Annotated in this window: 93 protein-coding genes (1 of these 93 running past the window's edge); 41 read left to right on the top strand and 52 right to left on the bottom strand. The window is 43.3% G+C overall.

The genetic code is table 11. From position 1 onward, the window contains the following. The 7 genes from ACXIUD_RS10035 to ACXIUD_RS10005 form a co-directional block, all read left to right on the top strand. Positions 1-4,017, top strand: the 3' portion of a protein-coding gene (locus tag ACXIUD_RS10035; protein WP_458052500.1) for a T9SS type B sorting domain-containing protein. The gene continues 1,587 nt to the left of window position 1, outside the view; only the last 4,017 of its 5,604 coding nucleotides appear in the window; its start codon lies beyond the left edge, outside the window; its stop codon occupies positions 4,015-4,017. An 11-nt stretch (positions 4,018-4,028) separates the two neighbouring features. Further along, complete coding sequence (gene yaaA / locus ACXIUD_RS10030; protein WP_458052499.1) at positions 4,029-4,772, top strand: peroxide stress protein YaaA; 744 nt, start codon at positions 4,029-4,031, stop codon at positions 4,770-4,772. 65 nt (positions 4,773-4,837) lie between these two features. Then, positions 4,838-5,149 carry a 50S ribosomal protein L21 gene (rplU, locus tag ACXIUD_RS10025; RefSeq protein ID WP_458052498.1) on the top strand — a complete coding sequence of 104 codons (312 nt, stop codon included), beginning with the start codon at positions 4,838-4,840 and terminating at the stop codon, positions 5,147-5,149. Positions 5,150-5,181: 32 nt separating this feature from the next. Next, positions 5,182-5,442: a 50S ribosomal protein L27 gene (gene rpmA, locus ACXIUD_RS10020; protein WP_458052497.1), complete on the top strand. Its 261-nt coding sequence runs from the start codon at positions 5,182-5,184 to the stop codon at positions 5,440-5,442. A gap of 122 nt (positions 5,443-5,564) precedes the next feature. Beyond that, positions 5,565-8,291 (top strand): prolyl oligopeptidase family serine peptidase, encoded by a 2,727-nt coding sequence (locus tag ACXIUD_RS10015; RefSeq protein WP_458052496.1) that lies wholly within the window; start codon positions 5,565-5,567, stop codon positions 8,289-8,291. A 138-nt stretch (positions 8,292-8,429) separates the two neighbouring features. Continuing rightward, the gene (locus ACXIUD_RS10010; RefSeq protein WP_458052495.1) at positions 8,430-11,507 is read left to right on the top strand and encodes a WD40/YVTN/BNR-like repeat-containing protein; all 3,078 of its coding nucleotides are present in this window, start codon (positions 8,430-8,432) and stop codon (positions 11,505-11,507) included. Positions 11,508-11,676: 169 nt separating this feature from the next. Next, positions 11,677-14,262, top strand: a complete 2,586-nt coding sequence (locus ACXIUD_RS10005) for a zinc-dependent metalloprotease (protein ID WP_458052494.1) — start codon at positions 11,677-11,679, stop codon at positions 14,260-14,262. 115 nt (positions 14,263-14,377) lie between these two features. Here ACXIUD_RS10005 and ACXIUD_RS10000 read toward each other — a convergent pair whose 3' ends face one another. From ACXIUD_RS10000 to pdhA, 4 genes are all read right to left on the bottom strand, one after another. Further along, positions 14,378-15,700, bottom strand: coding sequence for an aspartate kinase (locus tag ACXIUD_RS10000; RefSeq protein ID WP_458052493.1), 1,323 nt, complete (start codon positions 15,698-15,700; stop codon positions 14,378-14,380). Positions 15,701-15,805: 105 nt separating this feature from the next. After that, a complete protein-coding gene (gene ribH, locus ACXIUD_RS09995) occupies positions 15,806-16,282 on the bottom strand; it encodes a 6,7-dimethyl-8-ribityllumazine synthase (RefSeq protein ID WP_458052492.1) in 477 nt (158 codons plus the stop codon). An 86-nt stretch (positions 16,283-16,368) separates the two neighbouring features. Next, a complete protein-coding gene (locus tag ACXIUD_RS09990) occupies positions 16,369-17,076 on the bottom strand; it encodes a tetratricopeptide repeat protein (protein ID WP_458052491.1) in 708 nt (235 codons plus the stop codon). Positions 17,077-17,193: 117 nt separating this feature from the next. Then, positions 17,194-18,213 carry a pyruvate dehydrogenase (acetyl-transferring) E1 component subunit alpha gene (pdhA, locus tag ACXIUD_RS09985; protein ID WP_458052490.1) on the bottom strand — a complete coding sequence of 340 codons (1,020 nt, stop codon included), beginning with the start codon at positions 18,211-18,213 and terminating at the stop codon, positions 17,194-17,196. Between the two features lie 105 nt (positions 18,214-18,318). On the opposite strand from pdhA, the gene recF reads away from it, so the two are divergent. The 3 genes from recF (at position 18,319) to ACXIUD_RS09970 (ending at position 22,273) form a co-directional block, all read left to right on the top strand. Beyond that, positions 18,319-19,419 (top strand): DNA replication/repair protein RecF, encoded by a 1,101-nt coding sequence (gene recF / locus ACXIUD_RS09980; RefSeq protein WP_458052489.1) that lies wholly within the window; start codon positions 18,319-18,321, stop codon positions 19,417-19,419. Positions 19,420-19,578: 159 nt separating this feature from the next. Next, the gene (locus ACXIUD_RS09975) at positions 19,579-20,700 is read left to right on the top strand and encodes an alpha/beta fold hydrolase (RefSeq protein ID WP_458052488.1); all 1,122 of its coding nucleotides are present in this window, start codon (positions 19,579-19,581) and stop codon (positions 20,698-20,700) included. A gap of 397 nt (positions 20,701-21,097) precedes the next feature. Continuing rightward, complete coding sequence (locus tag ACXIUD_RS09970; RefSeq protein WP_458052487.1) at positions 21,098-22,273, top strand: 6-bladed beta-propeller; 1,176 nt, start codon at positions 21,098-21,100, stop codon at positions 22,271-22,273. On the opposite strand, the gene ACXIUD_RS09965 is transcribed toward ACXIUD_RS09970, so the two are convergent. Beyond that, a complete protein-coding gene (locus ACXIUD_RS09965; RefSeq protein WP_458052486.1) occupies positions 22,270-22,683 on the bottom strand; it encodes a DoxX family protein in 414 nt (137 codons plus the stop codon). The genes ACXIUD_RS09970 and ACXIUD_RS09965 overlap by 4 nt on opposite strands. 110 nt (positions 22,684-22,793) lie before the next feature. Between ACXIUD_RS09965 and ACXIUD_RS09960 the strand changes: the two genes are divergently transcribed. Together ACXIUD_RS09960 and ACXIUD_RS09955 are read left to right on the top strand one after the other, a co-directional pair. Beyond that, a complete protein-coding gene (locus tag ACXIUD_RS09960) occupies positions 22,794-23,918 on the top strand; it encodes a TlpA family protein disulfide reductase (RefSeq protein WP_458052485.1) in 1,125 nt (374 codons plus the stop codon). Between the two features lie 342 nt (positions 23,919-24,260). Next, entirely contained in the window at positions 24,261-25,442 is a 1,182-nt protein-coding gene (locus ACXIUD_RS09955; RefSeq protein WP_458052484.1) for an ATP-binding protein, read from the top strand. Between the two features lie 269 nt (positions 25,443-25,711). Here ACXIUD_RS09955 and ACXIUD_RS09950 read toward each other — a convergent pair whose 3' ends face one another. Then, entirely contained in the window at positions 25,712-26,614 is a 903-nt protein-coding gene (locus tag ACXIUD_RS09950) for a nucleotidyltransferase family protein (RefSeq protein ID WP_458052483.1), read from the bottom strand. Between the two features lie 544 nt (positions 26,615-27,158). Here ACXIUD_RS09950 and ACXIUD_RS09945 point away from each other — a divergent pair. Both ACXIUD_RS09945 and ACXIUD_RS09940 read left to right on the top strand, forming a co-directional pair. Then, positions 27,159-27,497, top strand: a complete 339-nt coding sequence (locus tag ACXIUD_RS09945; protein WP_458052482.1) for a P-II family nitrogen regulator — start codon at positions 27,159-27,161, stop codon at positions 27,495-27,497. Between the two features lie 44 nt (positions 27,498-27,541). Beyond that, positions 27,542-28,774, top strand: coding sequence for an ammonium transporter (locus tag ACXIUD_RS09940; RefSeq protein ID WP_458052481.1), 1,233 nt, complete (start codon positions 27,542-27,544; stop codon positions 28,772-28,774). Between the two features lie 114 nt (positions 28,775-28,888). Here the strand turns inward: ACXIUD_RS09940 and nadC are convergent, their stop codons facing one another. Then, the gene (gene nadC, locus ACXIUD_RS09935) at positions 28,889-29,749 is read right to left on the bottom strand and encodes a carboxylating nicotinate-nucleotide diphosphorylase (protein ID WP_458052480.1); all 861 of its coding nucleotides are present in this window, start codon (positions 29,747-29,749) and stop codon (positions 28,889-28,891) included. Between the two features lie 24 nt (positions 29,750-29,773). Continuing rightward, positions 29,774-30,181, bottom strand: a complete 408-nt coding sequence (locus ACXIUD_RS09930) for a DUF4783 domain-containing protein (RefSeq protein ID WP_458052479.1) — start codon at positions 30,179-30,181, stop codon at positions 29,774-29,776. Positions 30,182-30,312: 131 nt separating this feature from the next. Between ACXIUD_RS09930 and gpmI the strand changes: the two genes are divergently transcribed. The 6 genes from gpmI to ftsY all read left to right on the top strand — a co-directional run bounded on the left by gpmI (position 30,313) and on the right by ftsY (position 34,282). Next, a complete protein-coding gene (gene gpmI / locus ACXIUD_RS09925; RefSeq protein ID WP_458052478.1) occupies positions 30,313-31,848 on the top strand; it encodes a 2,3-bisphosphoglycerate-independent phosphoglycerate mutase in 1,536 nt (511 codons plus the stop codon). Between the two features lie 3 nt (positions 31,849-31,851). Then, positions 31,852-32,427, top strand: coding sequence for a hypothetical protein (locus ACXIUD_RS09920; protein ID WP_458052477.1), 576 nt, complete (start codon positions 31,852-31,854; stop codon positions 32,425-32,427). A gap of 149 nt (positions 32,428-32,576) precedes the next feature. Continuing rightward, entirely contained in the window at positions 32,577-32,819 is a 243-nt protein-coding gene (gene rpmB, locus ACXIUD_RS09915) for a 50S ribosomal protein L28 (RefSeq protein WP_189584627.1), read from the top strand. Between the two features lie 35 nt (positions 32,820-32,854). After that, entirely contained in the window at positions 32,855-33,037 is a 183-nt protein-coding gene (gene rpmG / locus ACXIUD_RS09910; RefSeq protein WP_189584630.1) for a 50S ribosomal protein L33, read from the top strand. Positions 33,038-33,082: 45 nt separating this feature from the next. Continuing rightward, complete coding sequence (locus tag ACXIUD_RS09905; RefSeq protein WP_458052476.1) at positions 33,083-33,235, top strand: DUF4295 domain-containing protein; 153 nt, start codon at positions 33,083-33,085, stop codon at positions 33,233-33,235. 90 nt (positions 33,236-33,325) lie between these two features. After that, entirely contained in the window at positions 33,326-34,282 is a 957-nt protein-coding gene (ftsY, locus tag ACXIUD_RS09900; RefSeq protein ID WP_458052475.1) for a signal recognition particle-docking protein FtsY, read from the top strand. 153 nt (positions 34,283-34,435) lie between these two features. Here the strand turns inward: ftsY and ACXIUD_RS09895 are convergent, their stop codons facing one another. After that, positions 34,436-35,566: a DUF4221 family protein gene (locus ACXIUD_RS09895; protein ID WP_458052474.1), complete on the bottom strand. Its 1,131-nt coding sequence runs from the start codon at positions 35,564-35,566 to the stop codon at positions 34,436-34,438. 591 nt (positions 35,567-36,157) lie between these two features. Then, positions 36,158-37,732: a calcineurin-like phosphoesterase C-terminal domain-containing protein gene (locus tag ACXIUD_RS09890; protein WP_458052473.1), complete on the bottom strand. Its 1,575-nt coding sequence runs from the start codon at positions 37,730-37,732 to the stop codon at positions 36,158-36,160. Between the two features lie 323 nt (positions 37,733-38,055). Between ACXIUD_RS09890 and ACXIUD_RS09885 the strand changes: the two genes are divergently transcribed. Further along, the gene (locus tag ACXIUD_RS09885; RefSeq protein ID WP_458052472.1) at positions 38,056-38,805 is read left to right on the top strand and encodes an energy transducer TonB; all 750 of its coding nucleotides are present in this window, start codon (positions 38,056-38,058) and stop codon (positions 38,803-38,805) included. A 222-nt stretch (positions 38,806-39,027) separates the two neighbouring features. Here ACXIUD_RS09885 and ACXIUD_RS09880 read toward each other — a convergent pair whose 3' ends face one another. After that, on the bottom strand, positions 39,028-42,057 hold the full coding sequence (locus ACXIUD_RS09880; RefSeq protein ID WP_458052471.1) for an SbcC/MukB-like Walker B domain-containing protein: 3,030 nt from the start codon (positions 42,055-42,057) through the stop codon (positions 39,028-39,030). A 120-nt stretch (positions 42,058-42,177) separates the two neighbouring features. Continuing rightward, entirely contained in the window at positions 42,178-43,404 is a 1,227-nt protein-coding gene (locus ACXIUD_RS09875) for a metallophosphoesterase family protein (RefSeq protein ID WP_458052470.1), read from the bottom strand. A gap of 541 nt (positions 43,405-43,945) precedes the next feature. On the opposite strand from ACXIUD_RS09875, the gene ACXIUD_RS09870 reads away from it, so the two are divergent. Then, positions 43,946-44,599 (top strand): MCP four helix bundle domain-containing protein, encoded by a 654-nt coding sequence (locus ACXIUD_RS09870; protein ID WP_458052469.1) that lies wholly within the window; start codon positions 43,946-43,948, stop codon positions 44,597-44,599. A gap of 79 nt (positions 44,600-44,678) precedes the next feature. On the opposite strand, the gene ACXIUD_RS09865 is transcribed toward ACXIUD_RS09870, so the two are convergent. The 21 genes from ACXIUD_RS09865 to ACXIUD_RS09765 all read right to left on the bottom strand — a co-directional run bounded on the left by ACXIUD_RS09865 (position 44,679) and on the right by ACXIUD_RS09765 (position 67,411). Beyond that, positions 44,679-45,248, bottom strand: a complete 570-nt coding sequence (locus ACXIUD_RS09865; RefSeq protein ID WP_458052468.1) for a gluconate 2-dehydrogenase subunit 3 family protein — start codon at positions 45,246-45,248, stop codon at positions 44,679-44,681. A gap of 18 nt (positions 45,249-45,266) precedes the next feature. After that, positions 45,267-46,946, bottom strand: a complete 1,680-nt coding sequence (locus tag ACXIUD_RS09860) for a GMC oxidoreductase (RefSeq protein ID WP_458052467.1) — start codon at positions 46,944-46,946, stop codon at positions 45,267-45,269. Between the two features lie 28 nt (positions 46,947-46,974). Continuing rightward, positions 46,975-47,850, bottom strand: coding sequence for a hydroxypyruvate isomerase family protein (locus ACXIUD_RS09855; protein ID WP_458052466.1), 876 nt, complete (start codon positions 47,848-47,850; stop codon positions 46,975-46,977). A gap of 6 nt (positions 47,851-47,856) precedes the next feature. Then, on the bottom strand, positions 47,857-49,089 hold the full coding sequence (locus ACXIUD_RS09850) for a nucleoside permease (RefSeq protein ID WP_458052465.1): 1,233 nt from the start codon (positions 49,087-49,089) through the stop codon (positions 47,857-47,859). 212 nt (positions 49,090-49,301) lie between these two features. Next, a complete protein-coding gene (locus ACXIUD_RS09845) occupies positions 49,302-52,100 on the bottom strand; it encodes a hypothetical protein (RefSeq protein ID WP_458052464.1) in 2,799 nt (932 codons plus the stop codon). Continuing rightward, positions 52,101-52,301, bottom strand: a complete 201-nt coding sequence (locus ACXIUD_RS09840; RefSeq protein WP_458052463.1) for a hypothetical protein — start codon at positions 52,299-52,301, stop codon at positions 52,101-52,103. A 17-nt stretch (positions 52,302-52,318) separates the two neighbouring features. Beyond that, positions 52,319-52,597, bottom strand: coding sequence for a hypothetical protein (locus tag ACXIUD_RS09835; RefSeq protein WP_458052462.1), 279 nt, complete (start codon positions 52,595-52,597; stop codon positions 52,319-52,321). Positions 52,598-52,653: 56 nt separating this feature from the next. Then, complete coding sequence (locus ACXIUD_RS09830; protein WP_458052461.1) at positions 52,654-55,005, bottom strand: hypothetical protein; 2,352 nt, start codon at positions 55,003-55,005, stop codon at positions 52,654-52,656. 1 nt (position 55,006) lies between these two features. Next, positions 55,007-56,161 carry a hypothetical protein gene (locus ACXIUD_RS09825; protein WP_458052460.1) on the bottom strand — a complete coding sequence of 385 codons (1,155 nt, stop codon included), beginning with the start codon at positions 56,159-56,161 and terminating at the stop codon, positions 55,007-55,009. 5 nt (positions 56,162-56,166) lie between these two features. After that, a complete protein-coding gene (locus ACXIUD_RS09820) occupies positions 56,167-57,285 on the bottom strand; it encodes a hypothetical protein (RefSeq protein WP_458052459.1) in 1,119 nt (372 codons plus the stop codon). Further along, positions 57,282-58,229, bottom strand: coding sequence for a hypothetical protein (locus ACXIUD_RS09815; RefSeq protein ID WP_458052458.1), 948 nt, complete (start codon positions 58,227-58,229; stop codon positions 57,282-57,284). Before ACXIUD_RS09815 ends, ACXIUD_RS09820 begins: the two co-directional genes overlap by 4 nt. A 2-nt stretch (positions 58,230-58,231) precedes the next feature. Then, positions 58,232-61,936: a hypothetical protein gene (locus ACXIUD_RS09810; RefSeq protein WP_458052457.1), complete on the bottom strand. Its 3,705-nt coding sequence runs from the start codon at positions 61,934-61,936 to the stop codon at positions 58,232-58,234. A gap of 6 nt (positions 61,937-61,942) precedes the next feature. Beyond that, positions 61,943-62,065, bottom strand: coding sequence for a hypothetical protein (locus tag ACXIUD_RS09805; RefSeq protein ID WP_458052456.1), 123 nt, complete (start codon positions 62,063-62,065; stop codon positions 61,943-61,945). Positions 62,066-62,130: 65 nt separating this feature from the next. Then, positions 62,131-62,535 (bottom strand): hypothetical protein, encoded by a 405-nt coding sequence (locus ACXIUD_RS09800; protein ID WP_458052455.1) that lies wholly within the window; start codon positions 62,533-62,535, stop codon positions 62,131-62,133. Positions 62,536-62,618: 83 nt separating this feature from the next. Continuing rightward, the gene (locus ACXIUD_RS09795; protein ID WP_458052454.1) at positions 62,619-63,125 is read right to left on the bottom strand and encodes a hypothetical protein; all 507 of its coding nucleotides are present in this window, start codon (positions 63,123-63,125) and stop codon (positions 62,619-62,621) included. Between the two features lie 11 nt (positions 63,126-63,136). After that, a complete protein-coding gene (locus tag ACXIUD_RS09790; RefSeq protein WP_458052453.1) occupies positions 63,137-63,655 on the bottom strand; it encodes a hypothetical protein in 519 nt (172 codons plus the stop codon). A gap of 1 nt (position 63,656) precedes the next feature. Beyond that, the gene (locus ACXIUD_RS09785) at positions 63,657-64,142 is read right to left on the bottom strand and encodes a hypothetical protein (RefSeq protein WP_458052452.1); all 486 of its coding nucleotides are present in this window, start codon (positions 64,140-64,142) and stop codon (positions 63,657-63,659) included. Beyond that, on the bottom strand, positions 64,143-64,619 hold the full coding sequence (locus ACXIUD_RS09780; protein WP_458052451.1) for an N-acetylmuramoyl-L-alanine amidase: 477 nt from the start codon (positions 64,617-64,619) through the stop codon (positions 64,143-64,145). It lies immediately after the preceding gene. Next, a complete protein-coding gene (locus ACXIUD_RS09775; RefSeq protein ID WP_458052450.1) occupies positions 64,616-65,086 on the bottom strand; it encodes a phage holin family protein in 471 nt (156 codons plus the stop codon). Before ACXIUD_RS09775 ends, ACXIUD_RS09780 begins: the two co-directional genes overlap by 4 nt. 91 nt (positions 65,087-65,177) lie before the next feature. Then, a complete protein-coding gene (locus ACXIUD_RS09770; protein WP_458052449.1) occupies positions 65,178-66,296 on the bottom strand; it encodes a hypothetical protein in 1,119 nt (372 codons plus the stop codon). A 77-nt stretch (positions 66,297-66,373) separates the two neighbouring features. Next, complete coding sequence (locus ACXIUD_RS09765) at positions 66,374-67,411, bottom strand: phage protease (RefSeq protein ID WP_458052448.1); 1,038 nt, start codon at positions 67,409-67,411, stop codon at positions 66,374-66,376. Between the two features lie 170 nt (positions 67,412-67,581). Between ACXIUD_RS09765 and ACXIUD_RS09760 the strand changes: the two genes are divergently transcribed. The 6 genes from ACXIUD_RS09760 (at position 67,582) to ACXIUD_RS09735 (ending at position 73,784) form a co-directional block, all read left to right on the top strand. Then, the gene (locus ACXIUD_RS09760; RefSeq protein ID WP_458052447.1) at positions 67,582-68,031 is read left to right on the top strand and encodes a hypothetical protein; all 450 of its coding nucleotides are present in this window, start codon (positions 67,582-67,584) and stop codon (positions 68,029-68,031) included. Continuing rightward, positions 68,031-69,530 carry a hypothetical protein gene (locus tag ACXIUD_RS09755; RefSeq protein WP_458052446.1) on the top strand — a complete coding sequence of 500 codons (1,500 nt, stop codon included), beginning with the start codon at positions 68,031-68,033 and terminating at the stop codon, positions 69,528-69,530. The genes ACXIUD_RS09760 and ACXIUD_RS09755 overlap by 1 nt, the downstream gene beginning before the upstream one ends. A gap of 1 nt (position 69,531) precedes the next feature. Next, positions 69,532-69,942, top strand: coding sequence for a phage protein Gp36 family protein (locus ACXIUD_RS09750; protein WP_458052445.1), 411 nt, complete (start codon positions 69,532-69,534; stop codon positions 69,940-69,942). A 24-nt stretch (positions 69,943-69,966) separates the two neighbouring features. Further along, on the top strand, positions 69,967-72,678 hold the full coding sequence (locus ACXIUD_RS09745; protein ID WP_458052444.1) for a phage portal protein family protein: 2,712 nt from the start codon (positions 69,967-69,969) through the stop codon (positions 72,676-72,678). Positions 72,679-72,812: 134 nt separating this feature from the next. Continuing rightward, positions 72,813-73,346, top strand: a complete 534-nt coding sequence (locus tag ACXIUD_RS09740) for a phage virion morphogenesis protein (RefSeq protein WP_458052443.1) — start codon at positions 72,813-72,815, stop codon at positions 73,344-73,346. Between the two features lie 6 nt (positions 73,347-73,352). After that, positions 73,353-73,784: a hypothetical protein gene (locus ACXIUD_RS09735; protein WP_458052442.1), complete on the top strand. Its 432-nt coding sequence runs from the start codon at positions 73,353-73,355 to the stop codon at positions 73,782-73,784. A gap of 477 nt (positions 73,785-74,261) precedes the next feature. Here ACXIUD_RS09735 and ACXIUD_RS09730 read toward each other — a convergent pair whose 3' ends face one another. The 17 genes from ACXIUD_RS09730 to ACXIUD_RS09650 form a co-directional block, all read right to left on the bottom strand. Further along, entirely contained in the window at positions 74,262-74,624 is a 363-nt protein-coding gene (locus tag ACXIUD_RS09730) for a hypothetical protein (protein WP_458052441.1), read from the bottom strand. A gap of 23 nt (positions 74,625-74,647) precedes the next feature. Continuing rightward, complete coding sequence (locus tag ACXIUD_RS09725) at positions 74,648-74,854, bottom strand: hypothetical protein (RefSeq protein ID WP_458052440.1); 207 nt, start codon at positions 74,852-74,854, stop codon at positions 74,648-74,650. Between the two features lies 1 nt (position 74,855). Continuing rightward, positions 74,856-75,434, bottom strand: a complete 579-nt coding sequence (locus ACXIUD_RS09720; protein WP_458052439.1) for a Rha family transcriptional regulator — start codon at positions 75,432-75,434, stop codon at positions 74,856-74,858. A 341-nt stretch (positions 75,435-75,775) separates the two neighbouring features. Next, positions 75,776-76,075 (bottom strand): hypothetical protein, encoded by a 300-nt coding sequence (locus ACXIUD_RS09715; protein WP_458052438.1) that lies wholly within the window; start codon positions 76,073-76,075, stop codon positions 75,776-75,778. A 187-nt stretch (positions 76,076-76,262) separates the two neighbouring features. Further along, positions 76,263-76,532 carry a hypothetical protein gene (locus ACXIUD_RS09710; RefSeq protein ID WP_458052437.1) on the bottom strand — a complete coding sequence of 90 codons (270 nt, stop codon included), beginning with the start codon at positions 76,530-76,532 and terminating at the stop codon, positions 76,263-76,265. A gap of 71 nt (positions 76,533-76,603) precedes the next feature. Continuing rightward, on the bottom strand, positions 76,604-76,990 hold the full coding sequence (locus ACXIUD_RS09705) for a hypothetical protein (protein ID WP_458052436.1): 387 nt from the start codon (positions 76,988-76,990) through the stop codon (positions 76,604-76,606). Continuing rightward, the gene (locus ACXIUD_RS09700; protein WP_458052435.1) at positions 76,990-77,412 is read right to left on the bottom strand and encodes a hypothetical protein; all 423 of its coding nucleotides are present in this window, start codon (positions 77,410-77,412) and stop codon (positions 76,990-76,992) included. The genes ACXIUD_RS09705 and ACXIUD_RS09700 overlap by 1 nt, the downstream gene beginning before the upstream one ends. 76 nt (positions 77,413-77,488) lie before the next feature. Next, positions 77,489-77,926, bottom strand: coding sequence for a hypothetical protein (locus ACXIUD_RS09695; protein ID WP_458052434.1), 438 nt, complete (start codon positions 77,924-77,926; stop codon positions 77,489-77,491). After that, positions 77,923-78,783 (bottom strand): hypothetical protein, encoded by an 861-nt coding sequence (locus tag ACXIUD_RS09690; protein WP_458052433.1) that lies wholly within the window; start codon positions 78,781-78,783, stop codon positions 77,923-77,925. Before ACXIUD_RS09690 ends, ACXIUD_RS09695 begins: the two co-directional genes overlap by 4 nt. A gap of 127 nt (positions 78,784-78,910) precedes the next feature. Continuing rightward, a complete protein-coding gene (locus ACXIUD_RS09685; RefSeq protein ID WP_458052432.1) occupies positions 78,911-79,375 on the bottom strand; it encodes a hypothetical protein in 465 nt (154 codons plus the stop codon). Then, positions 79,315-79,938, bottom strand: a complete 624-nt coding sequence (locus tag ACXIUD_RS09680) for a DUF3164 family protein (RefSeq protein WP_458052431.1) — start codon at positions 79,936-79,938, stop codon at positions 79,315-79,317. Before ACXIUD_RS09680 ends, ACXIUD_RS09685 begins: the two co-directional genes overlap by 61 nt. A gap of 225 nt (positions 79,939-80,163) precedes the next feature. After that, entirely contained in the window at positions 80,164-80,487 is a 324-nt protein-coding gene (locus ACXIUD_RS09675) for a hypothetical protein (protein WP_458052430.1), read from the bottom strand. Beyond that, positions 80,468-80,764, bottom strand: coding sequence for a helix-turn-helix domain-containing protein (locus tag ACXIUD_RS09670; protein WP_458052429.1), 297 nt, complete (start codon positions 80,762-80,764; stop codon positions 80,468-80,470). The genes ACXIUD_RS09675 and ACXIUD_RS09670 overlap by 20 nt, the downstream gene beginning before the upstream one ends. After that, a complete protein-coding gene (locus ACXIUD_RS09665; protein ID WP_458052428.1) occupies positions 80,761-81,153 on the bottom strand; it encodes a hypothetical protein in 393 nt (130 codons plus the stop codon). Before ACXIUD_RS09665 ends, ACXIUD_RS09670 begins: the two co-directional genes overlap by 4 nt. Further along, positions 81,146-82,024, bottom strand: a complete 879-nt coding sequence (locus ACXIUD_RS09660) for an AAA family ATPase (RefSeq protein WP_458052427.1) — start codon at positions 82,022-82,024, stop codon at positions 81,146-81,148. The genes ACXIUD_RS09665 and ACXIUD_RS09660 overlap by 8 nt, the downstream gene beginning before the upstream one ends. Before the next feature lie 66 nt (positions 82,025-82,090). Next, complete coding sequence (locus ACXIUD_RS09655; protein WP_458052426.1) at positions 82,091-84,121, bottom strand: hypothetical protein; 2,031 nt, start codon at positions 84,119-84,121, stop codon at positions 82,091-82,093. Positions 84,122-84,150: 29 nt separating this feature from the next. Then, positions 84,151-84,378 (bottom strand): hypothetical protein, encoded by a 228-nt coding sequence (locus ACXIUD_RS09650; protein ID WP_458052425.1) that lies wholly within the window; start codon positions 84,376-84,378, stop codon positions 84,151-84,153. Between the two features lie 90 nt (positions 84,379-84,468). On the opposite strand from ACXIUD_RS09650, the gene ACXIUD_RS09645 reads away from it, so the two are divergent. The 5 genes from ACXIUD_RS09645 (at position 84,469) to ACXIUD_RS09625 (ending at position 89,026) form a co-directional block, all read left to right on the top strand. Continuing rightward, positions 84,469-84,972: a helix-turn-helix domain-containing protein gene (locus tag ACXIUD_RS09645; RefSeq protein ID WP_458052424.1), complete on the top strand. Its 504-nt coding sequence runs from the start codon at positions 84,469-84,471 to the stop codon at positions 84,970-84,972. A gap of 571 nt (positions 84,973-85,543) precedes the next feature. After that, on the top strand, positions 85,544-86,713 hold the full coding sequence (locus tag ACXIUD_RS09640) for a Gfo/Idh/MocA family protein (protein ID WP_458052423.1): 1,170 nt from the start codon (positions 85,544-85,546) through the stop codon (positions 86,711-86,713). 90 nt (positions 86,714-86,803) lie between these two features. Next, positions 86,804-87,856 (top strand): sugar phosphate isomerase/epimerase family protein, encoded by a 1,053-nt coding sequence (locus tag ACXIUD_RS09635; RefSeq protein WP_458052422.1) that lies wholly within the window; start codon positions 86,804-86,806, stop codon positions 87,854-87,856. A gap of 23 nt (positions 87,857-87,879) precedes the next feature. Then, a complete protein-coding gene (locus ACXIUD_RS09630) occupies positions 87,880-88,293 on the top strand; it encodes a c-type cytochrome (RefSeq protein WP_458052421.1) in 414 nt (137 codons plus the stop codon). Between the two features lies 1 nt (position 88,294). Then, entirely contained in the window at positions 88,295-89,026 is a 732-nt protein-coding gene (locus tag ACXIUD_RS09625) for a 3-keto-disaccharide hydrolase (RefSeq protein ID WP_458052420.1), read from the top strand. Between the two features lie 96 nt (positions 89,027-89,122). Here ACXIUD_RS09625 and ACXIUD_RS09620 read toward each other — a convergent pair whose 3' ends face one another. Continuing rightward, positions 89,123-89,545, bottom strand: coding sequence for a rhodanese-like domain-containing protein (locus ACXIUD_RS09620; RefSeq protein ID WP_458052419.1), 423 nt, complete (start codon positions 89,543-89,545; stop codon positions 89,123-89,125). Positions 89,546-89,627: 82 nt separating this feature from the next. Further along, on the bottom strand, positions 89,628-90,356 hold the full coding sequence (locus ACXIUD_RS09615) for a lysophospholipid acyltransferase family protein (protein ID WP_458052418.1): 729 nt from the start codon (positions 90,354-90,356) through the stop codon (positions 89,628-89,630). Between the two features lie 110 nt (positions 90,357-90,466). On the opposite strand from ACXIUD_RS09615, the gene ACXIUD_RS09610 reads away from it, so the two are divergent. From ACXIUD_RS09610 to ACXIUD_RS09575, 8 genes are all read left to right on the top strand, one after another. Next, complete coding sequence (locus tag ACXIUD_RS09610; RefSeq protein ID WP_458052417.1) at positions 90,467-91,189, top strand: acyl-[acyl-carrier-protein] thioesterase; 723 nt, start codon at positions 90,467-90,469, stop codon at positions 91,187-91,189. A 566-nt stretch (positions 91,190-91,755) separates the two neighbouring features. Further along, positions 91,756-92,823: a c-type cytochrome gene (locus tag ACXIUD_RS09605; RefSeq protein WP_458052416.1), complete on the top strand. Its 1,068-nt coding sequence runs from the start codon at positions 91,756-91,758 to the stop codon at positions 92,821-92,823. After that, complete coding sequence (locus ACXIUD_RS09600) at positions 92,820-94,190, top strand: hypothetical protein (protein WP_458052415.1); 1,371 nt, start codon at positions 92,820-92,822, stop codon at positions 94,188-94,190. The genes ACXIUD_RS09605 and ACXIUD_RS09600 overlap by 4 nt, the downstream gene beginning before the upstream one ends. Further along, complete coding sequence (locus ACXIUD_RS09595) at positions 94,181-94,516, top strand: thioredoxin family protein (RefSeq protein ID WP_458052414.1); 336 nt, start codon at positions 94,181-94,183, stop codon at positions 94,514-94,516. Before ACXIUD_RS09600 ends, ACXIUD_RS09595 begins: the two co-directional genes overlap by 10 nt. A 164-nt stretch (positions 94,517-94,680) precedes the next feature. Continuing rightward, on the top strand, positions 94,681-95,907 hold the full coding sequence (locus tag ACXIUD_RS09590) for a helix-turn-helix domain-containing protein (protein WP_458052413.1): 1,227 nt from the start codon (positions 94,681-94,683) through the stop codon (positions 95,905-95,907). Between the two features lie 106 nt (positions 95,908-96,013). Then, complete coding sequence (locus ACXIUD_RS09585; protein ID WP_458052412.1) at positions 96,014-97,234, top strand: helix-turn-helix domain-containing protein; 1,221 nt, start codon at positions 96,014-96,016, stop codon at positions 97,232-97,234. Between the two features lie 130 nt (positions 97,235-97,364). Next, positions 97,365-97,724, top strand: coding sequence for a helix-turn-helix domain-containing protein (locus ACXIUD_RS09580; protein WP_458052411.1), 360 nt, complete (start codon positions 97,365-97,367; stop codon positions 97,722-97,724). 468 nt (positions 97,725-98,192) lie between these two features. Beyond that, a partial coding sequence (locus ACXIUD_RS09575; RefSeq protein WP_458052410.1) for a PKD-like domain-containing protein occupies positions 98,193-115,343 on the top strand: 17,151 nt, incomplete at its 3' end.

Below are 115,343 nucleotides of genomic sequence, written 5' to 3'. Positions count from 1 at the left end.
GGTCCGGGTGGACCCGGAGGCCCAGGTATTGGTGGCCCTGGAGGCCCTGGAGGTAACTTTGAGTACTTCTGGTCCAACAAAAGGGATGAAGGTTGGGGACCTGAAGCTGCCAATGAGGTGTGTTTGCCCGGTTTGTATTGGGTATTGGTTCGTGAACAAGGGTCTAGCTGTTACGCTTATGCTGAGATCCGTGTACAGATTTGGGATTTGGAAGATCAAAGCAATGGTGTCTGGCATTTTGGTGATGGTGCAGGCTTGGACTTTAATCCTGACCCGGATGATCCAGACGGGCCAAACCCAAGGCCAATTTCCCATCCGAATAATATCCCCGCTGGTACAGCCACGATTTCAGACGAAACAGGTCAAATCCTTTTTTATACGGATGGTCAGACTGTATGGGATCTGAATGGAGATGTCATGGAAAATGGAGACAATATCGGGGGGAGCAATCAGACTTCCCAAGGGGTAATTGCTGTCCCTGTTCCACAAAATCCAACGATATACTATGTATTTACAACCCAAGCTACTGCCTCAGGTTCCAATGAAGTACGTTTTTCAGTCGTCGACCTGACAGCTGAAAATCCGACCGGAGCTGGAGCTGTGACCACTAGCAATAATTTCTTGTTCAGTCCAGCTACCGAGCAGGTGGCCGCTTTAGCTACGGGAGCTACTAATTGGGTTCTTTTCCATGAGTTGGGGACCAACACTTTCCGTGCCTATCCATTAACCCAGTTTGGAATTGGGCAACCTGTATTTTCATCCGTGGGTTCTCGCCATGGCTTTGGTGCGGGGGTGGGGACTATGAAGTTTAGCCCTGATGGTTCGCAGGTGGCGGTGACGATCAATGATGGTGCCTGTAGCCGATTGGAGATTTTTGATTTTGATGTGCAGTCAGGCAGGCTTACTGAATATGCTCTATTGGATTTAGGGTGTAACAATGATGATATATATGGTGTGGAGTTTTCCAATGACGGAAGCAGGGTATTTGTGAGTTACCGGTCAGGCTCGGGCAGAATAGAGGAATTTTTAATCCGAAATCCGAGAACAAACAATAATGATGATGACGATGATGACCCATCAACTTGTGGTGAATGCTTTGATAATGCCACTACAAGACAAGCCCGTGAGCAGTGTATCTTAAATTCTGATGTAAGGAATACCATTACTACTGCTGGTCCATTTGGAGCTATCCAAATGGGTCCTAATGGTCAGATTTATGTAGCGAGACCTGGACAATCGGAAATAACATCTATTCTTCCAGGAAGTGGATGTGCCCAATCAGTGTATGATGAGCAGGGAACTCCGCTGATTTCTGGCACAAGTATGAACTTGGGATTGCCCTCATTTGCGAGGCAGTCAGGGAGCAGTATTCCCGAACCTGCCTTGGAAGGCCCGGAGCGTTTGTGTTTGGATCCTGCGGAAGGTGCAGAAGCTGAATTCGGTGGAGGTGGAGAACCAGATATTGATTCCTATTTCTGGACCATTGTGCATGAAGACGGAACAGCAGATATTACACGTTTTGGCGGAGCAGGAGAGGATTTTCAAAATTACATACACAATTTTCAAAGACCAGGCCTGTACACAGTAACCTTGGAAGTAGATCGATGTGGACAGTTTTATGATGATTTTTCTTTGGAAGTGCTTGTAGTGGCGTCTCCAGAAATCACCTTGCCGGATGATGCCGTACTTTGTGTAGGCAGTCCGGTTGAGCTGACAGCAATTGATGGCTATGATCCAGCTGAGGAATTGTATGATTTTGAATGGAGAAATGCGGCAGGTTTTCAAATCGGAGATGTCAATTCTAATACGATTGTGGTGGACTCGGAAGATATCTATACAGTGACCGTTTCTTTCCGTGTTCCAGAAGGTGTTGATCCAGCTACTTTTGACAGATGTCCTGCTTCACGTTCCATTTTTGTGGGGCCTGCGTTTGATTTTGATATCAACTTGTCTCAGGATGAGGTTTGCTATGATGATGTAATCGTGACCTTTGCTCCCAATACACCGATCATTGGGGAGTGGTTTTATGAATTGCAAGGTCAGCCTGGAAGGGTATTTTTGGTGGAAGCATTCGAATTGGAATTGAATCCTTTATTGCAGCTGCCAGGCCCTGGAACATATGATATTATTTTTGTGACTGAGGATCCATTGGTGCCCGGATGTTTGATTGAAAAAGTCACCGAGATTGTTGTTCACCCACTTCCGTTATTGGAATTGGTGATGCTCAATGACTCTGATTGTGTGTTGGAAGATGGTGTTTTGGAGGTTACAGCCTTGACTGATATCCAAACCTTGACTTTGGTAGAGACAGGGAGTGTATCGAATAATATTCCAGCAGGCACAATTTTACCGCTATTTGTGGATTTAGGTCCAGGTGTTTACACTTTTGAAGCCATCAATGAATTTGGTTGTTTGAATGTACAGACCGTTGTGATTCAAAACAGAAATGCTCCTGCTGGTCTGGAGGATTATGTAGTGACAGCGGTAGATGAGTCTTGTAGTACCTCAGGTGTGTTGGATGGGCAGATAATAATTACTTTCCCAACTATTCCAGTATCCTTACTTGGTGTACGATATAGAATTGTCCGATTGGGAGATGGTAGGGTATTTACAAATGATTTGACAACTGCAGCCACAGCAGATCCTTTGGTCTTTACAGTGGATGTTCCTTATGGAGAATATTCAGTTGAGCTACTGGACGAAAATGACTGCCCTGTGCCATCTGAAAATAATGTGGTTGTCGACCGGAAGTTTCAAGTAGATTTCTCAGTTCCGAGCAATCCGGTGGCTTGTGAGCAATTTGTATTTACGCCAACTTCAGCCGTTCCTTTGAATTTTGACCTAAGAGCCGCTAATAATCCCTCTGTTCCGATTACCCAAGAAGCAGATGGTAGTTTTGTATTAACAGAGTCCGGAGAATATATCTTGTTTGGCTTTGATCCTTCGGATGAGGATTGCCCACGCGAGCGTCGTTTCTTTGTTACAATTAACGACCCGATTCCGTTTGATTTAATCGGTCCTACGATCGATGATTGCGTAGAAGGTGTATTTTACGAGGTGAATCTGTTTGGAGGTAACCCTGCCGACGTACTGATATTTTGGAGGGATGATTCAGGAACCATTGTCGGTAGAAATCCGATTTTCTTTCCGAGAGAAGCAGGCGTATTTACCTTGGAGGTACAGCCTCGTCTGGGAACCCAATGTGAATCCAATGAAATTTCTTTCACTGTTACTTCGGTATTAGGGCAGGTGGACTTCTCCGTGGAAGCAGAAGCAATCTGTGATCCTGAGGTTCCTGCGGTGATTCAATTAGTAGGAGATTTTGAGCAAGCTGCGCTCATTCAGTGGTTTAGAGTTACAGGAACTACCCGTACCCTTCTTCCATTTGATAATTTTGATTTGATTGAAGTGGACCAGGAAGGATTCTATGAAGTTGTACTTTCAGATTTGTTGTGTGAGTTGGGTAGGCAACGGGTACAGGTTCGAAGATCGGCAGGAATTGCCCCTGAATTGCGGGAGCGCTATGTCATCTGTGCTATTGAGAATGTGGCAGATATATTAGAACCCGGTGACTATGATAGTTATGCTTGGTTCTTAAATGATGAATTGGTGGCAGATACGCCAACATTTATACCAACTGAGGCAGGATCGTATCGCTTAGAAGTAGTTGACGATGCAGGCTGTGTTTTCGTGACTACATTTGAGGTAGAGGAGGATTGTAGGTTATTGGTCATTGCTCCAGACGCTATGCAGCCAAGCAATCAAAATAGACAGTTCTTGGTGTATGCCAATGCTTTTGTTGACAACTTAGAGGTATTTATCTACAATCGATGGGGAGAGTTGATATTTTTCTGTGAAACCAATAACATACCAGAAGGTCAGGCAGTTTGTAATTGGGATGGGGTATACAGGGGAGAAGTGGTCCCGGTGGGAACCTATGCAGTAGTGATTCGGTTCAGTAGTATACAACAGGGTATTTCCCGCACCCAGCGCTCTGCCTTATTAGTAATTGAGTAAATAGAATAAACATGATTACACTGATTTCACCTGCCAAAACATTAGATTTAAGTACCAGTCAATTGGAGCTTGCTACTCAACCGGACTTTCAAAAGGAAACGTTTGAGTTGGTAGGTATCATGAAAAAGCAAAAGACAGAAGATCTAATGAAGTTAATGGGCATCAGTGAGAAATTGGCTGAACTGAATGCCGCTCGATACAAAGATTTCAAAAAAACCTTTGACACTGATAATTCCAAACAGGCCTTGTTAGCTTTTAAAGGCGATGTGTATACCAAAATTGATGTAGATAATTATTCTCAAGAGGATTTCGATTTTGCGCAGCAGTACCTTCGCATCCTTTCGGGTTTATATGGTCTGCTGAAGCCTATGGACCTAATTCAGCCGTACCGTTTGGAAATGGGTACAAGACTCGAAAACAAAAAGGGGAAGAACTTGTATGAATTTTGGGGTACCCGAATTGCTAAAGTTATCAACGAAGTTGCCCAAGGTACACCAATTGTCAACTTGGCTTCACAAGAGTATTTCAAAGCGGTGGATACCGCTATCATCAAATCTGAAATCATCTCTCCGGTGTTTCAGGAATACAGAAATGGGAAATATCAAATCATTGGTTTGTTTGCCAAGCAGGCGAGAGGATTGATGACGGATTACATCATCAAAAATCGTATTCAAGACCCTGAGCAGCTCAAGCTTTTCAATGTAGAAGGCTACGAATGGGCAGGAGATGAAAAAGAGTGGCGATTTGTGAGATAAATTTTTTATTCAGAACAATTTATCTATATTTGCACTCCAATTTCCTATACTAGCTAAATACAAATATGTACGCAATTGTTAACATCGCAGGAAAGCAGTTCAAAGTAACAAAAGATCAGTATGTCTATGCACCAAAAATGCAAGGCAATGCTGGCGCTTCCGTGGAATTTGATCAGGTATTGTTGGCAGAAGACAACGGTGCTGTATCAATTGGCGCTCCAATTATCGCTGGCGCAAAGGTATCTGCAAAAATTGTAGATCACGTTAAAGGTGACAAAGTAATCGTTTTCAAGAAGAAAAGAAGAAAAGGTTACAAGAAGAAAAACGGTCACAGACAGCAGTTCACTAAAATTTTGATTGAAAATATCACATTGTAAGATTTCTTAGGAAATCATAAACGACTAATATTATGGCTCACAAGAAAGGTGTCGGTAGTTCCAAAAACGGTAGAGAATCACATTCCAAGAGACTTGGTGTGAAGAAATTTGGTGGTGAGGCAGTAGTTGCCGGTAATATCATCATTAGACAAAGAGGTACAAAGCATCATCCCGGTAACAATGTAGGTCTTGGAAAAGATCATACCTTGTTTGCTTTGACTGATGGTAAAGTTCAGTTCAAGAAGAAATTCGATGGCAAATCTTACGTCAGCGTAGTTCCTGCTGAAGCTTAAGAAACAAACTAGCTTATATAAACCCTCTCCAGTAGAGGGTTTTTTTTTGTCCTATCATGTAAAATTCATTTGATTTTTTGCAATGAGGTAGCAACTTCCACACTGTTTAATGAATTTACCTCATGAAAAACCCTAAAATCCCCAGTTTACTGGTACTACTACTCCTTTTTCAAGTAGCAGTAGCCCAACAAAAGCCTTTGGAATTGAAAGATTATTCCAAATGGTCTAGAATTGTATCTCCCACACCTTCCTCGGATGGGTCTTGGTTTGCCTATGTGCTCCGCCCGAATGGGGGTGATGATACCCTTCATGTAAAATCTGTTCAATCGGATGCTTTAAGAAGGATTCCTTATGCCTCTAATTTTTCCTTTTCAGATGGGAGTAACTATTTCAGTTATTTTCTACGGCCAAATAAAGCTGAATCGGATAAATTAAGAAGAGCAAGAAAGCCTATTACACAAACAGCCGTCTTAGAAACAGTTGATGGAACTGAGCTTTTTCGCGTAGAAAATGCCAATGCTGCGACATTTTCTAGTGATGAGCGTTTTTATATGGTCCATAGAAAAAAGGCGGAAGATGATAAAACTTCCCACAAAGGTGCTGACTTGGTGCTTTTCGATATTCAAAAGAAAAGCTCATTCGTCATCGGTAATGTTTCTGAGTTTGCTGTCAATAAAAAAGGAACACATTTAGCCTACTTGGTAGATGCTCAAGACCAAATCGGTAACGGTGCCTTTTTGATGAATTTAAGTACCAAAACTACCCAAATGCTGGATGGAGATGCCAAAACCTATCAATCACTTGTTTGGGATGATCGTTTTTTGACCAAAACAGAGGCTGCTAGCCGTGGCAATCAATTAGCTTTTCTGAAAGGCACATCTGTAGATTCCTTGGAACAGGGAATCAATCATCTGTTGGTTTTCGGGAATCTCTCAACCAATCCCGTAAGCTACGAGATAGGTCCAGACCATCAAGGATTGACCAAAGGTTTTGTCATTAGCGAAAAAGCTCCAGTTTCATTTATGCAAGATGGAAAAATGGTTTGGTTTGGGGTAAAAGAACAGACTGCCACATTCAAGGCAGATAAGGATACGCTTCCCAATGTAGATGTATGGCACTGGAAAGACGACTATATCCAATCCGTCCAGATCGTAAGGGCGAATCGGAATAGAAATGAAACCATGCCGGCAGTTTTCCATTTTGCTCAAAGTAAATTTGTGCAGCTGGCGGATGAGGATATGAAGACAGTATTGCCTTCCAAACATGCACGATACAAAATCGGAAGGGATGAGAAGCCTTATATCAGTGATATCAATTGGGGTGTTTCCCCTGCGGATTTGTATCGGGTAGATGTGACTACTGGTGAGCGAGTATTGGTCGAGAAGCTGGTCAATAGAGCTTTGCAATATTCTCCGGATGGTAAATTTTACCTGTATCAGAAAGATACAGCATTGATTGCGTATAATTTGGAGACCAATGCCAAAATCAATGTTTCTGCAAAAGCTCCTATGGTATTTATGGATCTAGAGCATCCCTATCCCCATGAGAAGCCGCCTTATGGCGTTGCAGGCTGGACTAAGGATGGTAAACATGTAATTGTCAATCATAAGTATGATTTGTGGATGTTGGCTTTGGATGGAAGTAAGGCTACTAATATTACCCAAATTGGGGATGCAGAGGAAATCCGTTTCCGCTATGTTAATCCTGATCGAACCCAAGATTGGATTGATACCTCCAAACCGCTTTGGTTAGAGGCCTACGGTGAGTGGACCAAGAAAAATGGATTTTATGAGTTGAAAGTTGGTGGTAAACCAACCCCGTTGATGTTTGTAGATGCGATGATTGGTAATCCTATCAAGGCAGAAAGCGCTGATCGTTATTTCTTCACCAAGCAGACATTTGAAGAGTTTCCTGATTACCATGTAAGTAATGGGAAGTTTGCCAATCCTAAAAAGCTGACCAATGCCAATCCACAGCAGGCTGAGTTTGCTTGGGGTAAACGCAGATTGGTAGAATTCACCAATAGCAAAGGACAGCGCTTACAAGGTACTTTGACACTTCCTGCCAACTATGAAGAAGGTAAGGCTTATCCGACCATCATGTACTTCTATGAAAAAATGTCTGATCGTCATCATCAATATTCGATGCCGGTGTATGATGATCGTCCGCATTTCTCCACTTATGCGAGCAATGGCTATATGATTTTTATGCCGGATATCGTGTTTGAAGAAGGTAGACCCGGTACCAGTTCTTTGGATGCGATCACATCCGCGGCCAAAAAGTTGATTGAATTAGGTTACTCAGACAAGGACAATATCGGCTTACAGGGGCATTCATGGGGTGGTTATCAGACTTCTTTTATCCTGACGCAGACGGATATGTTTAAGTGTATCGTTACGGGAGCACCACCGACCAACTTGGAAAGTTTCTATAATAATCTTTATGCAAGCACGGGTACGGTACATCATGGAATCATGGAAATCGGTCAGGTCCGTATGGGGAGAGGAGTGACTCCTTGGACTCACCGAGAAGATTATAATCGTGAAAATCCTATGTACCATGTGCCAAATATCAAGACTCCGTTTATGATTTTGCATGGAACCAAGGATGGTGCAGTTGATTGGGCTCAGGGCTTGGAATTGTACAATGCGGCCCGCAGAATGGGCAAGGAAGTGATTTTCTTGTCCTACCCGAATGAAGGGCATCACTTAGGAATTGAGGCCAATCAAAAAGATTTCCAAATTCGAATGAAGCAGTATTTTGATTATCATCTGATGGGTAAGGAAGCCCCTGAATGGATGGAAAAAGGAATTCCGCACTTGGAAAAACTTTATGATCGCGTGCGATAATTGACCGTTGACCTAAATGAAAAGCGTGGATGCAAGTCTACGCTTTTTTTATAGGCTCTTTTGACCAATTATCATTTTTTATGAAATTTTTTACTGACTTCCACTTAAATTCCCTAATGAATCATTAACCTATATGCTATGAACAAAACATTACAACTTTGTTGTGCTGTACTGCTTTTTCTGGGGCTGAGTATGCTTCCTCAAGTGCAGGCACAGACCTACGATGAAAAATTATACGATGCCGTCCAATGGAGATTGGTAGGTCCCCATAGAGGAGGACGCTCAGCGGCTGTTTCCGGAGTCATTGGAGATCGAAATACGTTCTATTTCGGGGCAACCGGTGGAGGCGTGTGGAAGACGACTGATGGAGGGAGTACTTGGGCGAATATTTCTGATGGCTACTTTGGAGGTTCTATCGGTGCTGTAACAGTTGCCCCCTCTGATCCAAATATCATTTATGTAGGAGGAGGAGAGAAGACTGTCCGAGGAAATGTTTCTTATGGCTACGGCTTTTGGAAAAGTTCGGATGCCGGCAAGACCTGGGAAGATTTGGGAATGGAGGAGACAAGATTTATATCCCGAATTAGAGTACATCCCAGCAATCCGGATGTAGTGTATGCAGCGGTGTTGGGAGATATTTTCAAGCCTACGGATGTGCGGGGAGTGTATAAGTCTACCAATGGAGGGAAAACATGGGATAGAAAATTATTTGTCGATGCCCAGTCAGGAGCAGTAGACCTGATTTTGGATCCAAATAATCCAGAGGTCATGTATGCTACCACATGGGAATTGAAGCGTACCCCTTACAGCCTTGAAAGTGGAGGCCCGGGTTCAAAAATGTTTAAAAGTACAGATGGTGGAGAAAATTGGACGGAGATATCCAGAAACAAAGGTCTCCCAGCTGGTTTGTTGGGTATTATGGGGATTACTGTTTCTCCTGTTAATTCGAACCGACTTTGGGCGATTATAGAGAATTTGGATGGGGGTGTTTTTCGTTCTGATGATGGAGGGATGACTTGGGAAAAGACTAATGATGATCGTAATCTCAGACAGCGCGCGTGGTACTATACCCGATTATATGCTGATACGCAAGATGAAAATACAGTCTATGTATTGAATGTGGCTTACCATAAATCTACCAATGGTGGGAAGACCTTTAAAAGCGCCAATGCTCCTCATGGTGATCATCATGACCTTTGGATAGATCCTTCTGACAATCAACGCATGATTATCGCAGATGATGGAGGAGCTCAGGTGTCATTTGATGGTGGGAAGAATTGGTCTACCTACATGAACCAACCTACGGCACAATTTTACAGAGTGACTACGGATAATCATTTCCCTTACAGAATCTATGGTGCCCAGCAGGATAATTCCACGATGCGTATTGCTCATAGAAATGAAGGGGCAGGAATCACAGAGAGTGATTGGGAAGTAAGTGCAGGTTCGGAGTCAGGTTGGTTGGCGGTTGACCCTCTGGATAATGATATTGTATATGGTGGAAATTATGGAGGATTGCTTCAAATGCTCAATCATCGGACAGGTGCCAAGCGAAATGTGAACGTGTATCCTGACAACCCTATGGGCCATGGAGCAGAAGGAATGAAGTACAGATTCCAGTGGAACTTTCCGATTTTCTATTCTCCACATGATCCAAAAGTCCTTTATACTACATCCAATCAGTTCCATCGATCTACCAATGGAGGTCAATCTTGGGAAACTTTTTCTCCAGATCTGACTAGAAATGCCAAGGAAAAATTGGGCCCATCAGGAGGGCCAATTACCAAGGACAATACCTCTGTGGAGTACTATTCCACCATTTTTGCAGCTGCTGAATCTCCACTGAAGCAAGGTGTGCTTTGGGCAGGTTCTGATGATGGCTTGGTGCATGTATCTAAGGATAATGGTCAAACCTGGGAAAATGTAACACCAAAGGATCTGCCTGAATGGACTCAAATCAATAGCATGGAAGGACATCCATTTGAAGAAGGAGGTTTATATTTCGCTGCTACAGCTTACAAAAATGGAGATTACGCTCCCTATTTGTTCAAGACCACAGATTATGGAAAGACATGGACCAAAATTGTGAACGGAATAGATGCGCAACATTTTACCCGTGTATTGCGTGCAGATCCTGTCAAAAAAGGCATCCTATATGCAGGTACAGAGACTGGAATGTATGTTTCCTTCAATGATGGGGCAAACTGGCAGCCGCTTCAATTAAATCTACCGATCGTTCCCATTACTGATTTGACGATTAAAGAAAATAACTTGATTGCTGCTACTCAAGGAAGAAGTTTTTGGATCATCGATGACCTGACTGTGTTGCATCAATTATCCAATGAAGTAGGTAGCAAGCCATTCCATTTATTCCGTCCTCAGGACTCCTATCGCCTGGATGGTGTTCGCAGAGAATCCAAGACAGCTGGCACCAATAGACCTGGAGGTGTATTGGTTTATTATCAGTTAAATCAGGAGCCAAAGGAGGAAGTAAGAATTGAGTTTTTGGATAAAAACAAGCAGGTTTTAAAAGCGTACTCTTCTAAAGGCATTGAAAAAGATACGCTCAAATACAACATGGGATCCAATGAGTTTAACTGGAACCTACGCTTGCCGGATGCCAAAGGATTTGACGGCATGATCATGTGGTCTGGGCCATTAAGAGGGCCTAAGGTGGTGCCGGGAGATTATACCGTGCGTATGATTGTGGATGGTGTTGCTCAAGAGCAATCCTTCAAAGTATTGCCGGATTTACGTTATGAGTCCACACAGGAAGACTTGCAAGCCCAATTTGATTTCTTACTTCAGGTAAGGGATAAATTGACAGAGACGCATGAGACCATTATTCTTATACGTAAGTACAGAGAATTGATGGAAGAAATGATTGCCAAAGACAGCAGGCAAAAGCGTAGGCTTGACCCAATTATTCAATCCATCTCGGATATTGAAAAGGAATTGTACCAAACACAGAACCGTAGCGGTCAGGATCCATTGAATTACCCGATTCGTTTGAATAATAAGCTTGCACACTTGAATGTGATCGTAGGAACAGGGGAGTTTAGACCTACCGACGGCGCAGAGGAGGTAAGGGTAGAGATCACCCGTCAGATTGATGTGCAGTTACAAAAATTTAGGACGATCGAAAAAAATCAACTCACTAACCTCCTAAATATCGGCGAAATCAAACAAGATTTGAAAATTAGTAGAGCGCACTAATTACCGAGCTTATTCATTTGTAAAATCCCTTGTCAGTGCTGGCAAGGGATTTTTTGTTAATTATTCAAAACTACCAATCAATTTGCTCCTGTTATTTAGGGATATGTAGAATTTTAGCCTTATTTTTCAGGATTAGATAATAGTCAACCAAATTGAAAATACATTATACATGATGAGAACAAGCCAACGCTACCTTTTGCTCGCTATGCTTGCATTTGGAGTGGTGATGATGCCTACAGATGAGGCATTTGCACAAAAAAAGAGCAAGAAAAATGCTCCGGCAGCTACAGCGGCTCCTGCTGCTGAGAAGAAGCCGGAGAAAAAGAAGCTGGAAGATGTAGTCAAAGGCCATAAAAAGTTTGAAGGTCTTTTTACATTCTACCAAGACACCACTAGTGGTGAGATGAAATTATTGATCAAAAAAGAACAGCTTGGCAATGAATACTTGTACTTTTCCCAAATCGGGGATGGGGTAACCGATGCAGGTACTTTCCGTGGTTCTTATGGAGATAATAAAATTTTCAAAATCGAGCGCTACTTCAATCGGGTAGAATTTGTCCAACAAAACACATCCTTTTATTTCGATCCTGAGAATCCCTTGAGTCGCTCAGCTGATGCCAATATCAGTCCTGGAATCATGGCTTCTGCCAAAATCGAGTTTGAGGATGCTGAGACGGGTGTGATGGTAATTAAAGCAGATAACTTATTCTTGAAAGAAACTTTTGGGATGATCAAAAGGCCTCCTTTTCCCGGTGAATCTCCATTAGCCTTCCGATTGGGAAATTTGGATGGAGAAAAAACCAAAGTTTTGGCTATTCGATCTTATGAAAAAAATTCAGACCTAGCCGTTGAATATGTATATACTAACCCTACTGCTTTAAATGGTGGTTCGGACGCAGTAACAGACGGCAGGAATGTTTCCATCAAAGTGTACCATAGCTTGATTGAGTTACCGGATAATGGCTATGAGCCACGTTTTGAAGATCCACGTGTGGGTTATTTCACGACCAAAGTGACGGATATGACTTCAAGCTCAGCCACTCCTTATCGGGATGTAATTCACCGTTGGGATTTGAGAAAAAAAGATCCGAATGCTGCCCTTTCTGAGCCTGTGGAGCCAATTGTATGGTGGATTGAAAACTCGACTCCTCATGAGTGGAGAGAGACTATCAAGAATGCAGTATTGGAGTGGAACAAAGCATTCGAAAAAGCAGGTTTCAAAAATGCCGTACAAGTGAATATCCAACCTGATGATGCGGATTGGGATGCGGGAGATATCCGATACAACGTGTTGCGTTGGACAAGTTCTCCAAATCCTCCATTTGGTGGTTATGGTCCTAGCTTTGTCAATCCAAGAACAGGTCAAATTCTAGGTTCTGATATCATGTTGGAGTTTGTGTATCACACCAACCGTGTGGTGTACAATCAGCTTTTCGGTGAGACAGTTGCAAATGAACCTGTATTGGGAACATGGCATAATGGGCACTTCTGTACAGTAGGTGCACACCTGCAAAACAGCATGATGTTTGGTCAGGCATTTTTGAGAGCAAGTGGAGCCTCTGATTATGAGATGGAAGGGATGAAGATGGAGGCAATGGCTGAGTTATTAATGCATGAAGTAGGTCATACCTTGGGCTTGAACCATAACATGAAGGCTTCCCAGCTATTTTCACCTGCGCAGCTTGCGGATAAGGATGTTATCCAAGGAAAAGCCTTAGCGGGTTCTGTCATGGATTACATGGCGATCAATATCGCTCCTGATAAATCTAAGCAAGGACATTACTTCTCTACAACCGTAGGCCCTTACGATGTTTGGGCTATTGAATTCGGCTATACTCCTGTGAAAAATCAACAGGAAATGGATGCTATCCTAGCTAAATCAACCCGTCCAGAATTGACCTTTGGGAACGATGCTGACGATATGCGGGCGCCAGGGAAAGCGATTGACCCACGAGTAATGATTGGAGATCTTTCCAATGATCAAATAGGCTATTCTATCCACATGATGGAGACGTCTAGGAAATTGATGAACGGTATCAAAGATAAGTACACCAAAGATGGTCAATCCTATCAAGAGTTAGTGCAAGCTTATGGTATCTTGATGAATCAGTATGCAACTGCTGGTGGTGTGATGTCCCGATTTATCGGAGGTGTCTATGTGGACCGTGCTATGGCGGGTCAGGAAGGAGCGACACAGCCATACACTCCAGTAAGCTTGCAGGATCAAAAAAGAGCCATGAACGCTTTGAGCAAATACATGTTTGCTCCCAATGCTTATGAGATTCCAAATGACTTAATCAACTATTTAGCAAGACAGCGTAGAGGTTTTGACTTCTTCTCAGGTCCGGAGGATCCAAAAATCCATCAGCAAGTGTTAGGGGCGCAAAGAAGCGTATTGGCTCATTTGACACATCCAAATACCTTGCAAAGAATGGTAGATTCAGAATTGTATGGCAACAAATACAATTTGGCCACTTATATGAATGATTTGACCAAAGCCATCTTTGACGCTGATATCAGTGGAAATGTCAATTCTTTCAGACAAAACCTTCAAGTAGAGTATGTGAATACCTTAAAAGGTATGGTAGCCGGCTCTGGTAGTGCTCGCTACAATCACTTGGCAAGATCTGCTGCTTTGTATAACTTGAATTATATCAAAGGGAAAGTATCTAATGGGGGAGGCGATCTATCTTCAAGGGCACATAAAGACCATTTGAAGTTGTTGATTGAAAACTCCATGAAGGAAGTGAAATAATTGATTTTCAATCTATAAAATATAAAAAGGCTGTCTCCAATATACGAGACAGCCTTTTTGTTTTTCTTCATTTAGGCCTCATTTGTCCTAGTTGAAGTTTATGCTATTTTCTAGTCTAGTTCCACTGAAACAAACCTTCGTTGAGGCTTTTCAAGGCTTCGTTTTTTAGCTTAGCATCTAAAAGCAAGGAGATGTTGTGTCTGCTGCCACCATAGGAAACCATTCGGATGGGGTAGTCAGTCAGGCAGTTCATGACATTAGCTACTGTTCCCTTGGATTCTGCAATTACATTGCCTACGATAGAAATGATAGCTTGATTTTTATCGACCTCTACAGTTCCCAACTTTTCCAATTCCTTCGTGATTTCCTTCAAATGCGATAGGTCATCAATAGTTACAGATACTGCTACCTCGGAGGTGGTAATCATATCAATGGAGGTCTTGTAGCGTTCGAAGATTTCAAACACCTTTCTCAAAAAACCATAAGCCAAAAGCATTCTGCTTGACTTGATTTTGATAGCTGTGATGCCGTCTTTCGCAGCAATGGCTTTTACTCCTGAACCTTGTTCCTTTGCCGTAATAGTCGTTCCTTCAGCATCCGGCTCCATCGTATTGAGTAATTTTACCGGGATATTATATTTTTGTGCTGGCCAAATGGAAGCTGGGTGGAGGATTTTGGCACCGAAATAGGCCAACTCTGCTGCTTCATCAAAAGATAGCTGAGCAATAGGCTTGGTTTTATCCACGATGCGGGGATCGTTGTTGTGCATCCCGTCGATATCTGTCCAAATCTCCACCACTTCAGCATTGATGGCTGCCCCCATCAAGGAGGCAGAGTAATCCGAACCACCTCGCTTGAGGTTGTCCACTTCATTTCGGTGGTTTTTGCAGATATAACCCTGCGTAACAAAAATCCTATCCTGAGGGAAGTTGACCAAAATGTTCTTCAACTTTTCAGTGATTTTAGGCAATTCAGGCTCATGATTTTCGTCAATGCTCATAAAGTCCAAGGCAGGTAAAAATACCGCCGGAACATCCAATTCCTGTAAAAGCGTGTAGAATAACTTAGTAGAAAGTAACTCTCCCTGTGCAAGAATATCCCGATTGATGGCTTCGTTGAAAGAAATTTTCAGAATAATATTCAGGAACTCAATGTGTTCTTTGATGATTTTCTCTGCTTTGGTCCTTGCAGCATCCGTTTTCAGCAATTCCTTGTAAAAGGATTGATAGTGCTTATGTAAGGCATCGATACGCTCCTTTGCTAGGTCTTTTTTAGCTTCTGCTAAGGCTTCTCCAATCCCAACCAATGCGTTGGTAGTGCCGGAAAGGGCCGAAAGAACCACAATCTTTTTTTGATTATCCCGCGTAATCAAGTCTTTTACTTGGTGCATGCGTTCGGGTTTGCCAACAGAGGTTCCCCCGAATTTCATTATTTTCATCGTATGTAAGGTTTGAGTTGGAAAGCTTTGGATACCGTATTCTAATTTGTTGCATTAACGGATGGAAAACCGTTTCTTATTGGATTTTGTGACTGAATTTTTAATTTAAAATCCCAGCATTTTGATGGCAGTGATGGCAGCTTCATCTCCTTTGTTTCCATGCTTTCCTCCTGCACGGTCAAGTGCTTGTTGCATGGTATCAGGGGTCAAAACTCCAAAGATCACCGGTTTGTTAAATTTTAATCCAACATTTGTAATCCCGTGGGCTACCGCGTCACAGATAAAGTCAAAATGTCTGGTTTCTCCTTGGATGACACAACCCAAGCAGATGACTGCATCAATCTCTTCTTCCGCTGCAAGCCATTGTGCTCCTAAAGTAAGTTCGAAGGAACCTGGGACATCTTTTCTGTAAATATTGGATATCTGAGCGCCGTGGGCAAGAAGTGTTTCCAAGGCACCATCAAATAAAGCTCCTGTGATTTGGTCGTTCCATTCGGATACTACGATTCCAAATTTCTTGTTTGAGATATCGGGGAGGTTTGTGGTGCTATAATCGCTGAGACTTTTTAAGGATGTAGCCATGAGTATTTTATTTTTGTGGAGGTATTATAAAGCAAAAAGAGTAAGACCGGAGGCCTTACTCTTCATGAATGTATGCAATGCAAGCATCATTTAGAAGCAAGGCCTTCCAAACGCGCTTTATGTTTTCTAGCGTTGGTAAATTCAAAAGACTCGAAGTATTTCTCTTCTATCTCTCCATAAGTTTTGATGGCATTGGCAATGTCACCGGCTTCTTCATAAGCAATTGCTAATTTGCTCAAGTAGCGTGGAGCAAAGAATTTATTTTCTTTATGGTTGACAGCCTTTTTGTAATTAGAGATAGCCTCAGAAGTATTGCCCATTTCCAAGTAAGCATCACCTAGCAAAGCGAAGGCTCTTGCTTGAACAAAATAGTCCTTAGCGGAAAATTTTTTCAAATGATCAATAGCTTTTTGGTGATTGCCTTCGGATAAGTAAATAGAACCGATGTAGAAATGTGCTAAGTTAGCAGCATCCGTTCTTTTGTAGTTTTCTACTATTTTCAAGAAACCCGCATTGGAACCATCACCATTCAAAGCCAAGTCGGTCTCATCTTGCTCGAAGTAGTAGACAGCTTGGAACATTTCTGCCTGAGCTTTTTTATCTTGGTTTTGGGTGTTGATTTGCATGAATAACACACCTGCAATTATCAAGATGACCACAGCGATCACTCCACCTACCAATTTTGTATTTTCTCTTAAATAAGCTTCGCCTCTTTCCAGTCTACTTTTGATTTCTTCTGGATTTTCCAATAGTTCGTATTCTACTTCAGCTTTTTTTGTCTCTTTCTTAGCCATTATTTCTAATTTTTCGCCCGCAAATATAAGGCTTTTACTTAATTCCCAAATACTAACAAAAAATCAGTCATGTGTATTTTTTGTACACGATGACTGATCTTGTCCGATTGATTGATTTTATTCCATTACAAAAGGATAGTCTTCCTGAATGTAGACGTCTTTGAATGCATCCTGACCATCAGGCCAAGGGGACTCTTCTGCAAATTTCACAGAATCATCCACTTGTTTTTTAACCCTTTTGTCAATTTCTTTGATTTCTTCCTCTGTCAAAATGTTATTTTCCAATATGGTAGCCTTTACTTGCTCTACAGGGTCTCTTTGCTTGTATTCCTCCACCTCTTCGCGGGTTCTGTACTTCTGAGGATCTGACATAGAGTGGCCTTTATAGCGGTAGGTTCTGAATTCCAACAAGGTAGGGCCATCGCCTCTTCTAGCTCGGTCAGCTGCCTCGGCTACTGCTTCGTGCACAGCCTCTACATTCATTCCATCCACAGGGAAAGAAGGCATGTCGTAAGCTTCACCGATTTTGTAGAGCTCAGTTACATTGGATGTTCTTGCGACGGAAGTACCCATGGCATAGCCATTGTTTTCAATCACAAAGATCACCGGTACTTTGTACAACATAGCCAAGTTGAAGGCTTCGTGTACCGCACCCTGTCTCACCGCGCCGTCTCCCATGTAACAGATACATAAGTTTTTGGTGCCCTGGTATTTCTCGGCAAAACCGATACCCAAGCCCATGGGTACTTGTGCACCCACGATACCGTGACCACCCATGAAGTTACGCTCTTTGTCGAAAATGTGCATGGAGCCACCTTTACCTTTGGTAGTACCCGTTGCTTTTCCGTACAATTCTGCCATGACAGCACCTGGATCTGTACCCAAGCCCAGCGGATGTGCGTGGTCTCTGTAAGCGGTAATCCATTTGTCGTCTTTGGTCAAAGCTGTAATTGCCCCGGATGCGCAAGCTTCCTGACCGATGTATAAATGACAGAATCCTCTGATTTTTTGCTGTCCATAAAGCTGACCTGCTTTCTCCTCAAACTTTCTCATCAACAGCATACTTTCGTACCAGTATGCATACGTTTCTTTGGAATATTTAGCCTTTGCTTTGGTAGCAGTACTCTTCTTTGCCATATCAATTCAAGTAAAATATGCTAATTTAGGCCTCAAATATAATCAATTGGACTGAATTTTAAGACCGATTGCGAAAATAGTCAAAATACCTAGCGTACACACACAATGCATCTTAAAAATCTGAAATTGCTGCAATTTAAAAATTATGTGAAGGCAGAATTACAGTTTTCTCGGGAGATCAATTGCTTGGTGGGGAAAAATGGCAGCGGTAAAACCAATATCCTCGATGCGATACATTACCTCTGCCTGACCAAATCCGCTATCAATGGACAGGATGCATTGGCAGTCAAGCACGGGGAAGAGTTTTTTACACTGATGGGGGATTTTGATCGGGAAGGTAAATCTTTGGAGATTCGCTGCATTGTGGAGTCTGGCAAGAAAAAGCAGGTGCTGCAAAACGGCAAATCCATTGAAAAGATGAGCGATCATGTGGGACTGCTTCCCATCGTATTGATTGCACCGGATGATGTGCGATTGATCAGCGAGGGGAGTGAGGAGCGCAGACGCTTTTTTGATTCTATGCTCTGTCAGCTCGATCGGGTTTATATGGATCAACTGGTCAGATATCAACATTTTTTGAAGCAACGCAATGCCCTTATCAAGCAGTTTGCAGACAAAGGGAGGTGGCAGGAAGAACTGATGGAGCCTTACAATCGGGAGTTGATCAAAGGCTCCACACTATTGGCGGAAAAGCGCCGCACATTTGTGGAGGAATACAAACCTTTGGTGGAGGAGTATTACCGCTTTATAGCGGATGATCAGGAGAAGGTCAGTATCAGCTATGAATCTGACTGCTTGGAAGAAGATTTCGAGGCACAATTTCGAATGGCAGCCTCCAAAGATTTTGTCCTAAAAAGAAGCACCAAGGGGATTCATAAGGATGATTTTGTCTTTCAGATAGGGGATTATCCCATTAAAAAATTTGGTTCCCAAGGGCAGCAAAAATCCTACTTGATTGCTTTGAAGCTTGCGCAGTTCAAGGTGTTTTATGCACATTTACAGGTCAAGCCCCTGCTTTTGCTGGATGATATTTTTGATAAGCTGGATGATGGAAGGATCGAAAAGCTGATGCAGTTGGTGGCTGATCATTCTTTTGGGCAATTGTTTATCACCGATGCCCGCCCGGAGCGATCCAAGGGGATATTGAATGGCATAGAGGCTGATTGTAGATTCTTTGAGGTGGGGGAAAACTATCATGAGCGGTGATGAATAAATGATTTAATGTAGCGTTTGCTTTAATATTTTTTAACTAAACATTCATTTTTTTCTTTGAAACTTCTGATATTTTGCTTATATAAACTGAACCTATGTTTTAACTCAGCTGGCATAGCCAATTTCAGTTTTATCGATTTATACTAAAAACTCATGATGCTAAGCATATTGTTACTTTTTTCATGGTTTACCAGTGAACAATTCCAAGTGATGGTTCCGATAGATCATCAGTTGGAGGATAGTAGGAAAATACCAATCACCTATACCATCATAGGAGGTTTCGATAAAAATAGAGAGAGCATTTTTTTAGTAGACGATCCTTTAGATACCTGGGATGATAATTTCGGTCTTGTTAATGGGTTACAAGATAAGTGGAATATTGTCAGGGTTCATGGGAGGCGACAATCGGAGGAAATTAAAAAGCTAGTAGGTCCATACGAACAGGCAAACTGGAAGTTAGCTTATCGATTTTATAATCAGCGACAAGTTGCTCAGGATTTAGAATATGTTAGAAAAGCAATCGTGGGGGATCAAAAGATAATCCTTTTGGGTCAGGGTTCATCTGCTGCTGGACTTCTTCAGTATCTATCCACTTTCCCGGAGCGTGTGAGTAAAAGTGTATGGTTAAGCCCTTTGATTTTTGATGTTCATAAGAATCTGAGTTTTTTTACGCCGATTCATAAACTTAGCAGAGCCAACGTTTCATTGAACCCGCTTTTACTGTATCATTTTGCTTCACAGACAAGTTTGAATCTAGGCAATCTTTCGACTGATGAAAGTCTTTGGGGGTATTTCTCGAGTTTTTTGTTCCCTAACCTTCACTATGCATTTTTAAAAAAACTCCCCTTAGATGATGTTGCAACTCAGGTACGATTATTTGAACATTCTTATGCCTTTGGTTTGGCCACTGATCAGGGGCATCCGATTGGCAATTGGCTGAAAGCGATTAGCGAACAAGTTTGGGCTGTGTATAACCAAGAACGCTTTGATATCTATGGAGTCAACTACGATCAATCCTCGCAAATCCAAGAAAGTACGCTGATGCTCGCAGGGAAATTTGATCTTTTGATCAACTATCATAGCTATGAGGTCCTTTCGGAATTGCTGACGATGAATAAGCCCATCATCGTTAACGATGGTCATGGCTTGACAGCGCTCCATTCTTCGGGTTTGTTGCCTGCCCTCATTGAATCCTTTTTAGCAAATGATACCGATAAAAAAGTACAAGTATTTGAAGAAATGAAAAGGCTAGGGCTGTATCCGACAAGGAGATGAATCTAGCAACGGGGTTTTATTTAATTATTTTCAACTAAAAACTTGCTTCTTTCTTTCTTTCTTTCTTTCTTTCTTTAATGACTTTATGAGCAAGGAAGCTTGTAAGGATTAAAATAATTATTCATTTTAACCCAAAAGTTATGTTCAAAATCTTAAAAGTTCTAGGAGTAAGTTTATTACTCAGTTTTGGTTGGTGTTTCCAAGTGGAGGCTCAAGAGGTTTTTCCTGAAATTGGTGGTTACTTGCAGGTATCCTTACCTTGCCCTAAAAATCCCGAGATAATTGTTGAAAGGTGTATGTGGGTACTTTGGGATTCAGGTTGTGATCCCAGCGTTCAAGATTTGTGTTAATTTTAAATTAATGAGGAGTTGAATTCAACTCCTCAAATTTAGTTGGTATGAAAAATAATATTTTAGGACTTATTTTCCTCCTTTTTTCAATGTGCTCAACAAAAATTGAGTCAGGTAATGATGTTTCTACTATAAAGATTGATCTCGATAGTGCTAAAAAGGGTAATTTGTCTGAGATTTTTGAGAGCGTCAGCTATGTTTTACTAAAAACTAATGAATTAAATTCACTGGTTTGGCCTCACAGTGTTAAGGTAAGTCGGAAGGGGGAGTTTTATATTAGAGATGTTGGAACTCAAAGTTTGTTGGTTTTTGATGCTATTGGTAACTTTTTAAGAGCTTATGAACCTAAAGGAAAGGGACCACAAGAATTTTTTCAGATCATGGATTTTCAAATTTTAGATAATCAAGTGATCATTTTTGATATGTCCTTAAGTAAATTGATAGATTTTGATCATCAAGGAGTATTCATTGATGAACGTAGATTTACAAAGAGGTTTTTAAATTTTTACAAGATGGATAATTATATACTTAATTTCACAAGTTTCTCTGAAGATTATGATTTATACAGTTTTGTCAAAACGAATTTACCTTCGGAGGAGTGGGTAGGCTATTTTAAATTTCCAGAGGCTAAGTTGAATCTAGGAAATTTTGATTTTCCAGCTGGATTTATGGAGTCTTTTGACGGTAGCCGTTTGTATTTCAATATCCCTTTCTCAACTCAGGTAGCCCAATTTGATATTACATCAGGCTCATTATCTTCAATCTATAACTTTAATTTTGAGAAATATACAATGTCGGAAGAGCTAATGAAGTTAGGTAAACAAGAAATGTATAAAGTCCAGGAAGAAAATAATTTAGTTCGGCAACTGACTGCGTTTTTCCCCTTCCAAGACTTTTATTTTGTAAGTGTGTCCCAAGGAATGGGGAAAAAGAAGCACTCTATTATACTCGATAAAAACAAAAAGCCCATTTTTCATAAGTATAACTTGATCAATGACTTGGATGGGATGAAAATCTTGGGTTCACCTTGGAGTTTTTCTGCAAGTGAAGTCATTCATATGGTCGCTTCTCGTGATTTTTTGAGCGAGTATACGCAGACCTTTGCGGGTAAGGATACAAGCAATTCTCCTGATGGCATCCATCAATTTGTCCATGAGCACGAGGCAAAATTAATCGATGATTACCATGTTTTGGTTTTATATAAACTCAAGGCATCTTTTTAATACCGCTTTCGGTTGATTTGGGCATCTAGGGATAGTTTGCCAGGCCCTGTGATGCTTAAGACCAAGAATATCAGTAAAAACAACAGTGCTTTTTCTTTGGAGGCAAAGGGGTCGCCTGCATGTGCCATAAAAGCCGCTACAAACATGGTAATGCTCAGCGGTATCAAGCTGATGCGTGTCATGAAACCCAAGAGTAAGAGGATGGCGCAGAAAAACTCCGAGAAAATGGCTAGCTGCAAGGATACCGCCGGCCCTAGTCCTAATGGATCACTAAAAGTCCCCAGCTTGTTGGTGAAATCGGCAATCTTGGCCCAGCCATGGGTGAGCATCATTCCTGCCGAACCCACTCTCAAGAGGGCTAATGCAAAATCAATAGCAAAAGGTTTGGTGCTGAAGAGTAACTTTTTCATGGCGTTTTAGTTGAGTGAAGAAGTATTTGCGTGTCAAAAATAAGCATTTAATCAATCTGACATGTAACTTAGGAGCTGATTCACAATTTTACAACACAAAACTTGATTTTATGAGACACCTCGGTTTGCTGCTTGGATTTCTATGTCTGATTTATATGCCAGCACGTGCGCAACAAAAGAGCGATGCTTTCAATCAATACATTGCCTCTCTGTATGCATATGTGCAAGAGGAACTCTATCCCGTCATCGAACAATCGCTTTATGATTCAGAAGAGTCCCCTTCTGTGGAAGCCTTTGTCGCTATTGTCCAAAAAATTGATTCCCAATTACGGGAGCACCAAGCTAGTAAGGGGCTGTCTTTGACTGAATCCGAAAAGGAAGAATTAGAATCCCTGAGAAAATCACTGATGATGGAGTTGTCTGAGGCCTATATGGAGCGTGCCACAGACCTTTCTGCGGAGGAAAAATCCGGGTTTTTCCTTGACTATCTGGAGCAAATGCGCATCTTCGAGGGCCCGACTACCATCAATGATGACTTGGCCCGCACCCTGATTATGTCGCTGCATTTTGCCTTGGATGTGCCTTTTGGGATGCCGACTAATCGAGTAGAAGAGTTTATCATGGCCCAACAGGAGCCGGTGCGTGAAAATCTACGGGCGGCCATGGTTATCAATGAAATGGTTATGCTGTCGGGAGGCTATGAGGTGAGTGAGCGTTTGGTCAATCAATTTGCCAAAGAATATCCTCAGTCCATGCATCTTGCTACCATCATGGAGGACTTAAAGGACTTGGAGCGCTTGCGTACAGGTGCCAAGGTAACTGATTTTGAGTTTAAGGACCTGAGCGGTGCTACCGTGCGGCTTTCGGATTATCAAGACAAGGTTATTTATTTGGATTTATGGGCTTCCTGGTGCGGGCCTTGCATCCAAACCTTCAAGACAAAAACTCCTGCCTTTGAGAAGAAGCTCGAGGGCCTTGACCACATTGTGTTGATGTATATCTCGGTAGATGAGAAGGAAGATGCCTGGAAAAACTACTTGGATAAAAACCCCATGAAGGGTGTCCACCTATTTGCAGGCAAGGGCTTTGAAGCAGAGATTATGAAGTACTTCAAAGTATGGGGGATTCCCCGTTATTTGATGCTGGGAAGAGGCAATACCATCCTCAAAGTCAACGCTCCCAGACCCGGCGATGAAGCCTACGAGGCGCTGATAGAGGTAGGGGAGGGAATGTGATAAAAATCTCGCAGAAAGCGCGGAAGACGCTGAAAGGTTCTCGCAACGTCCGCTACGAGTGTACGCAACGCTCGCAAAGATTTATGTGATTATTTCGTTGCGCCCTTGGCGTTCATCGTTGCGCTCTTGGCGTGAGCTTTATCGGTGTCTCTCACAGATACAGGAGATTGGACAGATTTGCCACAGAGATAATTAATTTCATTTTTGCCTTTTAAATAGCGTCTTGGCGTCACTGCGTGAAACATTTTTCTCAGTGCCTAAGTAATATCGATCTCTCCAGAAAATAGATATAAATGAGATATTTACCTTGCAAATTTAAAATGATACTTTAAATTTGCAAGGATGATAAGGCGTTCAAAGGCATTTGCGATCAAAGAGGTACTGGAAGAGTTTCCTGCCGTGGTGATTATTGGTCCAAGGCAGGTTGGTAAGACCACCCTTGCACTCCATGTAGGAGAGGAGGTTGACTCCAATTGCATTTATCTTGATCTTGAAAGTCCTTCTGATCTTAAAAAATTAGAAGAAGCGGAGCATTATTTTTCATTGAACGAGGATAAATTAGTTATTCTTGATGAGATTCAACGAACGCCTGAAATTTTCAAAATTCTTAGGGGTGTCATCGATAAGAGAAAAAGAAAGGGGTTAAAAGTAGGCCAATTCTTAATTTTAGGCTCTGCATCCTTGGATTTGATTCGGCAAAGTTCAGAATCTCTAGCGGGCAGGATAGCTTACGAGGAATTAACTGTTTTTAATCTCAAGGAAATTTCTGATGGAGGTGATTTAACTACCTTATGGGTAAGAGGAGGATTTCCCGATAGTTACTTGGCTAATTCCGATTCAGCCAGTTTGCGTTGGAGGCAGAATTTCATCACCACGTATTTGGAAAGGGATATTCCACAGATTGCCAATTTTATTCCTTCAAACAGACTTCGCAGACTTTGGACTATGCTAGCCCATCAGCAAGGTTGCCAAATCAACATGAGTCAATTAGGAGCAAGTTTGGATTTGTCCTCACCAACAGTTAAGAACTATGTAGAACTATTGGAAGATTTACTATTGATTCGTACCATCAAACCTTGGTTTAGTAATTCCAAAAAGCGACTTGTAAAGACTCCGAAAGTTTATATCAGAGATTCAGGAGTCTTGCATGCATTATTAATGATTTCGGACTTGGATGAACTCCTGAGCCATCCCGTAGTCGGATTTAGTTGGGAAGGGTTTGTAATAGAAAATTTAATTGCTGTTCTTCCAAAAAATGCGGAGTTCTGGTACTACCGCACAAGTGCCGGTGCTGAGATTGACTTTGTTGTAGCATTTAAAAAAGAAGTCTGGGCTATAGAAATAAAAAAAACGTGGACTCCCAAGCTTAGCAAAGGCTTTATTAGTGGCAGCGAGGATATTAAGGCTACTAAAAGATATTTCGTTTACAGTGGCGAAGAGGTATATCCTATCGGTTCAGATACGCTGGTAGTATCTTTATCCAACATGATGGCATTGCTTGAATCACTTACGGATAACTCATAAGGGTTTCTCGCAACGTCCGCTAAGGGTGTACGCAACGGTCGCAGTGAACTGATGATGCAATTTTGTAGCGTTCGTTCTTAGCGTGAACTTTTTATTCGTTTCTCGCAGATACAGGAGATAGAACGGATGTGTCACAGATAAAATTGATTTCATTTTTGCCTTTTTAATAGCGCCTTGGCGTCCCTGTCTGCAGACAGGCGGGTCTGTGTGAAACCTTTATTTTAGAGCCTAAGTGGCATCATCCACCTAGGCCCTAAGGTTTTTTAGGGTCAGCCCCAAAGATTTTCTGGATATTCACCCTTTTCATGCAATTCCTTCAATGCTTCTATCACCCCTGGCTTATCCTCTGTATACGTTACCCCAAACCATGTCTTGCCGCCTTCCAAGATTTCAAAAGCCGCTTTGCCTGCTTGAATCAAGTTGTTGGCAATGGTTGGGATAAAGAATTCGGACTTGAGATTCTCCTGATTGGCAGGAAGAAATTCCTTCCACATAGCCTCAATATCCGAGAATACAGCCGGATGGAATCCCCAAAAGTTCATCGATACGGGCGTGCCTTCAGCAATTTCCAAGGTCTCTCCATCCCCTTTGGCTACAATTTTATTGCCTTCTCTAGCAATGGATGTACGCTCGGTCATGCCTATCAGCTGATTGGCATCGTTCATTTCACATACACCTCGCGAAACAGTTCCGTTTTCAGACAATACGTTTTCAATTGCATAACCTACCATGGCATGCAAGTTGGGCTGAACGCCGTTGCTCAAGAACTTCCCTAGTACTTCAAATGCCTCTTTGCCATAAAAGTCATCGGCATTGATGACTGCAAAGGGTTCAGCTACTGCATCTTTCGCGCAAAGTACGGCATGCGCAGTGCCGTAAGGTTTTTTTCGTTCAGGATTTTGAAATTCAGTAGGGACAAAGGATTGCAAAGACTGAAGCACAAAGTCCACTTCAATTTTCCCATGTACTTTTGGGAGGATCAATTCCTTAGTGGCTTCCAAGATTTCCTCTCGTACGATCAAGACTACTTTTCCAAAGCCTGCTCTGATCGCATCAAAGATGGAATATTCTAAAATAATTTCTCCGTTGGGCCCAAATCCGTCAATTTGTTTATTGCCTCCATACCTGCTGCCCATGCCGGCTGCTAATACTAAAAGTGTTGGTTTTGTCATACGTTCAATTGCTTTTATACCATGGCAAATTTACGCTTTTATACCTACAATGAAAGTCTTTCAAAAGAATCATCTATTTCCCTAGAAAGAGTTCGGGGAGAAGACAAATTATAATTACCCACTTTTCTGACAGTAGCTGAATTTTAGTGAAAGGGGCCTCGGCAGGCTCGGCCACCGGAGATAAATTGACAAACAAGAGGGAGGAAGAGTGTGGCGAAGCCACACTCTTCCTCCCTCTTGCCTGCCTTCAAAACGCCTCGGTTAGAGAACTTACGGAACCATTCCGAGGAGTTTTTGAAAAAATCAAACACCTGACAGAATTCATGAATTATTAAAAAAATCAAGAATAGGTTTCCTTAATACCCTTGATTTTCAATAAATGTGTTCAGAATTTATTTTTGAGATATTCTAAATACTAGTATTGTTGAAATTGAAGTAAAAAAGTTGTTTGGATGGTAAAAAATCAACCAAAAATATTTTTTTATCAAAAAAACCGCTAGATTAGCATCGAAATCCTATTAAACCGAATAAAATATTGCAGAAAATGAAAAAAATCGAAGCAATTATTAGAACATCCAAATTTGAGGACATACATAATTGTGTCGCAGGTTTGGGAGTGAAGTTTTTCACATTCTATGAAGTCAAAGGTATGGGCATGGAGCATCCCAAGGTCCAAACCTACCGGGGAGTGGCTTACGAACCTGCCTACATTCCCCGTACGAAAATAGAAATTGTGTGCGCTGATGAGCATGTAGACGAAATCGTCAATTGTATTCTGACACAAGGGAGAACAGGACAAGTCGGAGATGGAAAAATCTTCATCTACGAAGCATTGGAAGCCTACCGTATCCGAAATAGTGATACAGGAGAATCCGCCCTTTAATGCTCAAGCAATAATTCTTTACTCACGTACAAACGATCAAACCTATGAATCAAGAAATCTTTACTATCAATAATTTATGGATGATGGTGGCTACCATATTGGTTTTCATCATGCATTTAGGCTTTGCCAGTTTGGAAGCTGGCTTGACACGCGCCAAAAACACGGTCAACATCTTATTTAAAAATACGATCATACCGGCCATAGGGCTATTGACCTATGCGTTTATCGGTTTCAACTTAATGTACCCAGGGGATGATTTCGCAGGGAGTTTTTTCGGTTTAGCCGGCATTGGTTTGGAGCTTCCAGAAGGTTGGAGTACTTCGGCCTACAATGAAGGCTACACCTTTTTCACGGATTTTATATTTCAAGCGATGTTTGCTGCGACTGCTGCGACCATTGTGTCAGGAGCTGTAGCAGAGCGAATTAAGCTAGGTCCATTTATATTCTTTTCCATACTATATGTAGGTATCTGTTACCCGATAGTGGGTATGTGGAAGTGGGGCGGTGGATTTTTAGATACCTTAACTGTACCTTTTTACGATTTTGCAGGTTCTACGATTGTCCACTCGGTGGGAGGTTGGGGTGCTTTGATTGGCGCCTACTTGTTAGGGCCAAGATTAGGCAAATATACTCCGACAGGCATGAAGGCTATCCCAGGTCATAACATTCCCATGGCTACAATTGGGGTGTTTTTATTGTGGTTTGGTTGGTTTGGATTCAACGGTGGATCTGTACTGACAGCTGATCCAGGAACTGTCTCTTTGGTATTTGTGACTACCGCCATCGCTGGAGCGGCAGGAGCTATGGGAGCACTCCTTTCCTCCTATTTGAAATTCAAAACGTATGATATCACCATGGTGCTTAACGGGATTTTGGCTGGTTTGGTGTCCATTACGGCAGGTGCGGACTTGATGGGTGTAGGCGAAGCAGCTATTATTGGGTTTATCGGTGGTTCCATAGTGGTGTTTGCCGTTGTATTTTTTGATAAAATCAAAATCGATGATCCAGTGGGAGCGATCTCTGTCCACTTGGTATGTGGTATTTGGGGAACCTTGGCTGTAGGGCTTTTTGGAGACTTGGCTGGGTTGTCTCAGGTATGGTCCCAGCTGATTGGCATTGGAATTGTCGGTTTATTTTGTGTAGCGACTTCTTGGTTGATTTTCTTCCCTATGAAAAGGAGTATCGGTATCCGAGTGGATGAGCGAGAGGAACTCGAAGGCTTGGATATCAACGAACACAGCATGTCTGCTTACCCAGACTTTGCATCCAAAGATTAATTTAATTGACTATAGCCAATCTATACAAAAGCCGGGATGAGTTTCATTCCGGCTTTTTCAATGGATGATTTTGTTAGTACCTAAACTTTGGAATAGTTCTAGCCTGCATTTTCCTTAGAACGCTTTTAAGCTGATGTCTAATGATTTTACCGTATGGGTTAAGGCCCCGACAGAAATAAAGTCTACGCCACACTCAGCCACGTTGGCTAGGGTTTCTTCTGTAATTCCTCCGGATGCTTCCACCAAATAGCGACCATCAATCCTTCTCACAGCTTCTCTCATGGTTTCAAAATCCATATTGTCCAGCATGATGTAGTCAATGCCACCGATTGCCAAGACCTGATCTACTTCTGCTAAGCTTCTGGTTTCCACTTCGATTTTTAGGTCTAACTCATTATTTTTGAGATAGTCTTTGGTGTTGGCGATCGCTTGTGCGATCCCTCCGGCGAAGTCAATATGGTTGTCTTTGAGCATCACCATATCATATAAGGCAAAGCGATGATTGACGCCTCCTCCAATTGCCACTGCCCATTTTTCCAACATGCGAAAGTTTGGGGTGGTTTTACGGGTGTCCAATAATTTAGCCTTGGTATGGGCTATTTTTTTGGAAAGAGTGGCTGTTTTTGTCGCAATACCACTCATGCGCTGCATACAGTTCAATACCAATCGTTCAGTACTGAGAATAGAGGAAGCTTTTCCTTTTACCACTAATCCAATGTCTCCTGCATGGACTTCTTGTCCATCCTGCAGCAAGCGTTCTACCTGTAAGCTAGCATCGTACGCATGAAAAATCATCTCAGCCAGTTCCATGCCGGCAAGAATTCCAGGTTCTTTGATAATCAAGCGAGCTTGGCCTTGTTGAGTACTGTCAAAAGCACCTAAGCTGGAGTAGTCGCCGGGACCAATGTCCTCAGTTAAGGCAGTCTGAATAAAATCTTGCAGACGCGCTGCTGTTAAGTAGGGTAAGTCTTTCACAGCGCAAAGGTAGGAATTTTGTGCTTAGTCCTTGATGATATCGAGTGCAAAAACGAGTAAGCCTTCTTTTTCTGATTTTGCCTTGATTAAAATTTTGAAACGCTGTTCGCCTGAAAAGTAATGCGCCATAGTAGCGGTAATATCATTGTTGCCAGCACTTTTTTGGAGCAGATTGAAATCCAAAGGAGGGTATTTTTTGAAAAAATCCCGCATGACCTGCTCTGCTTGATTCTTGGAATAATGTCCGGAATTTCCGCTGATGTTGATCTCTACCCGTGACCCAAAATAGTTGGCCAACTCTCTGCTAGAACCATTTTTAAACGTGTAAGCCAATTCATCCAAATCGTGTAGTTTGTCCATTGGTATAGGCTGATGCCACCACTGAACAATCAGTAGGCTTAAAACGAAAATAAAGGTACTCAGGTTTGTCATGATGAATTATTTAAACAAATATTAAGCCAAAAAGAAAAAAATATTTCCATGCTATTTTTGTGGCATTGGTAAAGAATAGGCATTTTTACACTCTCATTTAATTTTTGTAAGGAATTAACTACACATGCGACATGAATAAGAAAGTTATTTTGATGATTTTGGACGGATGGGGTCTCGGGACCAATCCAGCTGTTTCCGCCATTGAAAAAGCACAAACCCCCTTCATGGATAGTCTTTTTAACACGTATCCTCATAGTAAATTGGATGCTTCTGGATTGGCTGTTGGACTTCCAGAAGGACAGATGGGTAACTCTGAAGTTGGCCACATGAATATCGGTGCGGGTAGGGTCGTCTATCAGGATTTGGTAAAAATCAATAAAGCAGTAGAAGAAGGTGATCTCAATACCCATCCTGTGTTGCAGGAGGCATTTGAGTATGCCAAGGATCATAACAAGGATGTACATTTCATCGGACTTGTTTCTGATGGAGGTGTGCATGCACATATCAAGCATTTAAAAGGTCTATGTGATGCAGCCAAAGCCAATGGTTTGGAAAAGGCTTTCATCCATGCTTTTACAGACGGTAGAGATACAGACCCTAAGGGAGGGCTTGGATATATCAAGGACTTGCAGGAGCATCTAAAGGGCTCCGTAGGCACGATCGCATCTGTAGTTGGCAGGTATTACGCTATGGATAGAGATAAGCGCTGGGAGCGCGTGAAATTGGCTTATGACGCCCTTGTCAAAGGAGAGGGAGAGCGCTCCAAGGATATTACAGCCGCTATTTCCAAATCCTATGTCAATGGAGTGACGGATGAATTCATCCGACCAATCATTCATGCGAATGGTGACAATAAGCCGGTAGCAACGATTAAAGAAGGCGATGTTGTTATTTGCTTCAACTTCAGAACTGACCGTGGGAGAGAAATTACCCAAGTATTGACCCAAGAGGATTTTGAAGATTACAACATGAAAAAAATGAATCTTCATTATGTAACCTTCACTAACTACGACGATACCTTTAAGGGTGTCAAGGTGCTTTTTGAAAAAGATAACCTCAACAATACCTTGGGAGAGGTGTTGGAGAAAGCTGGTAAAAAGCAGATCCGTATTGCTGAAACGGAGAAATATCCTCACGTAACCTTCTTCTTCTCGGGAGGTAGGGAAGTGGCATTTGAAGGAGAGAGCAGAATTTTGTGTCCTTCGCCCAAGGTAGCTACCTATGACTTAAAGCCGGAAATGTCTGCCTTTGAAATTGCCTCAAAAATCAAAAATGAGTTGCGTAAGAAGGAAGTGGATTTTGTCTGCCTCAACTTTGCCAATGCAGATATGGTGGGGCACACGGGCGTTTTTGATGCAGCTGTAAAAGCCTGTGAAGCTGTCGATAAATGTGCTCAACAAGTGATTGAACAAGCGCTGGAAAGCGGATATACCACCATAGTCATTGCGGATCATGGCAATTCCGATATGATGATCAATGAAGATGGGTCTCCTAATACAGCACATACGACTAATTTGGTACCTTGCATCATGGTAGACAAAGAAGATGTGCTTCCTGTGAATGATGGGAAGCTAGGTGATTTAGCCCCAACGATCTTGGCATTGATGGGAGTGGAGGTGCCTGGAGAAATGACAGGGGATAATTTGCTTGTCCAAAAGTCAAGTTAATGTATGAAAACGCTGAAAGCTCGAGTATATAACCTTTTCTTATTATTAACTCTTTCTTGCTTTATTCTAAGCTGTGACCCTTCCACTCGGGAGCGTTCAGGTGAGGAACCCGCTTATTTCCCAGTAAAAGAGTTTGTGGAAGTGTTGGCTGAAAAATTAGACAGTAAAACAGTTTCGAGACAGGTGACTGTCAATGGAGAACGTGAGCGTTCCGAAGAACTCTTTTTAGTGGAAGACTGGCTGAATGAATTTGACTTCTTTCTCCAGAATGATATTAATAGACCTGCACTTGCTGCTGCGTATGAGAGCGCCCGGAGTCCTGAGTATCTCATTCATGAGTTGAAGGAAGGCGAAAAAAATAAAACCCAAAAGGTAGTCGTGCGCTATGAGGAAGGGAAGGTCAAGGAGTTGAGTTTCTTTGAGAAGAAAGAGAACTTCTTCTATACGTCCGAAATCAGAGGAGCGATGTTTTTCAATTCCGGATCGGAGGAATTGAGCCATTATGTGATTGAAACTGCACAGGATGTGATCTGGTCCAAGCCTAATCGGATGGTAGTTCAGGGGTATGTGCGCTATTAATTCTAGTGATTTACTTGCTTAGGAGGATTTAATGTGTGGTTTTGAGAACTTTATCGAAAAAAATAAAATCAACTTTTGTTAATTCGAGCAAAAGTCCGATATTTGCAGACTCAATTTAAAAAACGTCTATACTATTACGACAATATATCATGGCAAAAGTTTGTGACATCACCGGTAAAAGACCTCGAGTAGGTAACAACGTATCGCACGCGAACAACAAAACCAAGCGTATGTTTTATCCAAACCTACACAAAAAGAACTTCTACATTCCAGAAGAAGATGCTTGGATTACGTTGAAAGTTTGTTCCAAGGCTTTGAGAACAATCAACAAAAAAGGCGTTAGCGCCGTTTTGAAAGATGCTCAGGCTAAAGGTATGATCATCATTAAATAATCAGTCAGGTTAACGCATATAAATACTAGGAAGCGATGGCTAAGAAAGGTAACAGAGTACAAGTGATTATGGAGTGCACAGAGCATAAGGATTCTGGCCTTCCAGGTACTTCAAGATACATCACAACAAAAAACCGTAAGAATACGACTACACGATTGGAGTTGAAAAAATACAACCCGATCATGAAGAAAATGACGGTTCACAAAGAAATTAAGTAATTAGGCACGGTGTTGTCAAGAAACAACCTTTAATTCTCCAAAGATATGGCAAAGAAAGTAGTAGCGACTCTAAAGAAAGAAGGTGGTGTAACTTATGCTAAAGTTATCAGAGCAGTAAAATCTGACAAAACTGGTGCTTACACCTTCAAAGAAGAAATGGTTCCAACCACTATGGTTCAGGATACCTTGAAGAAATAAGAATTTATTTCGATAAATTTCGAAATGTCCCTTTGAGCAATGACTTGAAGGGACATTTTCATTATATTCGGGCTTCAATTACATAACATTATGGGAATCTTCGGTTTTTTTTCCAAAGAAAAAAAGGAAAGTTTGGATCAGGGACTTCAAAAGTCCAGTGAAAATATTTTTTCAAAAATCAGCAAAGCAGTTGTCGGTAAGTCAAAAGTTGACGAAGAAGTTTTAGATGAGCTGGAAGAAATCCTGATCACCTCTGATGTGGGAGTTGATACCACTATCAAAGTCATCCAACGAATTGAAGAGCGGGTAGCAAAGGATAAGTATCTCAGTGCATCTGAATTGGATGTGATCTTGAGAGAAGAGGTGATGGGGCTATTGGAAGAAAACAAAAGTGCTGATCTATCAGATTTTGATTTGCCTGCAGATAAAAAACCCTATGTTATCATGGTAGTGGGAGTGAACGGCGTGGGTAAAACCACCACGATCGGAAAGTTAGCCCATCAGTTCAAAGCAGCTGGCAAGACGGTTGTCTTGGGAGCTGCGGATACCTTTAGAGCTGCTGCCGTTGATCAGTTGATTTTGTGGGGTGAGCGAGTGGGGGTGCCGGTAGTGTCTCACGGGATGAATACTGATCCTGCTTCAGTAGCCTTTGATACGGTTAAAAAAGGTGTAGAGATGAATGCCGATGTGGTAATCGTAGATACCGCAGGTCGTTTACATACCAAGGTCAACTTGATGAACGAATTGACCAAAATCAAGCGGGTGATGCAGAAATTTATCGATGCAGCGCCTCATGAAATTTTGTTGGTACTAGATGGCTCTACCGGTCAAAATGCCTTTATTCAAGCAAAAGAATTTACCAAAGCTACCGAAGTAAGTGCTTTAGCGATTACCAAATTGGATGGTACCGCTAAGGGTGGCGTAGTGATTGGTATATCCGATCAATTCAAAATCCCTGTCAAATACATCGGCGTAGGAGAAAAGATGACCGACTTGCAGGTGTTCAATCGCAAGGAGTTTGTAGATTCCTTGTTTAAGAAGAAGTAGGCTGTTGAATGGGTGTACAGCAGTTGAAAGAGATCTTATTACGGTGACAGAAAACCTGAAAGAGGTTGATAGAATTTCTGATATTCGGATTGAAAATTTGGTAGAAAGATAAAATACAACTTTACCTTTGTGTCTTCGAGCCTTCGTGGCAAATCAAAAATCGGCCTTAAGCCTCACATACCCTTCATAATCATCCGATTCAGCATCCAAAAGTTTTAAATAAACTCCATCTGGAGTAAATAATGGAATGGGGCTGATCAGTTGTGCATTGAAGCTGATCTCTGCTAATTTCTGAAAGTCAGCATTGAAGAATAGGAGTCGATGGTCTCGAATGACTTTATCATCTATTTTTTTCTCGGATACAGTCAGATTTCTTACAAATTGTTTGCGATAAGGGTTCCAACGGATAGCAGCATAGCGACTGCTTTCATGATTGGGTACAAAGGCAATCATTTCTCCATATTGCTCTGTTTTGCCTTTGAGGAATTGCAGTTTTTCGGATGATCCTGCATAGATCCACTCTTTCTTTTCAGGACTAATAAGCATCACTGAGTCGGAAGCAGGCAGTGAAATTACCTGTGCTTGCTTGTCAGGTGCATAGGTATTGAAAAAGGTACCCAGTTCTACATCTTCCAAAAACTCCTTGTAAAGTTCAGGAAAAGCAAAGGAAATATGGGGCTTGATTTCATTGGTAGTAAAATCGGCTTCCCAAATCCATACCTCCTCTTCAAAACTCCCTTCTTTCAGGATGAATGGGACCAATGGAATGAAGAGCTTTTGACTGGATTGATCCCAATACAGCTGTTGACCTTTAAGGACATTGAATAGGCTAGTTTCTCTTTTGATGTCAGTGGGAAAGGGAATTCTTTTGAGGACTTGACCATTGTGGTCTAGTTGGATGAGTTCTTTGGGGCTGTTGAGAATGAAAATATAATCTTCTGTAATCAACGAACCATAACTGAAAGGGCCAATGCCATCAGGTCCTTCTTTTTCCAGTAGTTGGACGGTTAGTGGATCAAGTGCTGGATAAGGTGTCTTAAATAACCTCGTCTGATCCAATGCTATCCAAGACTTTGAACTAGCATCGTATGTAAAAGATGCAGGTAAGCGATTAATGGTCACATCCTTTTCCAAATAGACAGTATCCAGGATCAGTTCCTCTATCGAGCCGAAAAAGACCTCTGGAGTTTTTGATTGTTCTTTTGTGTTGCACGAAAAAGTGAAAGCTATAACTAGTAATGTGCATATAGCTGCATAAAAGACAGGGGAGGTTGGGGATTTCATGTTGGATAGTTGTGGTTACCTTTTAGTATAAACTAATTCGTTAAATATAAGGGTTTATGATGGAACATACAAAATTCATTATTCGTAATTCGACGTTCATCATTCGACATTTCTTTCCAAGCTACTACTTTTGTTCTCCCCACGTGCGCAACGATAAAACGCCATGTCCGCAAAGGGTGGGTCCACGAATAGCACGAATTTCACTAATTGATTATGAGTAAATCTTAACTTGGTACATTATAGTGATTAGTTGATTAGTAGCTAAAGGTCCACGGTCGACTGTCCACGGTTTGGATAGTTGTAGATGTCTTGATTCTTTTTTCTGGACTCTTGTATCTAAACTCCTACCTCTCGGTAGGCAAGCTCGCTACTCGAATCCCTACTTGGTACCTTGTACTTGGTACTTGGTACATTATAGTGATTAGTTGATTAAGTGATTAGTAACTAGAGGTCCACGGTCGACTGTCCACGGTTTGGATAGTTGTAGATGTCTTGATTCTTGGCTCTTGTGTCTAAACTCCTACCTCTCGGTAGGCAAGCTCGCTTCTCGTCTCCTACTTGCAGTAGGCAAGCTCGCATCTCGATTCTAAATCAAGGTTTTGGAACCACACGCATCTGATGCGTAGCCATGTGCACAGCTCCATACATATCAGTAGCCTGAATTTCTATGGTGTAGTCACCAGCAGCTAAGTTGCTTGGGAGGGCTGCTCTCCACAAATGGTCTGTGAGTGCAGGATTGGAAGGTCTCCGGCCCTGGATGACTTCTAGGGTAGTGTCCCATTCCATGACTTCTAACCAAAAGCTAGGATCCAAGCTTTCAAAATTGATCATGGGCTTCCATTCTCCACCATTGATTCGGTAGCTGACCTTATCCGTGGAAGTACCTGTGAAGAAATTGGCGACTACTTGGGCGGTTGTACGTACACCTTCGACTAGAATTTTTGGTGCATGCACTTGGATTTGGTAATCTGCTGATTTTCCCGCAGGCTTATATCGTGCGGCATAATCAGTCCCATCAATGTCTAAAAATATATATCCTTTGGGAGAACCGTCTCGCTGGGTAGCGATTGGAGTGCCGTCGGCTTGGATTTTTCCACTATACCAATCTCCCGAAGGTGTTCCGATATTGAAGTGGTGATGGGGTTTTGTTCCTGTGAAACCATCTTCTTTTCCGAAAAATGTTTGTTTCATGTAATGCGTATGTGCTGACATGGATAGGGTATTGGCAAAAGGAGAAAGCAGTTCCAATAGCTTTTCCCGATCAGCATCCCGGAAACTGTCTCCATTCTCTTCAAATAAGGGTATATGCATCAACATTATCACCAATTTATCTGTGGGAACCAATTTGAGGTTATTTTCTACGAAAGCTAATTGATCAGGTCGAAGTCCACCCCAATACCCCTGTCCATCCCGCGGGTCTGGGTATAATATATTTTCTATGACCACAATGTGTGCATTTCCATGATTGAAGGCATAGGTGGCAGGTCCAAAAGCTGCGGTGAAAGATTCGTCGCTGAACTCATCTGAAGGTGCATCAAAATTCATATCGTGGTTACCCATGACATGAAACCAAGGTAAACCAACTTTTCCAATGACTTCTTTATAGGCAGGGAAAAAGTCAGGTCTATCTCCTACGATATCACCCAAAGATGCTCCAAAACTAACTCCTGAAATCCCCTCTACCTCGGACACAATCCCTTTTCTGAAGTATTCCAATTCCTCCAAACTATAGGGTTGAGGATCTCCAAAAATCAATGCAGTAAATTTGTCTGAGGAAGTGGTAGGTATTAAAGCAAAATCTATAGAGGTCGGCAGTGGCCCTGTGGGTGCAACTCCAGGATATTTCAAATCGGCTGGAGAGCCATTGGGTTTATGCGTATAGAAAAATTGAGGAAGATTATGGCTATCTACAGGTAATGCATGAGTTGCTGGCTTGATGACAAAAATGGTTTGGTGCTCTTGAATGGGTAACTCATACGCTCCTTTAGCGTCGGTCAGGACTACTTCAATACCGTTGGAAACAGCTACATTTGCCACTCCTTTTTCGTTTCTTTCCTTTTTTCCATTACGGTTATTGTCTTCAAAAACGATTCCTTTGACAGTTTGCTGTGCATAGATTACAGCACTAAAGGAAATAAAGACAGCTACAAGAATTAATTTTTTCATGGTTACTTTTGATCAGGTTGGTAGTACCAAAAGTAGGTTTTCTTAAGGGGAATGAGTTTACGGGAAGGTTAAGGATTTATTATAAAACGTAATCTCTCGCAGATTAAGGGGATCTGGCAGATTTAGCGCAGATTTTTAGGTGATTAGTATGAGGGAGAAAATATTACTTTCGGGAAAAGGCTAGGCAGTTTGGCCAATTTGAATAGATTTGTCAGAATTGAATTTTGCATCAAAGAAGATAAAGTTAAAGAGTTGGGTGAATTTATTTTTTGGATAGTTGTAAGAATTGCCCTAAATTATTTTATTCAATCAATGATTTCAATATGAGAGCTGTTTTTACTGGAGTATTTTTATTTTTCTCGGTTTTGTTGACAATGGGACAACAGATAAATATTCCTTTGGATGGACAATTCAATCCTGTAGAAAACCAATCAGAAAATCATAGATATACCAAAATTTTACAACAATCCGAACTGGGTCAATTAGTAACAATCCTTGTTGATCGAGAAGGAGAAGAAATAAGTACTGAGAATCTGTTTACCGATTCAGAGTTTTTTCAATGGAAAGACCATGTTTCTTACGATGATCAGGGTAAGATTTGGTTTGTTGAAACTGTCAAAAAAAGAGGAAGTTATCATGTGATAAAAGTTTTTAGCCCTGAACGAAAAGTGCTAGATATTATTTGTAATCCTTCAAATACAGCTTGCAATGGCTTCTTCACTCCTTCTGAGGAACAGTTGGAGCAGGTAAACAGAAATGTGTTGATGCCAAGTTTTGAGAATTTGGAGGAATGGAATCAAACCTTGGTGAAAAATCTCACCTATCCAAGTGCAGCACGGAGAAAAGGTGCGAAAGGTAAAGTTTGGATTGGAATCAAAATAACGGAGGTAGGGACTGTTGAGGAAGTGACTTTTCAAGGTGAAAAAGAAATTCATGAAGCTTTGCTTCTTGAGGCTAAGCGCGTATTTGAACTTTTTCAGGGGAACTATATTCCTGCAAGGGACATTTACGGAAATCATGTATCTGCTTGGATGCAGGTCCCTATTGATTTTTTAGGGATGGCAAACTTATGATTCATGGTAAAAAAAACCGTGCAAAAAATTGTTACTTCTTCTCTTTCTCGTCTTGATAATACTTGACACTTTTTTAAGAATAATTCTATTATTTAAACGCCTCTAAATATATCGCCGATAGGCATATATCTACTTATATCGCGTTAGCATATTTCATTATCTACACCTATCAATCTCTCCGCCGGATGTCTTTCTCTGTATCTCGCATCTCATCTCTCGCTTCTAATACGAATACCCAACCACACTGCCTCGCTCTGCATCGAGTTCCACTTTGGCATAGACTCCGATCTCCTGTTGGAGTTCTTCTACGTGGGAGATGATACCGACAATGCGGTTTTCGTGGCGGAGGGATTTGAGGGTTTCGAAGACCACGCGGAGAGAATTTTTATCCAATGCCCCAAAACCTTCATCCAAGAAGAAGAACGACTGATCAGCTTGATTGAGGGCTTTTACTTTTTCTGCCAAAGCCAAGGCCAAGCAGAGGGAGGCTTGGAAGGTTTGACCACCCGAAAGGGTTTTGAGCAAGCGGCGCTTTCCTCCATTGAGGTAGTCAATTACCCAGAAAGTATTGTTATCATCCATATCCAAGCTTAGGCTGTTTTTGGTCAGCTTCATGAAGCGAATATTGGCCGTATTGCAAAGCTCTTTGAGGTAGATGGTGCTGACGTATTTCACAAATCCACTGCCTTTAAAGAGCTTTTCCAATTCTTTGAGATTGGTTTCTCTATTTTCTACATGAGAGAATTCTTGAAGTAAGGTGTTTTTTTGTTCCAATTGTTGACTCAGGGTACTGATTTCCTTGTCCAACAACGTGAATTCTTTTTGAAGAGCCTCCAAAGCACTTTTTTGTGCAGCCACTTCTTGGGTCAGTTGATCGAAATAGTGCTGGCTAAATCCTTCCACACCCTCCTCAGCACGAAGCTCCTGAATTTTACTGTTGACCAACAGACAACGATCCTCAAACAAACGAATCTCTGCATCCACTTTATCTGCATCTAAAGAATGATTGAATAGTGCAATGACCTCTGATTCATCCATAAATCCATGTACCCGCATCAATTCGTTGAATTCCTGCTCAAGTTCTTGGATTTTGATGGTAAGGATCTTGATGAGCGATTCAGCATGTTCAAGATTAGCCAAATTAGTAGCCTGCTTGGTTTGGGTTTCTTGCAAGGCTTTTTGCTTACCCTCCAGTTTGAAGGCGGTTTCATCGATATCCCGCTGAACCTTCTCTATACTGCTTTCAATACTTTGCGTATCCTTTTCAAAGAAAGGCTTACAAAAGTTTATGTCTTTGATTTCTTCCCGTTTGGAGCTAAGTCTGCTTTGAAGAGCTAACTGTTGTTGCTCTGCTTCTCTCAGTTTCTGCTCCTCAGTTTCAAGCTTTGCTTGGAGATCATTCCATTCTTTACGGAAGTGTTTCACTTCTTTTTCCAAGCTAGCCTTTACGGAGCTGCGTTCTTCGGCTTCCTTGATGGAGGTTTCAAGGGCTTGCATATTTTCTATTCCCTGCATTCGTAAGTGTGCAAGGATGGTTTTTTGTTCTTCTTGCAGGGATTGAATCGTTTCCTGCAATTTTTTCCGAATTCCTAGCTGGGCTTCTAAGCGAAAGGATTCTTGCTTGGTTTCATTTTGGAGTGTGCGAATTTTTTCCAGCGTATTTTTAGCATCTTCGATACTATCCGTGATGCTTTGCATCGCTTCGACAGACTCCGCTTCCAAAGGGTTTGGGTGCTCTAATGCGCCACAAAGTGGACATGCCTCTCCCTCATGAAGGAGGTGGATATGAGTAGCCAAACCTGCCTTTTGAATGTGTTTTTCCTTTTGTCCTTCTAGTTCTCGTATTCTTCCCTGCTGTGACTCCATCCAGCTCGAAAAGTCTGCTACTTCTTGGGGTAGTTGTTTATTCAATGAATGAAGCGTGCCGTTGATTTCATCAATCAGCTGGTCCAAATGCTCCTTTTCCTTGGTAGAGGTTCGTATTTGTTCCTCTAGTCGTCTCAGATTCTGAACATTCATTTTACGATCAGCCAGGGTGTTGTTGTCTACAGTAGTGATGGCTTCTGCGCGTGCCTCCAAGGACTGTATGCGATCAGAGAGCTCTTTTAGTGTCTTTTTTTCTTGAGTAATCGCTGGAGCTAGTTTTTCCGTCAGGTCCTTAGCCTGCTCAAAATCCTGCTGGATTCCCTGAATTTCGATGACTTTTTTCAAGTCTCGAATCTTGGATTCCCGCTCGGATTTGAGGTCAGCTTTTTTTCGAAGAGCCTTCAACTCCTCTTGGTAGGTTTTGATATCCTGAATATACTGCCCCTGAAATCTTCTGCAATTTTCAGCACTTACGATTTCCTTTTCCAAGTCAAGCTGCTTTTCCTGCATCTGTTGCCACACGGGTTTGAGGTAGGTCTTAGCAGTCAGAAATTCCTTCCAAACCCTTTTCTTTTCCTGAATGGATGGCTTCTTTTCTTCCAAAGAATTCCACTCTTGGAGAAATTCTTGTAGCTCCAGATGCTTTTTGAGCAATCCTTCTTGTGTTTTTAATATACGTTCCTGCTCACTGAAAGCAGCCTGATTGCGTTCCACTGTTGCTGCAAGCTCTTGAATTTGGGACTTTTTGCTTTCCAATGCTTCCTTGCTAACCGTATCTAATGAGACTAACTGGGTTTCCAAGCGGATTTTTTCGTCCTTCACTTGCCGGAGAATTGTGCCTGTTTTTGCAGAAAGATCGAATCGCTCCAATCCAAACAGCTCCTTCATCATATCGGCTCTTGGGCCAGGAGTCAAATCAATAAACTCACGAAACTTACCTTGAGGAATAATCACGGTTTGCTTGAAGTGCTCTTTTTTCATTCCCAAGAGCTGCTCTGCACTTTGCTCGATTGGCTCCCAATCGCTTGGCCCTAGTTTGTAAAAATTGTGTTCAGCGGGCTTTACCTCTTCAAACTTTTTAGGATTCCGCTTGGCTAAGTAGATAGATCGATAGGTGTGGGTATTGTTTTTACCTGAGCGAAATTCAAATACAATTTTTAAAGCTTCCGACTGCAGGTTGAGCATGCTGTTTTTCTCGCCTCGATCAGATAATCGCTCCGTGCTTCCGTACAAAGCAAGTAAAATGGCTTCCAAAATCGATGATTTCCCACTGCCTACTGCTCCAAAAATACCAAACAGCCCTGCGGCCGTCAGTTGGGTGAAATCTATAACTTGTTTTTCCTTGTATGAGTATAAACCTTCTATTTCGAGTTTGAGAGGGATCATGATTACGCTAATTTGAGGGGTAAAAGAATACTTACTTGCTAATTGAAATAAGATGGAAATAAGGTTGAAATAATTTGAAATAGGCTTGATTGATGAAACATCTGTTTTTTTAAATCAATCTTAATTTGACTGATCACGACTGATCACCTCTTTAAAAAGGTCTAGTAATTCATCATTCGGTTCTATACCTTTTTCGCTTTTGTAATATAATTGGAATAAGCTGAGCATGTCTTTTTCCAGATCTTCTACTTTAAGGCTGAGGGATTCTTGTCCCTCAGGATTTTTGATCTGAGGAATGAGATTTACAATCCCATCATGTGCATTCATCAACGCTTTTCTGGTAGGCGCATCGATGGCATGTTCGGTGATATAGGTCAATTCCACATAACAATGAGGGTTTGCTTCCAGCCAAGTCAAGGCTTTTTCAAGGTTGTCAAAGGTTTCTCTGTATAGGGGTTTTCCTTTTTTTAGTGGAATAGGCCGGTAGTTGGCAGGTTTTCTGGGTTCTGCTTCGATGATGACTACCTGTTTCTCTTGAGCTGCTTCGCTGAAGGAATAGGAAAGAGGTGAAGAAGCGTAGACAATCGGACAAGGCTCTTTTGCGACAGCATGGTATCGATGTAAATGCCCAAGTGCCGCATATTGGATCTGATGTGGGATCAAATGAGTGTACAATGCTTGAGTGCCTCCCACGTGGAGGATAGGGCGCTCCGATTCTGGTTCGGCCTCTGGCTTTTCCCCTTCTTTCATAAAAAAGAAATGCCCGATAAACAAGTTGACGCCTTTGTCATCGCAATGCGTATTTGCCAGTGCTTTCCATCGCTGACCCATCAATTCCCTAAACTCCGCTTCTCGGTCTCCGTCACCTAAATAAGTTTTGAGCAGGAGCTCGTTGGCATAAGGCGCTAGTAAAATTCTCACAGGAAAATCGAATGCTGGTAAGTTGAGTTCTACGAAGCCAGACTCACTCTGGAGAATTTGAATTCCGCTATCTAATGTTCCAACTGATATGGTACTATCATAGCGGCTGTAGAAGATAATTCCGAGTTCCCGAGCCAATGGGTCCGGAGCTTCTATAAACTGCGTGGAGTCATGATTGCCAGAAATAGCTATGATGGGACGCTGTCCATTATTGGATAGCTTTTTCAGAGTTTTGTAGAGGAGTTCGACCGCCTCATGATTGGGGTTGAAGGTATCAAAAATATCACCAGCCAACAGGACAAGGTCCACAGCTTCCGCTTCAGCAATCTCCACGATTTCTTGAAGGACTTCTTTTTGTTCTTCCAGTCGGGAGTACTCTTGTAATCTTTTACCTAAGTGCCAGTCGGCGGTGTGGAGTATTTTCATGGGGAGTTAATGTAGATGTTAAAGAATGAGGCTTATCCGGAATGTAATGCTTCTGTTATGTAAGATTTCTTAGCTTAAAAATAAAAGGATTTTACCATACTGGCACGAAGGTGGAAAGAAAATGACGTTTTTTACCAGATATACAGTCTTGGAAATATCTCGTATAGCAAGCGCTCCTATGCTGATTAATTTTTGATCTCACACACAAGAAGGTTCTCGCTAGGTACGCTTATTAAATCCTGCCTCAAATCTAACTTTGGAATGGTTAGATCAATGTCGTTTAGATAAGAATGCAAATTGAATTGAAGCTTTTCAAAAGGTTGATTAGAAGTACAATCAACCTGAACCTCCAAACAGAACTTTGGAAAAGTTATATTAAACTAAACAGCATTAACGGTTCTATGTCAATCATAAAAAAAAATTATGACCTATATAATTTTTTTTTGTAGGTACTTTGCTAGGTTTATTGGTCAATTCAGCCTTATTTAGTTCAGGAATCAGTCCAAACACCAGCACTTACCAGTAAAAATCCAAAATTGCCATGAGTAGAACCAAACTCCAAAAAAATAAGATCAGAGTTGCTATTCTTTTGACTTTCATCATTGCCATCATTGTAGGAAAAAACATCTTGGAGCGCAGAAGTTTCAATGACCTAGGCAGGTCATTTATTTCTGTTTACGAAGATCGACTAGTAGTGGAAGGTTATATATTTTCCATCTCTGAAAATCTCTTTCGAATAAAACTGCTTGTCAACCATTGTGAGCTTGAGAGTGATTATTCCAATGTCATTGATGAGATAGAAAAGCTGGAAGAGAAAATTCTCAAGACTGTTGATGATTTTGAAAAAACAGGATTAACGGCAAATGAAGCTATCTTTTTAGAAGACTTTAGAAGAATCATAGAAGAGAGTCTTCGGATAAATAATTACGATCTTTTATTTTCTGAAACGGATGGTATCAATATTGCCCAAGTGAAAAAGTATAATGAATCCATTGAGCAGGCCTTGATTGACTTAGAAAAATTATCTGAAATCCAAATGGAGGAAGGAAAACGAATGGCCGATGAGGCAGATCGTGTAGTCAATAAATCGAAAATTTGGGCACAATTTGAACTAGCTGCTTTAGTGATTTTAGCGGGGATTATTTATCTTTTGCTTTATACCAAACGGACGATCAATTCAGAATTTCTCCAGTGATGATAAGTAAAGGTCTAAAATAAAAAGAGGCTGTTTGTACAGCCTCTTTTTTTGGGTTAGTTGTAAACTTATGGGTCTTTTACAGTGCATAGGCACGGTCACCAGGCGTGTAATCAATACATGCGTCGTATCTGCCAGGTGCTTCAAAGAATCTTAATTGTTGTGTAGCACCAATTTCAGAAGTGAAATAGCCTAAGACGGTGAGGTCTTGAAGCATACCTAGGATAGTCGGCACCAACTCTGCAGGAGCATCTATACTAGCTTTTCCAGCAGCTTTTAATTCATTCAAATAAGCTGTTCTCTCTTCGGTACTAACGTCCATAAAGTCTTTTCCTTTGGCCTTTTTGAAGTCTTTTCTAAGCAGATTTAACCCCTCTACAAAGCTTGTTTGCTGCTCAGTATTGTAGGTGTCAGTTACCATCATTACCATAAATGCACCAATTTCTGTAGCTTTTGCTCCTGGAGTATCGGTGGTAGGGATAATTGCTTCTCCCAACTCATCCAAGAAGGCAATGTCTTTGGCAGAGAAATTTAATCCCACAATTTGGTCTTCAGGAGCACAGCCTGTCAACAGCACATTTGCTCCTACAAAAGCGCCTCCCATCATCAATGCGACACTTTTTAAAGCATCTCTTCTATTCATTGTCATGATTTCTACATTCAGTGGTTAAAGATTTCCTTTTTTCAATTCGCTGACAGCAAAATCTACCGCTCTTGCAGTCAAAGCCATGTAAGTCAACGAAGGGTTTTGGGCAGCTGCTGAAGTCATACATGCGCCATCTGTTACAAATACATTCTTGCAGTCCCATACTTGGTTATTTCCATTCAAGACAGACGTTTTAGGGTCTCTTCCCATACGCGCTGTTCCCATTTCATGAATTCCCTGTCCAAAGGTATATCCTGCATCAAAGGTTTTAACATTTTTCAGACCGGCAGCTTCCAACATTTCGGCAGCATCGTTCATCATATCCACACGCATCTTTTTCTCATTTTCCTTGATTTCTGCATTCATCACCAAGGCTTCCAAGCCCCACTTATCTTTTACGTCTTTGCTAAACTTGATGGTGTTTTCGTGATAAGGAAGAATTTCTCCAAATGCTGTGATTCCCATAGACCATGGTCCTGGTTCGCTAAGGGCTTCTTTCATTGGGGCTCCAAAATTCATCTCTGCAACATTTCTGCTCCATCCAGATCGGGAAGCACCTCCTTGGTAACCAAATCCTCTCAAATAGTCTCTCTTATCATCACCAACATTTCTAAATCTCGGAATGTAGACACCATTTGGTCTTCTGCCAAAGTAATACTTGTCTTCATAGCCTTCAGCAATACCGTTGGCACCTAATCGGAAATGATGATCCATGACATTGTGGCCTAACTCTCCCGAACTACTTCCCAAGCCCCCTGGCCAAATATCTGTCGCTGAACGCATTAATATGGCTGTGGAGTTGAATGCAGAAGCACATAAGAAAACGATTTTCGCATTATACTCATAAGTCTGCATATTCTCAGCGTCCAAGACTTCTACTCCTGTAGCTTTTTGGGTGTCTTTGTCATAGACTACTTTGGTCACAATAGACCAAGGTCTTAAGGTCAAATTACCTGTAGCCATGGCAGCTGGAAGCGTGGAAGACTGTGTACTGAAATAGCCTCCAAAAGGACAGCCTAACCAACATTTGTTTCTGAATTGGCACTTGACACGATTTTGAAGAGGTTCAGTTAGGTTAGCCACACGGCCGATCGTTACGATTCTTCTGCCATCCCACTTTTCTTTGACACGGGCAGCTACATCTTTTTCTACACAGTTGAGCGGCATGGGTGGTTGAAAATCCCCGTCAGGAAGTACCCAATAATTATCCTTATTACCAGATATACCTGCAAATTTTTCTACATATGAATACCATGGAGCCAAGTCTTTGTAACGAATAGGCCAATCAACGGCAATTCCTTCTTTCAAGTTCGCTTCAAAGTCAATATCACCCAACCGGTAACTTTGCCTTCCCCACATCAATGAGCGTCCTCCTACCTGATAGCCTCTAAACCAAGTGAATGGCTTTTCTTCTACGTAAGGGGAGTCACTTTCATGTGCCCACCAATCCAAATTTTGCTCATTCAACACATAATCCCTTCTCAAATTAGGATGGTTTTCAAGCATTTCTACCGTTCTTCTTCCTCGGTGAGGAATCTCCCAAGGTGCCTGTGTGGCCGTCTTGTAGTCCTTGATATGTTCTACATTCTGCCCTCTTTCTAAAAGGAGCACTTTTAGGCCTTTTTCTGTCAACTCTTTCGCTGCCCAACCGCCACTGATTCCCGAACCGACAACGATAGCGTCATAGGTATTGTCTGCCATAATCTATATTTGTTTGAGTTTATTGTAATTACACGTCACATATTCTAATTGCCTGTTCCAAGGATGCGATTTTGTCTTCCGCTTTTGGTACAAACTCTTGTCCAATGTATCCTTTGAAGCCTGTTTCCATAATAGCTTTCATCACCGCACTATAATTGATTTCTTGTGAATCATCAATTTCGTTTCTTCCAGGATTACCTGCCGTATGGTAATGCCCAAAATATTGATGGTTTTCGCGAATGGTCCGGATCAAATCCCCCTCTTCGATCTGCATATGGTAGATGTCATACAGGAGTTTGAAATTTTCAGAACCTACACGCTTGCACAATTCCACTCCCCATGCACTTCGGTCACACATATAATCTTTATGGTTGACTTTACTGTTGAGAAGTTCCATCTGAAGGATGACACCATGCTTCTCTGCGATTGGAATAATCTTTTTTAAGCCTTCTGCACAGTTTTTTAAACCTGTTTCATCATCCATTCCGTTGCGATTACCCGAAAAACAAATCAGATTGGTAAAGCCGGCTTCGGCCACCAAAGGAATGATTTCTGAATAATTTTTGATGAGTTGCGCATGGTTTGTGGGATTGTTGAAACCCTCTGTTAAACTGATTTCTGCCCCATTACACATGGAACATTCTACGCCATGGGCTTTGATGATTGGCCAATCTTTGGGTCCTAATAAGTCGATGGCGTTAAAGCCAATCTTTTTGATGGCCTCGCAAAGTCCATCCAGTCCAAGATAGCTATAGGTCCAATAGGATACTGAATGCTTGAGATTACCTTTCAATTGTTGCTTCTCGGAAGGTTGTGCACAGGCCAAGTTCAAGCCTGTACTTCCCAATAATGCTCCAGAGAGCGCTATCTTTTTCAAAGCATTTCTTCTATTTGTTGGAATCATGGTTAGTTAGGCGTCGATTTTAGCGACTTTTTCATTTTTAAAGAAAATCGTAAACAAAATCACAACCACCAAAGCAATTCCTGATGGAATCATCCAAATGGAAGACCAAGCATGGTTTCCTTCACTGATTAGGTACATATCCGTGATAGCACCTGCCACGGCGAAACCAATCAACATACCAATGCCGTAGGTAGCTAAGGTAATCAAGCCCTGTGCAGCTGATTGGAATTTTGCACCGGCTTTAGAGTCTGTATAGATTTGACCGGATACAAAGAAGAAATCATAACAAATCCCATGAAGGGCAATCCCTATAATCAACAAATACAAGCCTCCGTCAGCATCTCCGATTGCAAAGAGAGCATAGCGCAGCACCCAAGCAATCATACCCAGTAAGATGGTCACTTTAAAACCAAATCGCTTAAAGAAAACAGGTAATAGCAAAAGGAATAATGCTTCAGATATCTGTCCTAAAGTCATTTTTCCAGTTGGGTCACTTACACCGATTTCAGCCAAAAATGGATTCGCATTTTGATAATAAAACGCTAAAGGAATACAAATCAAAATAGAGGAAACGAAAAAGACTGCGAAGTTTCGGTCTTTCAACAAGGCCAAGGCATCCAATCCTAAAAAGTCTGCGATTCGAACTTTTTCATTTTTATCTGCTCTTGGAGGAGTTTTTGGTAAGGTAAAGCTGAAAAGACCCAAGGTAACCGATGTGATGGAAGCCATTAGGAAGGTATATTTTAACTGGCCAGCAGCCAAATTTTCCGCTGCATCCCACTTAAACAAGTAACTGATCGCTAGACCCGCTGCTATCCAACCGATGGTGCCCCATACTCGAATGGAGGCAAATTCGGCTTCAGGATTTTTCATTTGTCTAAATGACACTGAATTAACTAAGGCCAAGGTTGGCATAAATAAGATCATGTAAAAAAATACAGCAGGATAAAAAGCCTCAAAACTGCTAGACTGGTAACAGAAATACATCAAAATACCCCCTGCGATATGCAAAATTCCTAAGATACGCTCAGCATTAAAGTATCTATCTGCAATCAGTCCAATGATAAATGGAGCAATGATGGCTCCAAAAGATTGGGTGGAAAAAGCTGCGCCAATTTGGGTTCCGCTGGAGCCGAGATTGGTGCCAAGGAATGTTCCTAAGGTAACAAACCATGAACCCCAAATAAAAAACTCCAAAAACATCATCAAGGATAATTTTGAGCGGGTTAGTGAATTCATAGAGAAAGGTTTAATTTGGTTGAATTGCTAATTGATGAAACGTAATAGGTTTTATTAGAGCGTTAAATATACTATTTTTCTAGAATTAAGATCGCCAAAACCAAATGACCCAAAAATAAGCCTTTTTTTTAAATCCACATGTTCCATTTTTTTGTAATTTTGATAAAGAATAAAACCCCTTAAAATGGCTATTTAAGAGGTTTTAAAAGTCTTTATAAAGTATTCATCTGCCAATATAAACCGTCGTATTGCAGCCGTCTTGTATGCCCTCTTGTGGTAAGGTTACTTGTATTTACAGGTCCTCCATTTGATTGCATTGAGATCCCATTGCTTTGTATTACAACGTTACCACTAAGGACTCTCTTTATGTATAACGTTCGCCCTTGTTTTGGGAGTGCTGGTAAGACTATTGTAATTGTACCGCTGGAATTATAACAACTTATCCAGGTCATAAATTCATTGACTAAATATGTGCCTGGATTGGTATATCTAATTGATTCAGTATGAAAGCTACTTGCAAATAAACTATTGAATAATCCTCCGAAGCTTGGTACTTGTGGGTTTGGCGCTGCATCCCATCCGACAACAGCACCTGCAATACCAAAGGCTGAAAACACAGTAGTTCTAAGTATTCCAATTACTGAGCCTAATCGCTGGCCAAGTGTTGGGTGGCTCATTATTGATCCTTCCGAAACAATACCATTCTGACTCATGAGTACCTTTCTAGGATTATCACCAGGTCTTTCAAGTAAAATACCTGCGGACACCTGAGATGGTGCTACAAAACCGCCATCTATGCCAGTGTCAATAGTCATTACTAAATTGCCATCATCATCATAAAACTTTTGATTATGGGCTGGTATTGTCTGCTCTTCATCCTCAAAAGCCCTAATTTCCATTCTCTTTCCAGATTCAGCAGTCCTAAGTTGATTGACCCTAAGATTTTGTATTACACCATTATCGGCAAAAACAGCATCTACCAAAACCGCCCCTCTAATCGTCAAAGCATCCTCGTTGGTGACATTCCAGTCCATACCTTTGTTGCCACTTCCTACATTAAACTTAGCGTTACTTAAATCAAAATAAACCTTACCATCTACACTCTGTATTTTCCCAGTTGTGATAGTGTCTCCAACAATGTAAGTCATTCCTCTAGTGAAATGAAAAAACCTAATATCATTTCTAACAGGATAAAGAATTCCCAACCAAAAATGATAAAAACCAGTCTCTTGGTCTGTATTGATTGTTTCCTCACTAATCACCCAGGTTCCTGTAAGTGCAGACCTGTTACATCTCGCATACACATAATAAGATTTGGAAGTTTCAAGGCCTTCAATCAATCTTAAATCCATCTCCCAAACGTAACCTAAACCATCAATTTCTATTTCAAGATGTATTAATTCACCTGATGATATCAATAGACTATTGGCATCACCTGAGTAGTTTGGCGCTATTTCCACCCCATTTAAGATAAAATTCTGAGACCTCGCCCCAACACTTAGCATTTGAGTCTCAATAGTAGAGGGCTTGATATTGACAGGGTCAAAGTATCCATCAGGATCATAAATCTTGTCCTGGAGCTGTCGAAAGCGAAGTGAACTTTCTCTAAAATTCTCTACTCTACTTCTGTCTATTACTACAGTCTGGCCCTTGATTGTCGACACATCCCTTATTATTCTTTCTTCCGCTGTGTATGGAATGGTATCTGCAATTTGGGCAGTGACTAAAGAGGGGTTAACCAATGGAAATGATATAGAGTAAATTCTAATCTTTTCATTTAAACCAAGATCCGGGTCCTCTATAGTTACTTTCATTCCGCATGATAGTTGTATACCATTTTCACGCACATACTTTTCATCTAAAGGCAGAGAGTAGGATACTTGGGGGCTCTTTAATTTAACATGCGCCTCTTGAGTGGCCGCCAATAATTCACTTTCCGCAGCCTCTACATAGGTCTGTGGCATATTGATACCTATCAACGTGTAGGTATCACCTATTTCAGGCTGAAAGCTCCCTTCATCCGGAATGATGGCTCCATTGGCCTCTTCTCGGGGAATAAATCGGATTTGCCTAGTAGGATGATCGTACCGCTCTATATCAAACTCATAACCCGAGAGTGCCCCGCTTTTAAATACGATTTTGGCCGTAACTCCTCCCAAAAGCTGGGAATTGATATCAAAATCAAGCGTGCTATCTCTGACCACATTATTCGCCTCAACTCCTGTCAATGCCCCAGTGCGACGAGGAAAAATATCAGGAAATGATACAGTACCTTCCCTGATCCCATAGATTTCCACATTAGCCTCTATGTATGGTTTTCCTTCAAAATCAAACATGAGCTCATTTGCCCCTGATCTATAGCTAGCAGGGATATTCCTTTCTCCTCCAAAACCATAAAGCCTGGTCACTACCTCTGTATCATCTTTTGACTCCCTTATCAGAGAATACAAACCCTCCCATCGTCCATACTTAAACGTATACACTGAATCAAAGCCGACATCTTGTCTAATTATGATTTCACGCTGTACCAACCTAAATTCAAGCTTAAACGCTTCCATCACCTTAGTCATGGCCACACGACAGCTATCTCCGTCAAAGCTTAATAACTGAGGGATGATTGAGTCAGGAATATCGATGTTCAATGTCCATCCCGGATTATCTTCATTTAGATTCTCCAAGATCAATAACATAAAATCCTCAGGTGATCCGAAATAGCTAAATCGCTTACGGCCTTCATCAAACAAAATCTTGCGATAAAGCTCATAAACCTCACCCTCGAATGTCGCTGAATATCGATAAGTAAAATTGTTGACTTTCTGTATAGTGCAAGGTCTATTGAGGTAGAATTTTTCAGAACCTACGACAATGTAATCACCAAGTCTGATATCTAATGACTCGGAAGATATCCAAGCAGCCTGTACCTTATGTTCACCCATCAATTGATGGGTGAACACAGTACTTAGGTCTATATTAGCCTTGAAAATCAAGTCAACACCTCTGAAAATTTCCATTTAACTGATGTTTACTGGTAATCCTTTTTGTAATTCACTCAATAAGTGATTCACTTCTGCCCATGGCCGTTTACTTAGATATTCTCCAATTTGATTAACTAGATCAGGATCAAAAGCAATCATTACTTTTTCAGCCTTTTCTTCTTTTTTCTCTAATTCAACAGAATCACTATTCTGTATTTTTTTTTGTTTCGTTTGCATGACTTTTATAAGATAATTTATACTTGCGGAAAAAGAAGGGTAAAGGAATTTTGATGAATTTCATTGATCAATTCATCATCAAGATCTGCGTATCTTTCAATAACTTCGATTGGTTGCCTACCTTGTTCTTTTGCTTGCTCAGTAGCCCATATTCGTAATCTTACTAAAGTGTTTGCTGATCCTTCACCTGTGTAAAATTCCTGGTTTTTTCTTGAAGTAACTTCTAGGACTTCAATGCATGCGGACGGAAATGTAAATCCGAAATTGTCTGAATGATAAGATGTGATGTGTACCATATGATTTTATTTTTTTTTGTAAATTACTCTATTATAGAATTATACCTTTTATTAAGTTATCCACGCTGACTAGGCCTTGCTGGTATTTCAAATCTGGTTCCCAGCACTTCTATTTCAATCAATGTGGTAGGCTCGAAAAATCCAAGGCCTATTCCTATGGCATCACCTAACCGCCAAGGGACAGCCGTTCCTCGGATTGCTCCCGTAGTTAATGTCCCGGCAAGGGTTAAATTATTGTGAGTCATAATTGCCATGTTGGTAGTTCCTCCTCTTCTAAAGAGAATTTGTTGAGATAACCCTGAACCAATGTTAAGTTCCAAATTATCAGAATTAAATCTCACAAATGAAGTTTCGTTACTGATATCCGCTACTGCCCCGACTCTTCCTCCGGTTGAAACGAGTAAATTTGTAGCTACAAAATTTCCTGAATAATTCAATCTTGATGTCTGGGTAGGGGCTGTATTTCCCCCGTAAAACCTTCCTCCAGATTGAACTTGCCCATTATACCATACAGCTCCTATATCGGCCACTCCCGCTACTCTTAACTGAACCGATCCCTCAGCTGCTGCCCATACTCCATCTCCGCGTAAGAAAACATTACTATTTGCCGTGCCCGAACCCAAGCGAGCTGTATTGATCAAACCAGAAGTAATATCTGAGGCATTGTGGGTATGAGAAGATGCAGCAAAGCTTGATGGGTTTAGGTTACCTGCGTGCCAAACATTTGAACCGTTAACTTGGAAGCCTCCAAGCATATTAATCACGCCTGTTCTAAAGTTAATTACACCAGTTACGGCACCTGATGCTGATCCATTTTGAAAGGCCATTCCATTCCACCCTCTTAGAGCAAAGTTAAATGTGGAAAATGTAGCACCGTCTCCTGTTCCTGCTGTAAAGAAGTTTGATGAAGTGCCGTGCAAACCTAAGTTTCCTGACATAGTTCCTCCTGATAACAGAAGATACCTCGCATCATTTTGAGCATCTGTTCGATGTGAATGATTCCCTTCATGCCAAACAACCCTCCAAGGACTCCAATCATTATTGTTGTTAATTACACTTCTCACTAATAAAGAATTGGATTCACTTAGGGTAGATTGAACAGCAACTTGAACGCTAAATCTTCTCCCCGAATCTATTATTGAATTCATCTCAAAACCTGAAACCCAATTAGATGCTGAAGGCCTATTACTCGCTTGAAAATTCCCTCTAAATAATCTAAATCCCTGATTTACTATTCCCGTAGAAACATTGTTTAAATCGGCAAAATTTAACCCTCTAAAATTCCCTCTAAATTCAAAATCGTCTGTTAACGTATCACCTGAACGCTGAATATACCTATCATCTAACTGAGTGTTATTTCTAACCTGCGATCCTCCTGTTCCTGAAACTGCATATATTGAGGGGTCTAAATTTATATTATCCCAAACAGTTCTAACAGGCGCCCAAGAACTATTAGCTGAGGTTGTTCTAAATTGTAAAGTTCCATTATTATTCAGCCAAAGTTGTGAACTTCTTAATGAACCATATGAAAAGTTTATACCAACACCTGTTGCCGTGAAAGGAGTATTTGCAGCAGAAGATGCGGACACAAATCTATTTCCTTGATTAAAAGATTCAGCGTTAGATAAAGATGACCAAATTGATACAGTATTTACACCTAAACCAAAATCTCTAAAATCCCCCCACCCGTGAGCTGCATTCCAATTGGTTATCTGGGCAGCAGTAATTGCTTTTACATGTGTCGGAACAGTCGGATCCGTTTCTGTAAAGCTTGTCAAAAAGTTCGGAGTCCAGTTTGCCCAGGCTGTTCCATTCCATCGTAGCAATTGACCCGTAGCCACTGATGCTATGGAAACATCCGAATGGGAGTTTAAATTGTGTGCAGCAGGTGCAAAAGTTGTGGGTACACCTGTGAGATTACCCCAAGCAACTGCATTCCAAGTGCCGTCACCTCTTAAAAATACACCGTTATTGGCAGTGCCTGATCCAAGTCTTGCAGTAGCAAGAACTCCCGAAGTGATATCGGAAGCAGCATGGGTATGGGATGGGAGGGAAGTAAGAAAGCCCTGCCTTGAAGCCCAAGAGTTCAATCTACGCCCTGTAATTAATCGGGCAGTAGATGATGATGCTGAATCGGATTCAGCTTCTGTAATCTCAGAATAAGTGGTATTGGGGGGCGTCTGCCAAGTACCGTCTTCCCTTAAATATCGTGTAGTTGTAGAGCCTCCGGGAGAAGGAACGAGCCCTGAAACAGTCCTGTTGAAAATTTGTCTGTCGGTTATTTCATCCCAAGAAATAAGCGTAGCTCTGACCGTTTCACCGTTGGCCAATAACTTAAGAAAAGCCTCCCCGTTTCCTGGGGAGACTGTTTGAAGATTTTCAAAAACAAGACCATTGATTACTTTCATTTTAGTCAACTCTATATATTAACACTTTATATTGATTAAGGGTAGGCGCAATGCTAAAATCTATGGTAACTTGATTTATTGTGTTTTTTCTCACTGGAACTAAGACCAAATTTTCGTCTCCTGTATTTTCAACTACTTGGACAAGGATATTTCTACTATTCAAGTTGTGTGTCACTACTACAGAAGTAACAGTACCGTTCCCTAGCTGAGCTGTGAATCCTTTTTGATTGATAAGAGTATTCACATATACAGCCACAATGTTAGGCGTGACAGCTTTTGTTGAGTTTGTGCCGGCATTCATTTCTGCCTGTGTTGCCAGGGCTACTAATCCAGTTCTGGCAGTGGTTGCAGTTCTGGCCAATAAATCAGCTATCCTAACCACTCTTGAAGTATTGGCGCCATTGGTTGCTGTCAAGTCAGAAGAAACAGATACTCTTACTAGACCTAAAGCAGTTTCTGTAGCTTCACCAACATTGGACTGCAAGACAAACCAGTTAGCAGCAGTAGTACCAGGAGCATTTGTTTTAGCAAATAATGCATCACCGATTTCCAAAACTTCTGTGCCCAAAGTGAAAGCAGCTGATATTCTCCACCAGTCTCCTTTCCTGATTGCACCACTTGGGCCCGAACCTACAGTTGGATAGCCCGGACCTGCCCAATCCCCCATAAACTCCCCAAGAGCTGCAATCTTGGAAGCTATTTCAAGATCAACATATTCCTTTGTAGCCGCATCAGAGTTGGCAGTAGGAGTGCCAAGGTTAGTGATCCTAAAGTTGCCCATGCTCACATTGGCATTTGGAGCAGCAAAATTATTGAGCCTTACAGCAGCAGTATTGATCTCTCGTACACCTATACCGTTTTCCCTCACGGCAAGATTGCCAGCTCCGTTGATTTCCAGTGTAGCATTATCTACCCTCACGGAGATAAACTGAACACCTGATACTGGTGTGATCTGTATGGCTCCGTTGGCTAATGCTTCGATCTGACCAAGGTTGATCCAGTTGCCTTCTTTTCTTAAATACAGCCCCTGGCTTCCTGCCTGCGTGAGGTAGACAATCATCCCGTTTCGAGGACTTGAAGGGAAGGCAGCAACGTTGTGTATGACCACGTTTTGGGCCTCATTATTGGAGAAATCTAAATTGTTTGCTAATAGCATGATTTTTAATTTAATGATATGAATCCGGACTGGGGACTGGAAAATTCAATGATATAAAGACTATCCTCAATATGCTCTTTGCCGTGTATGCGCTGCCCTAAGTGGTTGTAGGTTTCAACTGATGGTTTTTTTTGACCAGTGATGGAAAAGACCCAAATCAATGAAGGATTGGTGATTTCTATTTTCTCACTAAAATCTGTCTGTACCTGGTCTAGCTGCGATTTGGTAACAAACTCATCCGCTTCCACTGCTTCTACTCCTCTAACCGCTCTGGTAAACCGAAAATCTAACACCTCAGGCTCCCAGTTCTCAAAGTCCTCTGGCTCTAGCTCCTCGTCAAATGGATTGACACTAATCCTTACCTCCAAGCCACTGGACACTGCTCTGCCGCCTACGATCATCGGCATACTGCCGTCTGGAAAACCCACAAACTCCTCCAACTTGTCATCATAGAGCGAAAATCTCACCGGGTCCAGATCCCTGACAAAATCCGGAACACTTGCATCTGCAGGGGGAAGATTGGAAGGACTGTAAAACTCCGCTGTCCAGGCTTCCCAGCCATTAGCTCCAAATCTTGCCAACTGTCCAACTTGGGCATTGGCCAACTGGCCTGCATCGCTGTGACTGGATAAGGGATGAGAGGAAGGGGTAAAGCTGCTCGGCTTTTGCTGGATGTCATCCCAACCGGGTTGCCAGTTGGCAGGTCGGTACAATCCGGCATGATCGCCCCAGCTGTGAGCCTGGTTCCACTTCGATATATCAGACTGCTGTATCTGGAGCACCCATGATGACACCTCAGGAATATCCTCTATCCGGGCAAAATCAGGCGTAATCCCTCGCCACTTACCGGCTACCTTGGCCATGATCACCCCATCGGGAGCGCTACCAAGGCCAAATGTATCACTATGGCTTGCCAAGGTATGGGCAGAAGGAGCAAAGGTATTGGGCCGATTGGCCAAGCTATTCCAGTCTCCTCCTCCCAATACCTGTCTGAGACCGGATATCGTAAAGGCTGCATTGACATTGCCCTCGCTGTCAAAGCCAAAGAGCCTGTCCGAATTGACAGGATTGGCTTTGATTGGCTCAAAGAGTTGGTCAAATACTACTATACCAAATCCGCTCATAGTTTTATTAATATTTTTTGTCCTTGTGTAGTGGTCACATATCTTCCAAGGGTATCACCTAGGAAGAGGTAGGTTTCATTTTCCTGATATTCCATAGCCTCGGTAAGCTTGATTTCCAGCTGTGCTGTCCACCGCTGCCCACCAAGTATCCTGGACACTTCAAATCCCTTGCGGGCATACACGATCCTGATCCGATCTTCTGGTATGTACAGCACTCGTGTCCCGGGCTGGGCAAAGAGTGCGTAGAGATTTTGCACCGTCTGCAGGAGAGCTGCATAGCTTGGCTTCACGATCACAGCCTTGAGACCTATTTCCCTAGCTCCGGACTTGGTGACTTGGTATGGCTCGTGGAGATACCCGATGGATTCCCCTGATTTGGGAGCAGGGCGGTGGAGCTGCCCTTCCAGTCGATTTCCCCGGATATCGTTTTGATTGAAATTCACCAGGGTAAATCCCAAGGCTTCAAAATCCACCCCGTCGATACCGCTCACCTGACCCCAGTCATTGGAGCTAGGAATGCTACCGCCTGTCAGATCGACCACAGGCTGACGGAAGGGTATTTGTAGCTTGCAGACTCCATCACTGTGATAGACTGCCTCGATCTGTCCATTGACATATACCTGCCAAGTGCCGTAAGGTGATGCTAGCGTCATCAGATCATCCTGATCATCGATAAAGGCATAGAGCGCTTCCAATCGATCATGCGCATCATCCCGGCTACTGGCTCGCATAATGCCGTGAAATACCAAGTTGCGACCACCCCAATATAGCTCTGGACTGGACACATAAGGCTCGATACCTTTCTGATCTCCCCAAGAGTGCTCAGTCTTGTGCATGCGCTCGGGCATGGATAGAAATCCCTGCAGGGCAAGATTGCTGTCCGGAGACTGTCCAGGACTGATGCTAAAGGAAGTAAGTGCTGTTCCGTTAAGTGTATATCCCATAATTATCCTGATCCATAGCCCATATCCCAAGCGCTCTGACCGCCCTTGGTATTTTTTGCGATCAATTTTAGCTCTATGACGGCAGTCTCCAATTTTTCCACCGTCATAGCTGTATTAGCCTCAATTCGGCCCTGTGTGAGTAGCATCTGCACACTGGTCTCATAGTGCCGCTGCTCCAATCCAAAGCGCTGCTCCGATAGCTGAAAGGTCCGCTTGGTGATATCAAAGAAGCCTCTGAATAATCCCGCCAACTCCTGTCCCGTCTCTTCCGTCAATCGGGTAATACCGCCTTGGATACCTTGGCGATTTCCAGTTGAAAGTGGATTTGATAGTGATGTGCCGGTAGCAGCTTCCAATTCCTTCAATGCATCCAAGGCAGACTGTGTGATGTTATTATAGGCCTGAGTAAATCGCTCGATTTCCTCCGGACTCAATCCTTCATCCGATTGAGCATCCTTGTATAGCTGATCGAGCAATTCATTAAGTGGCGCTTCCAAAAACCGATACTTAAATCCACTGAGAATAGCCCTCCTCAAAAGCTCCTCAACATCACCAGCGAAATCCTCAACTGCTCTACGGCCTTCTCTAAATCCCTGAATGATGCTATCTGCAATCGATGATGCGGTAGCACCACCTGTAAGAATGCTCTTCATCTGATTTTCGATGTCACGAAGGGCTTTTTCTACTTCGATACCCTCATTTTTAAGATTGCGAAGCTCAATAAATAGCTTTTCCGCCTCAGCTGTCAACTGGCCCTTGGCAAACAACTTCTCAATATCTTCAAATGACTTGCCCGCCAATGAGCCAAAGACTTCGACTTCTTTTCGGCCTAATCCAAGAAACCCACCCCTCACTGTCTTCGTGCCCTCAACAAATAGCGACTGGCCAAGCTCTGCCATTTTCTTTTCAAACTCGGATTTGAACTGCTTGGTCCTGATATCATAGAGGCTAAGTTGCTCCAGATCCAGCCTGTTGATGTTTCGGCCAAAGATGCTCTCAATCCCTTCGATGTCTTCCCTGATTTGAGCATAATTCTTTTGTAGCGCTTCACGCTGGGCAATGAGGCTAGCAAGGGTGTTGCCTTCTATTTTGGACTGTTCCAAACTTCTTTCCCTCACCAGTCTGTTGATTTCCAATTCACCGAAAAACAGCTGCCTTTGAAAATCCAATTGCTTTTTGAGCATATCCGCCTGGCGTTGGTTGGCTTGGATAATCAATGAATTGAGTTGAATGATACCTCCGATCACTGCACCGGCTACCCCAGCTCCAGCCACTACAGCTCCAAATCCATCGCCTGTTTGTCTTGCAGATGAAAACGCAGCCATACCACGCTGTATTTCTGATACCCTGGCAAGGTTATCACTCAATAAGCCAAGCATTCTGCCAAGTCCTTCATTGGCTCCAGATACCTCCTGAGCCATTTGTCGAAATCCCTGAGCTAGCTGCATCACATCCTGAGGAAGTCTATCAGCTACCTTATTTTCTGTTTTGATCAATTGAGCGTCTAACTCATCAAAGAATTTGGCAAGGTTTGGATACTGCTCCCTAAGTCCAATTATCGTCTTTCGGATATCGTCAATCAGTTTCTTGGCATTTTTGGTAGACATGATATCTACCCGATTAAAGAAGTCCTGGAATATTTCCATTTTCTTAATCTGGGCAATGTCAAGAGCGTTGATTTCCTCCTGATGGCGTTGGGTCTCCTCAGCTATTTGGGTTTCGTGGCCTCCTTTTCGAAGCTCTTCAATTGTCAAAAGATGCTTTTCAATCATTAACTGACGTTCTGCATCGTATCCTTGCAGTGATTTTAATAGCGCATCCATCTGCTTTCGCTGCAACTCCTCCTCCTTGCGCAACTGCTGCTGCAGTAATACTAACCGCTCGCTTTGTGGGCCGCTCAATTGCTCTGTGGGGATAGAGGCTAGCTTATCATGCTCCTCTCTCAAGAGGTCCACATATTTACGCCCGATTTCCAACTGGCCCTCAAACCTTCGCTCAGCCTCTTGAATACCAAAATCAGCCACCACACGATCGTATTCCTGGTACAGTTTCTTTTGCTCTTCCAGACTGACTTTTAGCCTCTCCGTCTCCTGTCTGTAAGTCAAATCACCCACTGCCCGCTCTTCGGTCTCGGCTAGTCCGGTGATATCGATCCTGTTGGCTTTATTCTTAGGATCGGCATTGAAGCGCTCTACCAGCTCTCGCACTTTGCCAAACTTATCTCGCAGCGCCTGCAGCTCCTCCTCATCCTTGGTGAAGCTTTTACGCATATACTCCGCATCCAAAGCAGCTATCTTGTCTAATAGTGTCCTGCGCTCGGATAATACTTTACCTAAATCAGTTTTACTTCCTTCACTTGTGCCATTTAGATTTAAATCAAAGCCTGCATATTCTTGGCTGAATTTTTCAAAAATCTTTCTATATTCTCCAATCTCTTTGTCTGCATCTTGGTTAAATTCTCGAATTAATCCTAAAATTCTACCAACATTGGCTTTGGCAGCATCTACATTGGTTACGCCTCTATTGTTAAGGACAATATTGCCTTTTTGAATTTCTTTGTTGAGATTGTCTTTAGCATCATTAAGTTTTTGTTCAAGCTCATTTCTTTTTTCGGCTTGCTCAAGAAGCTTAGTTGCAACTTTTTCCGCTGTTGCATCTGCGGCTGCTTTGGCTAGTGTTGCCTTGATGTAGTTTTCAGAATTATCAATCATTCCTTGTTCTACGTCTGCCAAATTTTTAGCCGCTTTTGCCGCTTTACCAATTGTTTCATTATATTGGTCCACGACTATTTTAGCGTCAATCATTCCATCTTTTGCCAATTTGATGCTTTCCTCAAGTGTAAAGACATCCTTGACTGCTGATTTTATTTCAGATGATTGAAATGCACTATTTAATACCTCTTGAGACTTTTTTAGGTCATCTACGGCAGATTTTACACCAAACAATCCCTGCACCCACTCCCAAATCTCTTTTCTATAAGCAATAATCAACGATATCCCTGCCATGATCAGGGTATGCCAGGAAAATACCGAGCTGATGATCTGCTTCATCACGCCGGGGGTCTTTTGGCCTTGGGCGTTAAGCTCTTTGGTGGCTCCATCTAAGCGGATTACCTCATCGACCAGATTTGGGAGATTATTCAGCAATCCACTAAAGCCCTGGGCACTCGAATAGGTAAAGGCCATCAGGTTACGATTGACCCTGCTCACGCCTTTGTCCATGCGATTGAAATTCACCTCTTGGGCCTCCAGTTCCTTGCCTGAGTTTCTGATCTCCTTGGCCAGCTCTCTCATGGACTGAGTAGTCCGTTGGGATTCGGCACGGATGCCCTCCATGGCTTTGTTGTACTGCCCTTGGGTGATGGTGCCTCTGCGTAGATCGTTGGTCAGTTCTTTTTCTGTGGCTCTGAGTCGCTGTAGCTGTGCTTCAAATCGCACAAACTGTGAGATGCTGACCCTCACAGAAGGCTCCATCTCTTGAAAAGCCTCCATGGCATCTCTCAAGGTGGTACGGGTAGTACCTCGAAGCTTGGAAAGTATCTGATCCTGTTCGGTTGCGACCCTACGAACGGTTTCTTTGACGGTTTTCTCGGCCTTTTCGGCAGTGATCCCTACCCCTTCGATCTCCTGACGGACACGGGCAGCATCTCGCTGCACCTCCTCGGAGTTGATCAAAAATTCTACGTCTATAGGCTCAAAATTATCCATGGGGCTTTAAAATAGTTCGTTGAGTTTTTCACTGGTACCTTTTTTGGTTTTTACCCGTCTGGTACCTGGACGGTCTGAGAGCATGAGCAGCAGTTGGACACGGGGGATTTCCCAGAGTATCTGCCGCATACTCAGGCCAAATTCCTTGGCCAGTTGTCCATGCAGCCCAAAGGGGCTATTGAGCCCTACGGCTATTAACTCCCCTTCATCTCCTGACCCAGTTCGTGTTTCGGAGTCGTAATCTTCATCATCCGTACCGATCTGGTAATATTCATAAAATCCGACACGCCTCCATAGAGACATATCAGCATCATGATGGTGAGGATTTCCCTAGGCTGTGCATGCCATCGGATGTACCAGGCGAGGGGTTTGGTCAAGAGTTTACCTGCCCAGTATCCATTGAGCCAAGCACAGGCCACGGCCTTGGTGATGGTCTTACCATGAGTGAGATAGAGTTGGAGGGCTTGCTCATGACTGATGCCTTCGAGCTCCTCCATCCTGAGTCCTGTACTCAAGTAGTATCGGGCCACTCGGGCCAGTGTACCTTCGTAAGGGGAAGTGACCGTCAGGCTGAGTGTCTTGATGCCTATCCATCTCAAAAAAAAGGGAGCGCGGATTTTGAGCCGCACCCCTTTTTTGAGCAATAGATCGGCGGCATGGGATTCTACTGCCGGATTTTCCATTATACTGGATCTTTGGAGTACGTGATCGGTAGGTTGGCAGCCTCAGGCTGTAGGACCTTGATCATCACATCGATCACATGGAAGCCCGAGCGCTTAGGATCTGGCATGTCCTTGGCCATGACCTTACCACGGTTGATCCCCTTGATACTGCCGTCTTCGAATTCAAATTCAAAGGCGTACTCGATGTTGGGGTGTTGGTTGGGTTCGTTCCACTGATCGGGCTGATCGGCTACGGTGGTGATGGTACCGCCAAGCCAGATGACTTTGTTGGCAGCGGAAGTATCCATGAGGCGCATTCGCACGCTGGACAATCCCTTGCGGTTGGTAGTCACTACCGGGTAATCTGATAGCTCTTCCAAGTGATCGGTGACAGCGGCATCTTCCTGCTGGAATTCTCCCGTATCACGGTAGATTTTGCCCACGGTCACAAATGCCCCCGGTACTTTGGTTTCCGGGTCGATGGGAGCGTATTTGACGGACTTGAGTCCATAAGAATATACTGGCATAGTATGGATGTTTAATTGGTGTCTTTGGTGATGGAAGCCTCAGCCTCGGCGATTTTCGCAGCGATGGTTTCGGTTTTCATAAAGTTGGTCGGTTTCTTTCCGAGCAGTTGCTCGTACCTAGCAGCCAATAAGGCTCTGTCTAGAGGGGCAGGTACTACCTCTTCGTCTGTGGTGTCTTCCAAAACTTCCTCGGTGGATTCAGTTTCAACGGTTGGCTCTTGTGTACCTTCCTCGGTAGTTTCAGTTTCAACGGTTGGCTCTTGTGTACCTTCCTCGGTAGTTTCAGTTTCAACGGTTGGCTCTTGTGTACCTTCCTCGGTGGATTGATCAATCCCTTTGGCTTTGGCAAATACATCCCACAGCTTGCGTGTGATGTGGCTCACTTTCTTGTCCTGGAGATTCTGCGCATAGGCATCGGCTTTGGTGGCTTCAAAAAAAGCCCTGTCATCCGATGTCATGTAGATTTCCTTTTGGTTTGGATATTGGGCAAAGATTATCTTAATCTTTTCTTCCCGGGTGTTTAACGTCATGTTAGAATAGTTTGAAATTGGTTTTAAAGACCTTCCATACCACCACTGCGACTACCAGTACGATCCCGATCAGAACCCAGTACCAGGGAAATCCCCGTTTGGTCTTGACCGACTCGGACACAGTTGATTGGCTTTCGGTCTGGATCCTTGCTTGATGTTGCTGCTCCCGGATCTCGACAGTCTGAGTCCTGGACACCGGGTGTGCTTTGGCCTCATAGCGGATGCCTGTGGAGTCAATGGTGAGGGTAAGGTCTATTCCGTCACTTTGTATGGGCACAGTCAGCGGACTGTAGATGTGTGGAAAGGGCAGCGGTACCAGTCCTGAGAGAGCAGCACCGTATTGATGGGAGACAGAGAGTTTCACACCTCGCCCAGCTTGCTCATAGTTTTCCTGGACTGATACAGCATGTCGTGCCGTGACCTTGGCGGATTTATTGCCACAGGACCACAGTAAGGATGTCAACAGCAGGAAGATTAGATTTTTCATTTAGGCGGCAGATAAAGTTATCCAACTGTATTCCGGAATGGCATCGAAACTAGGGCATTCCTTGATTCGCTCCCAAGGGTCTACGATACCGTTGAGGTTTTTGTCAGGACTGATATCCCTGTGTCCAAGTATCTTGATACCGCTGATGTCCTGTGTATGCTTCAATTCTCCCAAGACTTGACGTATGACTGTAAGAATAGAGGCCTTCTGTGCCTCTGTCCTGGTATCTACCGCTTTGTTGACATTTCTTCGGTCTACCCCGCCTTGGTAAGCGATATGTATAGCGCTTGAATTGAAGTTTCTGACACCATTGGTCACCATAGAGAGTGGCTGCAGCTGGACTACTGTTCCATCTTCATAGATAAAATAGTGATATCCGTCTACTCTCCATCCTAGTGATCTCCACCATCTTCTGATAGCGGCTAAATCACCAAATCCTGCTGTGCAGTGGATAAATATATTATCGATTAATCTCACAGCTTTTCCTTTAATTTTTGCTTGAATCTTTCCAGCCAATCTGAGTCCCTTACATCTCCGATGTTCTCCTTGATGCTGATCCAGTTCTCGTATGTGATCTCGGCCACAAAGAAGAGATGGGCATAGTCAAAGAGAAATTGCCCCAGACTATTATCCAGCTCCTTGTAACTTTGGGCCAGCTGATAACTCATGAAGATGATCGCTAGGTAAAAGGCTACTTTGAAACTGAACCGTATGCCCTTGCTACTGACGATTTCCTCGTTTCGGGCTTTGGCGGCCCATCGTCCGGTAAGCAGTTCGAGAGCGAAGGTGATCAGGAGTCCTAGAAATGCCAGATCATTCAATCCGAATATCTTGATCAATGGCACGGTAAAGACGGAGGCAATGAATGTGGTGATGGTCATACCGGGATATTTGAGACTGGGTGCAAGACTTCTGACAAATGCATCCATATCACAATAGCCCATATGGTGCAGTTGCTCAGTCCAGGCCTTGGACAGTGATGTCCAAAGGCCTGTGATGGATATGAGCAATGTTCTGAGCATCTCCACAACAGATTTACACAGTAGTGGCCTGATACAGGATGGCGATACCCTTATAGTCTTCTCTGATGGCACGTCCACCGGATCTTACAAGGAATGAGGTAATATCTCCATACCACTGAGGATTTTTGAGCGACTCAAAGGCCTCTACCTTACCAAAGGCAAACTCTACCGCCTGCTCATACCAAGCAAGCGCAGCCTCGCAAGTATCTGTATCCGACACTTCACCCGGTGCTAATAATTCACCAGCCGCATCAGTTCGCATCACGGAGCTACGGGAGTAGATATTAAAGCCCTGGTCTTTCATCAGGATACCCATTCTGCGCTCTTCCTCTGTGACAGATGCCATCAAGGTCACGGTGATGATGCTATCCGCAGGATACATATCCAAAAGCATGGACGGAGGAAGCAGGATATGCATCTTGCCATCAAACCATCTGTCGATTGAACGGAAGTAAATCTGCAATTTCTGCAAATCGCCTCTAGTGGCCTTCTTCCTCAAGCCTGTAGCTCCGCCGATCGTAGCCGGCTGCGCATCTCCAGAGGTAGTAAACTTGTGGCCTGCCGGCAATGTGGTTGCACCGTAGTTTTTGTACACTGGAGAGTTGGTCCAGTACCACAGACACTCCTCGGCTACTGCCTGTACCAAGGCATCACGGTCTTCACCCAAGACATCATTTCGCTTGTCATAGCTCAATTCGACCTCATCACGGTGTCTGATCGTCACGGGATCAGTCGTCCACTCATCGATTAGATACACGATGTCAGTATCGATACGCTGTCTGACAGGTGCTGCACCAAAGGCACGGTTTTTTACCACGTTGCCACTACCGCCTGATTGTGGGATGTGGACCACTCGTGTACCAGTGATGTACTGATCGGCATTCTTGGATTTGCGTAGGAAGCCATTGTCTTTGAAGATTTCCCCCTCGATGTGGTTTTGCCAGATCTCGACGATGATATCTCCTCGGAGGACGTTGGCATCGGCACTGTATTGGGTCACCATCGGCACGATGGCACCGGCAGCAAGCAATGAGCCTGCCACGGCGTAAGCATTGAGGCCAAGGTATGCCTGGGCGGCAGTACCGATCATGAAGGCCATCAAGGCACTGTAAAGGAACTTAGTCCATTTCATAAGTAATAGTTGGTTTGGTTGATGTGTTGATTTACTTTTGGCTTAGCCGAAACCTGTTGGTTGAGCGAAGCCGAAACCTAGTTTGGATACTCCTTTTTGTACTTCTCCTTAAACTTGGCCTTGAAGATATCCGGGTGATTGGCCTTCACATGGGAGAGCATACCTTTACGGTCCATCTCATCCCAGCTGAGCTTCACATACTCGGCGCCTTCGTTTTCTTTGGCTTTGTCCACGGCACTTTTCACCGATGGATTGGCAGGCATGGAGTCCAAGAGAGCCTTGGCACTGTCAAAGTCTGCTGTGGCCAGCTTGATGTAGAAAGGCTTCTGATCCTCGGTAATCTTGCGCTCGGATACGGCCAGCTCTACCATGGTAGATACTTTTTCCTGGGCAGCGGTTTCTTTCAAGGTCTTGACCTCATTGCTCAGGGTGACGATTTGCTCATCAGCAGTGGTCTTCTCTGCGGTGAGCGTCTCGATCTGTATCTTTTGTGTGGAAGCGAGTGCCACCACTTCTTTGATTTTGGCCTGCACTTGGTCAGGCGTGGCATCTGCGGCCAATCCGATCACCGGAAGGACCGCATCCGCTGACAATTGAATAAGCTTCATATCATCTGTTGGTTTTGGTGTAGGTAGTATACTGGCGATGTACTCATCACTCAGGTTGATCAGTTGCTCGTTGCTGTCGTAGAGCTTCACGGCCAGTGCATCGGGATTGCTGCCTATGTCTGCGATGCTCCATTCGATAAGACGGGAGGTTTCGAGCCATAGATCACCCGTATCATCGAGTTCCCAGCTAAGGGGAAGAAGCCCGGCAGAGGCCATACGGAGTGTGCCGTTTTCGACCTTCTCATATATCTGCATTGCGAATGGATCGCTGGGGTCAAAGCAGGGACGTCCGTATAGCTTGCCATCTTCTGACAGCTCTACTTCTTCGCCTATACCGATCGGCAGGGCCTTGTAACCGTTGTCGGCACTCGGGCGCTGATGCATCCACAGCAGCAGGGGATTGTCGGGGTACTGCGAGAGATCAATCCCGGAGGTACGCACCTTAAACCCTTTGTTGTTGGGGGTATCGGTGGAGATGATGAATTTTTTAGAGCTTCTTTTCAACATGAATGTGTGTATTCGCCTTGGATAGTGACACAAAGGAAGGGGGAAGCGGCTAATGCAGAAAATCGGATTTTCCTAAGCGCACCAAATCTGTACCTTAAGCACCCCGCTGCAGTGCACTTAGGAAAATCAAAATTTGCCAAATCCTTATTAAGGCGCACTTTTGGGGCATTATGGCAACAAAAGGACTGACCAACAAACAGAAAAAGGAATGGGCGCAATCGCTCATCACCAAAGAACGGCTCTCACAGAAAGAAGCAGCTCTCAAAGTCGGCGTATCCACCACCACCATGAACAAATGGTATCAGGAAGGAGGATGGGAAAAGCTGGGCAAAAACTTCCTGCTCACACGATCCGAGCAGATGGCTAAGCTACTAGACGAACTCGTGGAGATCAACGCTCACATACAGACTTATCCAGAAGGACAGCGCTTTGCAGATTCCAAGCTCGCCGATGTACGGCGCAAGCTCATCAAGGACATCAAGGAACTGGAGACCAAGGCAGCACTGCCCGAAATCATCCACTCCTGTGTGCAGCTGCTCGAATACATCCGCAAAGTGGACCTAGCCAAGGCCCAAGACCTTAGCGGACTCATTGACTCATTTATCAAATCCCGTCTGTAATGAACCGCATGACAGATAAGCAGGTCCTCAACTATTGGGATCAGTACCGCAAACAGCTGGACAAAGCTACCATCGTCGATAGCTCCGAAACACCCGAGGAGCAGGCCAAGCGTATCGCACGGCTGGAAAAAGACGATGAGGCTTGGTTTGCCTACTATTTCCCCAATTACTACTCCTCGGAGCCTGCGGCATTTCATAAGGCATCTACCAAGCGGGTGATGAACAATCCCGAGTGGTACGAAGTACGGGCATGGTCCAGAGAGCTAGCCAAGTCCGCAAGGACCATGATGGAGATCACCAAGCTGGCATTGACCAAAAAGAAACGCTCTGTATTGATGATCTCCGCATCTGCCACCGCTGCGGAAAATCTCCTCAAACCCTACAAAATCAACTTTGAGTCCAACAATCGCCTCATCCATGACTATGGCATCCAGCAAAATCACGGATACTGGGAAGACGGTAAGTTTGTGACCAAAGTGGGCTGCTCCTTTGTTGCCATCGGTGCAGGCCAATCCCCTAGGGGTTTCCGTAATGAAGAGGTACGCCCGGACGTGATCCTCATGGATGACTTTGACACCGATCAGGACTGCCGCAATCCCGATATTGTGGACCAAAAGTGGGAATGGTTTGAGCAGGCCGTATACGCCACCCGATCCATATCTAATCCCATGTTGGTGATCTTCAATGGCAATATCATTGCCGACTACTGCTGCATCAAGTTTGCCATGAAGATGGCCGACAAGTCCACCATCGTCAATATCCGTGACAAGGACGGCAAGTCCACTTGGCCGCAAAAAAACACCGAGGCACTGATCGACCGCACACTTTCCAAAATCTCCTGGGCTTCCGCTCAGAAGGAATACTTCAATACGCCGATAGTCAAAGGGAAAGTCTTCAAAAAGCTGCACTACGGCAAGATGCGGCCACTCAAGGACTACAAGTTTCTGGTCACCTATACCGATCCATCTTACAAGAAAAAGGGTGACTACAAAGCCACAGTATTGATTGGCAAGTGGAAAAACGAATACCACGTACTCCGGGTATTCTGTGCCCAGGTAACTACTGCTGAGATGCTCGATTGGAACTATGAGATCATGAAGTGGGTCAACGGTGCCGTACCGGTCTACTTCTACATCGAGTGGCCTTGGATCGATGAGCCACTCATGCAGGAAATCCAAGCGGCCAACAAACGCCACGGCGTCAGTATTCACCCCAAGCCAGACGAACGAGTCAAGCCGGACAAATACCACCGGATAGAGTCCAACTTGGAACCGATCAACCGTAATGGTGAACTGATCTTTAATGAAGACTACAAGGACAGCGAGCACATGTCCACCATGGAAGGACAGTTTCTCGCTCTCAGTCCTACTAGCCGTGCCAATGATGACGGACCTGATGCAGTAGAGGGAGGCAAGTGGATCGTAGACTCCAAGACGTCCACCGATGCATCCAAAGTAGAGTCAAGACCTTTTAACAAAACCAACCAAAAACGCTGGTAACATGCTTACACGAGACGATTTCAAAACACACCTCTATCCCGAACTCATCGCCGCCATCGAGCGGGCTGATAACACCAAGCTGGAGACAGCCATCAAGGCCTCTACACTCTTGGCCAAAGGATTTATGTCAAGATTTGACAAAGCCGCACTCTTTATGGCCACAGGCGAGGACCGGGACGAATTCCTCCTGATGCTCCTCAAGGACTTGGCCGTATGGAACTTCATTGTCATTGCCAATCCCAATATCGATCTGGAATTTCACAAGGAGCGATACGATGACGCCATCAAGCTGCTTGAAAAAATACAGGCCGGCAAGATGGTACCGGACGGATGGCCCATGGCTACAGAGCCTGAGAGTTCTGGGACGTTCTTTCACATTGCTTCCAATCCACGACGCAAGACCAACTATTAAAAAAACCTTTAAAGCCTTTTAAACATGCAAAAAAACAGGCATTTGACCAGTAAAAAACAGGCCTCCAAAAATCCCAGCGGCGCAGCTCCCTCCGTCACGGTGACCAAAATAGACGTCAGGCCTTGGCATAGACGGGAGCAGGATATCCCTTCATGGCGTACCGCTCATAAGCATGCCGAGGGACTGATCCCACGGCGGACACTCCTCTATGACCTCTATGCAGACGTAGAGCTTGACGGACATGTCGAGGCAGTCACAGGCAAGCGAAGGGATGCCGTCACCTCCGCCTCTTGGCAGTATGTAGATGCGGACAATAAGCCAGTAGACGCCATCAACGAACTCATCCAGTGCATCGGTTTCAATGACCTCCTAGAGGATATTGTCAATTCACGGTTTTGGGGATACTCCATATTCGAGCCTTCCTTTTTCCGCAACTGGGAAGGCAAGTGGGAGATGGACGCCAATCTCATTCCAAGGCTAAATTATAGACCTGAGCTGGGCATCATCGCCTATGATCACCTCACAGAGGACGGGATCAATGTCCGTGAAGGTTACTATGCCAAGACCATCATGGAGGTCGGTAGACCAGAAGACTTGGGCTTACACCTCAAAGCTGCTCCTTATGCTATTCTTAAGCGTGGGGGATTGGGAGATTATGCCCTTTTTGTGCAAGTGTTTGGCAATCCTCTGGTCGATGCTGAGTGGGATGGATTTGACGAGCAGCAGCGGCTCAAGCTACTCGAAGCCATCAATGCACTAGGATCGGGTGGGGCACTGGTACGCCCGGCAGGTACCAAGGTGACCTTGCTTGAGAATAAGTCCAATGCCACCGGTGACCTGCAAGCCAACTTTATCAGCTTGCTTAATCGGGAGATGTCCAAGACCTATCTGGGCAGTACCGAGACTACGGAGGCATCTTCCAGTAGCGGCTATGCGCAGTCCAAGACCCACGCCGATCAGGATGAGCGGAAGATGGAAAGCGACCTTGATTTTGTCAAGAGGGTATTGAACAGCAGATTTAGACGCATCCTATCGGCGCATGGATTTCCAGTAGACAAGGGTTCATTCATCATCGTAGGTGAGGACAATGAGCTCACCAAAAAGGAGTCTTACGACATCCATCGCTCACTGGCCCAAGACATAGGATTACCGATAGAGGATGACTTCTGGTACGAAAACTACGGCGTGCCCAAGCCTGCCAACTATGATAAGCTCAAAGAGGCCCAAAATAAGCCCGAAGAGAGCCCAACGCCTGTGGAGAAAGGCAAAGACAAGCCCGAGGCCAAAAACAAGCCTACAACCGCCAAAGAAAGCGAAACCGAGCAACTCAGCTTTGCGGGGAAGATCATCGAACTCGTGGGAAGTTTTTTCGGACTCGCCCCGGCAGACAAGACCGGGGCGATGGAGATGACGGACTGCTGTGGCAATCACCACACGATCACACTGGCGAAGGAGGACCGCAATGATTACAGCAGCATCATCAACCAAGTATGGAAGGCCAAAGGATCGGTATCGATCTATCCCTCATTTGTCGAGTCCAATATCAGGATACTCAGCAAAGGATTCCAGACTGGATGGATGGGTGATCAACTGGTCAAGCTGGCCTCTATTGGAGTGGAATATCACACACTCACACCCAAGGCTTCCGTAGCTTACGAGCTGAATATATTCCAATTTTCGACCGTCAAGGCCGCTTATCAGAGCAATGAAGTAAACGAACTATTCCGCAAGGCCAAAAGCTTCCAGGACTTCAAGCGCATGGTAGAGACTAAGTTTGGGGTCAAAAATGACACATGGCTTGCGACCGAATACGCCACAGCCTACCAGGTCGGGCAGTTGTCCGCTACTTATTACAGACTTCTGGAGCAGGCCAATACCTTTCCGTATTGGATGTACAAGACCATCGGGGACGATAGGGTTAGGGATTCTCACAGGCTATTGCACGATGCAGTGTTTCCCGTCTACAGCAGTCCGGGTGTGCTCAATCCCGTATGGAAAAAAATATTCCCTCCCAACGGCTGGGGATGTCGCTGCTACATCGTGCCACGTATGGCCAATGATGTCACGGCAGATCAAGTAGAGACGTCTATGGCCAAATACGAACTCTTCCTGCAATCGGACGAATGGGTCAAAGCCGCCAAAAGTGGATTTGGATACAATAAGGCCGATACACAGGAAGTATTCAAGCGAAGCCAGTTTTACAGCCAAAATCCCGATAAGGTGCTCAAAAAGGCAGGCGAAATGTATCACGACGATTGGGGAATGAATGGTATCTTGGAAGAGCAGGCCCTCAAAGGAAAAGATACCTGGGAAAATGCCATCAGCAGGGATGTCATAGACAGATTCATAGAAGACCATAAAGTGTCTAACAGAAAGCTCCTCTTTACAGACTATGCAGGTCGAGAGTTGGAAATGAACAAGAAAACTGTGACAACTCACACAAATCCCAATGATGAGAATTACGTGGATAGACACCAATTCATTCAGGCTATCCCTGAGGTCCTCCGTAATCCTGATGAAGTATGGATCAATGATGAGAAGGGAGCTAGATTTGACAGCTATGTGTACCTCAAGTATTACAACAATGTCATCCTAAAAGTAGTCGCCGAGCTGGATGAGATGGGAAATCTGGAGGTGAAAACCTGGTATCCTGCCAGCATCGAAAATACTACTGATGCCAATCGAAAAGTAAATGACCTATTCAGACACAGAAGGGGAATACCTGTAAAAAAATAAGCCATCTGACAGGTGTCGGATGGCTCTGAGAGCTTAAGTAGAAGAGTAGCCCGCGAAACTTGGCCCCTCCGCTCTCAAGGCTTACGGTTGCTCCCCCCTTCTACTTCATTACAAATATACGTAAATCCTTTGATATGAGTTCCAAAAGCGAGCAAATAAACCTTTGGTTTGACAGATTTGACAATAAGTTCAGGCAGTTCCCTACCATCATCGCCGAGACTGCCGTGGAGCATTTTCAGGAGCGATTTACCAACGCAGACTGGGATGGTGTGCCTTGGCCCAAGCGCAAAGACAAAAAACCGCACCGCCTGCTCATGCAGTCACACAACCTATTCCGCTCTATCCATCCATCAGAAGTCACCCCATCACTGGTACGCATCCGGGCAGGATCACCGCAGGTGCCCTACGCCCAAATCCACAACGAAGGCGGTACCATCCAAAAGGCCGCACGATCGGAGACCTTTGTCCGCAACAGGTATAAGAAAGGACCTAAATCCAAAGCTTTTGGAGGGATGGGACTTTATAAGAAGGGCACCACCGCAGGCAAGGGACTCACATTCAAAGCCCACAGCATCACCATGCCCAAGCGGCAGTTTATGGGACCATCGCCCATACTCAATGCACGGATCATGGAGCGACTACGGGCATTTTACAATTCTAAATCCTAACACATCATGAAATTCATCTATGAGGCCATCCTCGCACGGATCGCCGACCAACTCCCAGAGATCAAGTACGTGGACCTGGACAAGGGCCAATTCAACTACGAGCGTCCGCCAGTGGCTTGGCCTGCATGCCTCATATCAATGCAGGTCACCAGCACGCAGGAAAATCACCGCTCCAATCTCCACAAGCAGCTACTCGTCACCTTTCGCCTAGGATGGGACTTCTCAGGCAATACCTCAAGTATCACCCCCGAGCCCGACAGGGAAGAAAGCCTCGCATACTTCGACCTGGTCGATAAGCTGGAGGCAGCATTCCAGGGATGGGATGACGGCAGCAGGCGATTCAACTACTTTTCCCAGCAGCAGCTGCGTGAAGAGCCTCGCATGGGACCCAAGGTAGTCGCCATTCCCTTCCGGACCAGCTACCACGATCAGAAGTAAAAGAGAAAAGCCCGACTCACTGAGCCGGGCTTTTGCTTTGTTCTCACTATAAACCACTTTAACCTCGCTAATTTGTCCAGACAAAAAAGGGATACATCTTGCGCAGCATCCCGGCACTCGTCTTGGCCGTGATCAGCTCACGGATTACCGCATCCTTTCGCATCAGCCGCTTGGTGATCACCTGCGGCGTGATAAAAAACTCCCGACTCAGCTCCGACAGACAGTCGTCATACCGACGGCGACAGATATGCGCATGGTAATAAAATCTACAGCACATCGCATGATCACGCTCTTCCAAGTACATATTGCGCTGGGACTGCCTGCCCGGGGATGCTATCGAGCTGGGGATCATATCGTCATACAATGCCTTCTGTCCACGCATACCGCAAAGTACCGATTAATCACAACCCATAAAAAACCCCCAAACCTAAAGTTTTCCACATAAAAAAAGCCCCTCCGACGGGGAGGGGCTTGGGATTATTTTTTTAAAATCCAATTTCCTTCTTCATACTCTAGCAAAGGAGGAAAATCTTTGCCGATCTGTTTGTAATACTTTTCATAGATTACTTTAACATCATCATACTTTTTTTGCCTTTGCTCAGGCAAAACTTTTTTTAGTTGAATTTCATGTAATTGAGTCCATATAAATTCATTTAAAGCTTTGTGTGCAGCCTCTTGATCGTTAAAAGAAAGATGTTTTACATAATCATAAAAGAGATTTTCTTCATCTTTTTTTAAGCTTTTAGCAATTTTACCGACATTATAAGCTAGCATGAAATAGACAATTAAAATTGTCATACCTAACAGGAATTGAATAATTAAAATTGTTTGTGCATCCATTTATTAAGAAAATTTATGGAGGGCTAAGCCCTCCGGGTTAAAGATTGAGTGTCAATTTGCACCATATTTTGCAGTAAGTCAAGCATCCAATAATCTACCTCTCCGGTATCTCCGCTATTGGTGTCTTTCATCTTCATCACCTGTATGATGCTGTCCAGGTAATTGCGGTGACTCTCTACATCCGCCTTGGGAATAAAGATCACCATGCCTTCTTCTTCAAATCTTACCATATCACTGCAGCTTATGGAGTGACTGAGATACCATATCGACATCATAGCCGATAACCAACTGAATACCTGTGCGCTTATTGTACAGTGCCCGATCCACCAGAGCAGCCAAGATACGCTTGGAGCGGGTGTGGCCGCACTTGACCTTAGATACCGTCTTAGGTGACACACCGAGGTCATTGGCTATCTTGACCTGATCACCAAGGATCAGCCACTTGTCAATCAATGACAACAACTGCTGCTCGTCCTCCCGGAGATTAAGCCTTTTCTTAAGCGCTTTATTCTCCAGCTCCAATTCCATCCATCGCACGACCAGCCTTGCACGCACTTCGTCATTAAACTTGGATGCGATGTAAAGGCTTTCTGCTTGATTTAACAGGTACATTGGTTTCTTTCGTCCTCTGGAGTCAATGTATTCAATGGGCTGAAAATTCAGCCCAGTAACTTTCTTCCAGCTTACTTCCTGATTCCTAATTGACTGTAGTAAGTTTTTGTGAAGGGTCTGAGTAATTTCAGCCATTTCGAGAGAGGTTATTCTTCGCTCATTTTTGGCCTGAGCTGGGCCTTGAATTGATTGTAACATAATCGTGAGATTTTGACATTTGGATAATCCCTATCCTCGGAGGCACATAAAAAGGGACGGTGCCCACTTCCCGCTGTCAAGACCTCTCACAAGGGCTTCCATAGCCATTACAACCATGGAACGGGGTTAGGCACCGCTATTTTTAACTATCGGGCATAAAAAAACCCGGCAGCAGTGTCGGGCAACTCTCGCTGCCCCTGTGATTAAGAAGTCTTGACACTGCTAATGTACGAGAAAAAATAAAAAATGGTACATGTTGATTTGATTTTTTTTTGTGTACCGCCTGCCAACGTTCGATTAGGGGCATTGAAACGCCCCCAATCTCGGCGTTATCGGTCATGCTAAGAACCCGACACAATTGACAGGAATTTTTCATTAGCAATCTTATTGAACTCTTCCTCTGTGATTTCTTCACAAAAACCCTGAATGTTTCTCCATAAATTGTGATAATCAAACTCCTCAAAGAAGTGTGGAAGTTTGTTGAACTCAACTAACATTATTGCATGTTTTGAAATGGGAAACATATACCCCGCAAAAAGAATAGCTGTTCCATTCCAATCTTTACTACCCTCCTCTCCAAAGTTTAATCTGTATGCAGAATTGTGACCTGCATGGTCTTTGAAAAATTTGATGTTTGACATTGTGTTTATTTTTTAAGTTTAAAATTATTTTGACAATGAAGCACGAACCGATAACATGCGTTTGGCTCAATGGCGGGTTTAGTGCTTAATTGAGCTTTGTGCCTCGCATCGGCTTTTGTGGTATATTGACAGTTCTGTGCTCCGAAAACCGCCACTGCGCCAAGCGCAACCACGTTGGCAGTCAGTACTAATTCATATTCCTGAGCTTGCCCCAGTGCTTGCGGATGATACTGCTCTTCCGCTTCCAGCGCTCTCGCTCGGGGACTTCCAGCATCTCGGGCATTTGCTCCGGAAAGAGGTCGTCCCCCAGCTCATAGCAGGGCGCAAAGGGATTGTGCTCGATGTACTCACTCACTTCATGGTTGACCACCGCCTTACCCACAAAGTACCCGATCGCCAGTCCTATACTCAGCGCTCCCAATGTCACCGTCAGATAGATTAATAATATCTCATTCATAGTCTCTTGTTTCTAATGTCTAGTCTCTCGCTCCTGCTTGCAGCAGGCAAGTCTAATCTCTCGCTTCTCTTTTAAACCCCCTTTAAAAACTTTAAATACACCTTTTCAAAGGCAGTCACCGTGGCTGCGAGCTCCTTGATGGTCATGTGGTCGGGTTTCTTTTTGACCGGGCCGTACTTGATAGCCCATCCGTTGACCTGCTCCATATTGATCTTGCCGGGCTCTTTGGTCCATCCCATCTCGTGGGCCATACTGATGAGCTTATTGACCATGCGGTCTTTGACGGCCTTGTCCTCGGAGTTGAGCATGCCGATCAGTATCTTGGCTTCTTCCTGTGTGAGGTCTCTGAGGTGCTTGGTCCTACCCTCAGAGACCTGTAGGACGATTTCCTCCTTCTGGTCCGCCAGTCCTGCCTTACCGAGCAGCATCCTGACGTATTTGATTTGCTGTCCTGTCATCAGTTGGTCTTGAGTTTGGTGGATTCCTTGACTACTTCCAGACTCGCTTGGAAGGCCTCTCTGCGTGCCGCCTCTGCCCGTGGCATCATGACCAGCTTGAAGTCCAGTCCATTTCTATCCATCGTGCCCTGGATAAACTGCTGCATCACATCCATTAGCTCGATGACCTTGATACCCGTGGTCTTGGCGGACACCATGCGCTTTTCCTCATCATTGGGGTCTCCTTGGATGGTGACGATCCCGATCAGTGGATATTGATTTTGCAAGCCTAAGACCTGCTCTATGATAAAGTCCGCCCCTGCTTTGAAATCTGTCTTGATAGCATCCGCTGCCGCCGGTGCACTCTCCATTCGCTCCTTGCCCAGCATCTCCAATGCCCTGGCTTCCGCTCCCTGTTCGATAATCTCGTGAATTTTAATCATGGTTTCTCTTGTTTCTTGTTTCTTGTCTCTAATTTCTAATCTCTAATCTCTCGCTTCTCGCTTCTAATCTCTACTCTCAGCTCGTCAAGCTGCTCCACTGATTCCTATAAGCTTCCTTTTTCAGGTAGTTTTCCGGATCGAGCTTAGCCCGATAGCTTACCCGCTTGAGATAGGCATCATACGGCTTGATACTCGACAGGCACTCAATCCTGTCTGCATCGCTCATTTTTGCCCATAGCGGTTCGCATCGGTGGCGGTTGGCTTTTTTGTTGTATGCATTCCAAAAAGCATCAAAGCTCAGGTCCTCTGGTACCACTTCCATTTTGGCCGGAATGGCATCTGCGAGTTTCTTCAATTGCTCCGGAATGAGTGGCATATTTTCCAAAATCCACCTGTAATTTGCATCCTTCATTTCTGCGGCGTTTTCGAAGTAGGTCAAAAGGCCGTTAGAATAGCCAAAAACGAGCTTTCCAGTGAATTTGGCGGCTGTAATTGTGTACTTTATTTGTGTCATACCCCTGTGTTTTGGTGTGTTTTTTTGCTTCTACCCCCCCCCTTATCTTTGGGGTTTTGTGCTTCTACCCCCCCTTCTTTCGTTGTGTTTTTGTGCGGATACCCCCCATCTTTGGCGGTAGGATTTGCACTGTACCCTTCCTCTTCGGGTGGTTTTTTCTGCCGCTTCCCCTTGGTCTTGGGAGGCGCATCCTGCTGTAGCCTGGCAGCGAAGAATGCCGGGTTGACAATCCTCGCCCTGTCTTCCCAGACGATGTAAGGCTCAAAGCCCCCGTAGCGATTTTTAATAGGAGTGGCGATATAGTGACTTACAAAGATGCCCATCCCCCCATCGAAGATGATCCGCTCGCTGATAGCCTTCTTGATCGTGCCGCTCTTGGTGCTGTGGGCGATGAATAGAAAGGTCTTTTTGTGTCCGTACCTATTCTTGAGCATCACATAATCCTCCCAATCAAAGCCCGTGTAATCAATCGAGTCGATGACTACCACATCCGGGCTACTGCGCTTGCGCAGGTAATCGTCCAGGTCTTCGATCAGGCTTTTGCCTTCTGGGATGCCTGCTATGGGGTCGATCGGGTAGAAGTATCCCGTGACTTCCTCCATATTGTTGCGCTTAGTAGACATCTGGAAGTCGGAGCCGTGGCGCTGCTCATAACTCAGCCACCCTACCTTCTTATTGAGCAGTGCCAGCATCTTGGCCAGCTGCACCACAAACTCCGTCTTACCATTGCCAGAAAATCCGTATATCACTGCTATAAAATTATGCGGAACCTTCCCCAATGTACCTGCCCAGGCTTCCGGTACCGGGAGAAACTGAAAGCGCATCTGATGGAATTGCTTTACGCCTAATACTTTCATCTAATGATTTGTTGTCTGATTACTTTTTTACAGCTACCGCATATGGTTAGGTCTATCCTACCCCGGTAGCACTGATCTGCATTTTCATGGACAATTAGGTTAGGCGAATTGCAGCAGGGACTTAGTTTCATGACTGTACCCGCTTTTGTTCGATCATCAACCAAGCTATTTTCTCAGCCATCAGGTCCATTTTTTCACACACGGCATACTTGAGCGCTGTTTCGTTGGATTGTAATTCCATCAGCTCGCTAGCTGCCATATACAGTGCCCCAGCCTTGACCAGCTCCCGTATCCTGCCTTCGGTGGTAGGCTCTCCCGGCTTCCAGCTGCTTTCCTTATAGGGCCAGCAATGCGGTACGCCGTTGCGATCCTTGGGCTCCATCTCATAGGAAGCAGCCGCCAGTATGAGGTTGCCATAATCGTTGAATGCATGATCATACTCGGGTGTAAAGCCCTCTATCCTAATCTGCCGCTGCCGCTCATCCCTGATGAGTTTAAAAGCATCCTGCACAGCTCCAAACAGTATCATGCTCATATGCTCGCAAAGTTGAGTTGTATATCCTGATACTCTCCCTGATCGTCTCGCACCCATATCTGGTAATACTCTCGGGTGGATGGCCTCCTTACAGATCGGTCTATAAGCGCCATAGCCTCATCGTATCGGGCATCCTTCACACGGCTGGCGTGTCTCTTCAATCCCAATACACGCTTGGTATCCAGCTTCCCGGCGCTTGTCTGAAAGGCTTCCATCACCATGGGTTTCACAAAATCCTTCGCACCTACCAGTCCATCGGAAAGCAGCTCGTCAAGCTTCTCTTTAGCCAGCTGAATGGTGTTTTCGTCGAAAGTAATTTGGTCATTCACTTTGACCATCACCTTGATAGAGCGGTCAAAATTATAGAAGGTAGCAGACCCCTTGCCCTTGCCGATAGTGCCGTTTTCTTTGGTAAATAACTCATATAATCGCTCAGCTTCTTCACGTACCTTTTCCTTGTAGGCGCTCAGCTTGGTATGCAGATCGTAGGCCGTGACCGCTAGCTTGTGTATGGCATTTTCAGCGGCTCTCTCGTACTTGGTTGTACGCTCATACGGGATCGTAGTCCCTGCCTCATCAAGCCACAGCTTGTCAGAGGACTTCTGTTTTGTGATTTTCATTTGGTATTGGTTTTAAGTGTTTTGATTGATACAATATTGGCTTGTGGATAGAATTCCGAAAACCAAATCTTAGCGTGCTCTTTTGATGCAGCTGCGATGGTAGTTTCGAATGGTTTAAACATGTCTCGTTCCATCCATTTGGGCTTGTACTTAATTAGGTAATGGGGTTTCATCTTGTTTCTTGTCTCTTTTTTCTAATCTCTCGCTTCTCGTCTCTCGCTTCTATCAAGCGTACTCCCGATCTATCTCAGCCACGATATTTCTACATACAATCGCCTCATACTGATAGTCGCTCCAAATTTCCTCAGTCACCAGCTGATGAAACCACAGGTGCAATCCCATAGCCTCGCTATGAGATAGGCTCAATGTGTGCTTTACCTTGTGCTCGGAAAGCGACTTAGCCAGCTTGATGGTGACCTTTTCGAGCACCTGCCTTACAAGCGTATCTAGGAGATTTTCGGCCATATCCTTGGGTGTATGTAGATGTATCATCTTGGTGAGGAGTACGCGAAGTGCTTCCAGCTGTGATTTATTGAGTTTGATTTTCATGGCTTTCTATCTTTTGCATGAGGGATTGGTAGGTATTGCGGTAGCTCTGATAGATCATCAGATATGACTTCATCGTGTCGATATGATGCAGTATGGTAGTGCGGTCCCTGCTGAGGACTTGCCCTATTTCCTGACTATTGACTCCTCTATTAGCAAGTATGAGGGCTATCATTCGCCTACAATCTACCAGCTTGGATACCCTGTTGGGAGTGATGATAGCCTCATAGCTTAATCCCATCTCAGAGGCTACCAATACGGCTATTTCTATATTACTCATCTCACAGCCTCCTTGACAAGTCCATGGATCATGTTGCGCCAGGTATCTTCCAGTATAGCCGCATGTGGGCGAAACTGCACACTCTCGGGATTGTGTAGCTCACGATAGAAGCCTTCGAGCTCATCCCGGAAGAGTAGCCCAGACATCTCCACAAACTCACGGTCTCTAGCCGCCCAGTGGACGAGCCACCATGACCAAAAGGCCTTATGGCTTGGCAGCTCATTGATCATCGGGATATTGCCGTAGTTATATCTCAGGTAGGCAATGCCGCAAGCCTCTTGAAATTCTCCGTAGGCTAGCTCACTCCACCCAAGCAGATTGAGCACCTGCACCTTTAGCCGCTCTTTTTCCTGACGGAAGGTCTCTATCTGACTTACCTTCTTAGCCATGTTGCACCCCCTTTCTACGATTGGCATGTACCAGCCTTTCCACCCGCCGAAGGTCATTATCCGCATCATTGATGATGGCTGTGATAGTCGTAGGATCGCTGATACCGTTGGCTGTAATGACGGCTTTTTGGTCTCCCACACTTGGACGAGGTACTTCTAGGAATTTTCTACCCAATCGGCTGTATATCTCCTTATATCCCTTTTTGTTGAGCCTTAGGCCACGTTCTACACGCTTTTCGAGATAGTCGGTAGCGAGTAGGATGATACCGCACTTACCTTCCAAATGATTGTACAGTGTGATGAAAAAGTAGAATACCTGGTCTGTGAGCTTATCGGCTTCATCCAAAACGATAAGGGGCTGCTCTACCTTGCGGACCTGACTGATGACCTGTGACATCATCTCACCCACGGTATAGCCTCCCGAGTCCTTGCCCATCTTGCGGAGCAGCTCAGCAAGGAAGGTCTTACGGTTCATAAACTCAGAGCAGCTCACGATAAACGTATTCTCCTCATGCTCCCAATGCTTACAGGTATGCGTTTTGCCAGTACCTGCATCACCGATTACCCCAAAGGTGAGGGCGTGATTTTTGGCGTCTGAAAATAGATGTCCAATCATACGGCTGGAGCGTGTCTCTACTGTCACCCATGCAGTCCCGGCGATATTGGATACCTGCTTTTGTACATTTCTCCACGCTTCATCAGAGATCATATCCCACTTACCGTTGAGCATATTAGATATGTACGCATTCGAGATACCAGAGAGCATTTTGGAAGCCCTGTTGGCCGATCCTCCAGAACTTACTTCCACATACTTGCGCAGATCATCGGCGATTTGCTGTTTTGTTTCGATAGAAATCGTTTCTTTTGTCATTGCTTTTTTATTTGGTTTATAGTTACTTTTTGGCAGGACAGGGCTGCACTCCTGGACTGCCTGTTTTTAATACATTCCGTAGTAATCGATATTGTCTTCCTGTTGGTCTTGCTGTTTTTTGGGCTTTTTGTAGCTGTTTTCTAAAAGTGCTTTTTGGTCACTGTGGGTGATACTCTTCTGCATGACTCCACCTAGGAGGCGGCTTTCGGCATCGATACCCGCTCGCTCAAGATCACTTTTCCAGTCTTCACCAAACTTCTGGATGGCTGGAAGTATGGTCTTTTTCTCCAAGAGTAAGCCGTTGATCCGCTCACGGTCTCCCTCCTCATAGTCTGCAATGGCAGAAGGTAGTAGCTTGTATTCTTTGGCTGTAAAGCGGAGCGATTTGCCATCTGTAATGAGTACTTCTGACAAGTCCTGCTCATCATAGATCACCTGCACCCGCTTACCTATATGCTCAAAAATCTGCTGCTGGCTCAGTTCGTAGATGCGCTTTTCGCCCAGTAGCGTAGGGGTGATGCCCTTAGCAGTGATTTGGTTGAGATGCTCATGTACCTTACCGAATATCTGTAGCCTATCCGCAGGGGTGAGTAGTTGCTTTTTGGACTTATCAGAAGCTTGGAAGGCTTCTACCCATTCCTCCAGACGGTTCTTGTCAGAGCCTTGCCGCTTGCTTAGCCGTAGTCTGTTGATAAACTCCTCGATCATGGACCAGCCTTCCTCGATCGTTGGAAAATCCTTTGGATTGAGTATTTCGGTGTTGAGCTTTTCCTTGGCAGTCACATTGTGTCCGGAGTAGTTCTTCGGAAATAGCTTCTTTAGCTCCTGATGCCACACCACGCCAAATGCCCGCTCGATGTATTTGGTCTGCTTGTTTTTGAGCGCAGCCGGTACGAAAGTGGCCATAGAACTGTAGAAGCCCTCTAGGTCTGTGGTATTCTTGCCACTCACCCCCCATCTGTCCGTCTGTATTTCCTGCCATAGGTAGGCATCTCCAGTAAGTCCCTGCACATGTCGCTGGGCGTTGCGGTAAGCTTCTTTTATGAGTTCTTTGGTAACGCTAGGACCTACGGCATAGCCTAGTGGATAATCATTGAAGGCATCCATGACCACGTATAATACGGGGCGAAACCATTGATTTTCCTTGTACTTTTTCTTACTGCCATCCGATAGCGTCACCTCATAGGCAGGCATAAAAAAGAATGCATCAAATACGTTATCGTCACTATTGACCCGAAGTAGGGGAGCAGATGGGCGCTTGCGCTGGCCTTGCTTACTTACTTTGGTGTATAGCGTACCCATACCCTCACGCTCCAAAAGCAGGTAATTGGCCCACTTTTTCCGCCAGTACCCCACAGTCCCCGGGCTGATCGTCTCCCGTCCGGTCTCGATAGCCCAGTCATTGTAAGCCGATGCGATCACAGTGTCGTCATGCTTATTGCGGAGGCTCAGCATGCCTTTAAGCAGAGACTCAGCTACATCATCTTTGACCTTTTTGGAATAGTCGTTGCCAAACTTGTGGACTTCTATCAATGACTCATAGCCATCCTGCGCATACACCTTAAGCTTTTCCTTTAGCCTCTTGGCATTGACAGGGATATTGACACCTTTGCGCCTGATGATATCCGTAGCCTCGTCCCAAAACTGCATAACAGAGATATTCAATTCCCGCTTAAGTGCTGCCTTATCCCCTGTCATGCGTAGGAGCATATTAAGCCAGCTGGCAGCCTCCGTGTAGCGGTGCACATAATTGATCTGTGCTTTACCCCTGAGGTCCGTATCGGTATTTGGTAGCTTATCCCCGGTGGGAAGTGTGTAATCTGTGTAGTACCTATGTGCGGCATTGTCCCATACTACGGCATTGATGATAGGCATCCGAGATGCATATAGATAGGGGTCACCGTAGATTTCACGTACTTTAGCCTTGTACTTGGAAGGCATAGACTCGTATTCTACCAGTACTTTACGGCCATTACCCCCAAGTCCATGTACTTTTATGTTACCTCTGAATTTTGAAGCATCGTATACCTCTTTAGTAAGTATTTCAGGTACTAGTTCAGAGTATTCAAGGCATAAAAGACCGTCTAAGTATTGCATGGCTGAGTGGTTAAAAAGGAGGTTACGGATTAGGACACAATGCGCTCTATCTCCTTGATCACGGCCTTATGGCCATCATTGGAGAGCAGCTCTATAGCAAGTACCTGCTTGGCTAATGGGGTATTGGTATTGACCAGCTCAGCACGTAGCTTCTTTACATAGCTTACCGAGCATCCTGCCAGCTCTGCCACTTCCTCAGCGGTCAGTCTGTAAAACTTTTTGGTACGTTTGGTTTTTTTCCTTGTATCTTTGCTCATATTGTTTATTCTTTGATGTTCAAATATACAGAATGTCTGAATTTTGGCAAATAAAAAATAAAGTATTTCTGAAATTTAAATTGCAGAATAATGGAAAGTACTGTACATCAGCATTTTAAAATTGCTGTAGATACGTTGCTAAATGATAAAAAAGCAGCATCTAAAAAGGAAATAGCCGAAAAAATAGGCATGAGCCCATCTTATTTTTCAGAATTACTGAAAAATAGAATAAATCTAAGCGCTGAACACATTCAGAAATTCTGTATATATTATTTGGTGGATCCATGGTTTATTTTTGGAGAAACAAAGGATATTTTTGCAAGTACCCCTATAGCTAAACCCCAAAAACCACTAGTTAACGATAGTAATTTTGAAACTAGCCCACCCCGTAAATCGGGAAATGTAAGCCCAACTTTGGCCAAAAATGTAAGCCCAACTGTAAGCCCAACTCCAACAATATGCCAAAATTGTGAGGAAAAGGAGCGGTTGATAGATGCACTCCAGGAGGTGATAGAAGCACAGCGGATGGCCCTCCAGGCCCAGCAGACAGCCCTAGACCTCCTCAGTCCGGCTGAGAAGAAAAAAGCAGGCTAAAAGTATCATTTAAGCGTTTTTTTGGAGTTTTTTAGACTATCCCACCCCATATCCAGCACCCACCGGCGCCATTCTTTAAAAGCAATTACACTATTATTTAAAACCCCTTTAAAAAATATAACCATAATTCAATCAAATTCCCCCACTTGGTACATCTGGTTTTTTACAAAAGTGCCTTTCCAGCCTGTTTGAACACTTTTCGAACATCTATATTGGTACATTTGGTTTTTACCCCCTTAGAATTAGAAAATACTGCGCTTTCATGTTTCAAATTGTGGATTTTGCCTGAATGAAGCTCAACCGTTCATAAAATCATTCAGCAATTGATACAGGTTGAACACAGTTTTGCATGAAAATCAACTTAACTTAAATGCATGATTACTTATCTATATCTAAGTTAGTAGTGATTTCAATCGATTGAATAAGTTTGAACCTTCTTTACTGTATCCATTTGATTTTGTCCAAAAAAAATGATTGAACATTTAATTTTAGAACAATGGAGAGATAAAAAATGCAGGTGATCGTTTAAAAACAAATAAAAACTCTTCAAAAAAAACAACCACAACACACAATGAAAACTATGAAAAAGTTGAAAATGGGAATGATTGGTGGAGGGCCGGGGGCTTTTATAGGTGCAATTCACAGAAATGCTGCATTAATGGATGGTCTAATCGAACTTGTTGCAGGAGTGTTCAGCAGTAATCCTGAGAAATCCAGGCAAGCGGGGGAGGAGCTTATGCTTCATCCCTCAAGAGTGTACAGCCATTATGATGAGATGTTTGCTAAAGAATTGGAACTTCCCGAAGAGCAAAGGATTGACATTGTTTGTATTGTTACTCCAAATAATGTGCATTATGACCCTGCTAAAAAAGCACTTGAAGCAGGTTTTCACGTGGTGTTGGACAAGCCTATGACTTTGACCTACGAGGAAGCGGTGAGTTTATACAAGTGTATTCAATCCAGTACCTCGTTATTTTGCCTCACGCATACCTATACAGGTTATCCAATGATCAAACAAATGAAGCAAATGATTGCAGAAGGTGAAATTGGTACAGTGAAGAAAGTATATGTGGAATATCCGCAGGGCTGGTTATATAGATTATTGGAGCATGAAAACAAGCAAGCTTCTTGGAGGACGGATCCTGCTAGAAATGGAAAAGCAGGTTGTTTTGGTGACATAGGAACACATGCCTTCAATATGGCAGAGTATGTCACAGGTCTTGAAGTAACAGCGCTTTGTGCTTCCTTGCATACTAAAGTGGCAGGTCGTCACATCGATGATGATGGGGCATTGTTACTTCAATTCTCCAATGACGCAAATGGGGTTTTGACAGCCTCCCAGATTAATACAGGTGCTGAAAACAACCTCAAAATTCGGGTGTATGGAGATAAAGGAGGCTTGGAATGGGAACAGGAGTTGAATAATTCGTTGGTGGCCCGATGGCCAGATAGACCTGCTGAAGTTTTCAGAGCTGGGACTTCTTATTTGGGAAGTTTAGCACAGGCAAATACCCGGACGCCCGCAGGACACCCAGAAGGATATATTGAAGCATTTGCCAATATTTACAGAAATTTTGCTCGGACGATTTATGCCCAGCGAAAAGGGATAGTGCCTCAGCCTGAATGGTTGGATTTTCCAGGTGCAGAAGATGGAATCCGCGGGATGGCATTTATTGAACATGTCTTAAAAAGCAATCAAAGCAGTCAAAAGTGGATACCTTTTGAGGTACTGAGGGATTAATTCAATTCTGAAAACGTACTTTCAATACAGATTTTATTAATTTAGCCTTTCAGCTGAATAAATGAATTTCACCTAAATAAACCTAAATCCATGAAAACTATCAAAGGTCCTGCAATTTTTCTAGCGCAATTTGCTGATGATCAAGCTCCTTTTAATTCTCTGAAAAATATTTGCGAGTGGATGGCCACCAAAGGCTATAAGGGAGTCCAAATTCCTTCTTGGGATAAGCGCTTGATTGATCTGGAGTTGGCGGCTAACAGTCAGACCTATGCAGATGAGATCAAAGGGATAGTGGAAGAGACAGGGATGGAAATCACGGAACTCTCAACCCACTTACAAGGGCAGTTAGTGGCTGTACATCCTGCTTATAATGAGTTGTTTGATGGTTTTGCACCAAAAGAAATGGCTGGAGACTTGCAAGCAAAAACTGCATGGGCCACCCAACAATTGATGTATGCAGCCAAAGCCTCCGCAAACTTAGGGTTACAGGCACATGCGACATTTTCCGGTGCTTTGATGTGGCATTTGGTATACCCGTGGCCTCAAAGACCAGCTGGTTTGGTGGATACTGCCTTTGATGAATTGGCTAAGCGTTGGTTGCCGATTTTGAATGAATTTGACAAATACGGAGTAGATGTTTGCTACGAGTTGCATCCAGGGGAAGATTTACATGATGGGATCACCTTTGAAACATTCTTGGAAAAGGTTGATCTGCATCCTCGTGCCAATATTCTATATGATCCATCGCATTTTGTATTACAGTGTTTGGATTATGTGCAATTTATCGATTTTTACCATGAGCGCATCAAAATGTTCCATGTGAAAGATGCGGAATTTAACCCTACTGGGAAGCAAGGTGTCTATGGTGGATTTCAGGGATGGGTAGAAAGGGCTGGAAGATTCCGCTCCTTGGGTGATGGACAAGTAGATTTTGGTGCTATCTTTAGCAAACTTTCTCAATATAATTATGATGGTTGGGCTGTATTGGAGTGGGAATGTGCCATCAAGCATCCTGAACAGGGAGCTGAGGAAGGAGCTCCATTCATTCAAGATCATATCATTCGAGTAACTGAGAAAGCCTTTGATGACTTTGCCGGAACCGGTGCAGACGAGTCCTTCAACAAACGGATATTGGGAATTTAAAAAAACAAATAAATAGAATTATCATGAAAGTACTAAAATCATTATCAATCGGCTTGATGGCCATCGCTACGTTGAGTTTTGCTTGTAGCGGAGGCGGATCTTCCTCAGAAACTGCCAGTTCAACACCTGCAGCCCCTGTAAAGGTTAGTTTGGAGGATAAATACAAAGACGATCCTATCTTTATTGAAGGTTCGGCAAAAGCGAAGCAAGCTGGTTGTACTGCCTGTCACATGATCGAGCGGAAAATCGTTGGTCCATCCTACGCAGATGTAGCAGAAAAATATGAAAATACTCCTGAAAATATCGCAATGTTGACAGCACACGTCATCAATGGGAATGTGGGAAACTGGGGTGAAATTCAAATGCCGGCTCATCCTCATTTAGCGAAGGAGGAAGTGGAAACCATTATTAAATATGTTCTTTTATTGAAGCGATAATATGAAAAATACAGCTTACATAGCATTATTAGGTGCGTCCATGTTGATGGCCTGTGGAGGCTCGTCAGATGAAAAAGTAACCGAGGAAGTGGAGGAAGTTGTTGCGAATGATTGGGTGAATTTATTTGATGGAGAGTCCTTTGATGGATGGAAGAAATTTGGTGGGGAAGAAGTAGGTGCCGCTTGGAAAGTTCAGGATGGCGCCATTTATTTGGATGCTACCAATAAAAAAGATTGGCAGACAGCTGACGGAGGAGACATTGTTACGGAAGGTGAATTTGACAATTTTCATTTTCAAGTAGAGTGGAAAATCTCAAAAGACGGTAATTCTGGCATCATGTTTTTTGTGCAGGATACTGGAGAATATGCCTATCCTTGGATGACAGGACCTGAAATGCAGGTATTGGATAATGACGGACATCCAGATGCTAAGATCAGAACCCACAGAGCGGGTGATTTGTATGATTTGATTGAATCTAGTGAAGAGATGGCCAAGCCTGTCGGAGAATGGAATCTAGCTGAAATTATAGCGAAAGACGGAAATCTTGAATTGCATTTGAACGGGACCATGGTGGTATCCACTACTATGTGGACTCCTGAGTGGGAAGAGATGATTGCCAATAGCAAGTTTAAAGACATGCCTGGGTTTGGGAAATATAAGAAAGGAAGAATTTCCCTTCAGGACCATGGAGATGAAGTTTGGTTTAGGAATATCAGAATCAAACAGTTGTAATCCTTACTGACCTGATTTAAAAATCGTTGTGTCGGTTTTCTGCGATGCACAAAAACAACAACTTAAAGAGGCTGCCAATTTTGGTAGCCTCTTTTTTTAGCGAGTAATTGGATAGCGGTATCGTGCCCAATCTACTATTCCACCTTCCAAATTATAGATTTTTTCAAATCCATTTTTCTGCAAAATCCGAGCAGCTTGCATGCTTCTTGCCCCGACTGTACAATACACATAAATGGCTTGGTCCTTTGGGAGATCTTGGATTTTGGTTTCAAAATCTGAGCGGTAAATATCTATCAAGACAGCATTGGGGATTTTTGACTGATTGAATTCTGCTTGGGTACGAACATCCAGAAATATCCCCGGAGTTTCGGTGCTGATTTTAAGGAATTCATCTGCTTTGACTCGGTGGATTTTGCCTTTTACTGTCCCCAAATCAGAATTTCTAGTGTCTTTGGGCTGACAGGAAGCAATAGCAAAAAGAGTCAACAGAAGAGTGCCTGTAGTGATTATTCTGTGCATATATATCAATTTATGGCGAAAAATAAATGCTTTTATTCTATATAATTGTAACTGGTGTCACTTCTGGCTTGGAGGGAGATCATTATTCATGCGTTAAAATCATAGCTTCTAATCTATTGTAGCTTTTTTCCATCAATCCATTGTAGTCATTGCTTGGTTGGTAAGGTTTAGGGTCTATTGGTGCGGAAAAGTAAATTCGAACTACTCCAGGTTTTAATAAAATAGAACCCCGCTTCATTATTTTGTCAGATCCAATAACAGCCATCGGTAAAATGGAAATTCCAGTATCTACTGAAATACGGAAAGCCCCCTTTTGAAATGGGAGCAATGTTTGATCGCTATTATTCCTCGTTCCTTCGGGAGCAACGACAACGGAAATTCCATTTTGAAGGATTTCCAAGAGTTTTTGAACAGATTTTTTTCTAGACTCAGGACTTTTTCTATCTACCCAGACAGCTACTCTTGAGAGGAATAGCCCAAAAAAGGGAACTTTGGAGAGTTCTTTCTTCCCGATTGCTCTGATCTCTTGAGGGATAGCTATAGGTATGACCGGTGCATCGATGAAAGAGCGATGGTTGAAAATGTAGATGTAGGGCGTATGGGGCTGAATATGCTCTCTTCCTTCAATTTGGTAACGGATGCCTGATAAAAAGGACCATGTTTTGGCCCAGAAGCGAATAAAAAAGAAGGAGATTTTGCCTCCTTTGGGACTGATGAGGAGGGGAATGAGCACAAAAAGACCTAAGAGCATCATCAGACTAATGAAAATTAACGCAGCATAAATCGTGTAAATCCACTGAATGACTTTCATTTCTTCGTAGGGTTTGGTATTTTTACGCAAGTTTAAACAATTTCTTTACTCTTTGCTTGCAAATAGCCCCTGATGCGTGAATCGGGGGCTTTTCATTTATCTTCCTGCCTATGAATCAATCATTTCAATTTGAGAAGGATTTTGAGGTTTTGTCATTTCAGATCGACCCACAAGGGAAGCTGCGATGGGCCTGCCTGGCAGATATGATGCAGGAGGTGGCTTGGAGGCATGCAGATAGCCGTGATTTTGGTCAAAACCTCTTTGACCTTGGGTATATGTGGGTCATGTCCCGCTTTGAGATCAAGGTTGACTCCTTACCATCCTGGGGGGAAAAAATCACGGTTAAGACCGCAGGAAGGGGAATCGACAAATTGTTTGCTTTGAGAGAATTCCAAGTAGTTAATGCAGCAGGGAATGTCTTGGCAACTGCTATGTCTGCTTGGTTATTATTGGATATTCAAAGCAAGCGTCCCCAAAGACCTGATAGGGTGCTGCCATCTGAATTATTTGCCATGGTAAATGATAGTAGCTTAACACCCGCTAAGGTAGTTACTCTACCAAATATGATGGATGCAGGGGTCATTCAGGTGAGGTATTCGGACTTGGATATGAATAATCATGTCAATAATGTGAGCTACATTCGCTGGGTAGAAGACTTTATGCGGGAGCGAAATTGGACTATCCAAGCTGTTTTGGTCAACTATCAAGCTGAAATTTCTGCAGGACAGCTTATCCACCTAACCCATCATTCCCAGGAAAAACAGATTATCATCGAAGGCAGAGTAGAAGAGAAAGTGGTTTTTTCAGCGCTTGCTTCCGTAGGTGAACAGTGAACAGTGGTTGGGAATGAAGAATGATGAATTTGGAATGATAGTGGGCTGAATGGTAGTCGTGGAGTTGACAGCTAGCAGTGAATAGTGAATTGTGGTTCTGCTGTCCGAGATTTGCAATCTCGGTCGGTAGATAAAGGGGGGATTTGTAATCCCTTAGGGAATTAGATTTTTGAAATGATTTCTCGGTTAATTTTCTCAGAGAAGCGTGTATCAATAGTCGTGGGTTTTAACCGGGCATTGGAGGCGAACAGTAAGAAGTGAACAGTTAGCACTGACAGTGACTTTTATAAAGGTTTTTCAAATGCCCTGAAGGGGCATAACAATAGTAACCACGGGTTGCAACCCGTGGATAGCAAGTCTCTCTCCTCTTCTGCCCTGAAAGGGCAGCATTTTCTCAATCCAAGAGAAATCTATTTTTCAAAATTTGTTGTATCTTCTTTTCATCTGTGCCTAATCTGTACAATCTGCTAGATCTGCGCGCTCCATATTTTCTTTCGTGTGACATACGTCACAGCAAAGCTTTTATTTTAATTCTCAATTTTGTAAATAGGATTAACATATAGCCCATGAAAAATATCTTTGAACCATTTCTGAAAATCCTTTCATTGCTCGTGGGACTCCTCGTAGGAGTGACATTTCTAATTGCATTGCTGATTGGTGTCGCTGTATTTTTATTTACAGGTGGGTCCCTTCCTAGCTTACAATCCAATGAATCTTCTACGCCTATTATACAAGCAGTAGTGGAAGTCTACAGAGGAGTAGTTCCGAAAGAGGGGATGTGGCAAGCACCGGATTGGTCTAAAGTTGACGAGGAGCCCAATGCAGATGCCATCAAATATGGCAGAGAACTGGTAGCGAATACATCAGAATATTTGGGTCCTAATGGTAAAGTCAAGAAACTATCCAATGGTATGAATTGCCAAAACTGTCATTTGAATGCTGGTACGGCTCCTCTGGGCAACAACTATGCAGCCGTATCTTCAACCTATCCAAAAATACGTGCACGATCTGGACAGTCCGAAGATATTCCCAAGCGAATCAACGATTGTTTCGAGCGTTCGCTCAATGGTAAAGCCTTGGACGTAAATAGCAAGGAAATGATTGCAATGGTAGCCTACATGGAATGGTTGGGTAAAGATGTGCCCAAGGGAGAAACTCCCAAAGGTGCGGGTATTTATGAGGTGCCATTCTTAGATCGTGCAGCTGATCCCGTCAAAGGAAAAACAGTCTATGCACAACAATGTCAGTCCTGTCACATGGAAGATGGGCAAGGAATGATGAAAGCGGATAAAACAGGGTATGTCTATCCCCCGCTTTGGGGAGAGCATAGTTACAATGATGGGGCAGGATTATTTAGGATGTCAAGATTTGCTGGTTATGTAAAAACGAATATGCCTTTAGGAGCAACTTTTGAAAGGCCATTACTGACAGATGAAGAGTCTTGGGATGTGGCAGCTTATATCAATAGCATGGAGCGACCCAAGAAAAATATTTCCAAAGATTGGCCCGATATCTCCAAAAAACCGATAGACCATCCTTTTGGTCCATTCTCAGATGAATTTACTGAAGAGCAACATAAATTCGGACCATTTAAACCAATCAAAGCCGCAAGGGAAGTGATTGCATCGAAATGAAAAAATTAATTTTAGTAAGCTTTTTTAATTTACTAGTACTTATACAACTCCACGCACAAGAAGAAAAGTCAAGTTCAGGGTTTCCCATCGAGGGAACCTTGGGCTTGAGAAATTATTGGATGTCCACCAGCTATTGGGAAGACTTCAAGGGTGATTTTGCACTAGGTCAAAGTGGATTCGTTCGATTAAATACCAAATCTTATAAGGGGTTTTCGCTAGCGACCCGCTATACAGTGTTTGCCAATCTTTGGAGTTCTGATCTCTTGGATAGAGACCCGATTACGGGAAACTTTAACCGTTATGAAGTCGGGTTGTTTGATGTGGTGAATCCTGAGAAAACCTTTTTTGGCAAGTGGGAAGAACTGCAAGTGCGCTACGATTCTGAGAAATTCCAAGCCATCTTGGGTAGGATGGATATCAATACCCCATTTATCAATCCTCAGGATGGGAGACTATCTCCCACATTTATTGAAGGTATTCAGTTACGCTATAGTCCCGATGCTAAAAACAGTTTTTATGCCTATGGGATTACCCGTATCAGTCCTCGGTCAACTTCCGAATGGTTTGAAATCGGTGAATCTGTTGGGTTATACCCTGTGGGACAGTCTGAGTTTGGCAAACCATCCGAATTTAGAGGAAATACGCGTAGCCGATGGGTTTCCATTGTAGATTGGAGGCATCAGGCTACTAAGGATATGGCTATTGAAGTTAATAATACCTTGGTGGATAATATCTCGAATACCCTTTTTTCCCAAGTCACCAAAGATTGGAGAAGGGCTGAGGGAAGAAATACCTTAGTGACAGGTTTGCAGTTGATTTTGCAGAACGGGATAGGAGATGGTGGAAATCCTGATTCTATCAAGCGCTTTAAAAACCCTGATGATATCAATGTAGTCATCTCAGGGCGGTTGGGGATAAAAAATCCGCGTATGCAGTTTTTCACGGCCTATACGAGAATTGACGGCCGAGGGAGGTTTCTCAGCCCTAGAGAATGGGGAAAAGATCCTTTCTTTACCTTTATTCCAAGAGAACGGAATGAAGGATTTAATCAAGTAAACGCATTCACGTTATTTTATCAACGTAATTTGCCCAGACATGATTTGCAGATTTATAGTTTTGCGGGGCTACACTTTCTTCCGGATCCAAGTAATGCAGCCATTAATAAATTTGCCTTCCCATCCTATGCACAATGGAATATAGGTACGCGATATAATCCGAGTAGCTGGGGAAAAGGGTTAAATTTTCATTTGCTTTTGATGAGTAAAATCAATTTGTTGCAAGGGGAAATGAGGCCACAGTGGATTTATAACAAAGTCAATTTGGTTCATGTCAACTTTATTACGAACTATACGATTCAATGGAAATAAATAAGTGCATTTCTCAAGACGAGTTTGGACAGCTATTGCAGCAGCATCCAGCAACCTTAATCTATTTTTTTCAAGATACCTGTGGAGTCTGTGCCATGTTGTACCCCAAAGTGGAGACCATGGTAAAAGATCATTTCCCTCTATTGGAAATTATTCGGATAGAAGCTGAAAAAAACCGGGAATTGGCAGGTCAGCTTCGGATGTTGGCCATCCCAGGTATTATGTTAATGTTGGATGGAAAAGAGTATATGCGAAGTAATGGGTTGATGGCTTTAGGGGAATTAAAGAATAAAATTGAACGGTACTATGGGATGATGTTTGGGTAGAAATAAAATTATCCAAAGTTCAGATGTAAACATCTTGTGAAAGGTGATTTATGTCATGATTTTATATGAGTTAGCGCTTGTTTTTTTTAGAACATTTTTAAGTTCTTTGGTTGCACGAATAAAAATCATCATATATATTAGTTACATCATAAAACCTTCGCACAATGGAATTGCAAACACTCTTTGGGATAACACTGATTGCTATTGCACTGGTCAACGCGATTATATTCATAAAAAAAGGTCAATTGACAAAGCCTCTAGCCCTTTTTGGTTGGTCTTTGTTTTCATTGAGTGTATTTGTCGGCAGTTTTTTATTTTTTATTGAGGGAGAATTTTTATTAAAATTTCCCTTTGCATTCCGCGCTTACGCTCCAACATTTTTTTTAATCGCACCCCTCTTTTATTTGTACCTCAGAAATACACTCACCAACACAATTCATGTCACTTGGAAGGATAGCTTCCATTTGCTACCTGCTTTAGGGGTTTTACTATCCTATATTCCGATTTATACATTGGATTCTCAGAGCCGTTGGGAGTTGATGAATCAGCTGCTGGCCAACCCTGATGCGATTCATTTGATTGGTGAAGGGTATATTCCTACTGCTTGGATGCCCTTTCTCAAGATGTCTTCGTTTATAGTGTATGCTTTTTTATCTGGAAAACTATTGATTCAAAGATGGGAAGCTTGGAAGAATTTATCTTCTTTAGGGTGGCTGAAGGTATCGGTATATTTCTTCGCTGGAATTGCCTTTATATTTATTCTGTTTTCATATAAGCAAATTTTGGATATCCGTGAAGTTTGGGAGACACAAGTTATCACAACCTTCTGCTTTGTATCTATGTATCTGCTAGTCATATTATTGAATTTATATATAGGACTTTTTCCAGAGCAAATATTTACAACCTCAACCTTTGAAACACAGAAGACCAAGCTCACTTTAGAAAAAGGGAGAAGTTATTTTCATTGGATTACTTTATTCAAGAATACGTCAATTCCCGAAACTTCACACGCAAATGATTATGAACAAGCGCTATCAGATGAACAGTTTAAATCCATTGATTTGATTATAAGGCAGAATAAATTATATCTGCAAAAAGACTTAACCCTCTTAAAATTATCTAAGATTATCAATATATCTAGCAGAAAATTATCATCTCTGATTCATGAACATACAGGAAAAGGATACAGTGACTTTATTAACTGCTATCGCGCTTCCTTCGCAAAAGAAAAAATCGACGAGGGATACTTAAATAATTACACGATTGAAGCCTTGTCTGACCAAGCTGGTTTTAATTCTAGGGTTACTTTTTACAATGTCTTTAAAAAAATACAAGGTGTTTGCCCAAGCGACTATCATAAAAGGAATATCGAAGGATTAAATTTTTCTTAGGTTAATATTATGCATTCTGTTTACATACAGTGTCATTTTGTTGTAATTTTAGCTTTGTTATAAAACATCCTAATAGTTCATTGGTGTTTCTAACTTTATGCTGGTTATGAGTTTATTTGATTTAGGTGCTGTTGTTCTCTTGTCCTTCGCTTTTATAAGTGCATTATCCTTGTCGCTTAAGCCAGAGTTAACTTTGCTTAAAAACAGAACATTGGGACTATCGTTGATGATTTACAGTTTGTTTGTTCTTGTTTATTTTTTATGGTTTAAAGCAGGATTTATTTTAAAAGCTCCGTTTTTATTGCGAACAGTGAATCCGCTTATGTTTTTCGCTTTGCCTTTATTTTATTTTTATGTTCGAAATACCGTAAAACAGCTCCATGGTTTGCAGCGCTGGGATTGGATTCATTTTTTACCTGGGATGTTACATATAGTGGAGTTGATTCCTTTCTACGCCATGCCTTTGCAGGAAAAGAGAGTAATTGCTGAACAAATTGTTCAAAATCCTCACTTGCTGGACGAATTGGCTGTTGGTCTTATTCCTGGGAATATAGTGGATAGCGTCAGGATTTTGCTTCAATTAGGCTATTACATGGTTTCCGTTTCGATCATCAACCGTATGAATCCCGGTTTTTTAACAACTGTGGATAAAAATAAGCTTCAAAATTGGCTGTATGTATCGGTCATTTTGATGGGATTACTGGTTTTTTCTCATGCTAGTTCGTTCTTTTTAGAATTACTGAGCAACAGGGGGATTCAATTTGGAGGTATAGTCTATCAGTTTTTATTGTATGGTATTCTCTTAGCCATTGCAGGATTGAGTTTTTACATACAGTACAAGCCCGAATTTGTATACGGATATCATGAATCATCTTCTAAAGTAGATGTTCGTAATAGACCTTCAACGAATTTAGAAAAGAATATTCATATCAATCTCACTAATAATCTCCAAGTTTCCGAGGACATTGCAATAGCAGAAAATATATCTCAGGTTGATACTAATGAAAAACTAGCTCAATTTTTAGAGGAAAAATACTATTTGAGGCAGGATATCAATGCTAGTGAGTTTGCTGTTCAAATTGGTGTTTCAAAAAGACAACTATCAGCATATCTAAAAGACCATTATGGTAAAGGTTTCAAGGAATGGATAAATTATCTTCGGGTTCAGGAAGCTGTTCGTAAAATCGATGAGGGGTATTTGGATACATTTACCATAGAATCATTGTGTATGGACGTAGGTTTCAACTCTAGAATAACTTTTTTCACTGTATTTAAAAAAGAAATGGGGATAAGCCCCTCAGAATACGCCAAACAAAAAATAGATTAAGTATGGAATCTTATTTAAATTTTTATCTTAAACCTCAAACATGTTTCAAAAGCTGTTTTTGAAACATCAAGATTTTTTATCCCAAATTATTTTTTTTCAACTTCACCTCGCAACAAAATTTTCGGCATTTATGGAACAATCCTCTTCCCATGAAAGTAAGGTATTGGAAAAAATTACTGAAGCTCTAGAAAATGAGGAGCTGATTACAAACCCAGAGCTCAGCTTACATGATTTTGCAAAGGCTATAGACAGTTCTCCCCGTACAGTATCAAATGTAATCAATAAATACTGTCAGAAGGGCTTTAGAGCCTTATTGACACCTTACCGTGTTCGCAAGGCTGTAGCATTGATGAAAAGTGGCAGTAAGAAAAAACTTAATGAAATAGGTAAAGAAGCAGGTTTTAATTCAAGAACCACGTTTTTCACCTCTTTCAAGCAAGAGTTGGGTGTTTGCCCCCGTGAGTTTGCAAAAACAATTGAAACTCCCTAATAAGTTGCGTAGTCCCCGCTTTTTAAAACTTATTAGTGATTTTTTCAGCTTTCATTTTTTGTTATGGCAATATTCTTTCCTTCCCAATCAGGTATTTAATCAGTTATTCCATAGCAAGTCGCTTAGCTCAAATTTTCATTGACAGTTCTGCATTATTGAAATAAGTTAGCTTGAGAATTTGACCTTTGTTTAACAAAAAACTGTTTCAAAAAATGCACTGGCAACTTTTGAAACAGTTTTTGAACACAATTTAAGTCGTGGGAAAAACCACTAAAAATGTATTTTGAACCATATTTAAATACTTTTATTCGAACATTTTTAAAAATATGTTTCAAAAACTGCTTTTGAAACATACACTCTTAAGAAAAGGGGTGAAAATAGTTGACTTTAGATTCCTGAAAGGGATAGCTATGCCTATACAAGTCTATTTGCAAGCTTTCCCTAGGTGTCAACCTAATGTCCCAATCTATGAAACCAGTATTACGAAGAATCGCTGTCTTAGTCCACTTGTTGTGGGTCTCCGTGTTTTTTCAAGTGCAAGCCCAAACTGCCATTGCACCAGCTTCGGGGAATGGTGATCCCGGCAATCCATATCAGATAGCCACTTGGCAAAATCTGTACTGGATATCCCAAAACTCATCTGAATGGGGCAAGCATTTTGTTCAGACTGCGGATATTGATTTTGCTGATGCAAGTACGGCTATTACCACTTGGGACGGTGGTGCAGGTTGGACACCGATAGGTTTAAGTTCTTTTGTAAATCCCTTTTCAGGCATATATAATGGTGATGGATATACTATTTCAAATCTATTTATTAACAGGCCGCTTAGTGATCGTATAGGGCTATTTGGAGGGACAAATAATGCAACAATTACAAATCTTGGTCTACTTAATGTGTCAGTTATAGGAAGAGACAATGTAGGTGCTTTGAGTGGAGAAATGGAAAACACGAGCATTTCAAAATGTTTTGTTTCAGGAGGGAATGTAGTTGGTCAACCAACAGGGATAGGGCCTTTTAATTTAGGAGCTCTAATTGGTAGGGCTCTTTCAGGAGGAGCATTATCTGATATTTATACCAATGTTTTGGTTCAAAGTTTGGATTTAATTAACGGGAATTCGAGTGGTTTAGTTGGAGGTTTTTCATTTACTCAACCGAGTATTAGTAATGTTTACATAGCTGGTCTAATCCATCCTGATGCGTTAGGACCTGGTTTCCCCTTTGGACCTTCATTTATCCGTCATATAATTGGTCAGGGTTATACATCCGGCAATTGTAGTAACTGTTTTTTTGATAATAGTATAAATACTAGTGTTAGTGCAAATGGTGCAACGGGAAGAACTACTTTTCAAATGCAGCAACAATCAACCTTTACCAACTGGGACTTCCAATGTGAGGTAGAAAATGGAACAGCAGATATATGGGGAATTGATGAAGGAAATGGTTATCCAGTATTGAGCGTCTTTGGTTTTGTTCAAAGTTGCCCATGTTTAGTAAATGCTATTGAACCATCAAATGGCGACGGCCTTTCTCTTGCAACCGCCTACCAAATTTCCTCTTTTGAAAACTTACTCTGGATTACCGAAGACCCAAGCAGGTGGGATAAATTCTATATTCAAACAGCTAACATCAATGCTTCTGTCACAGGAACAGACACCGGTTGTTTCCCGGAAGGTTGGAGTCCTATTGGGAATTCTTCTACAAAGTTTACTGGTAGCTATGATGGAGGTGGGTATACCATAACAGGTTTGTCTATCAATAGGCCTACCACTGATAGGGTAGGACTTTTTGGAGACACTGAAGGAGCTACAATTTCTAATCTTGGTCTTATTGATGTAAATATCATAGGGGCTAATTTAGTAGGAGGTTTGATTGGTGTTTCTGCTGGTGGAGGAAGTGTGTCACAATGTTTTGTAGTCGGAGGAGAGATTTCTGGAAATAATTCAGAAGATGGCTTTATTGGAGGCTTGATTGGTCGCATTTTTAGTGGAACTACTGTTAACAACGTTTACACCATAGTTGTAGTTGAAAATAGGACTAATACTCAGCCTGCTGCTGGTCTCATTGGTCAATATGATGGAATTAGCATAACAAATGCTTATGTAGCTGGCCCCGTTAATCCTAATGCAATATCACCTGGGGGGCCAATTCCTGCATCGGTTAATAGAAGAGCTATCGGTACATCAAATGGGGGATTCTGTAACAATTGTTTTTTTAATAATACAGTTAATCCATCAGTATTGGCTGGCCAAGGTCAAGGGCGCTCTACTGCCCAAATGCTCCTCAGATCAACCTTCACCGGTTTTGATTTTGATGCTATTTGGACTATGCAAACCTTGGTCTTGAATGGTTTTGCATCCTATCCTTATTTTGGTTTCCAAGTTTTTGATGCTTCGGAAGCCCCAGGTGCAGTTCCTGCGGGAGTTTCTAACCGCACGCAAACACTCAACTTTACCTCCGTGCAGTTAGCTATCGATTTGGCAGCAGCAGGCGATGAAATCACCATGGGTATTGGTACCTATGTAGAAAATGTATCGACCATAGGTGCAGGAGGAGTTTCCTTATCTACAGGGAACAGTCCGGGCTGTACGACTATTGACGGTAATTTTACGCTTACATCAGATGATGAATTTTTAGTGGAAATCGAAGGAGAAACTGTTTGTACCGAATACGATCGACTGACAGTAACTGGAAATGTAGTCCTTGGTGGAGCAGATTTGATCATTGATCTTTCCTTTGCTCCTGCCATTTCTACAAGCTTTACTATTTTAGAATACAATGGAACCCTAACCGGCACCTTTGCACAGACCGGAACTTTTCAGGTGAGTTTTGGATCACAAGTGTACGATGTTACGATTGATTACGGTACTGGCAGTAATAGTGCCATTACTCTAGAGATCAGTCCATGTACCCCACCGGCCATCGATCCGCTCAGTGGTGAACAGAATATCTGTCAGGGGGCAAGTACGACCTTTACCACAGGAGCCACCCCGGGTGGTACCTTTACTTCCGCTGATGAAACCATTGCAACGGTTGACCCGAGTACGGGCTTGGTAACGGGCATAGGCGTAGGAACTACCACCATTACATACACTATCGAAGAAAATGGATGTCCCGCTTCAGTCACACGAGAGGTTAACGTAAGTGTAGCAGCTGTAGGTGTAATTACTTCTGAGGATCAGGTTATCTGTGTCGGATCCACGCCACTACCACTTTCCATACCTGCTGATACCGGCGCAGTTATTCAGTGGCAGATCTCTTCTAATAATGTTAACTTTGTGAATTTAACAGGAGAGACAAACCCAACATTAAACCTAGGGCCTGCCTCTGCGACGCGATTCTACAGAGCGCGCTTGACCATTGGCTCTTGTGTGACTTTTAGTTCTACAGTTGAAATCGCAGTTACTGCCGCTCCTGTGGAGTCTACCATTTCTGCGGATCAAGAAATCTGTGCGGGTAATATTCCTTCTCCATTAAATTTGATAGGTGCTACTACTGGGATTCAATGGGAATCTTCTACGGACAATGTAAACTTTACGCCAGTTGTAGGTGCTACTGGTTCAAGTCTAATTTTCTCTGCTCCTGTTACGCAAAGTACCTTCTATCGGGCAGTAATTAGCTCAGGTGCTTGCTTACCATTTGTTACTAATGTAGTATCGATAGAAGTAGACCCCTTGACAAGTGCTGGGACCATTACACCAAATGACCAAGTAATCTGTCCAGGAACCCAAGGAGGACCATTGACAGTAACTGGGGCTGTAGGAGAGCTACAATGGCAAACTTCAACCAACGGTGTTGATAATTGGGTGGATATTGACGGAGCTACAGACGCAACGCTATCATCTGCACAGATTGGCACCTTGAACTCCACTAGATTTTATCGAGTAGCCGCTACAAGTGGTTTATGTGGAATAACTTTCAGCAATGCTGTGCCGATTACGGTTGATTTTTCTGCTGCAGGAATCATTTCTGAAGATCAGGCAATTTGTACAGGAAGTACACCTGCTGATATTACATTGACAGGCTTCAGTGGAACTATCGTATGGCAGTCCTCTTTAGACAATGTCAATTTTACAACCATTGCAGGACAAACAGGAGCAACCTTACCGGGTACGGCTTTAGGAGCTGTTACCCAAACAACCAATATCCGTGCATTAGTGAGCGGCACTTGTACAAACGTACCTTCTCCTGTTCACACCATTACAGTGAATCCCATCCCTCCAGCTCCAATAGCAGTTGCTGCTCAGGATATTTGCGATGCCAGTGGTGCTACCTTAGCGGATATAGCTGTTACAGGTTCAGGAATCAAGTGGTATGACGCAGCAACTAATGGTGTAGAATTACCTCTGAATACAGTTTTGGTCAATGGGGCCACCTATTTTGCTTCCCAAACCTTGTTAGGGTGTGAGAGTACTGATCGGGTAGCAGTTGCGGTGAATTTGGTAGAAGTAAATCTTGCTGCACCAAATGCTCCACCAATTCAATATTTTTCTCCAACCATCACGCCTCGTATTAGTAACTTGGTAGCTACTGGTACAAATGTTCAGTGGTTTGCAGATGAAGTTGGGGGAGTAGCACTAGCCTCAAGCCTTGCTTTAGTAGATGGAACAACTTACTGGGCTCAATCTTCCCAGTTTGGCTGTTCCAGTCCTCGTACACCTGTGCTGGTACAAATCAGCTCCTTCTCTTCTGAGGGCTGTGGTTTGACCTTGGTTGGAAATCCAACCTACTGTGCCAACGATATTATCGAATTAAGAGCCATCAATATCAGCCCTGAGATAGCAGGCAATATCCGTCAATGGTCCCAACTTTCTGGTCCATCTGCTTTATTATCTATTAATACTGAAAGAGACATAGCTACTATTTCAGGCGTAGTGTCTGGAGGTTATTATGTATTCCAGTTCCAGAGCCGTTGTGAGTCTGGGTTATTGATGGTTGAGCAAATTGGCTTCCAAGTGGTAAATACACCTACAGCTGATGCAGGTGATTCAATTCAGGCCTGTCCTGGAGATTATCAATTGAACGCAGCTCCATTAGCGACAGGTGAGTCGGGCCTGTGGTCCATAGTACAAGTGGAAAATGCTCTTGGTCAATTGGTAACCCCTGGCAGTATTCAGTTAATTAATCCAACTTCTCCAACAGCTACTGTTCGTTTCTTAGAGGGAGTGGGAGGATTAGTTGGATTGAGATGGACGGTTACCAACACCTTGACTGGTTGTAGCGATTCAGATATCATTGAAGTTTTCAATTGTGGTGGCGAGCCCATAGATGCAAATAGGAATGGTTCGAACACAATTAACTTAAACTCTTGTTATAACTTAGCAACTTCAAGGCAAGTAACCCCAAGCTATGCTGGGCAAACCTCTTGCGGGGTTGAGTCAGGCTATGACTTTTTATCAGGTCCTTCGCAACCAAGTATTCAACGAACCACTCTTTTGAATGGACAGTTTTCATATGTCTTTGGTAACCTAATTGAGGGAACGTACACATTCCGATACAAGGTTGAAGGAGGTTGTTTCAATGGAGAAGATACGTTGACCTTAATAGTGCCTGCAGCAGAGGGCGGTGCAACTCCAGCAGGAATTAGCTTCCCGAGTCAGTTTAACTCTACCATAACAGTCCCTATTGAGCAGGATCCAGGTACTCGAAACTTTTCTACGGCCTATATCTGTAAAGACGATAATCCGTCCAGTAGTTTTATTTTTACAGGAACTACTCCACAAAATGCAGGTGAAACTGTTTCATGGAATCTTCGGACAGTGACTGGTTTTAATTCATTTACAGGTGTTTATGGGACTGCTACCTACAGTGGTCCAATGACGCTTACACCAAATACTCCATTTGGTCAAAATGTTAGTCTTAATAATCTTACCCCAGGATTATATGAAATTCAATATACGATCGAGACTAGAGTAGATCCATCCGATCCAACTTCAGCTATCCGTTGCACCTCTACAGCATTCAATTTAGTACAGATTGTTGATGCCGATGTATCCATAGAAGTGAATGGAGGGGAATCTACATTCTTAATGGAATGTGGTACTAGTACTTTCTCGATTCCATTGAATGAAACTGGTGGCGATGTGACTGAGTTTAGAATACTCTCGGCCCCTGCTCCTCTGCAAGGCTCTTCATCACTAACCACAGACTGGGCAGTATTGGATAATTCAGCTACTCCTGGTTTCTTCTCTGTTTCTGGGGTACAAGGTGCCGGTGAATATGTATTTGAGTTCCGAAGAAAATATCAATTTGCACCTTCGGCGAGCTTATGCGGAATCGCTTACACGCAGTTGTCCGTGATTAAATCAAACCCTCCAAGTACTGCTATTGTCGGAGGTCCTCAACAGATTTGTGGTTCATCGGTCACCAATCTTACAGCGCTTGCGCCAACAGGAACCTCTACTGGGCGATGGACGCAGGTTAGTGGTCCGAGTCAGGCGACAATAGCCTCACCTCTGCAGCGAAACACCGCTGTTTCTGGATTGGTCCGTGGTACTTATGTATTCCGTTGGACAGTATCTAATGGACCTGCATGTCCGAGTTCATCAGCGGATGTTCAAGTAAAGGTATCTCCTAATTTACCTGTAGTTGAACCCCAACCAGCCACCGTGGAGGTTTGTTTTGGGCAACCTATTCAGGTACAAGGTAAGCAGAACTTACTGGGAGATGAAAGTATTTCTTGGAGTGTAGTTCCAAGTACAGGAGTCAATTTTTCAAGTACTACGGTTAGCAGCCCAATTGTCACAGGATTAGCTGCGAATACTACATATACCTTTACTTACACCATTACGAATGGTTGCGGTACAGCGAATCAGACATTTACAGTAACTACTTCCGATACTGCAGGAGCACTTCCGGCAAATGCAGGCCCAGATCTGTGTTTACCAGAAGATACTGAAAGCTTTAATTTAGCCGGCAATCTTCCAGCAGAACATAGCGGTCTTTGGACTGTTATTTCTCAACCAACTGGATCTATTATCAATTTTACTGATGCTACATCTTCGACTACTTCAGTGTCGATCGATACTCCAGGGGTTTATGTATTGGAATGGACATTGACACGGGATGGAGCCAGTGCCTGTGGAACCACCGCTGATCAGGTTACGATCAATGTGACTGAGTCATTGGATAATGCCAATGCAGGACCGGATATCATCATTTGCGATAATGAGCCTGTAACTTTACAAGCTGAAGCACCTAATGTGGGTTCAGGATCATGGACTCAAACAGGAGGTCCGGGAGGATTGGTAGTTACAAATCCAACATCTCCAAACACTACAGTCACAGGATTTATATCCGGTCAATTCTACACACTTCGCTGGACTGTCAGCTTAGAAGGCTGTTCCGCTCAAAGTAGCTTTGATGAGATGGTGCTGATTCCATCTACAGGCGCACCAGAAGCGATTGCTCCTGCCGAACAAAATATTTGCGAAGGAACTTCAGGGACTGTGACAGCAACTGCCGCAGATGGTGGTTTCTGGTCCTTTATCAGTGGTCCTACCATTCCTACATTTGCCAATGCATCCCTTGCTACGACCAATATTGCTAATCTTGTTCCAGGCACTTATCAACTAGCTTGGAATGTGCCAGCAGCAGGTGATTTCTGTGAGCCTTCCTCTGCTCCCGTAACCTTACGCGTAAGTACGATTGCCAATGCTGGTCCAGATTTAGAATATTGCGGATCAGTAACTACCATTCCATTAAATGGTAATGGAAGTGTTGGTACTTGGACATTTGTGTCAGGGCCAGCCACTCCTACGATTACAACCATTGCTCCTACACAAGCACAGGCTACAGGATTGACTGCTCCTGGTGTCTACACGTTTGAATATAGCATAGCAGCATTGGGAATTGATTGTCCTCAGACAACAGATCTAATGACTGTGACCATCAATGGAAATCCTACAACCATAGCTGATGCAGGTCCAACCCAAGAATTGTGTAATGCGACTGAATTTACTTTAGCGGCCAATGATCCGGCATTGGGAGAAGTGGGTACCTGGTCGATTATATCCGGAGCTGGTGGAAGCTTTGCTGATATCAATAATCCTAACACCACATTTACAGGGGCTGCCCCCGGAACCTATATTTTCAGATGGACCATTGCTTCTGCTGACGGATGCAGCATCAGTAACTCTTCCAGAGTTTGGTTATACAATTATCCAACAGTTACAGATGAAATTAATAGTGCTAATGCTGGTGCGGATCAATCGATTTGTACAACGACAGCCATCTTATCAGGGAATACACCAATTAATTTTACCAACCCTCAAGCAGGTGCGCTTGGAACTTGGACGATAGTTTCTCAACCAGGAGGAGGGAATGCTACTATTGTCAGTCCTAACTCCCCAAGTTCTCAAGTGACTGGATTAAATGTTTTGGGAGACTATGTATTTAGATGGACCATTTCTGTGGATCAAGGTCTATGTTCAGCATCTGACTCAGATGATATTATCATTAGTGTTACAGGTTCAGAAGTGTTAGCTGATGCAGGACTTGATCAGGAACTATGTTTAGGGGAAGCTTCCATTCAATTGAATGCAGATGCTGGGCAGACAGGTGTTTGGTCCCAAGTATCCGGGCCAGCCGGAAGTTTCAACAACAGCGCTTTACCAAACGCTAGCTTTACGCCAGTTCTTGCAGGAACCTATGTGTTCAGATGGACAGTAGGCACGGGAGATTGTCAAAACTTTGATGAAGTTACTGTGCAGATAACAAATCCACCATCTCTTGCAACAGTTTTGGAGGATAATGTGTCTGTTTGTTTATTTAACGATGTAACCTTAACCGCCCTTGCACCGGCAGTGGGCACTGGTCAGTGGTCTCAAGTGTCAGGGCCTACGACAGCGCAATTGTTAACGCCTACAGCACTTTCTACCAATGTGGTAGTATTAGTTCCTGGTACGTACGTGTTCCGCTGGACAGTCAGCAATGGAGGGGTCTGCGGTGTTTCAACTGCTGACGTCACTTTGACTGCTTTGACTACGGTAACGCAGGCAAAAACTAACTCTCAATTCTTGGATATCTGTAGGTTCCCGGAAACGGAACCTCCTTTTGCAGGTTCAATTACCCTTGAAGCCAATACACCAGGTCTAGGAGAAACAGGTACTTGGGAATTTGTAAGTGGACCAACTACCATTACTTTTGATGATATAAACAGTCCTACTGTGGTAGCTTCAGGTTTCACCAATTTTGGAGAACCTTCTACCTACCGAATAAAATGGGTGATTTCTGCCGGTTCAGGTTGTAATCCTACTGAAGATGAAATTGAAATCAGACTATGGGATGAACCTACTGAACCTTTGGCAGGCACCTATGGACCTTTCTGTAATGCCCCTAGTTTTGCACTTAATGGTAATTTACCGGTCGTGGGTGAAGGGGAATGGGAGTTTGTGTCGGGCCCAAGTGGTTTGGAAACAGTTGTTTTTGTAAATCCTTTGAACCAATCCATTGAAGATCCTACTAATCCTCAAGCGATTGCAAGAGGTCGCATTGCTGGTGCTTTGGTTGATTTGATACCAGGTACTTACGTGTTGAGCTGGAATATTGCCAACGGACCGGCATGTACACCAAAGCGTAATGAAACAACGATTATAAATTTGCCTCCTTTATCTGCTGCTGCATCCGGAAATGCGCAGATATGTGAAGGTGGGGATCAGACCTTGTCCTTTACTCCGTTTGGAGGTACCGGCTTCTATAGCTACCAATGGCAGGTAAGTGATGGAACCTGTTCGGGTGTTTGGACTGATATCCCAGGTGCTACCGGTACTAGCTATACGACTCCTTCCTTATTTACAACTACGCGCTATAGATTTGTCATTACTGATATTGGTGATCTAGGGAATGGAATCGATCCAGTATGTACCACACCATATATATCATCTTGTTTCACAGTATTTGTAGTAGAAGATCCAGTTATTACATCTGTTTCTATCACTCCAACGGAGTTTTGTGCGGATGAAGATGCGAAGCCAATTTTAAGTGTCAATGCAACAGGTGGAACTCCTTTCTTAACGTATGTGTGGGAACAGCGTACTGGTCCAGGCGAAAACGATTGGACTGTCATTACAGTAGGTGAACCAGACGGAGGAACCCTTGCTGCCCAGGTGAAATCACTTCAGGCTCCATGTCCAAGACCTGCATTTGTTGCTCCTTCGTGCGACTGTCCTACAGGAATGGTGGCAGTAGGTTATACGGCTGAGATTGGGAATATTTATGGGGAAGATGTAATTTCTTCCTTCACCTTGGAATGTCGTCAAATCAACCAAGATGGTACTTGGGTAGCAGGACAGGATGTTACCGTTACCTGTAGCAATGGTTCAGCCACAGGCACACGTACGGAATCTGTAATAGCATCTCCAAACACTGCATTGGTCGGATTTAGTAATAGAATTGGTTGCGGAATTGACTTGCTACAAGGACGTTCAAAGCCATTATCAGAGATTTTAGCTGGTGGTTCAAACACCAATAACACCTTGCTTGCTGGTCTTGGAGGACTAGGTGGAACTATTCAAGCCACTCAGTTGGCACCAGCGGGATACGCGATTGTGGGTATGACAACGTATTTGGATGGTGATTTTGCAGGCGGATATGCTTGGCGCTACATCCGATTGACAGATTTATTTGAAGGGGCGGAATTTTCCGATTGTACAGTTAATGGGGGAGATGGTGAAGTTCGGGTTACTGTGAGTGCATCAGGCAGAGGTTGTGATACAGAGGTGTCCGCTCCGATTACTTTCTCAGTTGCATGTGACGCTATCTTTACAGACCAGCCTGAATCAATTAATATCTGTGCTAATGAAACTACCACCCTTACTGCTACTGTGGAAGGTGGAGCAGGCATAACTCGCTACTGGGTAGAGTCATCCAGTACGTTCGATGGCATATTTACCCGCTTGCCGGCATTCCCTGAAGATGGAATCGAAATTAATCCAACGCTGGTCGGTGGTGATATCTATGAGTTATCTTATGAGACTGATGCACTGACTCAAAATGCATTCTTCCGATTTGTTGTAACACAGGAAGGCTTAGGATGTGATCAAGCTGTTTCTGAGGTAGCTGGTGTGTATGTACCTACTATTGTGGAGCAGCCGCTCGCCTTGCGTTCTTCGGCTTGTGAGTCTGATATTGAATTCAATGAAAATACCTTTACAGTGCTCATGGAGCCTGGCTTTGCAGGAGATGATCTAATCACCTATACCTATCAATGGCAAATATTGACAGCAGGTGTTTGGGAAAACGTGAGTAATGACAATCCACTTGGAGCGGTGTATGCTGGAGCAACCACCGAAGAATTAACAGTATCAGGAATCACTGGTTTAGGTACCTATGAGTTCCGGGTAGTGGTAATACCTTCTGTAGGAGGCATCGCATGTGCTTCCATTACTTCTGATGTGGTTACTTATGAGATCGTTTCAGATCCGGTGATTGTAACCCAGCCAGAGGATGGCTTGATTTGCACTGGTGAAACGTATACCATGACAGTGGAAGGAGCCGGTGGTACACCTGGTCCTGTGTATCAGTGGCAGCGTGAAAATGGATTTGGTACAGACAACTGGATCAATATCACAGGTGCAACCAACACGAGCTATACTACTCCAGCGCTTTCAACCAATACACGCTATAGAGTATTTGTAACTGCTCCTGGTAATGCCTGCGAAACAGGCTTCTCAAGAGTTGTGACTGTAACGGTCAATAGTCTGACCCCTGGTACGATCTCCAGCAATTTTGCAGCAGTCTGTGAAGACGAAGGTCCAAATGCCCAACCTACTATCAACCTCACAGGTACAGTAGCAAGTTCTCCAAATGCAGGAGCGATAACCTATCAATGGCAAGCAAGCACTACTGGCGTTAGTGCCGGGTTTGTTGATATCTCAGGAGCAACAGGTCAAAATTATACCTCAGCTGTTCTTGGTCAAACCACTTGGTTCAGAAGAATTGCTACTTCGACATTAACGGTGACAGGGGGAAGCCCAAGTCCAATTGGACCAAGTGCATGCGATGAAATTTCCAATGTAGTACAAGTGGTGGTCAATCCGGTTCCGGTGGTTAATTCGGCGGATACGAAAACAATTCGTGACGGAGATGCAGTAGCCTATACGATTACTTCAGATGTAGTAGGAAGTAGCTTTACATGGACTTCTGTGGCTGAAACCCCTGATGTGACTGGAAATACTGCAAGTGGAAATGGAGCCGAAATCAATGATGTACTCTTGAATTCTTCTAATGTTCCATTGATTGTTACGTATACCATCACACCTACTGGACCAAATCCTACAGATTGTACGGGAGATAACTTTACTTTTGTAGTGACGGTGAATCCTACTCCAGATGTAGCTCCTGTTTCTGATCAAGTGCTTTGTGCAGGTGAATCAACTGCTCCAATCAGCTTTACCGGAGATGTAGCAGGAACGGTATTCCGTTGGACTAATTCGAATCCATCCATTGGTCTGGCAGCTTCTGGTACTGGAAATATTCTATCCTTCACTACAGTTAATCCTACAAGTGTAGCACGAGTAGCTACCATTACTGTTACTCCTGAATTTACTAACAATGGTGTTACAGGCTTTGGAGATCCTGAGACCTTTACTATTACTGTAAACCCTGTTCCAGCGATTGCAGCAAAAACAACTACCATTTGTAACGAAACAAGCTTTACCATAACTCCAGTCAATGGCGTTGGGGGAGATGTTGTACCTGCTGGTACTACCTACACTTGGACCGTATCTAATAACCCAGCAGTGACGGGTGCAAGTGATCAAGACACACCGCAATCGTCCATTTCTCAGACGTTGACGAACACTTCCTTGACAGCTCAGCAAGTAGTGTACACAGTGACTCCTGTAGGAGGAGCTGCGGTAGGCAGTTGTACGGGCGCAGAGTTTACGGTTACCGTAACTGTTCAACCTACTCCAAATGTCAGCATCGTAAATAATGCACCTACCATTTGCTCAGGAAGCACAACGAATATTGGACTTTCAACCACCATAACAGGAACCACTCCTGGAGTAAGCTATACATGGACTGCTACCTTACAATCTGGTACAGCCACCTTCACGTCAAGCGGTAGCGGCGCACCGACTGGTCAGGTCATTACCAATACTTCCAATACGCCAGCGGTGGTCAGATATACAGTGACACCAGCCATCGGGGCCTGTACAGGTCCTGCGGAAACTGTAGATGTACAAGTATTGCCAAATGGAATTGCTAATCAGCCGGTTGCACAAGTTCACTGCCATGATGCAGAAGTCCCTGAGACAGTATTTACTACTAGCCAAACTGGATTTGATGAAGTGACCTATAACTGGAGCGTCACAAATGGTACAACCATAGGACTTCCAGCCAATAGCGGAACGGGCAACCTTCCTGCATTCACCGCGATTAACACAGGTACAGCTCCAACTTCAAGAACTGTCTCTGTAACCATGACTTATACCAAGGATGGTATTAGCTGTACAGGTGCAGCACGTACATTCACCATTACTATTAACCCACTTGGTCAGGTTAATGATATTATAGACCGGGTTGTCTGCCATAATCAGCCGACTACCGTAAACTTCTCTACGGTCAACACAGGTGGTACGACTACTTATGCGTGGTCTTATGCAGGAGATGCTATTGGATTGGCAGCAAGTGGAACAGGAAATATCTCCTTCACCGCTCAAAATACAAGTAATGCTCAGCTTTCTGGAATAGTTACGGTTACACCTACATTTACCAATGGTGGTCAGTCATGTCCTGGACCAAGCAAGACATTTACGATTACTGTAAATCCAAGTGGTCAGGTAAATGCTATTGATAATCAAACACTTTGTGCAGGCGAGGATACACAAGCGATAACCTTCTCTACCTCCCGTACAGATGGAAGTACTACCTATACTTGGACAAATAACAATACTGGGATTGGATTAGCTGCAAGCAGTGGAGGTACTGCAACTGGTATCCCAAGCTTTACAGCGATCAACGCCACAAACATTCCTATTACAGCTACTATTACGGTAACGCCAACCTATTCCAATGATGGGGTAAGTTGTGTGGGTACCCCACAAACATTCACCATTACTGTAAATCCTACACCTCAGATTAATAATAAAACCGCAGAGATTTGTGATGATGGAACCTTTACCATCACGCCAGTCAATGGCGCAGGTGGTGACATAGTCCCAGCAGGAACTACCTATTCATGGATAGTAACTCCTAATGCAAATGTGACAGGCGAAGTGGATGGTTCTGGAAGTGATATTTCAGGTACGTTGACAAATGATACAGATGAAGTTCAAATAGTTGTTTATACAGTAACACCAACTTCAGGGAGCTGCGTTGGAGAAAGCTTTACGGTAACTGTTACATTAAACCCTAAACCAAAAGTTACGGCTACTCCTGCGAATGAAACCATTTGTACAGGTGATGATACTGGCATTACATTGAGTACCGTTTCTACGGGGACAACTGCTGTCTTCTATCGTTGGACGGCTGCAATTCAAACGGCACCAGCTGGAGGTACCATCACAGGATTTACTAATCATTCAGCTGGTACCCTCAGCGAGATTGTTCAAACATTGACCAATTCAGGCACTTCACCGGGAGTGGTTCGATATGTAGTCACTCCATTTATCGGAGATTGTGCAGGTGATCCAATCAATGTGGATATCACTGTGAATCCAAGTGCAACGGTAGTAGTACCAACTGACGCGGTTGTTTGTAATGCCGAAGAAGATGTAACTATCCCTGCATTTGGTACCACCAATACAGGAGGTACCGTTACCTATGCGTGGACAAATGATACCCCTGGAATTGGCTTAGCTGCATCTGGAACTGGAAACATCCCATTATTTACGGCAATCAATACAGGAACTGCACCAATTGTTGCGACCATTACTGTAACGCCTACTTTTACTAATGATGGAGTGAGTTGTCCAGGAGCATCGGATACCTTTACTATTACGGTCAATCCATGGGGTCAGGTCAATGATCCAGTTGATCAGACTGTGTGTAATGACGAAGAAACTACCATTGCTTTTACTACCAATAATACAGGTGGTACGACTACTTACAATTGGACAAATGACAATACAACCATTGGCTTAGCAGCTTCTGGAAGTATTTCCGATGGAGGCAATAATGGTACTGCTACATTTACATTTGATGCAGTGAATACTGGGACTGAACCAATTTCTGCTACCATCACTGTAACTCCGGTATTTGAAAATGAGGGAGTATTCTGTTCTGATAACAGCAGAAGCGAAACATTCACCATCACCGTCAATCCAACTGCACAAGTTAATCCAGTCACAGATATCGAGGTTTGCGGAAATGACTTGACTCAAGTTAACTTCTCCACCAATAGAACAGGTGGTGTAACGACCTATACTTGGGTAAATACGAACCCTGGTATTGGCTTAGCGGCAACTGGTTCTGGCAATATTTCATTTAATGCTGTGAATTTTGGTGCGATCCCGATAATTGGGGAGATTACGGTTACACCTCGTTTTGAGGGTGGTTGCGAAGGCCCTTCTGAGACCTTTACCATCACGGTAAATCCAACTCCTATCGTCACATCCAACTCAACCAAAACTATTTTGAGTGGAGAGAATGTCGGTTATAACATCACTTCCAATGTACCAGGAACCACCTATACTTGGACAGCTGTAAATACTGTGGGTACAGTTACTGGCTTTACTGCCTCGGGATCAGGTGCATTGATAGATGATGTTTTGGTGAACGTCGGTCCTGCTAATGGTACTATCACTTACACGATCCAACCTTTTGGACCTGCACCTACGAATTGTCCTTCACCTCCATTCTTCTTGGTGGTAACCGTAGAAAACGGCGATCCAAAAATTGGAGTAGCCAAAGAATTGGTATCAGTTGTCCGAAATGCAGCTCCTGCTACAACCTTCAGAGCTACCTATCAAATCCGCGTAAGAAACTTCGGAAATACACCTTTAGAAAAGGTTCAGATTAATTTTGATATGGTGGATGCCTTTGGGGCAGGTAATTTCGATGTAGTAAGCGTAACTTCTGATTCTCTACTCGTCAATGCAGGCTTCAATGGAGCCTCAGATATACGATTGTTGAGTAATCCGGTAAACGCACTGGAGGTTGGAGAAGAAAAAGATTTATTTGTAGTCGTTGATCTTGAACCTAGTCCTACAGGAACCTATGAAAGTAATGTGCTGGCATCAGCCGAATTTAACGGATTCGAGGTTACGGATACTTCACAAAATGGATTTGACCCAGACCCTGATGGTTCAGGGCCAGAAAATAACACAGAAGCTACTCCAGTTTGCACTACATTCATAGATATCGATTCGATTTCCAATACGGTATGTAATGCAGCAGTAGGTTCAGTTACCTTCACAGTGAGCTCTGCTGGCACAATTACCGTAGCAGGTCAAACCGCAACAGTTACAGCTGGTGATTTAAGTGCTACCTTTAGTAATTTAACAGCAGGTTTCTACACGGCTGTATTCAGTACAGCAACTGGTTGTAGCAATGAAGTCAGCTTTAATGTTATTAATACCAATAGTGATTTGGAAGCATCCATAGCTGCATTTGAAAATATTTCATGTGCGGGAGAAACGGATGGTTCATTCACCATTGCAGCAACTGGTGGTACTGGTACATACACATTTAGAGTACTAGAAACTGCTGAGACGAATGCTACAGGTGTATTTGAGGATTTTTCAGCTGGCAATTACAACGTGTTGGTTACAGACGCGAATGGCTGTTCCTTCACTGTTGCAGTAACATTGACTATTCCAAACCCACTGGTCACCAGTTTGATTAGTGTTGTAAATGAATCCTGTTTTGGAGCAAATGATGGGGCTGTTCGTATTGGCGCAACGGGAGGTACTAGTGGTTATTCCTATGCTATTTCTACGGACGGAGGTGTCACTTTTGGAGTAGCACAGTCTAACCCATTATTCTCAAATCTTGCACCGGGCAGTTATACATTCAGAACCATTGATGCAAATGATTGTGAATCAAATGAAATCACAGTTGTCATTACCGGAGCTGCATCAGCCCTTACTATCGATGCTGCTGATGAGACAAATCCTTCCTGTTTTGGAGCGACCGACGGAGGTATTGAATTGACGGTAAGTGGTGGTACAGGCCCTTACACTTACTTGTGGAGCAACGGGCAGTCTGGAGCTAACCTGGTGAATGTTGGAGCGGGTACGTATACGGTTACCATCCGTGATGCGAATGGATGTACGTTGGCGAGTCCTGTCTACACGTTGACATCACCGGGGGCAGTGACGGTAACAGCAACATCCATTGCGAATACGGAATGTAATGCGAGCGTGGGCAGTGTGGTATTGACCTCATCTGATGGCTCTGATATTACCCTGAATGGAGTTACGCAAGCGTCGGGCAGTACCTTTACGGGTCTTGCTGCCGGCTTCTACACAGCGGTTTCTGGAGGAACATGTGCAGGAGAGACGACTTTCAACATAATAAATACAAACAGTACGCTTACAGCCTCTGTGACCAACATTAACATGGTAACAGTAGCAGGTGGCAACAACGGATCTGCGACGATCACGGCAGTTGGCGGTGCGGCACCGATTACTTACACCTTACTGGGAGCAGGTACAACCAACGGAACGGGAGAATTT

Source organism: Mongoliitalea sp. (genome assembly GCF_054166905.1).
The sequence above is the reverse complement of the archived record's forward strand: the minus strand, read 5'-3'. Positions and strand labels throughout refer to the sequence as shown.

Bases quoted from the DNA above. Each gene is read 5' to 3' on its own strand.
- yaaA (WP_458052499.1), top strand. From the start codon at position 4,029: ATGATTACACTGATTTCACCTGCCAAAACATTAGATTTAAGTACCAGT.
- rplU (WP_458052498.1), top strand. From the start codon at position 4,838: ATGTACGCAATTGTTAACATCGCAGGAAAGCAGTTCAAAGTAACAAAA.
- rpmA (WP_458052497.1), top strand. From the start codon at position 5,182: ATGGCTCACAAGAAAGGTGTCGGTAGTTCCAAAAACGGTAGAGAATCA.
- ACXIUD_RS10015 (WP_458052496.1), top strand. From the start codon at position 5,565: ATGAAAAACCCTAAAATCCCCAGTTTACTGGTACTACTACTCCTTTTT.
- ACXIUD_RS10010 (WP_458052495.1), top strand. From the start codon at position 8,430: ATGAACAAAACATTACAACTTTGTTGTGCTGTACTGCTTTTTCTGGGG.
- ACXIUD_RS10005 (WP_458052494.1), top strand. From the start codon at position 11,677: ATGATGAGAACAAGCCAACGCTACCTTTTGCTCGCTATGCTTGCATTT.
- ACXIUD_RS10000 (WP_458052493.1), bottom strand. From the start codon at position 15,700: ATGAAAATAATGAAATTCGGGGGAACCTCTGTTGGCAAACCCGAACGC.
- ribH (WP_458052492.1), bottom strand. From the start codon at position 16,282: ATGGCTACATCCTTAAAAAGTCTCAGCGATTATAGCACCACAAACCTC.
- ACXIUD_RS09990 (WP_458052491.1), bottom strand. From the start codon at position 17,076: ATGGCTAAGAAAGAGACAAAAAAAGCTGAAGTAGAATACGAACTATTG.
- pdhA (WP_458052490.1), bottom strand. From the start codon at position 18,213: ATGGCAAAGAAGAGTACTGCTACCAAAGCAAAGGCTAAATATTCCAAA.
- recF (WP_458052489.1), top strand. From the start codon at position 18,319: ATGCATCTTAAAAATCTGAAATTGCTGCAATTTAAAAATTATGTGAAG.
- ACXIUD_RS09975 (WP_458052488.1), top strand. From the start codon at position 19,579: ATGATGCTAAGCATATTGTTACTTTTTTCATGGTTTACCAGTGAACAA.
- ACXIUD_RS09970 (WP_458052487.1), top strand. From the start codon at position 21,098: ATGAAAAATAATATTTTAGGACTTATTTTCCTCCTTTTTTCAATGTGC.
- ACXIUD_RS09965 (WP_458052486.1), bottom strand. From the start codon at position 22,683: ATGAAAAAGTTACTCTTCAGCACCAAACCTTTTGCTATTGATTTTGCA.
- ACXIUD_RS09960 (WP_458052485.1), top strand. From the start codon at position 22,794: ATGAGACACCTCGGTTTGCTGCTTGGATTTCTATGTCTGATTTATATG.
- ACXIUD_RS09955 (WP_458052484.1), top strand. From the start codon at position 24,261: ATGATAAGGCGTTCAAAGGCATTTGCGATCAAAGAGGTACTGGAAGAG.
- ACXIUD_RS09950 (WP_458052483.1), bottom strand. From the start codon at position 26,614: ATGACAAAACCAACACTTTTAGTATTAGCAGCCGGCATGGGCAGCAGG.
- ACXIUD_RS09945 (WP_458052482.1), top strand. From the start codon at position 27,159: ATGAAAAAAATCGAAGCAATTATTAGAACATCCAAATTTGAGGACATA.
- ACXIUD_RS09940 (WP_458052481.1), top strand. From the start codon at position 27,542: ATGAATCAAGAAATCTTTACTATCAATAATTTATGGATGATGGTGGCT.
- ACXIUD_RS09930 (WP_458052479.1), bottom strand. From the start codon at position 30,181: ATGACAAACCTGAGTACCTTTATTTTCGTTTTAAGCCTACTGATTGTT.
- gpmI (WP_458052478.1), top strand. From the start codon at position 30,313: ATGAATAAGAAAGTTATTTTGATGATTTTGGACGGATGGGGTCTCGGG.
- ACXIUD_RS09920 (WP_458052477.1), top strand. From the start codon at position 31,852: ATGAAAACGCTGAAAGCTCGAGTATATAACCTTTTCTTATTATTAACT.
- rpmB (WP_189584627.1), top strand. From the start codon at position 32,577: ATGGCAAAAGTTTGTGACATCACCGGTAAAAGACCTCGAGTAGGTAAC.
- rpmG (WP_189584630.1), top strand. From the start codon at position 32,855: ATGGCTAAGAAAGGTAACAGAGTACAAGTGATTATGGAGTGCACAGAG.
- ACXIUD_RS09905 (WP_458052476.1), top strand. From the start codon at position 33,083: ATGGCAAAGAAAGTAGTAGCGACTCTAAAGAAAGAAGGTGGTGTAACT.
- ftsY (WP_458052475.1), top strand. From the start codon at position 33,326: ATGGGAATCTTCGGTTTTTTTTCCAAAGAAAAAAAGGAAAGTTTGGAT.
- ACXIUD_RS09895 (WP_458052474.1), bottom strand. From the start codon at position 35,566: ATGAAATCCCCAACCTCCCCTGTCTTTTATGCAGCTATATGCACATTA.
- ACXIUD_RS09890 (WP_458052473.1), bottom strand. From the start codon at position 37,732: ATGAAAAAATTAATTCTTGTAGCTGTCTTTATTTCCTTTAGTGCTGTA.
- ACXIUD_RS09885 (WP_458052472.1), top strand. From the start codon at position 38,056: ATGAGAGCTGTTTTTACTGGAGTATTTTTATTTTTCTCGGTTTTGTTG.
- ACXIUD_RS09880 (WP_458052471.1), bottom strand. From the start codon at position 42,057: ATGATCCCTCTCAAACTCGAAATAGAAGGTTTATACTCATACAAGGAA.
- ACXIUD_RS09875 (WP_458052470.1), bottom strand. From the start codon at position 43,404: ATGAAAATACTCCACACCGCCGACTGGCACTTAGGTAAAAGATTACAA.
- ACXIUD_RS09870 (WP_458052469.1), top strand. From the start codon at position 43,946: ATGAGTAGAACCAAACTCCAAAAAAATAAGATCAGAGTTGCTATTCTT.
- ACXIUD_RS09865 (WP_458052468.1), bottom strand. From the start codon at position 45,248: ATGACAATGAATAGAAGAGATGCTTTAAAAAGTGTCGCATTGATGATG.
- ACXIUD_RS09860 (WP_458052467.1), bottom strand. From the start codon at position 46,946: ATGGCAGACAATACCTATGACGCTATCGTTGTCGGTTCGGGAATCAGT.
- ACXIUD_RS09855 (WP_458052466.1), bottom strand. From the start codon at position 47,850: ATGATTCCAACAAATAGAAGAAATGCTTTGAAAAAGATAGCGCTCTCT.
- ACXIUD_RS09850 (WP_458052465.1), bottom strand. From the start codon at position 49,089: ATGAATTCACTAACCCGCTCAAAATTATCCTTGATGATGTTTTTGGAG.
- ACXIUD_RS09845 (WP_458052464.1), bottom strand. From the start codon at position 52,100: ATGGAAATTTTCAGAGGTGTTGACTTGATTTTCAAGGCTAATATAGAC.
- ACXIUD_RS09840 (WP_458052463.1), bottom strand. From the start codon at position 52,301: ATGCAAACGAAACAAAAAAAAATACAGAATAGTGATTCTGTTGAATTA.
- ACXIUD_RS09835 (WP_458052462.1), bottom strand. From the start codon at position 52,597: ATGGTACACATCACATCTTATCATTCAGACAATTTCGGATTTACATTT.
- ACXIUD_RS09830 (WP_458052461.1), bottom strand. From the start codon at position 55,005: ATGAAAGTAATCAATGGTCTTGTTTTTGAAAATCTTCAAACAGTCTCC.
- ACXIUD_RS09825 (WP_458052460.1), bottom strand. From the start codon at position 56,161: ATGCTATTAGCAAACAATTTAGATTTCTCCAATAATGAGGCCCAAAAC.
- ACXIUD_RS09820 (WP_458052459.1), bottom strand. From the start codon at position 57,285: ATGAGCGGATTTGGTATAGTAGTATTTGACCAACTCTTTGAGCCAATC.
- ACXIUD_RS09815 (WP_458052458.1), bottom strand. From the start codon at position 58,229: ATGGGATATACACTTAACGGAACAGCACTTACTTCCTTTAGCATCAGT.
- ACXIUD_RS09810 (WP_458052457.1), bottom strand. From the start codon at position 61,936: ATGGATAATTTTGAGCCTATAGACGTAGAATTTTTGATCAACTCCGAG.
- ACXIUD_RS09805 (WP_458052456.1), bottom strand. From the start codon at position 62,065: ATGCGGCAGATACTCTGGGAAATCCCCCGTGTCCAACTGCTGCTCATG.
- ACXIUD_RS09795 (WP_458052454.1), bottom strand. From the start codon at position 63,125: ATGCCAGTATATTCTTATGGACTCAAGTCCGTCAAATACGCTCCCATC.
- ACXIUD_RS09790 (WP_458052453.1), bottom strand. From the start codon at position 63,655: ATGACGTTAAACACCCGGGAAGAAAAGATTAAGATAATCTTTGCCCAA.
- ACXIUD_RS09785 (WP_458052452.1), bottom strand. From the start codon at position 64,142: ATGAAAAATCTAATCTTCCTGCTGTTGACATCCTTACTGTGGTCCTGT.
- ACXIUD_RS09775 (WP_458052450.1), bottom strand. From the start codon at position 65,086: ATGGGCTATTGTGATATGGATGCATTTGTCAGAAGTCTTGCACCCAGT.
- ACXIUD_RS09770 (WP_458052449.1), bottom strand. From the start codon at position 66,296: ATGAAATGGACTAAGTTCCTTTACAGTGCCTTGATGGCCTTCATGATC.
- ACXIUD_RS09765 (WP_458052448.1), bottom strand. From the start codon at position 67,411: ATGTTGAAAAGAAGCTCTAAAAAATTCATCATCTCCACCGATACCCCC.
- ACXIUD_RS09760 (WP_458052447.1), top strand. From the start codon at position 67,582: ATGGCAACAAAAGGACTGACCAACAAACAGAAAAAGGAATGGGCGCAA.
- ACXIUD_RS09755 (WP_458052446.1), top strand. From the start codon at position 68,031: ATGAACCGCATGACAGATAAGCAGGTCCTCAACTATTGGGATCAGTAC.
- ACXIUD_RS09750 (WP_458052445.1), top strand. From the start codon at position 69,532: ATGCTTACACGAGACGATTTCAAAACACACCTCTATCCCGAACTCATC.
- ACXIUD_RS09745 (WP_458052444.1), top strand. From the start codon at position 69,967: ATGCAAAAAAACAGGCATTTGACCAGTAAAAAACAGGCCTCCAAAAAT.
- ACXIUD_RS09740 (WP_458052443.1), top strand. From the start codon at position 72,813: ATGAGTTCCAAAAGCGAGCAAATAAACCTTTGGTTTGACAGATTTGAC.
- ACXIUD_RS09735 (WP_458052442.1), top strand. From the start codon at position 73,353: ATGAAATTCATCTATGAGGCCATCCTCGCACGGATCGCCGACCAACTC.
- ACXIUD_RS09730 (WP_458052441.1), bottom strand. From the start codon at position 74,624: ATGGATGCACAAACAATTTTAATTATTCAATTCCTGTTAGGTATGACA.
- ACXIUD_RS09725 (WP_458052440.1), bottom strand. From the start codon at position 74,854: ATGGTAAGATTTGAAGAAGAAGGCATGGTGATCTTTATTCCCAAGGCG.
- ACXIUD_RS09720 (WP_458052439.1), bottom strand. From the start codon at position 75,434: ATGTTACAATCAATTCAAGGCCCAGCTCAGGCCAAAAATGAGCGAAGA.
- ACXIUD_RS09715 (WP_458052438.1), bottom strand. From the start codon at position 76,075: ATGTCAAACATCAAATTTTTCAAAGACCATGCAGGTCACAATTCTGCA.
- ACXIUD_RS09710 (WP_458052437.1), bottom strand. From the start codon at position 76,532: ATGAATGAGATATTATTAATCTATCTGACGGTGACATTGGGAGCGCTG.
- ACXIUD_RS09705 (WP_458052436.1), bottom strand. From the start codon at position 76,990: ATGACAGGACAGCAAATCAAATACGTCAGGATGCTGCTCGGTAAGGCA.
- ACXIUD_RS09700 (WP_458052435.1), bottom strand. From the start codon at position 77,412: ATGATTAAAATTCACGAGATTATCGAACAGGGAGCGGAAGCCAGGGCA.
- ACXIUD_RS09695 (WP_458052434.1), bottom strand. From the start codon at position 77,926: ATGACACAAATAAAGTACACAATTACAGCCGCCAAATTCACTGGAAAG.
- ACXIUD_RS09690 (WP_458052433.1), bottom strand. From the start codon at position 78,783: ATGAAAGTATTAGGCGTAAAGCAATTCCATCAGATGCGCTTTCAGTTT.
- ACXIUD_RS09685 (WP_458052432.1), bottom strand. From the start codon at position 79,375: ATGGGTGCGAGACGATCAGGGAGAGTATCAGGATATACAACTCAACTT.
- ACXIUD_RS09680 (WP_458052431.1), bottom strand. From the start codon at position 79,938: ATGAAAATCACAAAACAGAAGTCCTCTGACAAGCTGTGGCTTGATGAG.
- ACXIUD_RS09675 (WP_458052430.1), bottom strand. From the start codon at position 80,487: ATGAAAATCAAACTCAATAAATCACAGCTGGAAGCACTTCGCGTACTC.
- ACXIUD_RS09670 (WP_458052429.1), bottom strand. From the start codon at position 80,764: ATGAGTAATATAGAAATAGCCGTATTGGTAGCCTCTGAGATGGGATTA.
- ACXIUD_RS09665 (WP_458052428.1), bottom strand. From the start codon at position 81,153: ATGGCTAAGAAGGTAAGTCAGATAGAGACCTTCCGTCAGGAAAAAGAG.
- ACXIUD_RS09660 (WP_458052427.1), bottom strand. From the start codon at position 82,024: ATGACAAAAGAAACGATTTCTATCGAAACAAAACAGCAAATCGCCGAT.
- ACXIUD_RS09655 (WP_458052426.1), bottom strand. From the start codon at position 84,121: ATGCAATACTTAGACGGTCTTTTATGCCTTGAATACTCTGAACTAGTA.
- ACXIUD_RS09650 (WP_458052425.1), bottom strand. From the start codon at position 84,378: ATGAGCAAAGATACAAGGAAAAAAACCAAACGTACCAAAAAGTTTTAC.
- ACXIUD_RS09645 (WP_458052424.1), top strand. From the start codon at position 84,469: ATGGAAAGTACTGTACATCAGCATTTTAAAATTGCTGTAGATACGTTG.
- ACXIUD_RS09640 (WP_458052423.1), top strand. From the start codon at position 85,544: ATGAAAACTATGAAAAAGTTGAAAATGGGAATGATTGGTGGAGGGCCG.
- ACXIUD_RS09635 (WP_458052422.1), top strand. From the start codon at position 86,804: ATGAAAACTATCAAAGGTCCTGCAATTTTTCTAGCGCAATTTGCTGAT.
- ACXIUD_RS09630 (WP_458052421.1), top strand. From the start codon at position 87,880: ATGAAAGTACTAAAATCATTATCAATCGGCTTGATGGCCATCGCTACG.
- ACXIUD_RS09625 (WP_458052420.1), top strand. From the start codon at position 88,295: ATGAAAAATACAGCTTACATAGCATTATTAGGTGCGTCCATGTTGATG.
- ACXIUD_RS09620 (WP_458052419.1), bottom strand. From the start codon at position 89,545: ATGCACAGAATAATCACTACAGGCACTCTTCTGTTGACTCTTTTTGCT.
- ACXIUD_RS09615 (WP_458052418.1), bottom strand. From the start codon at position 90,356: ATGAAAGTCATTCAGTGGATTTACACGATTTATGCTGCGTTAATTTTC.
- ACXIUD_RS09610 (WP_458052417.1), top strand. From the start codon at position 90,467: ATGAATCAATCATTTCAATTTGAGAAGGATTTTGAGGTTTTGTCATTT.
- ACXIUD_RS09605 (WP_458052416.1), top strand. From the start codon at position 91,756: ATGAAAAATATCTTTGAACCATTTCTGAAAATCCTTTCATTGCTCGTG.
- ACXIUD_RS09600 (WP_458052415.1), top strand. From the start codon at position 92,820: ATGAAAAAATTAATTTTAGTAAGCTTTTTTAATTTACTAGTACTTATA.
- ACXIUD_RS09595 (WP_458052414.1), top strand. From the start codon at position 94,181: ATGGAAATAAATAAGTGCATTTCTCAAGACGAGTTTGGACAGCTATTG.
- ACXIUD_RS09590 (WP_458052413.1), top strand. From the start codon at position 94,681: ATGGAATTGCAAACACTCTTTGGGATAACACTGATTGCTATTGCACTG.
- ACXIUD_RS09585 (WP_458052412.1), top strand. From the start codon at position 96,014: ATGAGTTTATTTGATTTAGGTGCTGTTGTTCTCTTGTCCTTCGCTTTT.
- ACXIUD_RS09580 (WP_458052411.1), top strand. From the start codon at position 97,365: ATGGAACAATCCTCTTCCCATGAAAGTAAGGTATTGGAAAAAATTACT.